The organism is Draconibacterium mangrovi (assembly GCF_010586825.1).
GTDB classification, from domain to species: domain Bacteria; phylum Bacteroidota; class Bacteroidia; order Bacteroidales; family Prolixibacteraceae; genus Draconibacterium; species Draconibacterium mangrovi.
Genome location: NZ_JAAAGB010000003.1, coordinates 288,358 through 403,700 on the forward strand (window position 1 = coordinate 288,358; position 115,343 = coordinate 403,700).

Here is a 115,343-nt window from a genome sequence, read left to right on the forward strand (position 1 = left end):
AACAAAGACCTGGCTTTGCTAAACGTAAATGTGGTAAATGCACTTGAAGGCATAAAGAACGTATTAAACAATTATGCCCGGGAGATGAAAAACACGGAACCGTTGAACCGTTATCTCCAGCGTTTTATGTTGTTGCAAAGTTTGCATGAGCGTGCCGCATCAACGCACCAGCGCCACGACAAACTGGGAAACAGCAACGAACAAATCGAAATTTTGGAAGGTTTTGGCGAAATGCTTCGTCAACTGGCCTATGCCTCGCGCATGGTGGCTGAAAATATGCTAACCGGAACTTCTTATATTCATCCGCCGGCGTTAGAGTGGATTTCAAAAGCCATCGACGACAAACTGCAAACAATGCCTGTGGAAGATGCCCAGAACCTGATCCTGCTACATCACAATTTGCATCGGTCGCATGTTTCGTTAAAATACCTCGATAACCTGGAAGAAGGCACCTCTATCCCCCGTTTACGGCACGATGAAAGAACACCTTTTCAACGCCTGAAAGAGCAGCTTACTCTCCGTCATCCACGGATGCGTTATGCATTGCGTCTCAGCCTAACCTTTGCATTGGGTTACATTCTTCAGATTTATCTCGATCTCGACAAAGGCCAGTGGGTAATGCTAACCAGTTTGTTTGTTAGCCAGATTACTTACAGCGACACGCGTCGGCGCCTTTTCGAGCGTTTACTCGGAACTGCAACAGGTATAATTATTGGCGCTGCATTGTTACAGATTTTCACCACCACAGCAGCACAGGTTCTGCTAATGATGGGCTCGGCAATGGCCTTTTTCTACTGGCTGCGAAAAAAATATTCGGTAGCGGTAATATTTGTAACCACCTTTGTGCTGAGTGCTTTTAACATTATTTCGAACGACGGAGGCATAAATATCATGATTCCGCGCCTTGTTGATACACTGCTTGGTGCAACTTTGTCGTTTCTTACCATTCGTTTTTTGTGGCCGGGCTGGCAATATCGGCGCATTTCGGGGCTTATTTCCACGGCACTGGAAAAGAACAGGAACTATTTTCAGGCTATTGCAAAAGAGTATAAAGAAGCAAGTAACGACGATTTAAAGTACCGCATTGCCCGAAGAGAAGCGCACCTGGCCGATAACGAACTGGCACAGGCATGGAACAGTATGCGGCAGGAACCCAAAAGCAAACAGCGCATTATGGAAAATGCCTTAACCATCACCTATTTAAATCATGCACTGTTATCGCACCTTTCGGCACTGGGGGCACATCGCGAAGCCAATATGGTAAACTATAATGATATTGAATCGCTGTTCCGGCAAATCGATAAAAAAATGAGTGAGGCCGGAAAAGAAAGCACCATCCAGGAGGAAAAGTTTTCATCCGACCTGTCGAAACTCTTAATGACATTACAACAGCAAATTAGGGATACCGAGGCCGGATTAAAACAGCAACAACTTCGTTTATTTTATAATATTGCGGCAACTACATCGAAAATTATTGATGAGCTCAAACGCACGTCTACTCTGTAATTTATAAATGCATAAGATAACCACGTGCGATAAGCACCATTTTTTTTGGCAAACACTACCTATCGCATGCGTAAGGGGGCATTTTTTTGAGAAATCATTGCCTATCGCATGCGAAAGGGGCCACTTTTTATAGAAAACACAGGTTATCGCATGCGATAGGCCCCACTTTTTCGAAAAAACACGGTCTATCGCACGCGAAAGGGGCCATTTTTTCAGCAGAATGCCATCTGTAGCATGCGATAAGGGCCATTTTATGGAAAAAATACCATCTGTAGCATGCGAAAGGACACATTTTGTTGAGAAAACACTGCCTGTCGCACGCGATAATGGAGCCATTTTAGGACACAAAAAAACCTTCTGCCCGAAGACAGAAGGTTTTGAGTATATAAAGATTGATCTGAATTAGTCAACTTGAGGACCAGCAGCAACCAATGCTTTACCTTCTTCGTTATCAGTGTATTTAACGAAGTTTTTAACAAAGCGGCTACCCAAATCCTGAGCTTTATCTTCCCACTCTTTAACGTCAGCGTAAGTGTCGCGTGGATCAAGAATACCTGTATCAACTCCTGGCAATGCAGTAGGTACTTCCAGGTTAAATACCGGGATAGTTTTAGTTTCAGCTTTCTCGATTGATCCATCAAGGATAGCGTTGATGATACCACGAGTATCTTTAATAGAGATACGTTTTCCGGTACCGTTCCATCCAGTGTTTACCAAATAAGCTTCAGCTCCGTGCTCTTCCATTTTTTTCACTAACTCGGCAGCATATTTTGTTGGGTGCAATGTTAAGAATGCAGCACCGAAACATGCAGAGAATGTAGGCTGAGGAGCTGTTACACCACGCTCAGTACCTGCTAATTTTGCAGTAAATCCTGATAAGAAGTGATATTGAGTTTGTTCCGGAGTTAATTTAGAAACCGGAGGCAGTACGCCAAATGCATCCGCTGAAAGGAAAATTACTTTCTTCGCGTGACCGGCTTTTGATGGTACAGCGATGTTCTCGATGTGGTCAATTGGGTAAGATACACGAGTGTTCTGAGTTACAGAACCATCAGTGAAATCAATTTTACCATCAGCATCAACAGTTACGTTCTCCAAAAGAGCGTTACGTTTGATAGCACCGAAAATTTCTGGTTCAGCATCTTTATCAAGGTCGATAGTTTTTGCATAACATCCACCTTCGAAGTTGAATACACCTTCGTCATCCCAACCGTGCTCGTCATCACCAATCAATTTACGTGATGCATCAGTTGAAAGTGTTGTTTTACCAGTACCAGAAAGACCGAAGAAGATAGCAACGTCACCGGCTTCTCCAACGTTAGCCGAACAGTGCATTGAAGCAATACCGCGAAGTGGCAGGTAGTAGTTCATCATTGCGAACATACCTTTTTTCATTTCACCACCATACCATGTACCACCAATTACCTGCATTTTTTCAGTCAGGTTAAATACAGTGTACACTTCTGAGTTCAATCCGTGCTCTTTGTATTTAGCATTAGAAGATTTAGAACCGTTCATTACAACGAAATCAGGCTCGCCATAAGTTTCCAGTTCTTCAGCAGTTGGACGAAGGAACATGTTAGTCACAAAGTGAGCTTGCCATGCAACTTCCATGATGAAACGAACTTTCAAACGAGTATCTTCGTTTGCACCACAGAAAGTGTCAACCACAAATAATTTTTTACCTGAAAGCTGGCTTGTTGTAGTCGCTTTAAGGTCATTCCAAACCTCTTGAGTAATAGGTTTGTTATCGTTTGGAGATTCTGGAGATGTCCACCACATTGTGTTTTCAGTGGTTGCATCTTTAACAATGTATTTATCTTTAGGCGAACGACCTGTAAATACACCTGTCATTACGTTAACAGCGTCAAGCTCTGTTAACTGACCTTTTTCGAATCCCTCTAAAGCAGGATTCATTTCTTCTTCATAAAGTTTCTCGTATGAAGGGTTGTGGATAATTTCCTGTACGTCAACAATTCCGTACTTGCTTAAATCTAAATTTGCCATAACTACCTAATAATTAACTTAATAATACAATTTTTCGTCTACTTAAATCGGGACACAAAAATATCATAATTTTCCAATCGGCAGGGTTGATCTTCCCCATTTGCCCCTTTTTTAATACCGATTAAACATTAGCTTAACAATAGAATTTTTGCGATTAAGAAGATGTTTTTGTCTTAATTTAGACATAAAAAAAGCGCTACAACTAAAGATGTAACGCTCTTTTATTATTGTCTTATGTCTGTTATGATCTTGGATGGAACTGATGAATTGTCGACTTCAGGTAATCCTTATCCAAATGCGTATAAATTTCGGTGGTTAATATCGATTCGTGCCCTAACATTTCCTGAACGGCGCGTAAGTCAGCTCCACCATTTATCAGGTGTGTGGCAAACGAGTGTCGGAATGTATGCGGACTTATTTTCTTATCTAAATTAACCTTAGTGGCCAGATTTTTAATAATGGTAAAAATCATTACCCTGCTTAATTTTCTTCCTCGGCGGTTTAGGAACAGAATGTTCTCGCTGTCCTTATTCACCCGTAAATTTTTTCTGTAATGGGCCAGGTATTTATTAATCTCTTCAATTGCCCTTCCACTAACCGGTACCAAACGCTCTTTGCCGGCTTTTCCTTCAATTTTTATAAATCCCTGCTCAAAAAACAGGTTGGTCATTTTCAGGTTGACAAGCTCCGAAACACGTAATCCACAACTGTACAAGGTTTCCAACATGGCTTTGTTTCGTTGTCCTTCTGATTTTTTCAAATCGATTGCATTGATTAACGTATCTATTTCTTCCATTGATAATATATCGGGAAGTTTCCTGCCAATTTTTGGAGACTCGAGCAAAGCGGTCGGATCACTGGTGATCTTCTCTTCAATTAACAGGTATTTATAGAAAGATTTGATACCGGAGATGGTTCGTGCCTGAGTTCTAGGACTTACACCTTTATCATTTAACCATTCAACAAAACTTTTTAACTGACTCAGTATTACCTTTTCAGGATTTACCCCTTTAAAACTTTTTTCGAAAAAATTCTCAAGCTTATTAATATCATTAATATATGCAGCTATCGAGTTCTGCGATAATGATTTCTCCAACTTTAAGTAATTTTCATATCCTTTTTTACATTCCTCCCATTTCATAATATTGCAAATTAAGGTTACTTTTATGTCTGTTTATATTGTGCCACGTATGTTTATCTACCGACAAACTATTATAACAAAAAAATATTACGTTGCATTTTGAATAAAGTTACTATAAAATAAATTAAAATCGAAAAAATGAAGCTCTTGATTATCAACGGACCTAACTTAAACCTACTTGGGGTAAGGGAAAAGTCGATTTATGGAACGGAAAGTTTTAAAAGTTATTATGAACAATTGAAACAGGATTTCGCCGAAATTGACCTTACTTATTTTCAGTCGAACGTGGAGGGAGAACTCATAAATTCGTTACACGAGCATGGTTTTAGTTACGATGGAATAATCATTAATGCCGGTGCCTATACACATACCTCGGTGGCCATTCGCGATGCCATTGCAGGAATACAAACACCTGTTGTTGAGGTGCATATTTCAAACACACTTACACGCGAAGATTTCAGACATAAATCAATTATTGGCCCGGTATGTAAAGGGTGTATTATGGGATTTGGCCTTGAATCATATCGATTGGCAATACAAAGTTTCGTAAATTGACTCGTAATATATACTCTCTATTAAATTAATCAATGATTAAATTTAATTTAACCGTTAAATCGGGTTTTATTATACTTTTGCGCGCTTAAAATTTAGAAGTAATGAGACAGACCAAAATTGTTGCGACAATTTCCGATTTAAGATGTGACGTTGATTTTATTCAGTCACTTTATGATGCGGGACTTAACGTAGCCCGTATTAACACCGCCCATATTACTCCCGAAAGCGGGAAAGTTATGGTTGACAATATTCGAGCGGTTTCAGATAAAATTGCAATTCTTGTTGACACGAAAGGCCCTGAAATAAGAACATGTCAAACTCTTTCGGACACAGAAGTTAAGGAAGGAGAACTGGTAACATTGTCATACTCTACCGGAGTATTGGATGATGTGAAAAACATTTGCGTGAACTACAAAGGTTTTGTTAATGACCTGAACGTGGGAAACAAAATCCTTGTGGATGACGGCGAAACTGAATTTGAAGTAGTTGAAAAACACATTCAATATTTATTGTGTAGAGTTTGCAACTCAGGAGTTATTAAGAAACGCAAAAGTATTAACGTACCGGGCGTAGAAATTAAACTACCATCGTTAACTGAACGCGATGTAGAGTTTATTCGCTTTGCCGCAGAAAACAATCTTGATTTTATTGCGCACTCATTTGTACGCCATAAAGAAGATGTTAATGACGTTCAGAAAATTCTGGATGAACACAACAGCCCGATTAAAATTATTGCTAAAATTGAGAACATGGAGGGTGTTGACAATATCGACGAGATATTGGAATACGCTTATGGTATTATGGTAGCGCGTGGCGATTTGGGCATTGAACTTCCTGAATCAAAGATCCCATCTATTCAACGTAACCTGGTTCGTCGTGCAATATTGTTCCAGAAACCGGTTATTATTGCCACACAAATGCTGCACACCATGATTGAGCACCCAAGACCGACACGCGCCGAAGTAAGCGACGTAGCAAGTGCTATTTACATGGGAACCGATGCAATAATGTTAAGTGGCGAAACGGCTTACGGAAAATATCCTGTAGAAGCTGTTAAAGCGATGGATAAAATTGCTCAGGAGGTAGAACCTGACCGCGATCGCCGCGAGTTAGCTGTTCCGCTTAAAGCAGATATTCCAGCCTACCTGGCCCAATCAGCTATTCGTGCCGCACGCGAATTAAAACCCGATGCGATTATTACATCGACCACAACAGGAAAAACAGCTCGTTACCTTTCGTCGTACCGTCCGTTTTACCCGGTTTTTGTAAAATGTCACTCACATCGTGTAATGCGCCAACTGGCGCTTTCATTTGGTGTTCACCCGTCGTACCTGGAAACGAAAAAGAACAAAATGAAGATTCAGAAAGCCGCTGTTCAAGAGTTGGTTAACCAGGGAACAATTAACATGGACGATCTTGTGATTTATGTAGGTGGTCGTTTTGGCGAAGATGCAGGTGCATCGTTCATCGAAATATCAACTGCCGACAGGTTATTCATGAAACCAAAAGAATTAAGTTAACAACGATTTTACTTCATAAAAAAAGCCTTGCTTCTTCACTGAAACAAGGCTTTTCTTTTTGCAATAGACGGCTTATCGGAAATTGGAATACTGGAGGCTGGAGGCTGGATACTGAACACCGGATACTTGATACTTGATACTCGATGTTTGATGCTTGATACCAACTCGTAACTCGCAGCTAGCGTCTCGGAGCTTGAAGCACTTTTGCCTTTTACTTTAATCTTTTACCTTGATTCTGGATGCTGGATACTGGATACTGGTTAAAAATTCGTAACTCATAGCTAGCGGCTCGGAGCTTGAAACACTTTTGCCTTTTACTTTTTACCTGGATACTGGATACTGAATACTGGATGCTGGATTTTAGAATTGCTAAACTGATAAATTGTAAAATTGCAGTTCATAACTTTCTGAGAAGTTCTCAGTGAAACTCTGTGATTGCTCGGAGTAACTCTGTGGTAAAATCTTTTATATTTTTTGCCTTTGTACTGGATACTGGTTACATACAAACTCGTAACTCGCACCTAGCGGCTAGTAGCTTGATACCAAATGTTTGAAATTAAGTATAAAACTTCATTAAATATTCTTCATTGTAAATTCGATATTTGTCATTCAGTATTTGACCATAAAAAAAGCCTTGCTTCTTTACAAAAACAAGGCTTTTTCGTTTTGAAAAAACTGCTTATCGGAAATCGATAACTTCTACATCAGCGTGGTTAGCGGCATTAAAAACAAATTCCGAATCATCAAAACCGGTATTCGTATCCATTTCTTTTACCAGAATTCCATACAGGTTTCCATCGGTGCTATGCAAGGTTGCCGAGTGAATCATCATTTCAGCCTTATCGATAGCCACCTCAATCATCGTTACATCGTAAGTATCCGAATCAGGGAAAAGATTGATATGATAAAGCGTTTTACCACCTTCTGTCTTTTCCTCTACAAACTCAGAACGAAAACCACGCTCGTAAATACTGAATAACGACGAAGGATCCATTAACTCACTGCTTTCATCATCAATGTTCGAAATGGTTACCTGGTTACCGTCTTTCATATAATTCCAGATTGTTTCGCCATTTGAAAATACTTCAACTCCCATGTCAGGTAGCTGCACACAATATTTCTTACCTTTAACTTTTATGTTACCATTAAACTTATCGTTAACCTCTATCTCTTCATTCACAAGGGAAAAAACAAAACTGGCCGACATCGATTTTATTTCTTTGGTTTTGGCACTTACCTCATCCAGAATTTTTTTGGCCTTTGCATCACTCTGCGACCATCCTAAAGTTGCAACCATCATAAGTGCAACCATCAATACTATCCTTTTCATTCGTTTATAATTGTTTCCTTTTTTCGGTAATTCATGTAACTCGCATAATCATTATCCTGTGTGTTAAAAAGACTTGTATTTATGCTCGTTTCATCATTTTACTATTGTACTATTCCTGTGTCAGAAAATGAAAACGCTACGATCTTTTCTCCCCAATGTGTAAATCTCGGTCCCGTATCACCCTCAAAAATTAATTCTACAAACCATTCAATAACTGTTCCAAACTGTATTCATCCTGCAACAAAACCTGTCGCGCTTTACTTCCATCGCTTGGGCCAACTATACCTGCAGCTTCCAATTGATCCATTAATCGCCCCGCACGGTTATACCCAATCGAGAATTTTCGCTGGATCATCGATGTTGATCCCATTTGGTTCATCACCACTACGCGCGCCGCATCGTCAAATAACTCATCGCGGTTCCGCAGATCCACTTGTCCCGGTCCGGGTTCCTCGTCTGAAGCATACTCTGGCAACAAAAATGCCGTTGGATATCCACGTTGATCCCCAATAAATCCAACAATATTTTCTACTTCAGGTGTATCAACAAAAGCACACTGCACACGCGTCATTTCACTTCCCTGCGAAATAAGCATATCACCACGCCCGATAAGCTGGTTTGCACCCGGCGAATCAAGAATGGTACGAGAGTCAATCATCGATGCCACCTTAAACGCAATACGCGCCGGGAAATTCGCCTTGATCACACCGGTAATAATATTGGTCGACGGACGTTGTGTGGCAATAATCATGTGAATACCAACAGCCCTTGCCAGCTGCGCGATCCTTGCAATCGGCAATTCAATCTCTTTTCCGGCAGTCATAATCAGGTCGGCAAACTCATCGATAATCACCACAATGTAGGGCATAAAACGGTGTCCTTTTTCAGGATTCAGTCTGCGCGATATAAATTTCCTGTTATACTCCTTAATATTACGTGCCTGTGCTATTTTTAGCAAATCGTAACGTGCATCCATTTCCACGTTGATCGAATTCAGCGTATTTTTTACTTTCTGAATATCGGTGATCACCGGCTCTTCAGAATCGGGCAATTTTGCCAGGTAATGCTTTTCCAGTGCCGAATAAATATTCAGTTCCACTTTTTTCGGGTCGATAAAAACAAACTTAAGTTGCGACGGGTGTTTTTTGTACAACAACGAAGTGATGATCACGTTTATACCCACCGATTTACCTTGTCCGGTAGCCCCTGCAACAAGAATGTGCGGCATTTTTACCAGGTCGAACATAAAGGTCTCGTTCGAAATGGTTTTACCCAAAGCCACCGGTAATTCGGCTTTGCTTTCCTGGAACCGTTTCGAGCGAATAATAGAGTGCATAGAAACCGTTTCAGGATTTTGATTTGGCACCTCAATACCAATGGTTCCGCGCCCCGGAATTGGAGCAATAATACGAATACCCAGCGCCGCTAAACTCAAGGCAATGTCGTCTTCCAGGTTTTTAATCTTCGAGATTCGTACGCCCGGTGCCGGTACAATTTCATAAAGTGTAATTGTTGGACCGATTGTAGCCCGTATTTTTGTGATCTCGATTTTATAATGACGCAGCGTTTCAACAATTTTATTCTTGTTGGCTACCAGCTCTTCATTTTTAACTTCGGCATTACCAAATTTATGATCTTCCAGTAATTCCAGTGTCGGAAACTTAAAACTTGCCAGATCCAGTGTTGGATCATAGTCTTCCAACTCCTCCGGCAGTGGTCCATCCAACTCTTCTTCCTCCAATTTTGGCGCAACCGTTAAACTCAGGTCATCCTCTTTTTTTATCGGAATCACCTCAATGTCATCCCCTCTTTCCTCTTCCGGTTCTTCCACTTCCATTTGGTCGTCAATTTCAACCTCCGGCTCTTTCAGGGAAAGATCATCTTCATCATCCGACTCAAAAATGGCTTTCACCACATCATCGTCATCTTCAATTATTTTTGTTATCGACTCTTCTCCATCAACTTCCGGAACATCGGTAGTAACTTCATCTACATCCTCTTGCTCCGTTTCGTCAAACTCCGCCTCTTTTGCATTTCGTTTTAATAACCCTTTCAGCATGTTAAAAGCTCCGTCGAAACGAACAACGATAATCGCCAGCCCGGAAATGAATAACAGGAACACAAGCCCCACAATTCCGATCAACGAGCGAAGCCAGTTGCTGAGTACAAAACCGTAATGGCCGCCCCAATAGATGGCCGATCCGGCATCGGTTTTATTAAAAAACAAACCCAGCGCCACCGAAAACCAAATAATGCAGATAACACTGTACCAAACACTTTTCAGAAAGTTTCCTGTTTTCCGGCCTAAAATCCGCGCGCCGCTAATTGCCATTAGGTAAACTAGACCAAACGACGCGAGTCCGAATCCGCGGTTCATAATAACTTCCGACAGATAAGCACCCAGTTTCATTCCTTTATTCTGGGCGTTCACCTCAGTGTTAAAAAGGAATTCGCGCCAGCCCGAATCCATAATACTTTGATCGGCTGCACCGTAAAACAAAAACGACACAAAGGAAATAAGCAGATATGCTGCCATTAGCAAAACGAACAACCCAAAAAGAAAATACAGTTTTTCTCTATTAACCAGGGGTGTACGCTTTTTTGTGGTACGTTTATTTTTCGATTTTGCTGGCTTTTTCTTCGCTCTAAATGCCATGGAGTTATTTTTAATCCGAATTTTTATTCACAACAAGTTTCCAATATAACGATTAAGTTTCATTTCAATTTTTGAGTTCCCAAAAATCATTCAACAAAATCGACTTTAACCGCCAAACAGGAACATCATTCTTCATTAAACAGAATAATGTGGGTTAAATTGCCCGCAAATTTAACTAAAAAAACTCAGGTAGAGGTTATGCCTGCTTGCTAATTCCTGCAATCATTCCCAGAAAAAAGTGTTAACAAATTTCACTATTTTTCTTGCAATTCGTAAGAAAGTGTTTCACCTGTTTTCCGAATTAATAAATCAATCGGAAAAAGCTGTTTTAAAATAGCACAACCAACACAAAACCAAGCGCTAACACATTTCTTTTTATGCTTTGTTTTTCTATGTTTGTTAGGCGCCTGATCTTTTTTTCAGGGCACTAACTAATTCTGACAATGAAAAAACGAGCTGTTGTTGCTTTGGGCGGAAACGCCATTCTGCGCGGTAACGAAGAAGGAACCATCGTTCAGCAGGAAAAAAATGTAACCGACACACTTGAAAACCTGGTACCTCTGCTCCGCGATGGTTACGAACTGGTACTTACACATGGTAACGGGCCGCAGGTAGGGAACATTTTAATGCGTAATGCCGCCGGTGAACAATTGTATGGTATTGCACCAATGCCTCTTAATATTTGCGTAGCCGACTCGCAGGGTGGTATTGGTTTTATGATTGAGCGGATGATGCGCAATGTGCTCAACAAATACGGCATTGAAAAAAATGTAATTTCAATGGTTACTCTGGTGGAGATCGATGCCAACGATCCGGCTTTTCAAAATCCATCGAAACGAATCGGGAAAGTATACAGCAAAACGGAAGCAGACAAACTGGCCCAACAAAAAGGATGGGAATTTAAGTTTACATCAAAAAGCAAAGACGGCTACCGACGGGTTGTCCCCTCGCCCATGCCCATAGACATTTTAAATAAAGACATCATCCGGCAATTGCTCGAAAACGGCAATATTGTTATTGCTGCCGGCGGCGGAGGCATACCGGTTTATTTCGACGAGAACAACGATGTGCGCACATTGGATGCTGTAATCGATAAAGACAGAGCTTCAGGAATGCTCGCCACCAACATTGATGCCGATGAATTATATATCCTCACCGATGTACCTTTTATTTATAAAGACTTTGGCGAGGAAACGCAGCAAAAACTGGAATTTTTAAATTATTCCGACACCCTAAAACATCTCGAAAATGGTACATTTGCTGAAGGAACAATGGAGCCTAAAATTAAAGCCTGCCTTGATTTTATAAAAAATGGCGGCAGTAAAAGTATCATCACCGAAGCCACAAAACTGGCAGACAAAAGCTACGGTTCGAAAATTACAATGGAATATAAAGATGAAGAAAAGATTGATCGAGATTGAATTGAAGATTGAAAAGCGATTGTTAAATTGAAAATCTGATAAATTGTGTATTAAAACTTTTGACTTTACACTTTTTCCTTTCGCCTTGTTCTCCGTGAAACTCTGAGACTTTTCTTCTCTGTGCAACTCTGTGGTAAAAAAATAGGTGACGAATTACAATCAACAGCAACCATATAAAAAACTAAAATACAATGATCAATAATTTAAAAAACAGAAACTTCCTTAAGTTACTCGATTTTACTCCCGAAGAAATAAACCAACTGCTTGTTCTTGCAGCAAATTTAAAAAAGCAAAAATACGAAGGCACGGAGAAACCGCAGCTTTCAGGTAGAAATATTGCACTGATTTTTGAAAAAGCCTCTACCCGCACACGATGTGCATTTGAAGTGGCGGCTTACGATCAGGGAGCACGAGTTACCTATCTGGGACCTTCCGGCTCACAGATTGGCCAGAAAGAAACCATGAAAGACACTGCACGGGTGTTGGGACGAATGTACGACGGAATTGAATACCGTGGTTTTGGGCAGGATATTGTGGAAGAACTGGGCACTTATGCAGGCGTTCCGGTTTGGAACGGACTTACCAACGAATTTCATCCGACTCAAATTCTGGCCGATTTTCTGACCATGAGAGAACACAGCAACAAACCACTTTCGAAAGTAAAATTCTGCTACCTGGGCGATGCACGAAACAATATGGGTAATTCACTGATGGTAGGTGCTGCCAAACTGGGAATAGATTTCAGAGCCGCTGCCCCCATAGCCTGTCAACCTGCTGAAGAATTGCAGGCTGAGTGCCGCAAAATAGCCACACAAACCGGTGGAAAGATAATGATTACCGAAGATGTAGCTACAGCTGTAAAAGACTGCGATTTCCTGTATACCGACGTTTGGGTGTCGATGGGTGAGCCCGACGAAGTATGGCAGGAGCGTATCAAATTGTTGCTCCCCTACCAGGTAAACAAAAAGGTTATGGAACTCACCGGTAACCCCGATGTCAAATTCCTGCATTGTTTACCGGCTTTTCATAACCGCCACACAAAAGTTGGCGAGCAGATCTACCAGAAATTTGGGCTGGAAGCCATGGAAGTTACTGAAGAAGTTTTTGAAAGCAAAGCATCGCTGGTATTCGATGAAGCCGAGAACCGCATGCACACCATAAAAGCTGTTATGGTTGCCACACTGGCTTAAGCAAAACACCATAGATTTTAAAGCATTATCTTCAGTTTTTGGAGGTAGTGTTTTTTTATTTGTTAGCTTCGAGCTGCGAGCCGCGAGTTACTAGCCAGAAGCTGCGAGCAAGAAGTATCAAATCTCATTCAGTTTTAAAATATTTTACCACAGAGTTGCACAGAGAAGTCTCAGAGTTACGCAGAGAGGAAAGAATTTTTCAGCTGCAAGTAGTGAGCCTATAGCTACTAGTTCTTTTTTCAATCTAAATCAATCTTTTTTCCATTTCTCACCATCTCAGTGCTCAAAGCTCTTCTCTCCACTCCCAATTCACTCACTCACTCACTCACTCACTCACTCACTCACCAATCCAATCCAATCTTTTTTCAATCTCCACCAATCTCCACCAATCTCATAACCACAGTGCTCAGCGCTCAATCTCCTTTTCAAATTACCAATTCCCCATTCACTCACTCACAAGTCCAATCTCCATCAATCTTTTTTCAATCTTAATCAATCTCAAAATCTCAGCGCAATCTCCTTTTCAAATCAACAATCCTCACTCACTCACTCACTCACTCACTCACTCACTCACTCACTCACTCACTCACTCACTCAACAATCCAATCTCCAACAATCTTTATTTCAATCTCTAACCATCTCAGAACTCATTAATCCATCATCACTAATCCTTAATCCTTTTCTTCCTTTCATTCCTTTTCCTATTTTTGCCACGTGCAAAATCATTCAACACTTATAACAACAATTCTGACAGCAGTCTTGTTATTGCTTTCAACGCATGGGATGTCGTCCGACAAGAAAATTCCGGAACGGATTTCACTGCTGACTACGGAGACAATTTCAAACTACGCTTTCCACAACGATTCCATTCACCGCATCGATTTTCGTTATACCGATAAACAGCGAGGATTCAAACCTTTTATCGCACCAACGATTCTGATAGCCGGTGGAACGATCCTGCATTTTTCTGATTGGAAATATGACATTAACGATTGGCGCGAGGAACATTTTAACTACACGGGCAACATGGATGATTACCTGCGTTTTGCCCCAATTGCAGCCGTATATTCCTTAAACGCTTTTGGAATAAAAGGAAAAAACAATATTGGAAACCAAACCGCCATCCTGGGAAAAAGTATGGTATTGACCACTATTATTACAAAAAGCCTGAAAAGTATTTTGGATGTAGAACGCCCAACGGGCGAATCGGAATCTATGCCTTCGGGACATACAGCCATTGTTTTTGCAGCAGCTCAGTGGATGCACCGCGAATACGGTGAGCTCAATCCATGGTACAGTGTAGGTGCCTATGCCTGTGCCACCACTGTGGGAATCATGCGTATTTCCAAAGGCAGCCACTGGGCTTCCGATGTTCTGGTAGGTGCCGGAGTAGGAATGATCTCCACTGAACTTATTTATCTCACCCACCAATACAAATGGGATCGCGAACACCTGAAAAACCTAGAAATTTTTCCGTTTAAAACAGGCAGTCAAAAAGGACTGGCACTGGTGTATACGTTTTAGGAAGTGACGGGTTGCTGGATGCTGGATGCTGGATACTGGATACTGGATGCTGGATACTGGATGCTGGATACTGGATGCTGGATACTGGATGCTGGATACTACAGTAGCTTGCCTCTCTTTTGCCTTTTTACTTTATCCTTTTTGCCTTGATTCTGGATGCTTGATACAATAGCGTTGTAAAACAGATAAATTGTAAAATTGTAGTTCTTAACTTTCTATCTCATTCGTTATGAAACTCTGTGATTTCTCGGTGTAACTCTGTGGTAAAATACTTTATATTTTTGGCTTTGTACTGGATACATTCTGAATACTTGTTGCGGGATACAAACTCACAACTCTGAGCTAGCGGCTCGGAGCTTGAAACACTTTTGCCTTTTTACTTTTACCTTTTGCCTTGTTTCCTGAAACTTTTACCATCAACTCCCTTCTTTTTTTCGCAGTAATTTATATTTTTGTCACGCACAAATTCGTATTACGCAACAGACTAATGACATCTTTACAAACTCAAAAACAATGGCATGTTATTTACACCAGATCGCGGGCGGAAAAGAAGGTAGTACAAGAACTTAATCTAAATAATATTGAGTGCTTCCTTCCCCTGCAAAAAAGACTCCGCCAGTGGAAAGACCGCAAAAAATGGGTAGAAACCCCCTTGATTCCGGGCTATTGTTTTGTAAATATCACCCGTAAAGAATACGATAAAGTATTGCAGCTGACCAATGTAGTAAGCTATATCACCTTCGAACGAAAAGCAGCTATTGTAAGCCAGAGAGAGATAGAAACACTTCAAACCATGCTTCGACAGTTTGATTTTGAGGTGAACGTTACCATGGAAAACTTCGAACCCGGGAAAATAGTTGAAGTGATTGAAGGGCCAATGATTGGATTAAGCGGAGAGCTTATAGAGTGCAGGGGCAAAAATAAATTTGCGTTGCGTATCGAACAAATCAACACTTCTTTTCTGGTTGAAATTCCGGCCTCCTACCTGAGTGCCGTGCCGGAAACGGTGATCTAATACCCAAATCACATAAGCATCGTATTCTAATTGAAAATATTTCGTTACTCAAACGAAATTCGAATCTCCGTAAAGGTAAATACAAAGTTCCGGTAATATCAGCTCCGGGAAGCTAACAACATAGGTTTAATTGACAAAAGCCTGGCACAAAAGACAAAACCCCACACGGTCAGACAATTAACTAATTAACAACCAAATGCTCTTTAATTAAGCATTTTTTAACAAATAGATTTTTAATGGAGCTTTTTCAGACATTTTACAAGATATATAATAAATTGAGTAGTTTTGTTACTCACTAATTTCAACCTCTGGCTCGTACGGTACATGTAACTGAGGAGGCGAAGCAATACCTTTTTCCGTAACACACCCACAAATTTTCTAAACACACGTTTCCATTTTATTATTAAAACCCCTTACGCTAGAATCTTTAATGACCACCAAAAACGGGGTAGATATGTATCCTGTTTGGCGAAGATTTGGCAGCCGGTAAAAAATCCGTCTTTATCAGCCTTAGCAGAAGATGAACACCTTGATAGCCCTCATTGCTGGAATACCTAATTCGAAAGCTGAAATAATGATCAACCGGAAGATCCGCTACCCGGACATAAAAAAGAGGGAAAAGACCAATACCTGAAAAACTCATAAAAAACCAATATTACATGCGTCCACTAACTATTGCCGTTGATTTCGATGGCACCATTGTAGAACACCAATATCCAAAAATCGGAAATGAACTTCCTTTCGCCATCGAAACCCTGCGCGCCTTACAGGAAAAAGGGCACAAACTAATTCTATGGACCTACCGATCAGAGATAGAACTGGATGAAGCAGTTGAATTCTGCCGTGAAAAAGGCCTGGAATTTTACGCCGTAAATAAAAATTACCCGGAGGAAAAAATGAATGATAAGATCAGTCGGAAAATACTCGCCGACCTCTATATCGACGACCGAAACTTTGGCGGCATGCCCGAATGGACAGATATCTACTATAACCTACACCCCGAAGAAAGAATAGACATTGAACAATCAAAGATGAAAAGCTGGAGGAAAAAGATAGAGGTTTTGCAAAGAGGGATCAGATAAGATCGTTTCCTTTACCATTTGAGAATCATCGTCTAAACCACACTCAGACAAATTGATTTACAATCTCCGGTTTCAGCAATTCCGGAGTTTCCTCCCCCGGCAAAAAGACATAACTAAGTAAACAATACAAACTAAGAATGAATTTAAGAAAAATACATCGCCTGCTGTCTCTACTAATGGTAGCTGCTTCGCTTTCACTGTTCTCCTGCCATAGCAGCAAAGAACTGATTTATATGAAAGACGTTCAAAACAATCAGGTAATTAAATCATTGGCCGACACCATTACGGAATACATCGTCAAGCCGGGCGATATCTTATACGTAAGCATCAAATCGATGAATGCCGAGGTAAATGCACTTTTTAATCCGGAATCAAATATGGAAAGCTACTCCGGTAATTCATTTCAACGCTATACTACTCCATCCGGTGCCTACCTTTATGGCTACGAAGTTGATGAAAGCGGCAACCTCAAACTTCCCATAATGGGCGATATACCCGTAGCCGGCTACCCTAATTCAGACGTTGAAAACATTGTACAAAAATATGCCGACAAATACCTTAAAGAAGCCATTGTTAAAGTAAAACTACTGAATTACAAGGTTACTATTATAGGTGAGGTAAAAAGCCCCGGCGTATATTACAATTACAACAATAACTTTACCGTGCTTGAAGCACTGGCCATGGCAAACGGTAATACCGACTATGCCAAAATCACCAATGTAATGGTCATCCGACCACAGCCCGACGGGCAAAAAGCCATGATCCTCGACCTCGCCGCATCGGATGCCTGGCTGCAAAAAGGATTTTACCTCCACCCCAACGATTACATTTTTGTAGAACCCGATGTACATAAGAACTTCCAGCTCAACGCACAGGTTTTTTCCATGATCATTTCGTCGGCGAGTTTATTGTTAGCGGTATTTGGGCTACTGAATTAAAGGAAACTAAAAATGCAACAAAAATGGAAAAGCAAACCATCCGGCAATCAGGACATCAGATCGGGTTAATTCGTTAACCAACTGATCGCTCGTAAAACCGTGTCCCAAACAATATTTGCGGTATCATTTTCTGAGCTTGAAATGAAAAATGCAATCTGCAGAAAGCTTCAGGAGATAAGAGAAAAGTCTCCAGGCAGCTTCCGGTCCACAGCAGAGAATAAAAGCAGATCATTTTTTAATGCATCCTTGCCAATACAAGCTCATGTCCACAAAAAATACAGAAGTAATACCCGAAGAACAGGCTCACAAAAAACAAAAAAGATAATTTTCACACAATGACAGCGAACAACTTAAACCAGCAGTACAACACAATTGAGCAAAATGATGAAATCGACCTCAAACGACTGCTTTTCCTACTGCTGCGCAGATGGTACTGGCTAACTCTGGGGCTTTTCCTGGGGGCGACCGGAGCCTGGTTATTTGTTAAATACACACCTGATAAATACCAGGTAAACACCAGTTTGCTGGTTACGGATGAAAGCAAAGGTTTCGACCTGGAAAATTTGTTTATGGAAGGAATGATGGGTAGCAGCGGTAAAGCCAGTCTGCAAAACGAAGTGGAATTCCTTCGTTCCTATACCCTGAACCACCAGGCGGTGGACAACCTCAACTGGCAAACCAGCTGGCAAAAAAAGAACCTGATTATTTGGAGTGGCATTTATCTCGACGAGCCTTTTATCCTCACCAAATCCGGGGAAGCATTAAATCCGGCAGGTATCCCCATTTATATCACCCCGCTCTCGGAAACCGAATACAAGATCGAAGCTGATGGTGAAATCGACCTTGATGGTCAGCCCCAGGAAATAAAATTCGAAGAAACGGCATACTATGCTCAGCCTTTTAGGAACGAGTACTTTAGTTTTACACTTACGTCAAAAGAAGACTCCGGGGAACTGCTTGGCGAGAGCTACCGTTTTTCTTTTATTGATAAAAGCAAACTCACTACAGCCTACCAAAAAAAGGTGAATACCGACTACAGCAAGGAAAGCGAAGTGATCAAACTGTCGGTAGAAAGCACAGAACCCCTGCGGGATATTCACTACCTGAACGAACTGGTACGCGTATACCTTGAGCTCAAACTCGATCTGCAAACACAAACCCAGAAACGTTCGCTCGACTTTATCGATTCCCAGCTATCGGGTATCTCCAGCGATCTGAGTGCCGCAGAAAGCACCTTTACCGAGTTCCGTTCGAAAAACCAGATCATCGATCTCAGCAGCCAGGGAAGCCTTATAATGGAGCAGCTCAAAGAAATTGAGCAGGAAAAGTCGCAGATGCAGATGCAGCTTGATTATTTTAAAAATCTTCAGCGCTACCTCGGCAACATTCAAAGTGCCGATCAATTGGTAACACCTTCAGTGGTGGGTATTACTGATGCTACCCTCAATGCCCTGGTTCTTAAACTCAGCGAACTATACAGCCGCCGCAAAGTACTGGCTTTTAGCGCACGCGAAAATAACCCCTCGCTTATTCTGCTAAACCAGGAGATCGAACAGGTAAACCACCAGGTGCGCGAAATGCTGGTTAACCTTATAGACAACACCCAGCTATCAGTAAACACACTAAACCTCCGCTACAACCGCATCAACAAACAGTTGAACAATATGCCCGAGCAGGAGCAACAACTGATTAATATCCAGCGGCAATACGAACTTACCAACGAAATTTACACCTTCCTGTTACAACGCCGTGCCGAACTTGAAATTTCACTGGCTGCTGCTGTAGTTGATATACAGATCATCGATCCTGCTCAGTTTGAACGCCTTGTACCACTGAACAAAAGCCCGCTAATCTTACTGTTTATAGGCGCTTTTCTTGGACTGTTACTTCCGGGAGCACTTATACTTGTTTTCGACTTTTTCGACAACAGTATTCACCTGCAGGAAGATATCGAAAAGCTAACACCAATCAGTATTCTGGGTAATGTCTTTCACAGTACAGAAAAATCAGAACTGGTAGTTGTCCATCATCCACAGGCACCCATAACCGAATCGTACCGAACCATTCGCACCAATCTTCAGTTCAAATTAATAAAAGGTACACAAAAAGTTATCGGACTGCATTCGGTTCAACCTTCCGAAGGAAAATCCTTTAACGCAACCAACCTGGCCAGCATCATGGCCATGAACGATAAAAAAACCATACTTATTGGCGCGGATATGCGTAAACCCCGGTTACACAAGATCTTCAATCTTTCAAACTTAAAGGGATTAAGTAATTATTTGGTCGGCCAGTACGGCAGCAATGAGGTTATTCAACAAACAGACATCGAAAACCTGTCAGTCATCGCTTCCGGCCCTATTCCTCCCAATCCTGCCGAATTGATCGAACGTCCGGCTTTTTCAAAGCTGCTGGAAGAGTTAAAGGAACAATACGACTATATCATTATTGACAATGCTCCGGTATCACGTGTAACCGACGGATTGATCACCAGCCGGCACAGCGACCTGAACCTTTTTATATTACGCTACGGTGTAAGTAAAAAAAACCAGCTGAAATACATTAACGATATTGCTTCACAAGGCACAATGAACAACCCTGCTTTAATTATAAACGACATCAAATTAAACCGTTTAAATTATGGTTATAGTTACTCCTACCAGTATGCCTACGGGAAAGGATATGCAGTTTAAAAAATGAGCAATATTCAATAACAAATATCGAATGCAGAACAAGGCAAAACAAATCAATTCAAAGCTGATTGGATATTGGTTATTCAGGATTGGATATTCTACATTTTAAATAATAAAACTTCACCCTTTTGTCTGTCGACATTTTCCCTTAAAAAGGGAAAACAGCGCTGATGTATAGCAGAAAAGCAGATTGTAACCGGCTCCCCTGATGAGGGGAGCTTCCGTTGGTTGGCGGATGAGGGGTAAGGTATTTAAGTTTTGATTAGTTGCTTTACCCTTTTGTCTGCCAACACCTGCTAGCCGTAGGTCAGGTTTCCACTCACAAGGTAAAAAAACATTGATATAAAGTATCAAGTCTCTTAATAATCGATTACCCAATATACTCGAATACAAGTTTTTAAAAAGCGAATAGAAATAATCAATACTCAATGCAGAAAAACCAAAAACACTTCAATTCAAAGCTGATTTGATATTGGATATTTTACATCATAATTTTTTATTGTTATGTTTGCTTCCCCTAAGGCGAAGCCTTTGGAGAATGCGCTCACCGGAATTCAATAATGAAGCACCAATGTTCCGGTTATAAAAAAACACAATTTACCGGTTTACAACAACTTAAAACAAAGAACAGAACTAACACACTGTCAAATAATTAGCCAAATAAAATCATATTGCTCACTTTCCGGGCTGAATCAACAAATAACTTTTTTGTATTTTTTCCCGGGAACTATACAATAAATTAAACAAATTGAGTAGTTTTGCTACTCAACTAATATTAATTTTCTACTCATACAGCACATGTAACTGAGGAGGCGAAGCAGTGCCCGAATCAGCATATCCACCACTTCTTTCCAACTACAAAAACTTCACATAACTCACTATTAGCCAAATGATAGAATCTTTAATCACAAACAAAACCCGGCTAAAACTTTTACTCAAGTTTTTTCTGAATAAGGAGACTACCAGCTACCTCAGAAACCTTGAACAGGAGTTTGGTGAATCTTCAAATGCAATACGTCTGGAACTGAACAGGCTGGAGCAAGCTGATCTGCTGGTATCGAATTTCAACGGTAACCGAAAATATTTCCGGGCCAACGATAATCACCCGCTTTACAGTGAGATCAACAGCATTTTACAAAAAACAGTAGGTCTGGACACGGTTATCGATAAGATCCTGAAAAACGTAGGTGACCTTAACGAGGCCTATCTTGTTGGCGATCTGGCCATTGGCAAAGAATCAGGTATTATCGACCTGCTACTGGTGGGCGACGACATCGATACCCGCTTTGTGGTGGCACTGGTGTCGAAAGCCGAAAAGCTGGTCAATAAAAAAATACGCTACCTTGTTCTTTCTGACAAGGAAAAAACCGATTACCTGAAAAAACAAAATGCCTTACACATCTGGTCGAGAGTATAGAGGAGAGAAGACCGGAGACCGAAGTAAAACACTATCGATTGGAAATAGATAAGTTTTAAATCAATGAATGATGAATTTCGATTAACGATTTTTGATTAGCGATGGGACATAAAGTACGGAGAATTTCATGTCATACACACTTCTGCAATCCTGATTCGTTAATCATCATTCTAAATTCAAAATTTCATTAGCAGGGTTCTAACTTCTGACAAAAAAATCAACGAATATTTTCTTCCGACTCCCGACTTCGGGCTTCGAACTAATAAGCAAGTTATTCTACTTAACTAAAAAATATTCTAGCTTTGTTCTTCTTAAAAAACGAAAAAAATAATGAACCTTATAGATTAACGCAACACAAATATGAAACACTTACTAAAAACAATGTTCACCGTATTCTTTTGCACTGCACTGCTGATGACTGCACAGGCACAGAAGCAGACGCAGGATGTAAAGAATGTTGATGTTAAATCATTGCCACAATCTGAGATCGACAGAGCCAAAAAGGCTATGCAGGATGCCGGTTTATCACAAGAACAAGCGATACAACTGGCTCGTCAGCGGGGAGCTACCGAGCAGCAGATCATGGAAATGCGACAACGTTTAAGTGAGCAGGATACCTCGCAACAAGACATGTTCAATCTCTATGAAGAGCCGGAAATACTACCGGAGGAAAAAGAGGACTCTTATCTTTCGCAAAGGAAAGTTGAATTTAAGAAGGATCTGGAAGTCTTTGGAGCCTATTTATTTAACAACGAGAACCTGACTTTTGAACCTATTGTAAATATACAAACTCCAAAAAATTACGAAATTGGCATTGGCGATCAGCTGCTCATTCAGGTATGGGGCAACTCGCAAAACAACTATCAGCTACGGGTAAACAACAACGGACAGGTTGTTATCCCCGACCTGGGACCGGTTTATGTTGCAGGTATGTCATTTGACGAGGCTGAACAGAAAATTGTAAAAAACCTCACGGCAATTTATGCCGATATGGCGGGCGACAATCCCGGCACCTTTGCCCAGTTAGATATGGGACAATTACGCTCAATTCGTGTAAACCTGCTGGGCGAAGTAGTAACTCCGGGTACGTATACCTTACCAGTAACAGCAACTGTTTTTAATGGTTTGTACCTTTCGGGTGGTCCCAACGAAATTGGTTCGTTCCGAAATATAAAAGTCATTCGCGACAACAAAATCGAGAAAGTCATCGACATCTATAACTTACTGGTAAAGGCCGACCCAAGCGACAATATTACACTAAAAGACGGCGACATTATATTTGTTCCGCCGGTAGAAAAACAGGTGGTCGTAAACGGCGAATTTAAACGTAACGGCATTTTTGAAATAAAAGAAGGCGAAATGTTAAACGACGCGGTTAGTTTTGCCGGGGGATTTAACGCCGGTGCTTATTTAGGCAACACACAAATTGTTCGGCAATCACAAAAGGGACAACAGATTATTGATGTTCCTTACGAACAATTAAGCACCACCCCTTTGGTAAAAGGCGATACGATTCAGAATGCCCTGATAACCGACCGCTTCGAAAACAGGGTAAGTATAGAAGGTGCCGTTTATCATCCGGGAGAGTACGAGTGGACCGAAGGACTTACACTCGCACAGTTAATCGAAAAAGCCGACAAGCTACTGCCCGAAGCATTTAAAGGCAGAGGATTGATAACCCGCTACAACAGCGACCGCACTACTTCGGCCATCGCTTTTGATGTGGAAGAGATTAGCAGTGGAAAACAGAATATACTCTTGCAAGCCGATGATGAAGTACTCATCAAAACACATTTCGATTTAAAAGAACAACCTTATATAACCGTTAACGGCGAAGTGATTGAACCCGGCCCCTTTAACTGGTCGGAAAACATGACGCTGGGAGATGCCATCTTTCTGGCAGGTGGCCTTACCGAGGGCGCCGACAGTACGTTTATTGAAATTGCGCGCCGCTTAAGTTACAGCGATGCCTCTGTTCTTTCCGATACCATCGGACATGTGATCATTGCCAATATCTCTCGCGGATTACAACTGGGAAAAAACGATGCCGAAATGAAATTACGCCCCTGGGACCAGATATCGGTTCGGACGGCTCCCAATTTCCGTAAAAACGAGACCGTCTTTGTTTCTGGAGAAGTGGCCTATGCCGGAGCTTATGCCATTACCAACAAACAAATGCGTATTTCCGATTTGGTGCAAATGGCCGGCGGATATACCCCGAAAGCCTACCTTCAGGGGGCTACGCTCGAACGTTTTTCCGATGAACTGGGCTCCGAACGGGTGGCAATAAATCTTCAAAATATTCTTAGCAATACGGGGAATGACAAAGACCTCTTATTAAAAAACAGCGACCGCCTCAATATTCCGGAATTTATGCAAACCGTTAAAATTATCGGAAGTGTACAAAATCCTTTTTCCATTACCTTTGAACCAGGGCGAAATGCAAAATACTATGTCAACCGCACCGGAGGATTTCAGGCCCAGGCCAATAAGAGAAAAACCTATGTACAATACCCCAATGGCGAAACAGCTGTTACCAAAGGATTTATATTTAGACATTACCCTAAAGTTACACCGGGCAGTAAAGTAGTGGTTCCCGAAAAACCGGAAAAAGAACGTCAACAGGGACTTTGGCTGGCCATCGCCTCAACGATGTCTTCCATGGCAGTAGCGATAGCGGCTGTAGCAAGGGCATGGTAAGCTTTAAAATTGAAAGTAATAGTTTCATGATTCAATAATAGAGCAATAACAAACATAAATCAAATGACAGAAGACATAAACAATATCAATATGATTAATGATGACGAGATAGATTTAATCGCTCTGACAAAGGCCTTATGGGAAGGACGAAAATTCATATTAAAAACAGTAATCGTTTTTATGGTTCTGGGAGTAGCGACAGCTCTGTTAAGCCCAAAAGAATACACCGCCTCTACCATTGTGGTTCCCCAAATCAATGATAGTTCTATCAAATTGGGAGGTTTATCCTCTCTGGCTGCCATGGCAGGTTTTAACCTTAATGATATGACAGGAAGTACTCAACTCTCTCCAATGGTCTACCCCCAAATTCTAAATAGCGTGCCCTTTCAGCTTGAACTCATGAATACCTCCTTTCGTTTTCCCCAACAACAAGACTCGTTGAGTATCTACACCTACTACACCAAAGTAAAAAAAACCGGATTTCTTGAGGGACTGAAAAAATACACTATCGAACTACCAGGGGTAATTATTAAGGCCATTAAAGGAGATGAGGAGATATCCCAAAATACTACAACCAGCAAGTACTTCACCCTCACAGAAGAACAGGACGAAATTAGGGAAATGCTCAGTGAGAAAGTCAAACTCGAAGTTAACGATAAAGATGGTTTCCTCACCCTGTCGGCTAGTACAACTGATCCCAATCTTGCTGCTCAGATAACGCAAAAAGCACTGGAGATGTTGCAACAGTACATTACCACTTTTAAAATCGAGAAAGCGTCAGCACAATTGAATTTTATTGAAGAACGTTATAACGACAATAAAAAGGAATTTGAAAAAGCCCAGGCTGCTCTGGCTGAATTCCGCGATAAAAACAAAAATGTTACTTCTGCCTTGGCCCGTACCCAGGAAGAAAGACTGCAAAGCGATTACCAGCTGGCATTTGATGTATATTCAGGCTTAGCTCAACAATTGGAACAAGCACGTATACAAGTGAAAGAAGATACCCCCGTATTTTCGGTATTAAAACCGGTTACTGTTCCTTTGGAAGACAATACAAGTGGATTTGCGATACTCATTGTATTTGTATTTCTAGGAGTATTTTTTTGTATTGGATGGATCTTTGGAAAGGAGCTTTTAGCAACTTTTAAAAAGAAATGGAATAGTGAGGAAGATTTAGTCTAATGAAAAAATACTGACTTTGAGAAGGTTGAATCTGTTGAGTAAAATTCTATTTTAAACAATTTTTCATAATGAAATTGTCAGCTAGTGTTTTTCATAAAATATATTTATTCTTACTACCATTACTGTTGTACTCAACCTGGCATTTACAACCAATTATTATCATAGTTGTATATGTTGCCTTGTCATTTCTAACAATTTTCACAATTTCTCCAAAGGGCAATATACAAACATATCTCATATTTCTTTATTATATAATAATATCAACTATATATATTTTTAACGCAGGAATGGGCAAAAGTGCAATTCTAAGATATTTTTTCATGTTGAATTTCTTTTTAATAATTCTTAGTTGCACCATAGAAAACATTAATAATTATTATCATTATTTTATACGAGGTACTTATATCATTATCATCATCTTTATTTTGGGTTATTTAAAAAATGGACTCACGATAGATGTTGGTGGATTAAGTAGAGACGAGATTGGATTTCAAATTACAAATCTTGATTTACCAATATTTTTAAGTCTTTTTTTGTTATACCATACATTTTCATCAAATAAATCCTCTGGCATCATAAAAACAATTTTTATACTTTTAGTTTTTGGTGCTCTTTTCATGCTTAATAAAAGAGGTCCAATTATAATGTTAATTTTCACCATTCTTTTTTTTTCCATAAAAATTCTGAATCGTAAAATTTTAAGGAGTTCAATCTTTTTTATTTCACTTCTATTCCCATTTGTGGCTGCTTCAGTTTTCACTTATTTTAATAGCTTATTCCAATCGGATTTATTCGTGGCAATCATGGGCAGGAATAATGACCTTGTAGATATTTCTAAAAATCCAAGAATTATTTTTTGGAGTAAATCAATTGAGTTTTTTGAAAGATTCAATTTCAAGAATCTTTTCTATTTCGACCCTCCTATCATCATAAGACAAGGTGATTTTCAACACAACCATTTTCATAATACCGTTTTTCAACTTTATCATGACCGGGGACTAATATTATTGATAATTTATTCTGTCACAATGTTCAATATAATTGTAAGAAACAAGATTCCGATTGATCGAATTTCAAGATTTTCCGTGGCAACTATATTCTTTTTGTTTTTGGTAGGTGCAAATGAAACAATATTATTGAGTGGATATTTTTCCGAAATATTTTTTATAACAAATTTAGTTTTCTTAGCAAAATATACGTATGAGTACAATAAAAAAAGTACTTAACTCTCCTACTATAATGACGTGGTTTAGTTTAATATCTAAACCTCTAAGTTTCGTTATTACGCTCCCCATATTGTTAGATAATTATTCCACAAATGAAATTGCATTATGGTATTTATTTTCATTATTTATATCAATGCAACTTTTAGCAGATTTTGGATTCTACAATACATTTATAAGAGTAATTGGTTACGCATACTCTGGTAGTACAAGTTTAAAAAAGATAATTAATATAAAATCTGCTAATACAGCAAGTAATAACTTAACACCATTGCAACCAAATTTTTCATTAATGAAAAATATCATTGGTGTTATGAATACCACATATCTATTTTTGTGTATTATAATTCTTGTAGTTTATCTTATTTTATCTGTAGTCATAAAATCAAACATTACAAATGTAGAGAATGTTAGAAGTGCATGGATTGGATGGATCTTTATTATAGCCTTTACAATAATAAATTTTTATAGCAGAATCTACTCTAACTACTTACTTGGATTAAATAAAGTTGCTGACGTAAAAAAAATTGAAGGTATAACCTCATTCTTATCATTAATATCTACAACAATTGCAGCACTTCTCAGATTGGACCTTGGATGGTTGGTATTTGCTAACCAAGTATGGTTTATTCCCAATTTATTCATATTAAGAAGGAAGGCCAATAATAATGATATACCTCTGATGAAATTAAACAATTATAGGTTCGAAAAAAGGATATTTCTTGATATTTGGGAACCTGCATGGAAAAGTGGAGTATCAACTTTTGCATCCTTTGGGGTTACAAATTTAACCGGTATAATATATTCTAAAATGTCTAATTCTGCTGATTTAGCAGAATATTTGCTAGCATTAAAATTTATTAATGTAATTCGATCATTTAGTCAAGCCCCCTTCTATAGTAAGATTCCAAAATTAAATTACCTTATTTCGAGTGGCAAATTCAAAGAATGGGAGAATGTTGCTCAAAAAAATATGTTTTATGGAAGTATATTTTTTGTAGTCTTAACCATTTGCTTGGCTATTATAGGACCTTTCATTTTCCAATATTTACCTGGCGAAATTAATTTTCCACAGAGTGATTTATGGGCATTGCTGGTTTTAGGAAACTTTCTTCACCGAATTGGAGGCATGCACTCTCAATTCTACATGACCACTCACGATGTCAAATCACATATAAGTGATTTAATCTCAGGAACTATATATTTACTAACAAGTATTTTTTTATTGAATACATTTGATGTTTATAGCTTTCCTATCGGAATGATAATTGCTTATTCAGCATTTTATGTTCCTTACTCATTATATTTTACATCAAAAAATATTTCTACTTCTCTCATCAAATTCGAAATTAGAGCTAATCTTTTCCCGTTTATTATCCTCTTAGTATACTTAATACTGAAAATTATCTAGTAATATATATTCTCAAAACATGAAAAAAATTAATCGAATAGTTTATGGAAAAAGAAACGTAATTATTATCGCGTTTCGTGGTTTGTTAAATAGATTGGTTAATTTATACAAACAAATTAATAGATATTTATTTTTTATCAAATCGAATAAAGAATCCCCAAAACTAGTTGTATATCCAAAAATTACTGACATGAATGAACTTATTGATGTCTATAATCGACTATCATGGATGTATGCAAATGATCCCAAATTCAAAATTTATATATCAAGTGATTTATTGTTCGATGAATCTGATCCATGTAATTTGCCTTACCAAGAGAATTATATAAACTTCAAATCATCGAATATTGAAATAGTACCACTAGATGATTTAAATAACCTTTTGAAAATCTCAACAAACATATTGATATATAAATATAAGGCTATTATTAAGCTTCTTTTATCAAAGAATTTCCATAAAATTGAAATGATTGATCCATTATATTACTCTTTAGCTGAATCCAATCATATGAAATTTTCCTATTACAATTTATTAGATAAAACTACAAAACAAGAATATAAGGAAATTTCAAAAGCTAACTTCAATAAATTTAAACAGGTACACCATGATAAAAATGAATCTTACATTTTCGTCACAGGCCCTTCTTTTTCTAGATACAAAGAAATTAACCTGAACAAAAACAGCATAAAAATTGTCTGTAACACAATAATAAAGGATACAGAATTTTTAGATCATATAGGAGGACCAGATATTATAACTTTTGCAGATCCAGCATTTCATTTTAGCTCAAATCTATATGCCAGTGAATTTCGGCATTTAGTTTTATCAACTGTACAAAAGTACAATTGTTATATAGCCGTCCCCCAAGCTACAGTTCCCCTAATGCTGACACATTACCCTAGGTTAAAAAATAGAATTATTGGACTATCATTTAATCAATGCATAAATATCCCTGATGAAACGAACTTAGCAGTTAAACCATCAGGCAGTATTATTACATTTATAATGATACCATTGGCTAGTGCAATATCTTCAAAAGTTTATATAATTGGAGCAGATGGAAGAGGGAAAAAAGAGAATTATTTTTGGAAACATAACGAAAAGGTGCAATTAACATCTTTAATGGATTCGGTGTACAATACACACCCCTCCTTCTTCAGAGATCGCTCATACTCTGGACATTACAAAGAACATTGTAAATATTTTGAACAACTATTAAGATTTGGTGAATCAAAAGGTACAAAGTATAGTTCTTTAACTCATTCGTATATCCCTGCACTAATTAAAAGATCATGAACATATGAATATTTGCATACTAATTCCCGTTCATAATAGAATTGAAATTACAAAAGAAGGTTTAAAACACTTAGTAAAAGCAATTGAACCAAATAAAGATATAGATTATTCGATAATTTTAGTTGATGACGGTTCAACTGACGGAACAGAGAATTGGGTAAAATTCAATTATCCAGATGTAATTATTTTGAAAGGAGATGGGAGTCTATGGTGGTCTGGTGCTATAAACATAGGAGCTAAATACGCAATTAATAAATTAAATGCTGATTATATCATATTGTGGAATGATGATGTTGAACCATCCTCAGATTATTTTTCAACTTTGATACATTACCTTAATCAGGCGGAAAAGAATGAACTAATTGGATCTCTTGTAAAAGATAAAACAACTAATAAAAATTGGTTTTGTGGTGCATTCTATAATAAGTATTTTGGATATGTTAGGCACTTAACCAAAGATGTATACCCGAATAAAACAAATTGTTTAACGGGTATGGGAACCATTATTCCCTCTAAAGTAATTGAAGAAATTGGCTATTGGGATAATAAAAATTTTCCGCAGTATTATGGAGATCTTGATTTTACTCTAAGAGCCCACGAGTCTAATTTCAAACTATCTGTCAAAACAAACTTGGTAATTTTCAATAAAACGGAACATTCAAGTTTTAATCATAAAATGGAACTTAAAAATTATAGATCCTCCCTAAATAAAATACAATCCAGATATAATATTAAAATTGAATCTAGATTTCATAAGAAACACAGTAAAACGCCCTTATGGCGTCTTACCATGTTATTAAAGCATCTTATTTACTTAAATAAAAATATTATCAAACAATGAATAAAGTACTAACCTCTCCATCTTCAATGGGGCAAGTAGGCCCACAACCCTTTGAAATGCTAAAAGACGCGGGCTATGAAGTAATTAACAATCCATACGGTCGTAAACTTACCGAAGCCGAAGTCATTGAATTGGCAAAAGAATGTATTGGAATCGTTGCCGGAGTTGAGCCATTAACCCCTACAGTAATGGATGCACTTCCTGACCTAAAATGCATCAGCCGTGTTGGTGTTGGCATGGATAGTGTTGATCTTGATTATGCCAAGAAAAAAGGGATTGTAGTCGTGAATACACCGGACGGACCTACACGGGGTGTTGCAGAATTAACGCTGGCAATGACCCTATCGATGTTACGCAAAATTCCACAAGCCGATGCTGCCTTAAAACAAAAACAATGGAAGAAACAAATCGGCAATCTAATCTTGGATAAGAAGATTGGAGTTATTGGTTTGGGACGTATTGGCCGAATGGTTACGGAGTTATTTCGGGGCCTTAAAAATCCGGTTATTGGTTTCGATTTATATCCTGATGAAGTTTGGGCTAAAGAAAATGGAGTTGAACTGGCCTCATTTGAAGAGGTATTGAAAAGTGCTGATATTGTTACCTTACATATTCCCGGCAATGCAGATAAAACTCCGGTAATAAGTAAAAAAGAATTCGATTTAATGAAGGATGGATCCTTTCTGGTAAACATTGCCAGAGGAGGAGTTGTTGATGAGGAAGCCTTATACAACGCATTAACTTCAGGAAAATTATCCTCTGCAGCTGTGGATGTATTCTCAAAAGAACCATATGATGGTAAGTTATGTGAATTGGAAAATATAATTTTAACTCCACATCTTGGATCTTATGCCAGTGAAGGGAAGTTACAGATGGAAATTGATGCCTGTCAGAATTTAATTGATGTTTTAAAAAAATAAACCATGCACAAAGTTGGAATTATAGGTTATGGCAAAATGGGCCAAATACGCCATGAAGCACTCCTGGAAGTTGGGAACTGCGAACTAATCGCTATCTCCGAACCAGGAGAAGTAGCACAAACGGCTGGCGTTCCAAACCTTTCTCACGATGAAATAATCAATCACCCTGAAATTGATATTGTAATCATATGTACACCAAATTATCTTAATAAACCATTAGCGGTAGCGGCATTAAATGCAGGCAAACACGTATTCTGCGAAAAACCACCGGCATTTACTGAAAAAGATATAAAGGAAATCCGGGCTGCTGAACAGTTGAGCGGAGGGAAAAAACTAATGTATGGTTTTAACCACCGACACCACGACAGTATCATACAAATGAAAGAGCTGATTGACAGTGAAACCTATGGAAAGGTAATTTGGATGCGTGGGCGATATGGGAAAAGTGTAACTGCGGATTATTATAAAGAATGGCGCTCAAAAAAGGAATTAGCCGGTGGAGGTATACTGCTTGACCAGGGCATTCACATGCTCGACCTTTTCCTGTACCTTGGAGGAGATTTTGACAAGGTAATGGCTGAAGTTTCTAACTTATATTGGCAAATGGATACAGAAGATAACGCTTTTGTAATTTTAAAAAATACTGCCAACGGGATGGCTGCATCTTTACACTCAACAATGACGCAGTGGCGTCACCTGTTCTCTCTTGAAATCTTTCTTGAAAAAGGATATATGGTTCTAAATGGATTGATTACATCGTCCATGTCTTACGGTGAAGAAGTTTTATCGATTGCCAAAAGCCGTACAGCTGCTCCGGCAGCTACCTGGGAAGATGAAGAACGTATTACATACAAAGGCAACAACAGCTGGAAATATGAAATGAAACATTTTATTGATGCCATTGAAAACGATACCGCTGTTGGAATAGGTAACTCTACAGATGCGCAAAAACTGATGCGCATCATTGATAAATGTTATGCTCAGGCAGATTTTTAATAATAATCTTAATAATACAATGATGAAAAGAAAAGAAATACTGTTACAACATTTGACTGATTATAAAGCTAGCGTAATCGAATTATTGAACCTAATCGATATTGATGAATTAAATGAGGTCGTCACAACAATGGTCGATGCGTTTAAGAATGGCAACACTGTTTATATCGCCGGGAATGGCGGTAGTGCTGCTACTGCTTCTCATATGCAAGCCGACTTCAGGTTCTTTGTTCGGTACTTTACAGATTTTCGCCCAAAGGTAGAAGCACTCACCGATAATATTCCGTTAATGACTGCCATTGGTAATGATAATTCGTTTGATGATATTTTTGTAGAACAAATGAAAGGAGTCTTTAAAAAAGGTGACGTATTATTATCTATTTCAGCAAGCGGTAATTCCACTAACGTTGTAAAAGCAACTGAATATGCAAAGGAACTTGGAGGAAAAACGATCGCATTTGTGGGATTTAAAGGAGGTAAGTTAAAGGAATTATCAGATATATCCTTATTTGTTCCCAATAAGGATAAAGATTATGGTCCCATCGAAGATATTCATATGATATTAGATCATTTGATTGTAAACTATCTCGCAAAAGATGAAGAGTTTTTGGCAATCCCTGCAAATTAAATACTATGGCAGTACAAATAGATCTAACCGGAAAAACTGCAATTGTAACAGGAGGAACCAGGGGCATTGGCAAATCTATTGCCGATAAATTGCTTGAAGCAGGCGCAAAAGTTATTTGTACCGGTACCAAACTAAAAGAAATAACACACCTTAATGAGGAATCAACAAATCCAAACCTTTCATATATACAACTTGATTTAAGTTCAACCTCATCCGTTGATCAATTTTGTGCTTTTATTTCTGGCATGGATAAAATTGATATTCTTGTAAATAATGCAGGGATAAATATTATTTCCGAAGTACTGGAAACCAATATTATGGATTACCAAAAACTTCAAAAGATTAATTTAGAAGGACCATTTCGACTGAGTCAGGCCGCAGCCCAAAAAATGACCAAAAACAATTATGGAAGAATCGTTAACATCGCTTCTATTTGGAGCGTTGTAACCCGACCAGGTCGTTCTGTTTATGCTTCAACAAAAATGGGATTGTTGGGATTAACCAAGACCATGTCGGTTGAATGGGCCAAACACAATGTATTGGTTAATGCGGTAAGTCCCGGCTTTACTTTAACCGAGCTGACCTATACCACAAATACCAAAGAAGATTTGGAACGAATTTCCAATTTGATTCCTCAAAATCGAATGGCACAGCCGGAAGAAATGGCGAATGGTGTTCTATTTTTAGTTAGTGACCTGAATTCATACATTTCGGGACAAAATTTAGTAATTGATGGAGGATATACAGATGTATAATTTTAAAGTAAAATCAATAATACATGATTATGAGGTACAATTTATTGAGAATACTCAAAAAGTACTGAAAGAAAATTTAAGAGATGGCGATTTTATAATTATCGATAATAAAATAAGAGAATTGTATTCAGAAGAGCTGAAAGATATTCTGAACAACTATCAGTTTTATGGTATTGATGCAAATGAAAAGCAAAAAAGCTACCAGGGAGTGGAACCAATCATAAACTACCTGATAAAAAATGGTTTCCGAAAAAACCACCGGTTAGTTGCCCTTGGAGGAGGAATAACACAGGATGTTACTGCCTTTATGGCTTCTATTATGTACCGGGGAGTGGACTGGTTATTTTTTCCTACTACCCTACTTGCACAGTGCGATAGTTGTATAGGAAGTAAAACCTCAATTAATTTTGGCGAATATAAAAATCAGGTTGGAGGTTTTTACCCTCCAAACAACATCTTTATTAATCCTCAATTTTTAACTACCTTGACCGATGCAGAGTTAAAATCCGGATTAGGCGAGATGTTACACTACTTTATTGTATCAAGCGAAGAAGATTTTAAACTGTATCGTTCGTTGTATCTGCATGCCTTAACAGATAAAGATGCTCTGGCTCAGCTAATAAACAGAAGTTTAGAGATTAAAAAAGGATATATTGAAGTTGATGAGTTCGATCAAAATATAAGACAGGTATTTAATTATGGACACTCTTTTGGTCATGCCATTGAATCTCTTACCAGTTACAAGGTGCCGCATGGTATAGCTGTTAGCTTCGGAATGGATATGTCAAATTATATTTCCGTAAAAATGGGTTTCATTTCGCATGAAATAAGGGATGAAATAAAAGCTGTAATCGATCCGATTAATAAAGAATATTCTATAAAAGATTTAAATCAGGAGCAATTCTTAAAAGCCCTAAGTAAAGATAAAAAGAATGTGGGTACTAAGTTAGGCCTCATTTTGAACAAAGGTTACGGAAATATTTTTAAAAATGTCATGGATGCCGATGATGTCTTCAAATCATGGATCGCTGAATATTTCGAAAAAGAACTAAAATAATACCTAATGATACTTGGACAAATAGATCATATAGATACCTACAAGCATATTTCAGAAGATATTTATGCAGGTTTAAAATTTATACAAGAAGCAAAACAAGATATTGAAGTTGGAACTTATACAATAAACGATAATGTGAAAGCTATCGTTACGGAATACAGTACTGTTGAGAATTTTGAGAGAGGCTATGAAGCCCATAATCATGTAATTGACATACAATATTCAATAAAAGGATATGAACGTATAAAATGGTCGCCAATAAAAGGGATGAATATTAATATTCCATATGATCCTGTTAAAGACCGCACTTTTTATAAAGATCCTTACGAGTTTGGAACAGAAGTAATAATTGGCAACGGGATTTTTGCAATCATGTTTCCTGAAGATGGGCATGGTCCTCAGCATTATGTCGGACAACCTGAGATAATAAAAAAAATTACTGTAAAAGTGTCCATTTAAACCCAACAAGTTCCGACTCTATCTAAACATTTTTTAAAGCAATAAAAGCGGAGCTTTATTAAACAATTATAAATGAAAATACCTAAAATAACGGCTCTTGTACCAATGAAGGGTCATAGCGAGAGAGTTTCCAATAAAAATATTCGTCTGTTAAATGGAAAACCTGCTTGCCATTGGATTCTTGAAAGTTTAACTGCATCCAAATACGTAACGGAAATTCTGGTTAATACTGACTCCAAAGAAATTGCTGATAGTGTTTCGATCTTCAAAAAGGTGAAAATTTTGGAAAGGCCTGATTTTCTTCTTGGAGATATGGTGAGTATTCAGCCACTAATTGAATATGATATTGAGCAGACTGAAAACCAATTCTTTATTCAGACTCATAGCACAAACCCAATGGTACAACCAGAAACAATTGATAAAGCCATTGAAGACTTTTTTAATCAAAATCAGCATGATGCTCTATTTTCGGTAACACCTGTTCAGACCCGGTTTTACTGGAAAAACGGAAAAGGTATTAATCACGACCCGAAACATTTGATCCGAACGCAGGATCTAGAACCCATTTATGAAGAAAACTCTTGTTTCTATATCTTCTCCAAAGAGACAAACCATTCGATTAAAAACAGATTGGGCGCAAATCCCATGATGTATCCAATCAGTGGTTTAGAAGCTGCAGATATAGATACCATGACAGACTTTCACTGGGCAGAATTCTTGTTATCGAAATTTCATTCCGGAGAAATTAAACTCTAATTTTCCTTACATACATCAATTTTTTTCATTTAACTGAATCTTTATGAAATACCATCCATTGAAAGAAAAACTTTCAAAAAATGAGTTAACAATTGGAAGCTGGATTACTATTGGGCACACCTCGGTAATAGAAATTTTATCACATGCAGGTTTTGATTGGTTAACAATTGATTTGGAGCATACAACTCTGGATTTGACCATCACACAAAACCTGATAGCATCAATACAATCTTATGATATGGCTGCTCTGGTCCGTGTAAGTAAAAATGAAGAAGTTATCATAAAAAGAGTTTTAGATGCCGGAGCAAATGGTGTTATTGTGCCAATGGTCTCAAATGCAGATGATGCAAGAAAAGCTGTTGAATTTGCCAAATACCCGCCAGTTGGGAAACGCGGTGTGGGCTTGAACAGAGCTCAACAATATGGATATGCATTTAATGAATATAAAGAATGGGTAGATAAAAACTCTGTTCTGATTGCACAGATTGAGCACATTGATGGAATCCACAACATTGAGGAAATTATCCAAACTCCGGGCATTGACGGTGTGATAATTGGACCATATGACTTATCCGGATCAATGGGATATCCTGGAGAATATGAACGAGCAGACGTTAAAACAGCACTTGAAAAATTCAAAGCTGCTTGTCAGAAAAATAAAAAAAGTATGGGATTTCATGTTATTGATCCGGACAGCATGAAATTAAAAGAGAAAATCGAAGAAGGATATAATTTTATTGCATTTAGTACTGATTTCCTCTTTATGGGTAAGAATGCCGAATTACAAATGAAGAAAATCATAGAATAATATGAATAGCTTTATTCTTAAGGCCAGTAATATTCTAAAGAATGATGGATTATTTGTGTTTATAAAACGCTTATATAATTTTTCATTGGTTAAGTTGAAACGCCTTTATCTAAAAAAAGATTTTGGAGAATGGGATAAGCTTAAAAATAAATATAAAGGGAAACGAATTTTTATTCTGGGTAATGGCCCGAGTTTGAATAAAACTCAACTTCATTATTTAAAAGATGAGTATACAATGTGTTTTAACAGGGTTAATCTGATGTTAGAAAGATTAAATTGGACACCTAACTTTTATGTAATGACTGATGACCTGTTAATAAAAGACATGTATTCAGAAGTAAAAAAAGAAATACTACCTAAAGTTACCTATGCTTTTTTTCCGGATCTTCACCCATCTAATGTAAATTTTAGAAAGAGAATTGGAACTCATAATAATGTTTTTTACCTAAATACAGATATTCCAGAGTTTAGAACCGATTTACCTAGGTGTGGAATAAATAAAACAGTTGTGAATGCGGGAATGCAAATTGCTGCCTATTTAGGATTCGCGGAAATATATCTTCTGGGAGTTGACATGACGTTTGGTGAACAAAAAGTACAAAAAAGTAATTCCAGAGAATGGAAAGCAGTAAAAGATGATGATCCCAATCATTTCGACCCGAGATATTTTGGAAAAGGACGTCGCTATCATAATCCGACAGTACATGAAATGTTGGAACAATTTGATATTGGACGGAAATTTTTTGCTAATCTCGGTATCAAAGTTATTAATGCAGGAGTCGGGGGTAAATTAGAATCATTTCAGCGTATCGACTATTGTTCATTATTTCAGTATACAGAAGAAGATAAAGAAAGATTATATATGAGAATGGTTTTTCCCGATCAATTGTATACTAGTTTTAATAAATGTATCGAAGAAATCCCATCCCTTAAAAACATCGATGAATTCGTAAAAAAAATGAGTTTATTCTCGGTGGATGTGGAAATGCTTGCTGAATTCATGCAGGTTGCCATTCAAACCCATATTCCGTTTGGACCTTATAAAGGAAAATACATTTTCAAAAAAAGATAAAACATGATTACAGATACACTTAAAAGTTGCTTCATATATTTTAAAATAAACACATATTTTAAAGAGAGTTTCGATTTTATAAAAACTTTAAATGAAAATACTCCGGTTGGTTCATACGAGATTGTTCCAGGTTTAATAGCACATGTTATGGAATATGAAACAGGAGAAACTTTTCAATACGGATGGGAAGCACACAAAAAGTTTATTGATATTCAATACTGTTTAAGAGGCAGAGAACGTATTCAGTGGACTCCTCTATCTCCAAAATTAAATCCAACTATTGAGTATGACAGTGAAAATGACCGAACATTTTTTCAGGGACCTGGAGAAAATACCTTTATTGATACAGGTAAGGATATTTTCGCTTTGTTTTTCCCAAATGATGCCCATGCACCACAACTTTGTGTTGAAAATCCGGAGTTTATAAAAAAAGTAGTCGTAAAAGTTCCTGTTAATTCTTAATATTCATGGAGTATATATTCCTCTCACACATTCTTTCTGACAAAACTCCCTCATATGGGAATAGGGATAAATTCGAAATTTCACCCAATACCTCAATAAACAAGGGAGATACAGCCAATACATCTTCATGGTCATTTTCAAACAATCATTTCGGAACGCACATCGATCTTCCCTATCACTTTTATAATAATGGGAAACAAATGCAAGACTATGATGCGAACTCATTTCTTTTTAACAAGGTCCAATTAATTGATATCCATTGTAACGAAGGTATATTAATTGATAAAGACTCCTACGATTGGAATACTATAAACGAGAACATAGACCTGTTATTAATAAGAACCGGATTTGAAAACAAAAGAGCAAATGACGACTATTGGATGAAGTATCCTGGAATTGCCTCAGATCTGTGCCACCTCTGGAGAGAAAAATTTAAAAGCTTAAGGTGCATTGGATTTGATTTTATCTCACTAACCTCTCCCCTGTTTAAAGCCGAGGGGAAAAAAGCTCATCAGGTTCTCTTGAAACCGGAGGCAGACAGGGACGGTATATGGATAATCGAAGATATGTCATTAATGAATATAAAAGATAAGATCAATAAAGTATTAGTTGCTCCAATACGAGTAGAAAATGGGAATGGTGGTCCGGGAACGGTAATGGCAGAGATATAATTACAACTCTTTTAATCGCCCCTTGTCTTCAGATATTTACATTAAGTAAAAATACATGATGTATATGTTATTAGAAACCATTAGTCATCTACGTTTTTTACGCACCGGAATATGACGGAGGAATTCTTTGGAACGATCCTGCCATCGGTATAAACTGGCAGATACCGGAAGCAGCCATTCAGTTATCAGAAAAAGATACACAACATCCATTGTTAAAAGACATCAGTCATTTTGACTATGCCTCATTTTCGGGAGAAAACGTTTATAAGTAGTTAGAACAAACCATTACCATCCAATTGGTGTAATCCGTGAAATTGGAGGATAAAACATTTTTGATTTCTGGTGGTCAGCTAAAGTGATGAAAGCAAAACAGTTGTCAGTCAACTCTCCCTCACTCCCTCTCTATTGATAGAGAGGGACGATTGTGTCGAAGGCACAATCAGGGTGAGTCTGTATATTTTGAAGCAATTTTTGCTATTGAGTTCCAAAGTATCAAAAAAAAAGGCCCCGAAGGACCTCTCTAATTAGCGTTCTGTTGGCTGCTCAGGAGCATCAACCGGTTCTGCGGCTTCGGTTCTTGGGCCTCGGCCGGTGTAATCAATAATGATACGCGCGTTTTTGTACTGCCGGTAAAAATCGGGCTGAATAAACTGGAAAGGTTGAATTAATGGATCAATTTCATCCCTGAGAATATTGTTTGTTTCCCGTATCAGGCGGTCGATAGTCGCCGTTGATGCTTTTCGGCTGCTGGTAGCTACACGGTTTTGCGGAATGGAAATTTTAAAATCAGCCGTTTTTTGCTGCAAAGTATCCAGCTCCGCTTGCGTAACAAAATAAACTTCGAGTCCGGCCAAAACAGGTGTTGCCATACGAATCATGTTCGCGGCAATATCACACAATACCACATCCGAAATTTTTGCCAGTTTCGATGGCGTATACCTGGCCATTTGTTTTAAATTAATATCATCGGTAGCCGTGGCATGGGCTACCAGCGAAACTGAAATACGTAAAATCAGGTTCTCCACATCCTCACGAAGGTTTTCTTTACTGAGTGTTAAACCCGAGGTGTTCTGTTCCTGTACCTGACGATAGCTTTCCAGCTCAGCCAGGTTCGCCGCAAGCTTTTGCTGCTTCAGGAGAAGTACTTCCGACGAGGCATACAAGGAAGAGTTGCTGGTTAACACTACGTTTGTTGCTCCAAACATTCTGATCTTGTTGATCTGATTTAAAGTCATAATAGAAAATTTAAAAGTTAAACATTAGCCGGCATTAACAATGGAATGCATTAAAACCAGAGGGAATCGTAAGGGAAATAAACTCGTTTAGCGATTGTATTGTCGGGTTTTTAAAAACATTTAGTCATTGTGTAAGTAAAGGCTGTTAATTGATTTTTATACAATTTACAGTGACACACGCTATTAACAAAATATTTAAACAGTTAATTCAATCATTTTTATCTATTAATCAACCATTTGACTCGAATCAAAATCAATAAGTAATAAATTTTACAAGCAAATAAAAACCACTTATACTCATTAATTCAACTAATACGATTGGTAAAGTATAACAAGGTAAAAATTCAGTATTCTAATGGTTAAAGCCACTAGGTGTACCATCAAAACCACAATTCGTCTGGGATAAATGACCTCCGGGAGCTTTTAATCAACCTTGGGGCACTAAAAGATAACTTCGCGCTACATAAAATGTGTTTCGCACGACTGAAAGCTGACAGCGCGTCATACAAAACTGACTCCGCGTCACCTCAATCTGACTCCGCGTCAGGTAAAGAAGGCTCCGCACAACACATAACTGACAGCGCGTCATACAAAGAGGCTTCCGCGCAACCAATAGATGGCTTCGCACTACTGGAAATGTATTTCGCACTGGTAAAAATGTTCCTCTACATCATTTGTAGTTTGTCGTTAAGAAAATACAGCGTAAAAACTGAATGCCGTGAAATTGTACTATCGGAGCGACAATAAATAAGCTTAATAAGGTTTTAATCTTATTTTTACCATATAGCTACTAAGGTTATTCGTAGAAAATAAGGTTTTCTTTTGTTATAATAACCTTCAAGCGTTTCCAAAAAACCTTGAAGGTTTACCCAATAAAAGTCAATTTCAAATTGTGTCAGATCAAGAGCCCTTTGCAAATCACGTTGAAAAGTCCCCCTTTAGGGGTCAGGGGTAGCAAATACAAGTTACCGAAACAACGAAACAGCGCAAAAACAGATGACCGCAACAAAACAGTACCGACAGAGTGAATAAATAAGATTAATAAGGTTTTAATCTTATTTTACCAATTGGCTACTAAGGTTTTCCTTAGACAATAAGGTTTCTTTTATACCAACAATTTTTAAGCATTTTTCAGCCTCTAGGTGTTAAAATCATGAACAAACAATTTCAATCTTATTCGTGTAATCCATGCAATTAGTGGATAAAAAGTCCCGGCAGGAAAGAAATATTGGTAAAAACAGAATACACCATGAAATTAAGTACCGTAGGGACGACATAGCGGAAAACATGAGAGGGTTAGATGATATGACGATGAGAAAAATGAGACGGTGAGAGCGTGAGAAGAGGAGACGGTGAGACGGTGAGAGAGCGAGATTGTGAGAAACTTGACCACGGTCACAAAGTCTCAGTGTTCAATCCTTCAAATCTCAACGCCCAAAGTCCCAGTGCTCATAGTCTCAGTGCCCAAAGTCCCGGTGCTCACAGTCTAAGTGCTCGCAGTCCCATGTTACAGTGTCCACTACCATGCTAATTCGTGTAATCCGTGCAATTGGTGGACAAAACAAAAGCATTTACACCTTAACAACCCCGAGAAACAAAAAATAAAATATAACAAACTGAAAATACAATCATGACACAAAAAGTAGCCCTGATAACAGGTATCACCGGACAAGACGGAGGTTATTTAGCAGAGTACCTCTTAAAAAAAGGATATATTGTTCACGGTATCAAACGCCGTACATCACTGTTTAACACCGACCGTATTGATCACCTCTACCAGGATCCGCATGTGGAGAACCGCAACCTTATTTTACACTATGGCGACCTCACCGACAGTATGAACCTCACCAAGATCATTCAGGAGGTACAACCCGATGAGATCTATAACCTGGCAGCGATGAGCCATGTAAAAGTGAGTTTTGATACTCCTGAGTATGTAGCCAACGCCGATGGAATTGGCACATTGCGTATTCTGGAAGCTGTTCGTCTGCTTGGACTTACGGAGAAATCTCGTATTTACCAGGCATCTACTTCTGAATTGTATGGTCTGGTACAGGAAGTACCTCAGAGCGAAAAAACACCGTTCTATCCGCGCTCACCCTATGCCGTAGCAAAAATGTATGCGTACTGGATAACGGTAAACTATCGCGAGGCCTATAACATGCATGCCAGCAATGGTATACTGTTTAATCACGAAAGTCCGCAACGTGGTGAAACTTTTGTTACCCGTAAGGTAACACGTGCCATGAGCCGTATTGCCCTGGGTTTGCAGGAGAAAGTATATATGGGTAACCTGTCGAGTAAACGCGACTGGGGACATGCCAAAGACTACATCAAAGCCATGTACCTCATCCTTCAGCAGGACCAGCCGGATGATTATGTAATTGCCACAGGTATCACCACCACCATTCGCGACTTTATAAAAATGGCCGGAGCAGAAGTGGGTCTGGAAATCGTTTTCGGTGGCGAAGGAGTGAATGAAAAAGGGGTAATCACAGCGGTGGATGAAAGAATCTTCTGCGAAAAAGTCGGAGAGAAATATTTATCTGCTATCAAGGAGAAAATAGCTTCGAAAGCAGAGATCGTTGAAGTGGATCCGCAATACTTCCGCCCCACCGAAGTTGATCTGCTGATCGGTGATCCAACCAAATCACAAACCGTTCTTGGCTGGAAGCCGGAGTATGACCTGAATGGTCTGGTGAAAGATATGATGCAATCCGATATCAAATTAATGCAAAAGGACTGCTACCTGAAGGAAGGCGGATATCAAACACTGAACTACTTCGAGTAGTTTCTTGTATCCACGAATTTCGCGAATTTCACTAATGTGTTAAGAGGTAAATCAATTTATAAGATTATATTTTAATAATTAGAAAGTTGACGATTTACGGAAGAATCTATGCAACGACTGCAATGCTGTAGCTATTCAATACAGTTAAAGATTACTTTATTAATCTTAATCTAATGAAACTATTTTCGTGTAATTTGTGAAATTAGTGAATCACATAACTCACTGTCGATATGGATTTACTGGAAAACCCACCACTTTTATATAAGGAAGAAAGCTACAAAATAATTGGGGCCTGTATGGAAGTTCATAAAACTTTGGGCTGTGGATTTTTGGAAGCTGTTTATCAGGAAGCACTGGCCATTGAGTTTTCAAAACAGTGTATTCTTTTCAACAAGGAAGAAAAACTTAATATTCATTACAAAGGGGTCAGGCTAAACAAAGAATATATCGCTGATTTTATATGTTATAATTCCATTATCATCGAATTAAAAGCACTAAATAAACTAAATGGAGATCATTCAGCTCAGGTACTAAATTATTTAAAAGCTACTGGGTTTCAGTTAGGACTATTGATCAACTTTGGAAGCTCAAGTCTTCAATACAAAAGACTGGTTCTCTAATTGGTGTAATAGAAAGAATTAGTGTCATTCGTGCAATTGGTGGATAAAACAATTAAACTCTGCATTAAACAAACCGCATTGTCCACGGATTACACAGATTTCACGAAAGAGGAAATTTGCAGATGAGATAGATCGAATTTCCTAAAGTTTAATGGACGAATCAATATATTACTGAAAAAAACATCTTTGATAGACAAGGAAGAAAGCTACTGGCTTTCAGTTAGAATAATTGATCAAGTCTGGAAGCTTTAGTCTTCAATACAAAAGATTGGTGTTCTAATTCGTGAATTATCTTTAAAAATAAATTAGCGTCATTCGTGCAATTCGTGGATAAAACACTTAGCACAGTATTAAACAAACCGCATTAAGAAAGAATGAATAATAATAAAAAAGTCTTCGTCTCCGGCTGTTACGATATGTTGCACAGTGGCCATGTGGCCTTTTTTAAAGAGGCTTCAGCGTACGGTGATGTGTATGTGGGACTTGGCTCGGATAAAACAGTAGCCGACCTGAAAGGACGACACACCATTAACAGCGAGCAGGAACGTTTGTATATGGTAAAATCCGTTAAATATGTTACCGAAGCATTTGTGAACAGTGGCAGCGGTATTATGGATTTTGAAAATGAATTGATAGAACTCAAGCCCGACTACTTTGTCGTAAATGAAGATGGTTATTCACCCACAAAAAAGGAATTGTGCGATTCGCTGGGCATAGAACTGAAGGTGTTGGAGCGCATTCCTGATGCCGGATTGCCTGCGCGATCAACAACCTCAATCCGCACCGGGGATAACTGTACCCTGCCCTACCGTATCGACCTGGCAGGCACATGGATCGATCAGCCTTATGTGTCGAAATACCATCCGGGTTGGGCAATTACCTTATCGCTGGAGCCGGTTATCGAATACAACGAACGTTGCGGCATGAGCACTTCAACACGTAATGCTGCCAAGAAGATCTGGCCCTACTATCTGCCACTGGAGAAACCACAAAAGTTGGCAGAAATACTTTTTAAATTTGAAAACACGCCAGGCTCAACGCTGATATCTGGAGCACAGGATGCTATCGGGATCTGTATGCCCGGACTGGTACGTCATTATTACGACAACGCGTATTGGCCTAAACAGTTTGAGTCGGTACATGATGAAGACATACTCGACTGGCTGGAAGAACACCTGTTTATGGTGTTACTTTGGCCGCGTCCTGCAGGCACCGACCTGCTGAAAGAAACTTACATTTCAGAAGAAAATGTAAAAGCTTTGTCCAATGCTGCTGATGGTGCATGGAAAGCAATCCTCGACAAAAACTTAACAGAGTTTGCCCGGTACTTTAAACAATCATTCGAAGCACAAACAACGATGTTCCCGGCCATGCTAAATCCGGAGATTGAAAAAGTAATCGATAGCTACAAAGATCAGGCCCTGGCATGGAAACTAGCCGGAGCCGGTGGTGGTGGCTACATGATTTTGGTAGCCGACCAGCAACCTAAAGGAAGTATGAAAATAAAAATCAGGAGAAAAGAAACAGGACTGTAAGAAAGACGATGAGAGGACGAGACCTTGAGAAGATGAGACTATGAGACGGAGAGAGAGTGAGAGAGTGAGAGACGCTTTAAATAAATTCTCACAGTCTCAGTGCTCAGTGCTCAAAGTCTCAGTGCCCACAGTCTCACAGTCTCAGTGCCCACAGTCCCAAAATCTCAGCGCTCAGTGCTCAAATTCCCAAAGTCTCAGTGCTCAGTACTCAACTCTCTCAGTAAAAAACTAGTGTAATTCGTGAAATCAGTGGACCAAAAAATATAATGATGAATAAAGACGCAAAAATATACATAGCCGGACACAAAGGCCTCGTTGGCTCAGCCATTTGGAAAAACTTTCAAAACAAAGGCTACACAAATCTTATTGGCCGAAGCCTCGAAGAACTGGATTTGATGAACCAGCAGGCTGTGGCCAATTTTTTTGAACAGGAAAAACCCGAATACGTGGTTCTGGCCGCAGCAAAAGTTGGTGGAATTATTGCCAACAACACTTATCGCGGGCAATTCATCTACGAAAACCTGCAAATACAAAATAATGTCATTCACCAATCGTATGTGCATGGTGTAAAAAAACTGTTGTTTCTGGGATCCACCTGTATCTATCCAAAACAGGCCCCCCAACCCATGCCGGAGAATTGTCTGTTAACCGACACACTGGAGTATACCAATGAACCTTATGCCATTGCCAAGATCGCTGGTTTAAAAATGTGCGAATCCTATAACCTGCAGTACGGGACCAATTTTATCTCGGTAATGCCGACCAACCTGTACGGGCCAAATGATAATTTCAACCTGGAAACATCGCACGTTTTGCCGGCCATGGTTCGAAAAATCCATTTATCGAAATGCATGGAAGATAACAACTGGGATGCTATCCGTGAAGACCTGAATCGTCGCCCGGTAGAAGGAGTTAACGGTAAAGCCGATGAGAAGGATATTCTTGGAATCCTGGCCAAATACGGGATTAAGACAGAACAAACAGATACTGAAATCTCACCATCTCAAAATCCCACAATCTCACAGTCTCACGATCTCACAGTCTCGCTCCAACTCTGGGGAACCGGTAAACCAATGCGCGAATTCCTGTGGTCGGAAGATATGGCAGATGCCTGCGTGTTTCTAATGGAGAACAGGAACTTTGAGGATGTAAAAGCCGAATGTGAAGGAGCGGTGGTCAATACCCATATCAATATTGGAACAGGTAAGGAAATATCAATCAGACAGCTTTCCGAAGTTATTCAAAAGGAGATTGGTTTTCAGGGAACCATTAATTTTGACACAACAAAACCCGATGGTACCATGCGAAAACTAACCGATCCATCGAAGTTACATCGTCTCGGTTGGAAACACAATATTGAACTGAAGGAAGGTATAAAATTAATGTACGAACATTACCTGAGAGGTTAACATCCTCTCCCCCTCGTTTGCAACGAGGGGTTTACAATCGGTCGTTTGTAACGACAATTTGATAAACAATAAACGCAATACAACATTGCCGCGATTAAATAAAATATTCCTTATTCTTCCCCCTATGGGGGAAATGTCAGCGTAAGGAATGTGGGTGGTCAGACAAAGGGGGCCAATAAACCAGATCAACCAACTGATTGCGCCGCGTTTAAATGCTTCTAATTTACCCCGGTTTAAAACCCGGCCTGTCCCGACTGAGCTAGCGAGCGTCTGGAGGCCACAAATATTAAACCTCTACGAGATTAAAAATTCTAATCGGTGTAATCCGTGCGATTCGTGGATAAAAGTTCCCACCGCTGGCGCGGATTTGCAATCCGTGCTTTAGCCAATAAGGCAAAAAGAGTTTTCAGTTTTTTTAACAGTAAGACATCCCGTAAAATACCACTAACTGTTAATCCTGTAATCAGTTAGAATCAGCAACAAAACACCGGACATAAATTCACAAAGTAAAACTTGATTAAAATCAACAGCAGCCCAAATATTTTTTTCTATTTTCGTTGGCTATGAAGTTGATTGAAACAAACAGACAGACTTGATAATTGAACTATGAAATCCCGCGAAACCGAGCTTCTTTATACTTACCTGGCCTTTGATTTGTTTTTGCTGAACCTGTCTTTGGTGTTCGTAGCCTGGATCGATTTAGATATCTCGCTGCGTAATATCCGGCTGATGAGCACCTATATATTACATGGTAACCTGGCCTGGGTAATCAGCTACCTGGCATTTACCAAAAGAAACCTGTTTTTACGCGATAGCTTTGCAAACCGGATATGGCGAATAAGCAAACGTCAAGTGGTTTTTATAATAGTGGCTGCAAGTTTCAACCTCCTGTTTGTTCCATTACATCTTTCCCAGTTATTCTTTTGGAAATATGCCCTTTTGTTTTATTTCCTAAAAATTGTAGCCTACTGGCTGATATACCGCTATTTAAAATTTAAACGCGGAAAACGTTTAAATACCTTACATGCCGCTATAATAGGCCATAACGATACCGGCTTGTTGCTGCAACAAATTATTACCAGCAATCCCGGTTTAGGGTACAGCTTTTCAGGTTTTATAAGCTCAAAAGAAAATATTGAAGAAGAATACCTGGGGCATCCCGACGATCTGGAAGAACTGATCGACAAACACGATATCAATATTATATACTATACCATCTCGTTTTTTAACGGAGGAAACGCTGAAAAAAAGGGTAAGGAAGTGCTAAAAATATGCAACCGCAAAGGAGTGCGTTTAAATTTTATCCCTACCAACCAACTTTGGTTCCGGAATCGTTTTAACACCGAATCGATAGGAAATATGGTGGTTATAAACCCTCAGGAAATTCCGCTCGACAGCGTAGGTTTAAGGGTACAGAAAAGAATTTTCGACCTGGTGTTTTCATTAACGCTTTGTATCTTTCTTTTCTCCTGGTTATTTCCCATAATTGCCCTCCTTATTAAACTCGATTCCAAAGGGCCTGTTTTTTTTGTTCAGGAGCGCACAGGAATCAATAATAAAACCTTTAGGTGTTTAAAATTCAGAAGCATGAAGGTAAACAACGAGGCCAACGACAAACAGGCAACAGCCAACGACGACCGAATCACTAAATTAGGCCGCTTAATGCGCCGTACCAATATCGACGAATTGCCACAGTTTTTGAATGTATTATCAGGGCAGATGTCGGTTGTAGGGCCACGCCCGCATATGTTAAAACATACCGAAGAATATTCGTCACTTATCGATAACTACCTGGTTAGGCACTATGTAAAACCGGGAATAACAGGTTGGGCCCAGGTAAAAGGCTTACGAGGAGAGACAAAAAAGTTATCTGCCATGGAAAACCGGGTAAAAGCCGATATGGAATACATTGAAAACTGGAGATTCGCCTGGGATCTGAAAATTATATGGCAAACGGTGTTTGGCCGACATGCCTATAAAAATGCGGCATAACAAAAAGCAATAGACAAAACATGAATACGATAACCGAACCAAAAGGAGCTTTTCCCTATCAACCGCCAACTGAAGAGATAAAAAAACGATACAGGGAAATATTTGAGCTAAAGGAGCCCTTAAAAGTTCCTTTCCCAAAATTATGTTTTGATAAATTGTTGGCTTCTTTTTTCGTCTTACTGTCTTTGCCCGTATTCTTGCTTTTAGTAGTGACCAACTGGATAGAAGGTTTAGTGGTTAAAGAAAACAAAGGGCCGCTGTTTTTTTACTACTATGGGGTGAGCCGTGGAAAAAAGTTTAAGAAGTGGAAAATCCGGCTGATAAAAGAAAAATATATCGATAAAGAACTGCAGGCCAAAGGCGACTGGCATGCCTATCAGAATGAATGGATGCCGGAAGCCCGCACATTTTTAGGTCGGTTTGTAAAAAAATTTTATATTGATGAGCTGCCACAGTTCTTTCTTATTCTAAAAGGCGATATGTCGTTTGTGGGGCCCCGCCCCCTGGCAGTTCACCATTACGAAAGAGATCTGGCACAAGGGAATGTAACCCGAAAATTAGTCAGGGGTGGTTTGTTGGGTTATGGACACATTCGTAAAGGAACACCGGAATTTGGAAATCCTGTTTACGAATACGAATATATACACCGTTATCTGCACTATTCAGCTTTAAAACTTTTGTTTACCGATCTGGGGGTAATTGCAAAAGGAATGCTGGTGGTGTTAAAAGGTGGAGGCCATTAAAGAGAGGAACGCATTGTGAACGCGAAACAAAACTGAAGATGATGATTACAGCCAGTATTGTACTATATAAAACATCAATGGCAGAATTAGAAAAAGTATGTTATTCCTTATTGCAGGAAGACATCTTTTCCAAAATTATTATTGTGGATAATTCGCCTGATGACCGATTAAAAAATGTTATTCGAAACAATAAAATTGAATACATTTTTGTGGGGAAGAACCTGGGGTATGGAGCAGCACACAATATAGCCATCCGGAAGATTTTGGATAGGTCAGAATATCATCTGGCCCTAAATACCGACATTTTTTTCGCTCCGGGAGTTATTCCAAAAATAATCTCATACTTTAAAAAACATCCGAAGACCGGCTTGCTTCTGCCGAAGGTATTAAACCTTAGAGGAGAAGTACAATACCTTGCCAAACTTTTACCAACACCGTCGAACCTGATTATCCGGCTTTTTTTACCCGAGAACATATTAAAGGAGAAACGAAAAAGATACCAGTTGGCTTTTAACGGGTACAATACAACCATTGAAGCCCCTTGCCTTTCGGGATGTTTTATGTTTTTCAGAACGGAAGCCTTAAAAAAGGTAGGGCTGTTCGATGAACGTTTTTTCCTATATGCCGAAGACTTTGATCTCTCCCGGAGAATTCATGAACATTATGAGACCATTTACTACCCAAAAGTTGAGATCACCCATTATCATCACCGCCACTCCTACAAGAGTGCCCGAATGATGATGATTCATATGGTGAATACCATTCGCTATTTTAATAAATGGGGATGGTTTTATGATCCTCACAGATGGAAAACCAACAAACGAATACTACAGGAGCTGGATTATAAACTCAAACTAAAATCAAAATTAGAAGCCTTAAAACCTTCCAAAAAGAAAAAAAAGGTTTCCTGATCTGATTAGAAGAGTCACCGCTACCGCTCGAATCCTTTCGTTACTGCCCTTCGCTGGCGCGGATTTGTAATCCGTGCCTTAGCCAATAAGGCTAAAAAACAAAACAATGAGTAGGAAGTACAAGTTTCACAATCCCGATGGGATTTATTTTGTATCTTTTGCTGTAGAAGGCTGGGTAGATGTTTTTACACGCAATGAATACAAAAATATTCTTGTAGAGAACCTGAAATATTGCCAGAAATATAAAGGTCTTGAAATATTTGCCTGGGTATAATGACCAATCATTTACATCTAGTAATAAGAGTCTTCGCTGGCGCGGATTTGTAATCCGTGCCTTAGCCAATAAGGCTTAGAAACCATGCTGCCACGTGAATCCCTTCCCGTGGTTTTTGCCACATGACCGGCAAATGTATTTAAAATAGCAAAACAAATACAGTAAGCACTTTTTACCGACCATTACCAAGTTTTGAAAAAAACAGCATCCATAAAAAGGAATTTATTTCACAATAGTTTGCTCCTGTTGAGCAACTTATTGTTTCCCTTTATCAGCTTTTCCTATGCTTCGCGGGTATTGGGTCCGGAGGCTTTTGGTAAGATTCAGTTTATCCTGGTATTTGCCCAGTATTTTGTTTTACTGGCAGCCATTGGAATACCCATTTACGGCGTACGTGAAATTGCAAAAATCCGCCACGATGAAACACAAATAGGCAAAACGGTTTCCGAGCTGCTGTTTCTAAACGTTCTTAGTTCCCTTCTTTTGCTTTTGGTATACCTGGGAATTCTGTTTTTAGTTCCCTGGTTTCACGATGATCTGCAACTCTACCTGCTGGGTGGATTAATTGTTATCAGTGCCTTCTCTAACCTCGACTGGTATTACAATGGCATGGAGCAATTTCGCTTTTTATCCATGCGCTCCATTAGCATAAAAGCACTTTCTTTAGTAGCGTTGTTTGTATTTGTAAAAACAAAGGAAGATTTGCTGGTCTATTTTGCCGTGGTAATATTTTCAATTTTAGCCAATCACTTATGGAATTTATGGGGAATCAAAAATATCATCTCCTTTCATTTCAAAACACTGGAACTCAAACGTCATATTCCGGCATTGTTAACCTTGCTGGGCACTTCAGTATCCATTAGCATCTATTCGGTCATCGACACCTTGCTGCTGGGTTTTCTGGCCGACGACACGGCAGTGGGACTTTATACAGCAGCCGTAAAGATCAATAAAATTACCATTCCGGTGCTTATAGCCCTGGGTACGGTATTAATACCGCGTATTACTCAAAGCCTTGAAAGCGGCGACAAAATTCAGGTAAATAAATTGATTAACCAATCCTTTGCTTTTACCTGCTTACTGGGTGTACCTGTTAGTTTTGGGCTTTTTCTTTTTGCCAATGAGTTTATTATTTCTATTTCAGGGTTGGAATTTGCCAATGCAGTACTTACCATGAAAATTAGTGCACCTTTGGCATTGATAATAGGGATTGCCCATATTTTTGGTTTTCAACTGTTAATACCGGCCGGTTACGAACGAAAATACCTCTGGGCAACGCTTGCAGGTATGGTTGTGAGTATTGTACTTAACCTTTTGCTCATTGGCAGCTTTAAGGATAAAGGAGCAGCTGTGGCTACCGTCTCAAGCGAAATTATAGTAACCGGAATCGCCGGCTATTTTGCGTATAAATTCATAAAATTTAAACTGGTTTGGGGAATGCTGTCGAAAGCTTTTCTGTCATGTTTACTTTTTATTCCCATTGCCTATGGGGTGCGTACGGTTTCTGAGAATGAGATTATCTGCCTTCTAATTGCTGTTCCGCTGTCAGCACTGGTGTATTTTAGTATTCAGGGCTGGATATTTAAAAATCCTTTAATCGATGAAGCTTTTGTCTTTGCAAAAACAAAAGGCTGGATACCGGCTGTTTTAAGCAAGAGAAAAGGTAGGGTACAGTAGTGTAAGGACAGACAATTTCTTATAAAACATTGCTGGCGCGGATTTGCTATTCGTGCCTTAGCCAATAAGGCTAAAGAACAAAACAATGAGTAGGAAATACAAGTTTCACAATCCCGATGGGATTTATTTTGTCTCTTTTGCTGTAGAAGGATGGGTAGATGTTTTTACACGCAATGAATACAAAAATATTCTTGTGGAGAACCTGAAATATTGCCAGAAATATAAAGGTCTTGAAATATTTGCCTGGTGTATAATGACCAATCATTTACATCTAGTAATAAGAACAAAAGAAGTTGCTAGCTTATCCGATATTTTACGGGATTATAAGAAATATACCAGCAAAGCCATTAAGAGTGCTATTGTTGAGAATTTACAGGAAAGTAGAAAAGAGTGGTTACTTGAACAATTTGAAACATCCGAAGGCTTCCGTTTCTGGAGATCTGATAACAAACCAATTGAGCTATGGAGCAACACTGTAATAGATCAGAAAATAGCATATATACATCAAAATCCGGTTGAAGCAGGATTAGTCTTTAATGCTGAGGATTATGTATATAGTAGCGCTAGTGATTACGCAGGCGAAGATGGTTTGTTAGATATCATTGTTGTAAAATAGAATTACATTTAGCAATGGCACGGATTACAAATCCGCGCCAGCGGGGTGAGTCAATAAATTTTGAACCACATTTTGCTACAAATTGGTATTGGACTTTCAGAAAAAAAGTCCCGGAAGGGACGAAAGGTTGGTAAAAACATAGGGGCACAACCCCGGCATGTTAAAGCATCGTCTGTAAGGGCGATGATTTTAGAATAGAAACAACTCCCATCAAAAACAAGAAAAACAGAATATGACCTGGAAATATTATCTAATAGTAGCTTTATTGCTTGTTGTTACCGAACAAGTTGGTGCGCAAGCGCTCTCAAGCAACTTTGATCAGCTGGAAGATTATTACCGAAGAGAACAACTTTTGGGTAATATCGAGCCGGATTATTCTTTTGTCTCCTATCCCCTATTTCCTACCGAAGCTTTTGGAGTAGATGATCCACACCGGCCAATTGAAAACACAGGAAGTTTTTTTGACCGGGATGTTAATGAGCTTTTGGGTAAACGTTTGCCTTCAGATCTCTCGCTAAAGCTTCTTCCTTTGGTTTGGACCAATCAATACAATTCGCACCATCCTGAAGACTGGAACGATGGGATTATGATTCCTGCCAAAGGTTATCAGACCTTCGTGAGCGGTGGCCTCTGGTTTAATGTTGCTTTTAGCGATGATCTTCCTTCTCTTTCCATTAAAATACAACCTGAATATGTCTATGCTTCGAATCCGGATTATGATGGTTTTCCGTTAACCCGGGAAAACCCGGAGCTGGCTACTTTAAGATGGGCCCAATATTATTTTAATACCTTAAACTATATCGACCAGCCGGAGCGTTTTGGCGAAGATGCCTACAACCAATTCAACTGGGGACAAAGCAGTGTACGACTTAATTACAAATCCATTTCTCTGGGCCTTTCCAATGAAAACCTCTGGTGGGGCCCCGGCAGACGCAATAGCTTGTTAATGACCAATACGGCGCCCGGTTTTCGTCATTATACTTTAAATACCACACGTCCGATTCAGACACCTGTGGGTTCCTTTGAAGGACAAATTATAATTGGGAATCTAAAGGCTTCGGGATACCCGCCTCCCAATACCGAGGCAAAAGACCATAACGGCATTGGCTTTTATTCGCCCAAACGGCAAGACGACCGATATTTTAACGGCATGATCCTGAATTACAGCCCCAAGTGGGTAGAAGGCCTTCACCTGGGCTTAATCCGTAGTTTCCAGATGTATAAGATCGATATGGACGACTCCTTCAATGCCTATTTGCCCGTTTTTAGTCCTTTCAGTCAAAAAGGGATAGAGAAACAAGCGGGAGATACCGAAGAGGGCGAATTGAGTAACTACCAGAAAAGAGACGCCTACTACTCGTTTTTTATGCGTTATGTCTGGCCCAAAGCTCATGTTGAAATATATGCGGAATATGGCCTGGCCGATAATCATTGGGACGGAAGAGATTTTATTGTGGAGATGGAACATTCAAGGGCCTTTAATTACGGGTTCAGAAAACTAATTGACCTCCCTTCGGAGGACCAGGTGATTCAGGTGGGTATGGAAATCACTCATTTGGCGAAAAATCCAACCTCAGTATCAAGAGGTCCTCAGGGAGTTTACCAACAGGGCAGCAAAACCTGGTACACCGGCGTTGGCGTCCGGCAGGGTTATACCCACCAGGGGCAACTGCTAGGTGCAGGAATCGGACCGGGTAGTAACTTACTGAGTTTAAATGTGGGCTGGAACAAAGGTTTAAAAGGGATTGGACTTCAGCTGGAACGGTATGCCCACAACGAAGATTTTCACAATGAAATCATAAAGGATATACGAATGCACTGGGTCGACCTGGCAGCCGGATTAAACGGAAGTTGGGATTACAAGAACCTCTTGTTTTCGCTGAATTTAAAATTTGTAGGTGCCAAAAACTATCAATGGGAGTATGACTTTAACTGGAACGAATACTGGGATAACAGTCGTGGCGAAGATGTGTTTAATTTCCATAGTAAGTTGGGAATTATGTATCGTTTCTAGTATCTGAGCAAAAGCCTTGCAAGCTACGAGCCACTAGTCACTAGCCACGAGTTACGAGTTTGGATCCTGTACAAAGGCAAAAAAGATCTAAAGGATTTCACCACAGAGTTACTCCGAGAAATCAAAGAGTTTCACAGTGAATAAGATACAAAGTTAAGAACTACAATTTATCAGTTTTACAATTCTTTAGTACCAAGAATCCAGTATCCAGAATCAAGGCAAAAGGATAAAGTAAAAAGCGTTTCAAGCTCCGAGCCGCTAGCTACGAGTTACGAGTTTGTATCCAGCATCAAGCATCAAGTATCCAGCATCAAGTATCCAGAATCCAGTATCCAGTATCAAACATCAAGTATCTCATATCATGTACACAAAATATAAACACCTACTTTTCTTCTCCCTACTATTCTTTATTGGCGCGGAGAGTAGTTGGGCGCAGTCCTTATCCCTAAATAAACAAAACCTGAACGATTATTACCGTCGTCAACAGTTGCTGGGCAATGTGGATCCGACCTTATCTTTCACCTCCCGGCCTTTGTTTTCAGAAGCACTGGATACTGATAATATTTTCGATCCTGAAAATACATTGGAAAATTCCAGTCTAACCAATTTTAACAGCACCTTTACCTTTCACAAAGGAAGGGGGAAATTCACCCTGCTTCCCGTGAGTATACTGAACCAGTACAACAGCCATCATCCGGAGGGCATTAACGATGGTTCGATGATTCCGGCCCGGGGAGCACAAATGCGCGCCGACCTGGGATTCTATTTTAAATACAGCCTGCTGAGTATAAACTTTAATCCGGAATTGGTGTATGCCCACAATAAATTATACGATGGTTTCCCCTCCGGCTATACAACCTCTTTGAATCTGCAATTTCCCAACTCAAAAGGAACAATTGATTTACCGGAACGTATCGGTGGTTTTCATTACACAAAGTTTCTGTTAGGTCAAAGTAGCGTGCGTTTAACGTATAAGCCCATCTCCATTGGGCTGTCGAACGAAAACCTATGGTGGGGACCGGGTTATAAAAACTCCCTGCTCATGACCAACTCGGCAACCGGTTTTTTACACCTGACCTTAAATACGGTGCGCCCCGTAAAAACACCGATTGGTTCTTTCGAAGGACAGCTTATTGCAGGAAAACTTGAAGAATCGGGATATACCGAAGGATTGCCGGATGACTGGCGCTATTTAAATGCTATGGTTTTAAGCTACCAACCCCGCTGGGTGCCCGGTTTGTTTTTGGGCTTTACACGAAGTTTTCAAATCTACTCGGAAGATATGGGCTCAGGATTTTCTGATTATCTGCCGGTACTTAGTTTGCTTTCCAAAAGTTCTGGCGGTTCCAATGAAGAGGTAGACAGTCAGCGACAGGATCAACTTATTTCGCTTTTTGCCAGATGGCTTTTCCCTGAATCGAATGCCGAAATTTATTTTGAATATGGCCGCGAAGACCATTCCTGGGACATGCGTGATTTTTTGATGGAACCAACGCATACTTCCGCTTATATTCTTGGAGCACATAAATTACTGGGCTTTAAAGGAGATCGTTATTTCCAGGTACGGGGAGAAATTACCCAAATGGCTTTAAGTCAGACAACATTGAATAGAAACCGTGACTATACAAATCCTTTAGCTAACGCCTGGTATTACCATCATCAGGTTAAACATGGTTATACCCATAAAGGACAATTAGTGGGTGCAGGAATTGACCCCGGGAGCAACACCCAAACTCTTGAAATTAGTTGGAACAGAGAAATTAAACAAGTAGGTATTGAATTCGAACGTTATGTGCACAATAATAATTTTTGGTACGAATCCATTAAAGATTTCCGGGCCAACTGGGTGGATTTAAGCACTTCGGTTTTTGCCAACTGGGATTATAAAAACTTTTTGGTATATGGAAAAATAAAGCTGGTTAGCAGCAGAAACTACCAATGGTTGTACGAGCCCACTTGGGCCGAAGTACAGGCCGATTACTGGACACACCCCAACAACACCTTTAACCTGCATACGCAATTTGGTGTATCCTACCGATTCTGATACTATAATTAAACCATAAGACTAGCTTATTAGCAAACTAAAAAAACGACCAACATTATACCAATTCGCCAATGCAGATCTCCCCGTTAATTTCAATTATCGTTCCTTGTTACAATCAAGGTAAATATCTGACTGAGTGTCTCGCAAGTGTTCATTCACAAAGCTATGATAATTACGAGATTGTTGTAGTAAACGATGGAAGTACGGACTCGCAAACCAACAAAACAGTACGCGGGATTTCGCACACCCGGATAAAAGTACTGGAAACAAAAAACCAAGGCGTTTCCGCTGCCCGTAACCTGGGAATTAAAAAATCGACAGGTAAGTACATTTTACCTTTGGACGCAGACGATAAAATTGGTGCCGATTTTATTCAGAAAGCCGTTGAAATTCTGGAAAAGAACGATGAAATTAAAGTGGTAAATTGCAAAGTCACACTTTTTGGGGCAAAAAAAAGTATTTTACCTGTTGAAACCTATTCCTTGGAGAAGCTGCTGGCAAGAAACTTTATAGTGGTTTCAGCCATTTTCCGAAGGTCAGATTTTGACCAAACAAAGGGATACAACCCAAATATGAGAGAAGGTTTTGAGGACTGGGATTTTTGGATAACGTTGCTAAAAAACGGAGGTGCTGTACATACCTTAAATGACACCGGCTTTTTTTATCGGATTAAAAGAAGTTCAAGAAATGCTTCCGTACTCTCACGTAGAGAACATTTGCGTAAACTGAGGCATCAAATTTATTTGAATCACCAGGACATTTATTCTCAACATTTACTGGATCCCCAGGAATCTTTTGAATATGAACTAATTACTCAGTCACGCGAGTACAAACTGGGCGTACTTTTGCTTCGACCTATTCGTGCAATTTTCAAGTTACTAAATTGATTCATTCTCTAATTCATAATTACAAAAAGTATTATTCAACATTACTAAATCTATTGATAGTATTGTTGTTTGTGGATGCAATCATTGATCCGAATAATCGGGTTTTGCATTTAAAATACGTATTATTTGGACTGGTAATTTTAATTTGGGGTTCAGGGAAACTTTTTGAGCGTTTAGAACTACCTCCAAGGCGGCTTATCTATATCATACTGTTTGTTTCGTTTTTTATGCCTTTTTATGCTTTGTCAATGGGGCTCATTAATAACTTCTTACAAAATACAGACCTACAAGCTATTGTATATTTTAATTCATTTTTCTTTTTCCTGTTGATATTTATAATATATGATACAGGTTTTGATTTAACTAAAGTTATAAATCGATCAACACTATTAATAATAGTAATTACGCTGGGTATATATTGTTTTTTTATTTTACAACCTTCGATGTATCTGGTTCTTACCAAATATTTGGTAATCGATAAAAACATTGCAGTTTTTGGTTTAAGAAAATATGGACCAATCACGATGCTAATGATCTACTTCAGAACATCTCCTTTGCTCGTATTTCCTCTGGCTTATTTCCTTCAACGCATATTGATGGATAAAACCAGTAAGGCCCGTTTTATACACTATTTTATATTAATTGCCATAACTGTGACATTATTCCTTTCAGGTACAAGAGCAAACCTGGTATCGCTTCTTTTTATTATCCTGTTCTATGTATGTTTATGGACTTTTAAAAAATCAAAGCCTGCTTTTATTTTATTGACGATAGTACTTTCTCTGGTATTTATATACGAGGTTTCAACTATTCTTACCATACTTTTTGATAAGAGCGAAATATCCAACTCCGTAAAACTTGGACATTTCGAATCCTATTTGGAGTATTTTTCAGAAAATGGCTTACAATTATTTTTTGGGCAAGGTTTTGGAGGAGCTTTTTATTCGTCAGGATTCAATAAGCTTACAACAGTAACGGAACTTACCTATCTGGAGACTATCAGAGTATGGGGGCTGCCGATCACTTTCATATTTATTTTGATTTTAATACTCCCAATCATAAAAGATATAAGGGATAAAAATTTTAGTTCGGTTTCAGTTGCCTATATAGCCTATCTTTTTATCGCCGGTACAAATCCTTTTTTATTCAGTTCTACGGGTATGATGGTACTGGTTTATGTCTTTTCCAGGTCATTTATGGTAACGAATAGCGAAAACAGGATTGTTGTAAATGGAGTTAAATAGATTTAAAACAGTTTTAGCAAACATTAGTAATACATGAGAATTACAAAGTTAGATGGATTACGAGGCATCTTCTGTTTGATGATTATTCTTTTTCACTATAAAGAAGATTTTCTGCCATCATACCTATACAACAACTTTTTCATTCGTGAGTCTTATCTCGCTGTCGATTTCTTTTTTGTATTATCCGGCTTTGTAATTTCTTATAATTACAACACTATAAAAACAATAGGGGAATTTATTACTTATATCAAAAAACGTTTTATCCGGCTCTATCCTCTCCTTCTTTTCTCAACAACGGCTTTTTTTCTGACCGATCTTTTTTTCAATTATTTCTTACCAACGTATATTTCAACTGTCGAACCATTCTATGCACTGTTTAAAAAATATTTGGATACCATAGCTTTTACCAATTCCACTCCTATTCTTGGAAATACTTTTGGAATGAATCCTCCTTCCTGGTCAATTTCAGCCGAAATGATTTCATATATTATCTTTGGTTTTTCAATGGTATTCATCCCAAAAAAATATACCAGACCTTTTTTAATGACTATAATAATACTCAGTGCAGTTTTCCTGATTATAAATGGTTGGTTATTCGAAATTAAAGGCGATTTAAGTTTTCTGAGAGGTTTTATTTCATTTAATATCGGGTACTTTGTGTGGTTGTTTTCATTAAAAAAATTCAAAATAAACAACTCACTTGAGTTTATTCTGCCAATACTATTCTTGTTCCTACTATTTATATCATTTAACGTAACAGGTCTAAGTAAAAATATAGTTAGCTATGCAATAATTCCCCTGTATTTTGGATTTTCAGTATTAACTTTTCTAAAAACAGATGGTGTTCTAAGTAAGTTGCTTGAATCAAAACCCCTGAAGTTTCTGGGCGATATATCCTATTCCATCTACTTAAATCATTTTATCATTTTGATTTTGGTTCCTGAAGGAATTGTTACTTTTTTAGGCTTAAGCAAAACAAACTTTCATCTGATTTTAATATTCATAATTTCGGTTACATTGATAATTCTTTATAGTTTCTTTACCTATAAAGTTGTTGAATCGCGTGGAGCTTCTTATTTAAAAAAGAAGTTATTGTAGTAAATATAAAATAGAACAACCTTGGTCGATATCTTATTATCAACTTTTAATGGTCGATCTTATCTCCCGGATCTTCTTAAATCTTTGCAAAGCCAAACATTTACTGATTGGCGATTAATTGTCAGAGATGATGGTTCTACGGACGAGACTCTTTCAATGTTAAAGCATTTTAAGGAAACCCATCCGAAAAAAATAATCATCGTTGATGAGAAGATAAAAAACCTGGGGCCAATGCGAAGTTTTGAAAAACTGATGGAATACAGTTCTGCTGAATATATCATGTTTTGCGATCAGGATGATGTATGGTTACCCCATAAAATAGAAGAATCGTTAGCTTGTATTCAGCAACTGGAGCAGAATAACCCCCATAAAGCGGCATTGGTTTTTAGCGATCTGGAAGTAGTGGATGAACAATTAAATACAATCAGTTCATCGTTCTGGAACTATTCAAAGGTGAATCCTGACAATGTATACAATTGTTACAGGTTATTGATTAATAATCCGGCTCCGGGCTGCACTTTTATCATGAATAAGAAGGTGAAACCTCTGGTTCTGCCCTTCCCTGAACAGGCCCGAATGCACGACTGGTGGATTGTATTAAAAGTCGCCGAATCAGGAGTAATTGATTACCTTAAAAAGCCGGGCTTACTATACCGGCAACACAAAAAAAATAAAGTAGGTGCTGAGGCGATTAAAAACACTTACCTGTTATCGCGTATGGCCAGTTTTTCGCTCACTATAAAAAGAAATAAGGAAAGCTGGCAGATGATGAAATGTTTGTCGAACAAATATTCACTCCTTAAACTTTTCTATTACAAACTGCGCATATCGCTAGCTAAACTCCTCTGACAAAATGGTTATTTCGGTCTGTATACCAACATATAACGGCGGACGCTACATAAAGCAACAGCTCGATTCGATTCTTAACCAGAGCCGGGCTATTGATGAGATTATTATTTCTGATGATTCGTCAACCGACCAAACGGTTGAAATTATCAGGTCGTATAACAATCCCAAAATAAGACTATTTGAAAAGCAGCGTTTTGCCAACCCAATATTTAACCTCGAATTTGCATTAAAACAAGCTAAAGGCGACTATATTTTTTTAGCCGATCAGGACGATATTTGGATGCCCGACAAAGTAGAAATTCTGGTAAATGAATTGGCAAAAAGTAAACTTGTAATTTCGGATGGAGTGATAATAAACCGGGAAGGAAAAGGAATTGCTTCATCAATATTCGAAATCTATAACTCGCGAAAGGGCTTTTTAAAAAACCTCACAAAAAATTCCTACATGGGTTGTTGTTTGGCTTTTCATAAGGATTTATTGCCGATTGTCCTCCCCTTCCCGAAAAAAATTGCCATGCACGATTTATGGATCGGGCTAAATGCGGAACTTTATACTAACCCGATATTCTGCCCCGCCAAACTGGTGAAATACAGAAGGCATGACAAGAACAAAACGCCACTGGACGCCCATACCAACACAAATTCGCTGTTTTATAAAATAGCCTTTCGGCTTACCATACTTTTGCTTCTCGTTGCGCGATTTGTGCGACGAAAAACAAAATTAAGATAGAGTCGTTTAGGCTATAAAATCAGACTTCGACAACGCTCAGTCTGACAGTCACCCTGAGCGTAGTCGAAGGGTGACTATCAACCGGGTTCTAATAAGTATTACCGAACAAAACGAAATAAAAAAAGACACGCTATAGAACAAAAATGGAAACGCCTCGTGTAGTTATACTAATTCTGAATTATAATTCGTGGAAAGCCACTGTTGGCTACATCCGGCAATTAAAACAACAACAGGGTATTCAGCTTTCCATTTTGGTAGTCGACAACTGTTCAACCGACAATTCTTACAATGCTCTGGTTCAACATCTACAAGATGAAGAACAAGTAGAAATCATACAATCGGAATACAATGGTGGCTATGCTTACGGAAATAATTTTGGCTTAAAATACCTTCAGAAAAAAATACAGGAAAACACCTTTGTTGTGATAAGCAACAACGATATTTCAATCGATAATCCGAAGCTATTACAACAACTCGTTAACTACTACAAGCAATGTAACGACATTGCTTTTATTTCACCACTCATGCATATGGATGGCCAACCTGCCCGTAACGCTGCCTGGAAAATTCCGGGATTAACTTATGATATCAGTACTGTAGTTGGATTTAACAGGGCAAAAGCCAACGAGGCCGTTTATTACGACCTCCCTTTGCAACAGGAACTAATGCCTGTAGATTGCCTTACCGGCTCTTTTTTCATGGGCAAGCTGGAAACTTTTGCCCAATTAAACTATTTCGACGAACGTACTTTTTTGTATGAAGAGGAACGTATATTGGGGCTAAAAGTAAAAAAAGCCGGGCTTAAGAATTACCTCGCACTGCAGCTAAAATTTTATCACGAGCATTCCGCTGTTATCAGCAAAGAAATGAATCAGCTGGCGCAAATCCGTCATCTATTCAATAGCAGAATCGTTTTTAATCAATACCACGCCAATACAAATATCGTTCTGCTTACCTTTTTAAAAGTATTTTACGCGCTTTTTATTTTTGCCAAAAAGCTACAATCAAAATTTAGAAAGCGCAGCTAAATTTCGAATTCTTATGAAGAACTGCACTGGATGACTTTATTGAAATAAGATTTTATTACTTTTATTGCTCAATATTTACACATACTGTACATTATTTAATACCTAAAACATAAGCTATATCTATGAGATTCAATATCGTTAAATATTCCTGCTTCATTCTACTATTCCTGTTTCTAATGCCGGGGAAACTACTGGCCCAGAACCTGAACCCGATGGAGCAAAATGTCTCAGATATAAAATCGAGCCAGATTTCGGATGCCCAAATGCGGGTTATCATGCAACGTGCGATTGAGTCGGGCCTGACACCCGACCAAATCGAATCTTTAGCCCGGTCGAGGGGAATGAATGAGAGCGAAATTGAGAAATTTAAAGAACGCGCTGAACGTCTGTACGATAACAAGTTAATGGAGGATGGCAGCAAGGGTGTAAAAATAAACACCCGCCCAACGGTGGAGTATCCTGAAAGCCTGGAAGAACGACTTTCCTACGCCACAAAAACGCAATCAAGCGATAATTTTGGTTTTTCCCTGTTTAAAAATACCGACCTTACCTTCGAACCCAGCTTTAATGTTTTAACGCCGCGCGATTATTTAATTGGCCCAGGCGACCTGGTGAACATCGACGTTTGGGGCGCATCGCAACACAGTTACCAGGAAGTGGTTTCAAACGATGGAAGTATAATTATTTCGAATATTGGTCCCGTATTTTTAAGTGGAATGACCACAGAAGATGCCGGGAAAAAACTGGAAACAATTTTAGGCCAGATTTACTCCGGACTAAAGGATGGGAAAACCTCAATGAAAGTCACACTCGGTGCTGTACGGAGTATCCAGATAAATATTGTGGGCGAAGTCGTTTTACCCGGAACTTACAATATTTCGGCAATGGCAACGGCTTTTAACGCCATGTACATAGCCGGAGGTCCTGCGGAAAATGGTTCAATCCGGGATGTACAGATAATACGTGACAATAAAATTGTTGCAAACATCGACTTTTACGAATACTTAATAAATGCCAAACAATCCAATAACATCCGTTTGCAGGATCAGGATATCATTTTCATCCCTCCTTATGAAAACCGTGTAAGGATAAACGGAGAAGTGAAACGCCCCATGGCCTTCGATATCAAACCCGACGAATCGTTGGAAGAATTAATTGATTTTGCAGGAGGATTTACCGGAAATGCATACACTGAAAGGGTTAAGATCCTGCGAAAAACAGGCAAAGAAAAGCGCATATTAGACATTGCCACGGATTATTTAGATGCCATTCGCCTGGAGAATGGTGACGAAGTGCAAATTGATGCGGTTTTAAATCGATTTGAAAACCGGGTATTTATTTCGGGAGCGGTATTTCGCCCGGGCACTTATGCCATCAACGAAGGAACCACAATAAAAGAATTAATAGACAAAGCCGAAGGTTTACGCGAAGATGTATTTAAAGACCGCATCTCTGTTTTCCGTTTACAAGACGATCTCACGAGGGAGCATATTGCCGTTGATTTGAATAATTTATTGGCTTCCAATCTCGATTTTACCCTGCAACGTGAAGACTCTGTTCATATCCCTTCGATCCACGATTTGCGCGAAACACGCACGATACAAATTGAAGGCGAAGTAAAACTACCTGGAATTTATCCCTACTCCGAAAATACAACAGTTGAAGATTTTATTATTCAGGCCGGAGGTTTATTGGAAACGGCTTCTACAGCAAATATTGAGATTGCCAGACGGGTGCAAAACGACACCTCAACAGTTACTTCGGTAAAACTTGCTGATGTAATTAAATTCCCAATCGATAAATCCCTGGCGCTAAGTGACGAAGCATCCAATTTTGTATTAAAACCTTTCGATCAGGTGTTTATTCGCAAATCTCCTGCCTATATTCCGCAAATGCTGGTTAGTATTAACGGCGAAGTTAACTTCCCCGGGAAATACTCTATAACTTCCCGTACGGAACGAATCTCCGATTTAATAAAAAGGTCGGGCGGTATTACCACAGAGGCTTATATTAACGGTGCCAGCTTAATTCGGAAAAGAACCCCGAACAAAACCCTGACGGACAAAGCTATTGACAACATTACAATGGAAAAAGAATCATCGAACAATATTAATATCATCCGAAACGAATTTGATATCATTGCAGTTGACCTCTCAAGTATTCTCTCCAATCCGGGTGGAAAAAGCGATTTACTTCTGCAGGAAGGAGATTCAATACGCATATTAAAATCGTTACAAACCATTAAAGTTAGTGGCTCGGTTTACAATCCCAATGTAGTTCCTTTCGACGAATCGCTTAAGGTGAAACAATACCTGGCGAATGCCGGAGGTTTAACAAAAAGATCAAAACCAGGCCACATTTATGTGGTTTACGCAAATGGCTCAGTAAGAAAGACTGACAAAACGTTATTTGGTCGTAAGTACCCCGAATTACAGGCAGGAGCAGAAATAATTGTTCCAAGTAAAGGCGAACGAAGAAAACTTTCTCAGACAGGTGCCATTTCGTTAGCCGCCTCGCTGTCTCTTATTGTTGTTGCCCTGATCAATGGCATGTAATAACCGTAAGTACCCATAATAATCAAAGAAATTATTGATGTTACAAGTTCACTGTAAATTTTCATCTAATCAGAAATGAGCAAGAATACAGCTATCATAAATAAAAAAGATTACCTCGAGATAAAAGATTTGCTTATCAGGCTAAAACAAAACCGCGGAATACTTATCAAATCAGCCGCTATTGCCTTTTTGGTAGGTGTATTTTTTGTGGTATTTACTCCGAAGGTATATAAAACTGAAGTTAGTTTGTTAGCTGAATCCAACTCTAACAGCCCGGCAAATGGGTTAATGGGACAACTGGGAAACCTTGCAGGATTTGACGTAGGAGGTTTAATGGGCCTGGATATGAGTGGAAGTAACAACACTGCTTTAACCCCTGACTTATATCCGGAAGTGGTAAAGAGTACAACTTTCCTTATCGATATTTTACAGGAAAACGTGTATTTACCCAAAGAAGATCTGACAGTGTCGGTTGGCGAATACCTGCAGGAACATACCAAACCGTCTATTGCCGGATGGCCGGGTTATGCCCTGAGCTTGCTAAAATCAAAGGGCGAGAAACGAATGATCCCTCAAAAAAACGAAGGAGAACCTTTAAATCTTTCTCAGGGCGACCTGGATTTGATCAAGGGACTGGCCAATACCATAACAGTAAACATTATTAAATCGGAAGGTGGAATTACAGGTGGCGACAGTAAAATTATTAAAGTAAGTGTGGAACAACAGGATCCGTACGTTTCAGCGTTATTAACCGAAAAAGTAATCGCCAGTTTAAAACAATACATTATTGATTATCACACCAGCAAGGAGAAAAAAGACCTTGCGTTTATCGAGGCCCGGTATCAGGAAGCCAAAGCCCGGTATTTTGAAAAACAGGAAGCTTTAGCCGATTACGATGACAGTAATGTTAACGTAATTCTGGCATCAGCAAAATCGCGCCGTGACAGGCTGGTTACTGAAAGCACTTTGGCCTCAAACCTCTATAAAAGTCTGGCGCAGAAGCGAGAACAGGCACAAATACTCGTACAGGATAAAACACCGGTATTTACCGTAATTGAACCGGCAAAAGTGCCCCAACAGAAAAGTAAGCCCAAAACAATGTTCACAATTATCAGCCTCACACTAATAGGTTTGTTCGCAGGTACTTGTATAGTTCTCTGGAAGGAATTTATCGTTTCAAACGGTACAAATAACATTGATTAATTTCCCAAAACCAATACGTTCTACCTTAATTCCAACTACATACTCGAAAATAAAAAACGAAATGGTAGAAGGATGTGATATAAATTAAGACCATTGACAAAAATGTTAATTACCGAATAAAATAAACCCACAATACCATCGTTTAAAATCTAATGCAAAAACAAACCCAAAAAATAGTTACACTCCTCTTGTTTCTGTGTATCGCTCCTTTACCCGGCTTATTTGCCCAATCAATTAGTCTGGAGTCAAACACTTTGGCAGGCACAAAAGGCCAGCTGCCGTTTTGGCTATGGGCCAACCAGCTCGGACAATTCGATAAAAACAGCAGTGCAATACAAAACTTCAGTTTAAATGCCTTTCATGAGCAACAAATTGGGGCTTCTGATTTTAAATATAAAGTCGGACTTGATCTGGATCTGCTACTGGCCGACGAAAACGACATCCGTTTCACCCAGCTTTTTGGAAGCATGAGCTGGAAGTTTCTTCAACTGCAAGTTGGCGCTTTCCCCGAGGATGAAGTTTATGCCGGACTGTCAACCACTAACGGGAACCTGGCAGCATCGCGTAATGCACGTCCTCACCCAAAAATAAGAGCTGGTTTTAACCGCTTTGTTCCGGTAATGACAGAATGGTTTTTTATTAATGGCTTTTATGAAGAGGGCATACTCAACGACGATCGGTTTGTAAAAGATACTCATTTACACCGGGGAGCCTTATACTTTCGCTTTGGTCAACCAAAATCGATACAGGTAACAGTTGGCATTGAACATTTTGTCATGTGGTGGGGCACCCATCCTGTCTACGGTGAATTTCCGGGCTGGGAAGCATACTTCGAATATTTAACAGCCAGTGCTGGTGGCAATAAGGTTATTGAAGAAGAACAACTTAATGCGATGGGAAACAGTTATGGGGTTTATCAGATGGAATTTAAGAAAACGTGGGATAAACTGAATGCAACACTATATATCAGCCATCCTTATGAGGATCACTCCGGAATGGAATTCGTTAATTACCCGGATAACCTGATTGGTATTCACCTTGATTTTAACAAAAAGCAGGCTCACTTAAAAAATATTGTGCTCGAATATTTCCATACCAAAAACCAAAGTGGAGCTTATCTTATCGGCGAAGCTCCTGACGAAAACGGTCGTGGTCGGGGAATTGATGATTATTTTAACCATGGGCTTTACCTTTCAGGTGCCACCTATGATAAAATGGCAATGGTAAGTCCGCTGTTTGGTCCGGTAGTTATTGCAGATGGCACCAGCAGAGGATTTGAAAGTACACGTTTTGCAGGGTTCCACCTTGGCTCGGATGGGTTATTTTCTGAAACCTTACACTGGAAGGCACTGCTCACCTATTCCAATAATTTTGGCCGGCACAATGGCCAAGGAGGCACAACGATCGAACCATCCCGAAAACAAGTATCAGCCCTGGGGCAGGTTTCCTGGCAACCACCCACCAAAAAGTTGAGTATTTCAGCATCTGTTGCTACCGACCATGGAAGTCTTTACGATAATGGAGTTACCACTACACGGTTAGGTGCAATGTTTTCATTCAAATATCACTTCACTAAATAAAATTTTCAGCCCCCTGTCGTTAATAAAATATGCTAACAATCTACCCTCTAAAAGTTTATGAATAAAGATGTTTATCACAACATTTTGATTAGATTTTGATCTTTTTCTGAGCAAATATTCTTATTTTAATTAAATTTCTTTAATTTTAACCTCGTTAAAACGATCTAACTAATTAAGAACACGTACCAATTCATAATTAACAGACCTGGAAAACACAAAAAACATCATAGTATTTCGTTATGGAAATAATCCTAATCCTATCTGCACTTATACTTGGTTTTTTGCTAGTTTTAATAGCAGTACCACCAATCATTCGTATCGCTATATCTAAGCGATTATTTGAACCTTTTGAAGAAAGAAAAGTTCACACAAAAGTTGTTCCTCCACTTGGAGGTGTTGCTATTTTTATTGCTTTTACATTAAGTGCCATCTTTGCAACTGACGGATTAGAGTTTACGGAATTTAAATACATTCTTGCAGGAGTAATAATAATGTTTTTTACCGGTTTAAAAGATGACCTGATTATTATCTCAGCCCGAAAAAAATTAATTATTCAAATAGTTGCGGTCATTTTGCTCATCTCCTTTGCCAACATTCACTTCACAAATTTGCATGGTGTACTTGGGGAACACAAAATTGGCCATATAACTGGAATATCAATATCACTGTTTGCAATGATCGTTATTATAAACGCATTTAATCTAATTGATGGTGTTGATGGGCTGGCGTCCGGTATAGGCACGTTGGCTTCATTGGTATTTGGCAGCTGGTTTTATTTAACCGGTAACTATCCTTTAGCCATTATGGCATTTGCGCTGGTTGGCACGCTTTCAGCTTTCTTTATTTACAATGTGTTTGGCAATTCCAACAAGCTGTTTATGGGAGATACCGGTTCGCTGATAATCGGATTTCTAATTTCAATAATGGTTGTTTCTTTTAACGAACTGAATCTGACCGCACCGGAGCCTTACCGCATAGTTGGAGCACCGGCTGTTTCATTTGCAATCATTATTGTTCCTCTTATTGATACACTAAGAGTAATGACCATACGGATAGCCCAACGTCGCTCACCCTTTTCTCCGGATAAAAACCATATCCATCATCGTTTGTTGTCCTTGCTTCATTCGCACTTAAAAGTAACATCAACCATTTTGGCAGGTAACCTTGTGTTAATTGCAATTGCACTTGGCCTCAACTACTGGCAGCTAAATGTAAATCTGCAGTTTGTTATTATTTTCCTTGTTGGCCTTGGCTTCTCAATGATTCCATCTTATATACTACGTACAAAAAGGACTAAAAAAGCTTATTCTTCGTAAGGACCAGAATTCGATATTCTGATTGATATGATGATCAGTAACGTGAGTTATTGTTTTTCTTATCGGTTATTCTATTGAGCCAATTTGAAAACACTCTGTTCTAAATTGATGGGGAACTCTGGAGTTCAAAAGTCTTCGTTGTAAACAATAATTCAACAGCTTCAACCTCATTCAATCTTTCCTCAGTCCTCCTCTCCTCATTCTTATTTTCCTCCTCATTAATTTGTCAAACTCCCCCCCTAACTACCCTTTTTCATTTGTTGCATAACACTTTTATTTCTGATTAATAACATTTTATAGGCAGTGCTTTTTATGTAAATTTAGAATAAACCATAAAAATTGACTGCCATGCCTAAAATTCGTAGAATTGATGCCCTCAACTACCACAAGAAACATCGCCCCGGGAAAATAGAAGTAATACCAACCAAACCGCACAACACACAATACGATCTTTCGCTGGCTTACACACCAGGGGTTGCCCAACCTTGTCTCGAAATTGAGAAAGACAAGGATAACGCTTATAAATACACCGCAAAAGGTAACCTCGTTGCCGTGATTTCGAACGGTACTGCTGTTTTAGGCTTGGGAGATATCGGGCCCGAAGCCGGAAAGCCGGTCATGGAGGGAAAAGGTTTGTTGTTTAAGATTTTTGCCGACGTGGATGTTTTCGACATTGAAGTGGACGAAAAAGATCCCGACAAACTTATTGAAGTGGTTAAAGCGATAGCTCCAACGTTTGGAGGTATTAACCTGGAAGACATAAAAGCTCCCGAATGTTTCAAAATTGAAGAAACATTGCGGAAACAACTCAATATTCCTGTTTTTCACGACGACCAGCATGGAACAGCGATAATTTCTGCTGCGGCACTTCTCAATGCTTTGGAGCTGAATAAAAAGCTTATTGAAGATATTCAGGTGGTTGTTAGCGGTGCCGGAGCTGCGGCCGTATCATGCGCTAAATTGTATATCAGCATGGGTGTTGAACCCGAAAATATTGTAATGGTAGACAGCAAGGGAGTGATTAACCGCGAACGTACCGACCTGAATGAGATCAAACAACAATTTGTTACCAACCGAAAAATAAATACGCTGGAAGAGGCCATGAAAGATGCCGATGTATTTCTCGGACTTTCGGTTGCCGACGTGGTCAGTAAAAAAATGATCAAATCGATGGCTAAAGACCCAATCGTTTTTGCCATGGCCAACCCCGATCCGGAAATCTCTTACGAAGACGCTACTGCTGCAAGAAAAGACATTATTATGGCTACCGGGCGCAGCGATTACCCCAACCAGATCAACAACGTCCTGGGGTTCCCTTTTATTTTCAGGGGAGCATTGGATGTGCGGGCGACCACCATTAACGAAGAAATGAAAATTGCGGCCGCAAAAGCATTGGCAAAACTGGCTAAAGAATATGTGCCTGAAATGGTGGCCAAAGCCTATAACATGAAAAACATTGTGTTTGGCAAAGACTACATTATTCCAAAACCGCTTGATCCACGTTTGATAACCACAGTTTCTTCAGCTGTGGCACATGCTGCCATGGAAACCGGAGTGGCCCGTAAGCCTATAAAAAGCTGGACAGCCTACGAGCGGGAATTAACCGAACGTTTGGGAATAGACAACCGTTTGATAATGGGCATTCGCACTAAGGCAAAACAAGATCCAAAACGGATTGTATTTGCCGAAGCCAACAGTTTCCGCATCCTTAAAGCGGTTCAATTTGTAATTCGCGAGGGAATAGCAAAACCAATTCTGTTGGGCAACAAAGAGAAAATTCAGGAGCTGATAAAAGAAAACCAACTCGATATTGACAATGTTCCAATCATCGACCTTTATGAATCGGTAAGCGACGAAAAACGCCATCACTTTGCAAAAATCCTCTACGAAAAACGAAAACGTAAAGGGATGACCTATAATGAGGCGGTAGAAAAAATGTATAACCGCGACTATTATGGATCGATGATGGTGGAAACAGGTGAAGCAGATGCTTTTATTTCTGGATTTTCCAGAAAATATTCTTCAACCATTCGCCCTACTCTGCAGGTGATTGGAGTAAAGAAGGATTTTAACCACATTGCAGGAATGTATATGCTGTTAACTAAAAGCGGCCCCTTATTCCTGGCCGATACAACAGTAAATATGAATCCTTCGGCACAAACACTCGCCGACACCACATTACTAACCGCAGCCGAAGTTCGTAAATTTAATATCGAGCCACGCATTGCGCTCCTGTCATACTCCAACTTTGGAGCCTATAAAGGAGAAGGTAGCCCTGTTCGGGTAAAAGAGGCTGTTCAGTATTTACAAGAACAATATCCGGATCTGATCGTTGATGGTGAAATGCAGGCCAATTACGCGTTGAACGGAAAGTTGAGGTATTCGCGTTATCCGTTTAATAAACTGGGCGACCAGGATGCTAATACGCTTATTTTTCCCAACCTGAGCTCAGGAAATATAACCTACAAAATTTTACAGGCATTGGGGCCTTACGAGGCGATCGGTCCCATTTTGATGGGCATGAATAAACCCATCCATATTTTACAACGCGACAGTACTGTACGAGAGATCATCAATATGACTGCCATTGCTGTTATTGACGCGCAGGCCAGCAGTACCCTTGAAGATTAAATTTCTCGCTTTAAAATAAAGAATGCCGGAATCAGCTGAATTCCGGCATTTTATTTTGATCACTATCTTTTTTATCCACATTAAAATCCTACTCCAATTCCCAAACTGAAATAGGGTTCCCAATCTTTGTACGGTGAGTTTTTATGGTTTAACACATCAAACAACACTTGTGCGTTTAACCATACATTAGGAGAGATTGGTTGGCTGTAACCACCTCCAACGTAAAACATGGGCACTAGTTTTCGATCCTCAGGAAAATAAAACTTATAACTCATCAATTCGAATTCAGTGTGAGTATATAGACGTGGTGTAACTCGATATCGACTAAAAATACTGGCTCCGTAATTCGATCCGTTCTGATCTTCGGCATCACCACCATAACTAACATACTCGTACGATACCTGTGTTCCAACCGACAACTTTGGTGTAAGTTTATAAGCCACGAGGGGCTGAGCACCAATAACACTGTAATTTTTGCTAAAATTCATAGTTACATATCCGCCGTAATAAATTCGGCTTTTGTCGAGCTGGGGTTTGGGTAAACTTGTTTCGTTCTGTTGATCAACAGTGGTGGTATCTTGTACCTGTGCAAAACCAGATACGGAGAAAAAAATAAATACAACAAGTAAAAATGAGATTTTCATAGCTTGTGGTTTTAAATTAATGACAATAAGATACACATAATTTAGGTTTCGGAGCAACAATTTCAGCTATGAAAACAAACGAAAAAACTTCTCCGTGTGAAAAATTGCAATCTCGTATCATATTTTAAAATTCAACACTATTTTTGCTCTTATGAACATCGACAAATATCCATCGCGACTGTTGGAGGCCGCTGTAAACGAGTTTTCGAAATTGCCCGGCATTGGCCGAAAAAGTGCATTACGGTTGGTTTTGCACCTTCTGCGGCAAGACAAAGAAGATGTTAATTCGTTCGGCAACAGCCTCATACAACTACGAAATGAAATAAAACACTGCAAAGTTTGCCATAACATTTCGGATAACGACACTTGCCAGATTTGCTCCAATCCATCGCGCAACGAAAGTATAATTTGCGTGGTGGAAAACATCCGCGATGTAATGTCGGTGGAAAATACACACCAGTTTAACGGACTTTACCATGTGTTGGGAGGTATTATTTCGCCGATGGATGGAATTGGCCCGGCCGAACTGGAAATCGATTCGCTTATTGAACGGGTAGATTCAGGCAAAGTTATCGAAATCATACTGGCACTTTCAACCACCATGGAAGGCGATACCACCAACTTTTACATCTACCGGAAGTTAAAGGGTAAAGAAGTAAAAATCTCTACACTGGCGCGAGGTGTTTCCATTGGCGACGAACTGGAATATACCGACGAGATTACACTTGGCCGCTCGTTAATGAACCGCGTACCATTCGAAAGTTCGCTGGGAAAATAAATTACGCATCAGAAAGCCGGTTTCTTTCTGTTATGAAAAGGAAATCTTACATTTGAGAGTGATTAGTAATCAACGATAAAAGTAGATTTCCATGGCTGCAACGTTATAAGCGGCCAGTCTATTTGAAAACGCCAGTGCAAAAAGATGGATATTTCAATTGTCATTGTCAACTACAACGTAAAACATTTTCTGGAACAATGCCTCCACTCGGTGGAGAAGGCTTTGCAGAATGTACAGAGCGAAGTTTTTGTTGTTGATAATAACTCGGTTGACGGCTCAGCACAGTTGATTACTGAAAAGTTTCACAAGATTAATTTCATCCAAAACACTGAAAACGTAGGTTTTTCAAAAGCCAATAACCAGGCCATTCGGCAGGCAAACGGGAAATATGTTTTGTTGCTGAACCCTGATACCGTTGTAGAGGAAGACACTTTTGAAAAGGTACTTTCATTCATGGATGCACACCCCGATGCGGGCGGTCTGGGTGTAAAAATGATTGATGGCAAAGGCGTTTTTCTGCCTGAATCAAAACGGGGATTACCAACTCCCTGGGTGGCCTTTTATAAAATGTTCGGTCTTTCAAGGCTTTTCCCAAAGTCACGTAAATTCGGCAAATATCATCTCTCATTTTTGGACAAGGATGAAGTTCATGAAATTGATGTGCTGGCAGGTGCTTTTATGTTGCTTCGTAAGTCGGCACTCGATAAAATTGGATTGCTGGATGAATCCTTTTTTATGTATGGCGAAGATATCGACCTTTCGTACCGCATTCAAAAAGGAGGATATAAAAATTATTACTACCCCGAAACAACAATAATCCATTACAAAGGAGAAAGCACAAAAAAGGGTTCGCTGAATTACGTGAAGGTATTTTACAATGCCATGATCATTTTTGCGCGTAAACATTTTTCGGGAAGTAAAGCAGGTGTTTTTGCTTTTCTCATTCATATGGCTATTTATTTCAGGGCTTTGCTTTCTGCGTCAAAACGCGTTCTGCAAAAACTGTATATACCGCTTATTGATGCATTGCTGATTTTTGTCGGATTCTGGCTAATCATTCCAAGCTGGGAACAATTCCGCTTTAATCAACCGGATTATTATCCGCCCGAATTTTTACAAATTGTGGTACCGGTTTACTGCTTCTTTTATTTATTGGGCATTCGGTTTTCGGGAGGTTACAATAAGCCCGTTAGCATTTACAAAGTGGGCCGTGGAATACTCTGGGGGCTAATTTCACTTTTATTGGCCTATTCGCTGGTAGATGAACAGTACCGCTTTTCGCGCGCCTTAATTTTGTTGGGCACTGCCTGGTCGGGAATCGTTCTAATCGCCTACCGTTTGCTGGGGAACTCGCTTAAACTGAGTGATTTCCGACTGAACTCGCAGCGCACACGTAAAATTGCTATTGTAGGCCATTCGAAAGAAGCACGCCGCGTTCAGCAGATTATTGAAGAAACCCGGATTCGATCGCAAATGGCAGGTTTTATTGCGCTCGACAGTAGCGATAAAGGCACAAATTATATGGGTGAGTTAAGCCAGTTGGAAGAGATTATTCGTATAAACCGTATAGATGAGATTGTTTTTTGTGCTGAAAACATCAGCTCGGCCGAGATCATTAAAGCAATGCTCGACCTTAGCCGTTTGGATATTGATTACAAAATTGCGCCTCCCGAAAGTGCGAGTATTATCGGAAGTAATTCCATTAATACTGCAGGCGACCTTTATGTGGTTAACCTCAATGCGATTTCAAAATCGGGCAATAAGCGTAAAAAAAGGTTGTTTGATCTGTTTGTTGCGCTGTTGATTTTATGCCTAAGCCCGATTCTTATCTGGTTCGCAAGCAATAAAGGATATTTTTATAAAAATCTTTTCAGCGTAATTTTTGGGAAGAAATCCTGGATTGGATACATACCGGGCGCTGCCGATGAGAATAAACTTCCAGCGATGAAAGATGGAATCCTTCATCCGGCCGACAGGTTTTCCGGGTTACAATTAAATAAAGAAAAATCGGTGCAGTTAAACCGGTTGTATGCAAAAGATTACAAAGTACTTTCGGACATTGAAATTTTGTTGAAAGGCTGGAGAAATCTTGACCGTTAATCATTAAAAACAACGAAAATGAAAGAGAAGCTAAGCTTTGGAAAAATAATACTCCGCCCCCTTGAACCGGAGGACATTGACCTGTTGTACCAATGGGAGAATAACACTGAAATTTGGGAAGTTAGCAACACAAAAACGCCGTTCTCGAAACATATTCTTGCCCAATACCTGTTGGAATCGGCAAAAGATATTTACGAAACCAAACAGCTTCGTCTGGTTATAGAGACGACTGAAAACAAGCCTGTCGGAGCCATTGATTTATTTGATTTTGAACCCTTTCACATGCGGGCCGGAGTTGGTATTCTTATTCACAATAGCGATGACCGTAAAAAGGGTTACGCCGGCGATGCACTCCATGCCTTATCCAACTATGCTTTCGAATTCTTGGGATTAAGACAATTGTATGCCAACATCACTTCCGATAATTGGGGAAGCATACAGTTATTCGAAAAAGCAGGATTTACGCGCAGTGGCATAAAAAAAGACTGGATTAAAACTTTCTCCGGCTGGAAAGATGAGCTGTTTTATCAGAAGTTTTTGGGTTAAAGTTCAAGTCTATCCAAGAAATCAATCACGACCAATACTTTTTTTTGCACCGTCTTTCAAGGCGGTGACCTAGAATATTCTACTTTAATCTGATTTTTTAGGATTTTGGTAATTTGAAATTTACTAAAATCCTAAAAAATCATTGTTCCCAACTTTGTTACTTAACACCGCTCTAAAGAACGGTGCAAGATTAATTCAAAATACTGGTATCTCTTTCAAAAAAGAATAGCTGTTCTTTTCGTAGTCGATCTCACAGGCAAAGTGCTGCATTCCGTTCGACACCACTACCCGCTCAACACGTAAAGCCATGTTGTAGCGCACCACCTGATCAAAAGCGTTCTGTGTAATTTTTACATTTGGTGCCTTAAACTCGGCAATCAAGTGTGGATTTCCGTTTCGCTGATAAATCAACAAATCGAAACGGCGTTGTAGCTGGTTAACTTTGATTTGCTTTTCCACAGCCATTAAATTCTGCGGATAATTCCGTTCCTGTATCAAATATTGAATAAAATTCTGGCGCACCCATTCTTCCGGCGTCAGCACCACAAATTTTTTCCGTATCGTATCAAATATCCAGGTTTTTTCGTTTTCTGTTTTTGTTCGGAAATCATATTCCGGCAAATTCAGTTTGTACATAATCTTCTCAATAACTTATTAAATGAACTTGGCTGGCGAGCTCTAAAAATGTACATTTGTGTTCGCCTTAAAACCAAAGGTATTCCTATTTGTTCAAAGGTAGAATAATTCAGCTTATGAAGACGAAAAAAGAAATTGTTGACAACTGGCTACCGCGATATACCGGCAAAAAACTAGACGAAATTGGCCAGTATATTTTGCTCACTAATTTTCAGGATTACGTTGAACGATTTGCACGCAAGTTTGAGGTTCCGGTTGAAGGGACTGACAAAAACATGCCCAGTGCAACTGCCGAAGGCATTACCATGATCAACTTTGGAATGGGAAGCCCTAACGCAGCAACAGTAATGGATTTGCTAAGTGCAATACATCCAAAAGCTGTTTTGTTTCTTGGAAAATGTGGTGGATTAAAAAAGAAAAATCAGCTGGGTGATTTTATCCTCCCAATTGCCGCCATCCGTGGCGACGGGACATCGACGGACTATTTGCCGCCGGAAGTTCCGGCATTACCTGCATTTAACCTGCAACGTGCGGTTTCGCATATTCTCCGAAATTCGGAGCAGGATTACTGGACGGGCGTGGTATTAACCACCAACCGTCGGGTTTGGGAGTTCGACAACCGGTTTAAAAAATACCTCAAAAAAACAAGGGCAATGGCCATCGACATGGAAACAGCAACCCTGTTTACCGTTGGTTTTGCCAACCAAATACCAACCGGAGTTTTGTTACTGGTTTCCGATCAGCCCATGATTTCCACCGGCGTTAAAACCGACAAAAGCGATCAGTATGTTTCTTCATCGTATGTGGAAAGGCATATTCAGGCCGGAATCGATGCCTTGCTGGAGATTAAAAACCACGGACTTTCTGTAAAACACTTACGATTTTAAGATGGAGTTTAGCGACATACTGCACAACCTGAAAAAAGGCATCTACCACCCCATTTATTTGCTTCAGGGTGAAGAGGCATATTTTATCGATGAACTATCGGATTATATTGAAGACAATGTGCTTACCGATGCTGAAAGAGGATTTAACCAAACCATATTTTATGGAAAAGATTCGGATCCGGTTACCATAGTAGAAGCATCGTTGCGTTTCCCGATGATGGCGAGTAAGCAGGTTATTATTGTGAAAGAAGCGCAAAGCCTGAGCAAAATAGAAACGCTTACATCGTATGCTGAAAAACCATTGGCTTCAACCATTTTGGTATTGGCTTACAAATACAAAACCCTTGATTCGAGAACAAAACTGGCCAAAGCCATAAAAAAGAACGGTGTACTTTTTACCTCAAAGAAATTGTACGAGAACAAAATTCCGGGCTGGATTGATGGCTTTTTGAGAACCCATAATTACACCATCACGCCGCAGGCCGCGTTATTACTTACCTCATATTTGGGAACGGATTTAAGCAAAATTGCCAATGAATTAAACAAGCTGGTAATTGCCGTAAAAGACACCACCAAAATCACTCCCGAGCATATTGAAAAAAATATCGGGCTAAGCAAAGAGTTTAACATTCTTGAGCTTCAGAATGCTTTGGGAGAAAAGAATGTGCTAAAAGCCAACCGGATCATCAATTATTTTGGTGCTAATCCAACACTAAATCCAATTCAAAAAACCGTGGCCGGATTGTATTTTTATTTTTCAAAACTGTTTACCTATCATTTCCTAAAAGACAAATCGGAACGAAATGTTGCCGCCGAACTTCGGGTTCATCCTTTTTTTGTAAAAGAATATGTGTCGGCAGCCAAACGTTACTCCCCTACCAAGCTGTACGAAATTATGGGTATTTTACGCGAATACGATATGAAAAGTAAAGGTTTTAACGTATCAACAATGGTTGAAACCGGAGACTTGCAGAAAGAAATGATCTATAAAATTTTACACTAAATGATAGTATGGTTCATCATCGGCGTAACAACCGTAATCTCATATATTGCCTTTCAAAACCGCGAGTTATCGGCAAAGCTACAATTTAACGCGGCGCAAATTATCCACCGCAATGAATACTACCGTTTGGTGAGCCATGCCTTTGTGCATGCCAACTGGTCGCACCTGGGCGTAAATATGCTGGTTCTTTATTTTTTTGGACGAAATACTGTTGTTTATTTTGACTACTATTTTGGAACTAAAGCCACGGCATATTTTCTTCTGTTGTACTTCGGAGGTATTTTGGCCTCCAATATCTGGAGCCTGATAAAGCATAAAAACAACTATTATTACAATGCAGTTGGCGCTTCGGGTGCTGTTTCTGCGGTGTTGTTTGCAACTATATTTTTTCAGCCCTGGGAGCCTTTGTATTTATTTGCAGTGATTCCCATTCCCGGAATTCTGTTTGCCGCCGGTTACCTTTTTTACTCCTACCAAATGAGTAAACGACAATCGGACAACGTGGCACACGATGCCCACTTTTTGGGAGCTGTATTTGGTTTTATTTTCCCGATTTTACTAAAGCCTGAATTATTCAGCCGCTTTATCGACAATCTGTTTTCGTTCCTGTAATTTATGGCCTACCTGCTTGTAAATAATCAGATTTTAAAAGAAGCAGAAACCAACCTTACACCTTTTCTGTTAAATACGCCCGATGTGTACAAACACCGCATTTGGTTTGGTTTTGGCGGAATTCCAATGCTTGACGAAAATCTGGATATCCTGAAAATAGAATTAAAATCGCTCGGACACGACCTACCAGTCCTTTTTCAAAACCGCCGCGAATTATTCAGGCTGCTAAAACGTATGCTCAATAAAAACCGATTTTTCAGGACAGGACTGATTACTTTTCAGTTTTTTATAACTGAAGAAAAAATTGATTACCTGGTTACCTGTAAGGCTTTTAATGATTTCGATTTCCAGATAAATGCGCAAGGATTGCTCATCGGTATTTCAAGCTCTAAACTGTTAAGTCATTCGCAAAACAGCAATTCACGATTTGGAAAGGCAACATTATGGAAACAAGTTTGTGCAGAAATGAAGGAGAGAACAAGTCCGGCAACAATAATTCTAAATGAAAAGGATATAGTTTGCGAAGGCATTGCTGCAAACCTTTTTATGATAAAGGAGAATGTCCTTTTTACACCATCGGTTAAAACGGGTTGTTACTGCGATGTAATTCGCCCGGAAATTATGCAACTGGCAAACGAACTAAATATTAAAGTGGTAGAAGCCGATGATTTGGAACCCAAACACCTGCTGCAGATGGATGAAATATTCTTTGCTTCAGAAACGAAAGGAATACAATGGGTTTTGGGATTTGAAAACCGCAGATACGTGCATCAACACACCGACAGGATTTATGCTGCTCTAAATAAATTTTTAGAAATTAAAACGGAAAAGCAGAAATAAAAAAGCCTAATTAAGTGCCGGGTTCTCAGGGAAATTCTCCCAAACGGCATAACGATTACCTGCTTTTTTTACAAAATCGAACCACGAAGATTCACTCAAATCTTTCATCACTTCGTTTTGCTCGACATCGGTTACCAGCCACGAATCTTCTTTTAATTCATCTTCTAGCTGTCCACCATCCCAGCCTGAGTAGCCAAGGAAAAACCGTATATCAGAAGAATTTATCTTTCCGCTGCGAATGTCCCTTTTTAATACCTCAAAATCGCCGCCCCAATATAGGTCACCCATTACATGAATACTACCCGGAAGTTTATCGCCTAGTTTGTGAATAAAGTAAACCGTATCGATAGAAACCGGACCGCCTAAGTAAACATCGGCGTTAAAATCAGGAAAATCAGGGAAAGCATCCTGAACAGGGAAATCAACCTTTTTATTCAGAATAAACCCAACAGCTCCTTTCTGGCTATATGCAACTAAAAATACCACAGAACGGTTGAAATAATTACCGGCCAAAAATGGTTCAGCAATCAAAATCCGCCCCTTTTGTGGTGCAATGTTGTTCGATTTAATTCTGAATATGTCAAGATTGTCATTCATTCTAAAAGCAATATAAGAAATTTATATTGGCTATCAAATAGCTGTTTATCTTACACTACTTTGTAACGAATTTATTAACAGAATGTTCTGAATAGAGGGAATTATTGTTTACCAAAAGTGCGCTATTCTTCTTCAACAATAATAAAAACATCTTCGTCGGGTTTTGACATCTGGTATTGTTCGCGGGCAAATTTTTCCAGTTCTTCTTTTCCTTTATTCAGGTCCTGAAGTTTTTGTCTGTCTGAGGCAATACGTTCCTGGTAATATTCTTTTTGTTGCTTCAATTCGTTTAGCTGGCGCTTGCTTTTCACATGAGAAACAATGCTGTTCTCATCAAAAAATATTATCCAGACTGCAAAAAAAACAAAGGCGATAACAAACTTATTACCGATGCCTTTAAAAATTCCGGATTTAAATATTTCCTTGTTCATGTTCCTCTATATGTTGATACAAAAGTAGAATCTTTCGCGACCAAAAAAAAGAGGAATCGAACAATTCCGATTCCCCTTTTTCAACAGTTTAACCTTAATAACCTGAGTTTCAAACATCAGGTATTAATATCTATTCATTATCCGGCTGAAAATTCGGATAAGTGTAATCTACCGGTGGTACAAAGTTTTCTTTGATTGTGCGGATTGCAGTCCAGCGAAGCATGTTAAAGATAGAACCTGCTTTATCGTCGGTGCCCGAACCACGAGCGCCACCAAATGGCTGCTGGCCTACAACAGCTCCTGTTGGCTTGTCGTTAATATAGAAGTTACCGGCGCAGTTTTCCAGGCGTTTGGCAATCTTCTCGATATTGTAGCGGCTTTGCGACCATACAGCTCCTGTAAGTGCATAAATCGAAGTTGTATCAACCAAATCAAGCGTTGCATCCATGTCTTCGTCTTCGTAAACGTAAACAGTAAGAACCGGACCAAACAACTCTTCTTTCATGGTAATGTAATCTGGCTTTTTAGCCAGAATAACAGTTGGCTCAACAAAATAACCAACTGATTTATCGCAGTTTCCGCCAAAGATAACTTCTGCATCTTCGTCTTCTTTTGCACGATCGATAAAACCTTTCAGTTTATCAAACGACGATTCATCGATAACGGCATTTACAAAGTTGGTGAAATCTTCTACCGGTCCCATTTTTACGGTAGCCAGTTCAGCACCTAAAATCTCTTTTACCTCAGGCCAGATACTTGCAGGAACATAACACCTTGAAGCCGCAGAACATTTCTGTCCCTGATATTCGAAAGCACCACGTAACATAGCAATCGCCAGTTCGCGTTTTTTAGCTGTTGGATCAGCAAAAATAAAGTCTTTACCGCCAGTCTCACCAACGATACGTGGGTATGATTTGTATTTGTAGATGTTCTCTCCAATAGCTTTCCAGATGCTTTGAAATACAGCTGTTGAACCGGTGAAGTGAATTCCTGCAAAATCAGGATGAGTTAGCACAGTATCGGCAGCAACAGGACCCGATGCATAAACCAGGTTGATAACGCCATCAGGCAGACCGGCTTCTTTAAAGATCTCCATAATTACACCTGCTGAATAAACAGCAGTTTTTGATGGTTTCCAAACAGCAACGTTACCCATCATGGCAGGTGCTGCAGGAAGGTTTCCGGCAATTGATGTAAAGTTGAACGGTGTTAATGCATAAATAAAACCTTCCAACGGACGGTATTCATTATAGTTCCAGATACCTTTTGCCGACTCAGGCTGGATTTTGTAAATCTCAGTCATCACCTGAACGCCAAAACGTAAAAAGTCGGCAAACTCACAAGCCGCATCAATTTCTGCCTGGAAAGCATTTTTTGATTGCCCCAACATCGATGCTGCATTGATTTTTGCACGATACGGACCTGCCAAAAGATCGGCTGCTTTCAGGAAAATTGAAGCGCGGTGTTGCCACGACAAGTTTGCCCATTCTTCTCTGGCTGCCAAAGCAGCATCAATAGCCATTTCAACGTGGCTGGCATCGCCCTGGTTATAATATCCTAAAGTATGCGCAATTTCGTGAGGTGGAAACATCCTTACTTTTCTGTCGGTAAAAACTTCTTTTCCACCAATAATCATTGGCTGATCGAGTTCTTCCGAGCGCAATTCCTGCAATTTAGCCTGCAGCTCTGCTCTTTCCGGAGATCCCGGAGCATAACTTAAAACCGGTTCGTTTTTAGCAACCGGAACGTTGTAAATTCCTTTTGGCATAATTCTATAATATTTGTCGTTTGTAATTCTTCTGATCTGTTTATGCAAAACTAAAAAATCGCATTCTCTCAAAGCATAACAAAAATCATAATCGGAAAATACCGAATAAATCAACCTTCTTATAGCCAAACATTTAGAAGGAACAACATCGAAAACAAAACAAAAATCAGGTTTTCAGATTCCCATTTTGACAATATTTCCCCGAAAAATCGTTTGTTTTGGCGGGACGTACCTGTTTTTTAATATTTTTACATTATTGTTAAAAAGAATATATAAAATATTAGCAGAAAGATTTTGGGCTGCTAAAACTGATCATGAAAAAAGGCAGCTTTTTCAGCTTCTATTGTTTTGGGGAGTTGTAGGCGTGTTGTCACTATTCCTATCCGTTAGAGAATTGACACTTTCTACCCCAAAAAGCGATCTTGTGGGTTATCTGCTGCTACTTTCGGTTTCAATTTTAGCTATAGTTTGCACTTTTAATGCAAAAAAGAATTGCGCCACCAATGTTATTTTTTCGTTACCCGTATTTATTTACGCTTATTACATCTCCGATTTAACAGAACATGTACCATTAATTGAAACCGTGCACCTATCGGTATGGTGGCTAATGGCCGGTCTGGTTTTTCTGTACTACTTCTCGATGATGGAAGTTCGGGTTATCGTTTACTTTTTTGTATCGCTGGCACTCATTTGTTTCCAGCTGTTAAAAGCCGGACATTTAACTGATGCCTTTAGTTATTTCGATCCTTTTGCCAGCAACCCGATTTTAATATTCACGGCCTTTTTCCTGGTAACCTTTTACCTCCGCAAAAAGCTGATCACAAACATCGAAGTTCTTACGGAGGAAATCGACTCGAAAAACGAAGCAATTAACCGGGTTTTACAAAACGCATCGTTTCTTATTTCGCGACTGCGTGCTGTACGTGACGAAGACGGAAACATTACCAACCTGGTGGTTGAGAAAATAAACAATGCTTTTGAAGCCGCTTTTAAACGCAATTTATACGAAGTACAGGAACAGGAAGCTGAATACGTATTCGACCTTATTTTCAAAGGCCGGTTTGACGTGAACAAAACCGTCCTTTTTAATAAAAAGAATTTTACGGAGTTTTATGCCGAAAATCTCGACAAATGGTACAACATTCGGGTATTAAATCCCTCATATAATTCATATTACCTGGTTTTTGATGACATCACTAAAACCAAAAAGCAGATTGCTGACCTTGAAGCCAACAAACGGCGCTACAAAGTACTGCTTGAAGCAATTCCTGATATTTTCTTTGTAATAGATAAGGAAGGTATTTACGAGGACTTTGTAATTAAAGAAAGCGACCTGTTTAAAATAGATGACTCGAATATTATTGGCAGCTCTATTTTTAATGCCGGTTTCCCCGATAAAATGGCGCATAAAATTTATTCATGTATTCAGCACTGTATTAATAACGACACCATTGAAAGTATTGAATACTCGTTAAATACCCCTAACGGAACATTTATGTTCGAAATGCGCCTGGCCAAATTAAATGCCAATTCTGTAATTTCGGTGGCGCGTGATATTACCAAACGAAAAACTGCGGAATTCGGTTTGGAAAAAGCCCTAGTAAAAGCGGAAGAATCCGATCGGTTAAAATCGGCATTCCTCGCCAATCTGTCGCACGAGATTCGCACACCAATGAACATTATCTCCAACTTTACGCGGATGTTGGCCGACGATTCGCTCGATGGATTGGAACGACTGGAACTCACCGAAGCCATCACTCAAAACGGTCAGCAGTTACTAAATATGATCGACAATACGGTGCACCTTGCAAAAATTGAAACCGAGAACATTCCTGTACACGCCACTTTCAGCAAAATAAATCCACTTCTTCGCGATATTTACAATGCGTATTTTGCCGATCTTCCCGACAGCAAGGATATTCGTATCAGCTTAAAAACTGATGTCGCAACTCCTGAATTTGGTTTTTCAACCGATCCTCAGTTGCTTAAAGAAGTGATGACGATTTTGGTTGACAACGCTGTAAAATACACCTTAAGCGGCCAGGTTACCTTTGGTTTCGAAATGGTACGCAATGATTTTGTGAGATTCTATGTAGCCGATACAGGAATCGGTATTCCCGAGGAAGATTACGAACACATCTTCAGCCGTTTTTACCGTGTGCAGAACAAAATAAACCAGACAACTTCAGGATCGGGAATTGGATTGCCAATTGCCCAACATTACGTTACGCTGTTGGGCGGAGAACTTGAATTTGAATCAAAAGTGAATAAGGGCAGTAACTTCTGGTTTACACTTCCTTTTAACGAAGGCCGCGGCTATATGAGAATCGTGAGTTAAAGTCCATTTGGTAGTCGTAGTAAACAGTTCTCAGTTGCAGTTTTCAATTTGCAGTGTCAAACATTTCAAACTATTTCAAACAACAAAACAATATAAACCAGTTAGTACCTGTTTATAACCGAGTTTAATTGTCGGTATCCGACTAACCTGTCGTAACGACTGGCTAAATCGCGGTAATATACCAGAATCTGATAATCGTTATTGGTTTCCCAAAAGCTCCCTTCAATATTGGTATGATCGGCCACTTTTGCCCCCTGCGGCACATAAACGTAGATATAATTATAATATCCCTGTTTGAGTAACAACGTTAGTTCATATTCTCCGCGTTCGAAATTATAGGTCATTTCGTTGCTTTTGTTGGCATTCCAGTTACTTAGAGCGCCAAAAACGTTTACCGATCCGCCAAGCAACGGCGCTTCCAATGGTAATGTAAAATGTACAAAGGTATAATCACATTCCGAATCATAATCGCGCACCTCCTGATCCTGGCTTTCAATGGCGTACATCCCATTCATTTCTTCGTACGAAAAAAACGGTTTATTGGCACGCACTTCATCAATTTTAACCGTTTTATGAAAATAAGGCCGGTGAAAATCAGTAGCAATTACATTCTCGCCATTCATCCGGTTGGTTCGGTTGTCGAAATACCGAAACTCGTTTCCTGCCGGAAATACATTTTCGCGGGTATAATCGTAATCCAAAACCCCGTCGCGAATGTATAACGGCTTCAAATCACGAATGGCATTATCCCAGCGGTTATTCTGCATAATTACCACCTTCACCTCTTCCCTCGGATTTAAGATAGCCAAATTGGGGTGATATATTTTGAAATCTACTTCGTGGTTGCTACCTTCAAAAGCATCGGCAGTGGCGCGTCTAACTGTTCCTTCAATACGAACAGCATTTTCGTATATATTAAAACGTTTCGTTAAAACCACCTTTTCCTTATCCTGATCTTCGTAAACCACTAAAACATAATTTCCCGAGAGTTTAAAACGCATCTGATCGTTAGGTAATTCAATACGGTAATTTACGTAGCTAAAAGTGGTGTTAAACGACAATGCATAATCATCAACCGGATTTTCAATAAAACCATCGATGTATTCGTCCTGCGAAATAAAACTCTCGTTCCAGTCGGCATCGCAATGTACCACGGTGTAATAGTAATCTTTAACCCCTTCCGAAAGATCATCGAATTTAAAAACCAGTGTCATGTTTTCGTTCAAACCCATTATCGGGTTCGAGAGTTCGAAACCGTTCCGATAGGCCTGCACTGTTTTTATATTCTCGCGGTTAATGGCATTTTCGTAGTAAAAATTCTCGTCCTGCCCCATTACCCCGGCACTAAAAATCAGAAAAAATATGGTGGTAAAAAAAACGGTTCTCATTTGCAAATTGATTTGTTATTGTTGGTATCGTATTTCCTGTTACTTTTTTCCGCAATCACCCATTCTATTTAACAGCTACAATGTTCGGTTATAGCATTGCACAAAGTAGTGTTTACCTACATAAAACGTAAAATTCTGTAATTCGTATTTCATATCAAAACCGAAAACACAAATTTCGTTTAAATGTGCTTGCTTTTTATAGTTAAATCGTGAAAATAGATAACAAAATGTTAATTTAATCTGAAGATAAATAACGCTGAAAATGATTTTTTATTTCACTCAATACCTGCCACTTACAAATACTATTACGATATCCACATATCTTCATATTTGAAACCGTTGAACTTTTGCTATAAAGCGTTGCGAAAAGCCAATTAAATTAATACTTTTGCCCACTTAAAAATAATACATTCTTAATTAGATATGTCAGAAGTAGTTAAGTTAAGGAAAGGGCTTAATATAAAGCTAAAAGGAAGTGCAGAAAAGGCACTTGACAAATTGCCGGTTCCGGCAACAGTAGCTCTGAAACCCACCGATTTTCCGGGACTTACTCCAAAACTTAGTGTAAAAGTTGATGCCGAGGTTAAAGCCGGCGATGCTTTGTTCTACGACAAATATCATCCTGAAATCTTATTTACAGCTCCTCTTGGAGGAAAAGTAGTATCGATTAACCGTGGTGAGCGTCGAAAAATTTTGGAGGTAGTTATTGCAACCGACGAGAAAATTGGTTCAGCCGAATTTAAAAAAGCTGATCCAACAACCTTATCGGCGGAAGAGGTGAAGGAACAAATTTTGAAAAGTGGTATATGGCCGTTTATCAAAAAACGTCCGTACGGTATTATCGCCAATCCGGAGGAGAAACCAAAAGCCATTTACATTTCAACATTCGACACGGCTCCATTGGCACCCGATTACAATTTTGTTCTTGATGGCCAACTGGATACCTTCCAAACCGGTGTTAACGCATTGGCTCAGCTTACCGAAGGAAAAGTAAACCTTGGAGTTTCAAAGGATTCGGCTTTTACATCGCTAAAAAATGTTGTAGTTAATACGTTTGAGGGACCACACCCTGCGGGTAACGTTGGTATTCAAATTGCCAATACATCTCCGATAAACAAAGGCGAAGTGGTTTGGACCATCAGTGTACAGGATGTATTGTTCATTGGTCGCCTGTTTGAAACAGGTAATGTTGATTTTACAAAAACTGTTGCTTTAACCGGATCAGAAGTTCAGACGCCAAAATATTACCAAACAACTGTAGGTGCACCAATTGCAACCTTAGTTGAAGGCAAATTGGTTGATGCCGACCACAATCAGCGTATTATCAGCGGTAACGTACTTACCGGAACCAAAGTTTCTGCAAAAAGTTACCTTGGTTTTTACGACTCGCAAATCAGTGTAATTCCTGAAGGAGATGAGTATGAATTTTTAGGCTGGGCCGATCCCGGTTTTAACAAGTTCAGCGCAACCAAAGCTTATTTCGGAAAATTGTTCCCGAAAAAAGAGTACACAATGAATGCAAATATTCATGGTGGCGAACGCGCATTTGTTTTGTCGAACCAATACGAAAAACTGGTTCCTATGGATATTCTTCCGGTATACCTGCTTAAAGCTATCCTGGTAAACGATATCGACAAAATGGAAAACTTTGGTATTTATGAAGTGATAGAAGAAGACTTCGCCTTGTGTGAATATGCCTGTACTTCAAAAATCGAGGTTCAGAAAATTTTGCGCGAAGGTATTAATACCATGATCAAAGAGCTTGGTTAATCATTACAAGTAACTAATTAGTCTTTTAGAGATGAAATTTATAAAAAACTTTTTTGAAAGGACAGAACCGCTGGTTCAGAAGGGAGGCAAATACCATTGGCTCCAATCGGTACACGACGGATTCTTCACATTTTTATACACGCCAAAAACCACGTCGAAAACGGGTACGCACATTCACGATTACATCGATTTGAAACGTACCATGTCGATTGTTGTTTTATCGGTGGTTCCGGCTTTGTTGTTCGGAATGTACAACGTAGGAGTGCAACACTTTAAAGCCATTGGCGAATTGGCCTCAACAGGATTTTTCGAAATCTTCCTGTTTGGTTTAATTAAAGTACTTCCAATCGTTATCGTATCGTATGCAGTAGGTTTAGGTATCGAATTCGTTTTCGCTCAATTGCGCGGACACGAAATTCAGGAAGGATTCCTGGTATCGGGTATGCTTATTCCACTTATTATGCCGGTAGGTACTCCACTTTGGATGATTGCAGTAGCAACAGCTTTTGCAGTGGTTCTTGGTAAAGAGGTATTTGGCGGAACCGGAATGAACATCTGGAACCCGGCGCTTGTAGCACGTGCTTTCCTATTCTTCGCCTATCCGGCACAAATGTCGGGCGAGTCGGTTTGGATCGCATTAAAAGATACCGATAAAGTAATCGATGGCTTCTCTGGAGCAACTCCAATGGCAAATGCAGCTGCAGGTCACTTAAACTACAGTGTAGCCGATGCATTCTTTGGTTTTATCCCTGGTTCTATAGGTGAAACATCAACACTTGCAATTCTTATCGGAGCTGTATTGTTGATCATTACCGGAATCGGAAGCTGGAAAATCATGGTTTCAACCATTGCAGGTGGTGCAGTTATGGGTCTTATCCTTAACGCATTCTCGGGCAGTGCAGGTTTATCGCCTGAAGTTGCAACTTACTTTTCTATGCCTTTCTGGCATCACTTAATTTTAGGTGGTTTTATGTTTGGTGCAATTTTTATGGCAACCGACCCTGTTTCAGCGTCGCAAACCGAAAAAGGAAAGTGGATCTACGGATTCCTTATCGGTATTTTGGCCATCATTTTCCGTGTTGTTAACCCGGCCTTCCCTGAAGGTATGATGTTGGCAATATTGCTGATGAACACATTTGCTCCGCTCATCGACCACTACGTTGTGGCTGGTCATGTTAAAAGAAGAACAAAACGAGCTAAAGTTTCTGCATAATTAAAAACGAAGAAAAGATGGACAGAAATAGTAATACTTACACATTTTTATATGCAGCCATTATGGTAATTGTTGTGGCTGCCGTTCTTGCTTCGGTTTCATTGGCATTAAAGCCTGCGCAGAAAAAGAACGTTGAGATAGAGAAAAAACAAAATATTCTTGCATCGGTAAATATTGAAAGTACAGCAGAAACTGCAGAAGCGATTTATGCTGATAAAGTTGTTGATGAATACCTTGTGAATACTAAAGGTGAAAAAGTTGACGGAAACGCTTTCACTACCGACCTGAAAAAGGAACGTGCCAAAAGTTTCGAAGAAATGGTACTTCCGGTATTTGTGTGTAAAACCGATGAAGGAACGAAATACGTACTTCCTGTATACGGAGCCGGTCTTTGGGGACCAATCTGGGGATATGTATCGGTTAGCGACGATATGAACACTATTTTCGGAGCTAACTTCGATCACGAAGGAGAAACTCCGGGACTGGGTGCTGAAATTTCGACCACCGGTTTTGAAGTACAATTTAAAGGCAAACAAATTTTTGATGAAGCAGGAAAAATGGTATCTGTTACGGTTGCAAAAGCCGGACAGGTTGCTCCTGAAGCACATAAAGTTGATGCCATTTCGGGTGGTACAATTACCAGTAAAGGCCTTGAGAAAATGTTGTTAGACGATTTCGCAGGCTATGAAGCATTCTTAAACAAGAACAAAAATTAAGAAAGATGAGCGAACCATTATTTTCAAAGAAAAATTTAAAATTACTGTCGGATCCGTTAAACGACAGTAACCCGATTACCGTACAGGTATTAGGAATTTGCTCGGCACTTGCGGTTACTGCTCAGCTTAAACCGGCAATTGTAATGACGATCTCTGTTATGGCTGTTCTTGCCCTGGCAAACGTTATTGTTTCGATGTTACGAAATACAATTCCAAACCGTATCCGAATTATTGTACAACTTGTAGTTATTGCTGCACTGGTTATTTTGGTTGACCAGGTACTTCGTGCTTATGTGTACGATGTAAGCAAGCAACTTTCGGTGTTTGTTGGATTGATTATTACCAACTGTATTCTGATGGGCCGCCTTGAGGCATTTGCTCTGGGTAACCGCCCATGGCAATCATTCCTTGATGGAATTGGAAACGCAGCCGGTTACGGTTTTATTCTTATCGTAGTTGGTTTCTTCCGCGAAATATTAGGATCAGGCTCGCTGCTGGGTTATAAAATAATCCCGGATAGCTGGTACATTGTGAATGGCGGTTTTTACGAAAACAACGGATTGATGGTACTTTCTCCAATGGCACTTATTGTTGTTGGTGTAATTATCTGGGTACAGCGTAGCCGTAATACCAAACTAATCGAAGATTAATTGTAACGCAAAAACAAAATTCAAATGGAAAATCTGATTAATATATTTGTTAAGTCAATTTTTATTGAGAACATGGTATTTGCGTACTTCTTCGGAATGTGCTCTTATTTGGCTGTTTCGAAAAAAGTAAGTACTGCTGCCGGTCTAGGAATTGCTGTAGTTTTTGTGTTAGGCATTACTGTTCCGGTTAACTACCTGTTAGAGAAATTTGTATTAAACGAAGGTGCCTTAAGTTGGTTAGGCGAAGGTTTTGCCAATGTAGACCTTAGTTTCTTACGTTTTATCATGTTTATTGCAATCATTGCATCAATGGTTCAGTTGGTTGAAATGATTGTGGAAAAATTTGCTCCTGTGTTGTACAACCAGCTGGGTATTTTCCTTCCGCTTATTGCAGTAAACTGTGCTATTCTTGGAGGATCGTTATTCCTTCAGCAAAAAGCCTTTATTAACGTTGGCGAAGCTACCGTTTACGGTTTAGGTTCGGGCGTTGGCTGGTTGCTGGCAATCGTAGGTATTGCTGCTATCAGAGAAAAGATCGAATATTCACAAATTCCCGCCCCGTTACGCGGACTTGGTATTACATTTATTGTAACCGGACTTATGGGACTGGCATTTATGGGATTTGGCGGAATTAAATTGTAGAAATTAAAAAACAATTAGCAAGATGATATTATTGTCAGCACAAACAACCGTAATTATAACCAGTGTAGCTGTTTTCCTGGGCGTAATTATTCTGTTGGTGGCCATACTTTTGTTCGCCAAAAAGAAACTTACACCATCGGGAACTGTTAAGATTGATATTAACGATGGTTACCTGGAAATGGAAACTGAACCCGGAAGTACACTTTTGAGTGCTTTGGGAAATAATAAAGTGCTGCTTCCTTCGGCATGTGGAGGAGGTGGTACCTGTGGAATGTGCCGTTGCCAGGTTACTGAAGGTGGTGGTTCAATCCTGCCAACAGAAACCGGTTTCTTCACACGTAAGGAACAAAATGACCATTGGAGACTTGGTTGCCAGGTAAAAGTTAAGGAAGACATGAAAATCCATATGCATCAGGAAATTCTTGGTGTGAAAAAATGGGAATGCGAAGTGGTATCGAACCACAACGTGGCTACTTTCATCAAAGAATTTGTGGTTAGATTACCTGAAGGCGAAAACCTTGATTTCAAATCGGGTGGATATATCCAGATCGATGTACCTAAAGTTGACGTAAACTTTAAGGACATGGATATTGAAGAAGAATACCGCGAAGAGTGGGAAAAATTCGGCATGTTCGACCTGGTTATGAAAAACCCGGAACCAACATTCCGTGCATACTCAATGGCTAACCACCCTGCCGAAGGTAACATTGTAATGTTGAACATTCGTATTGCAACTCCACCATTCGATCGTGTAAGCAATGGCTTTAAGAAAGTAAATCCGGGTATCTGTTCATCATACATTTTTAACCTGAAACCAGGTGATAAAGTAACTGTATCCGGTCCTTACGGAGAATTCTTCCTGAAAGACAACGACAGCGAAATGATGTTCGTTGGAGGTGGTGCAGGTATGGCGCCAATGCGCTCGCACTTATTCCACCTGTTCCACACCATTAAAGAATCGGAAAAGAAAGTTACTTTCTGGTACGGAGCTCGTTCGTGGAAAGAAGTTTTCTACTACGATCAGTTCAGAGATATCGAGAAAAACTTCCCTAACTTTGAATTCCATTTGGCGCTCGACCGTCAAGATCCGGAAGCCGATAAACTGGGAATTGAATATAAAATTGGATTCGTACACCAGGTAATTCACGACAACTACCTGAGTCAGCATGAAGAACCGGAAGAAATCGATTTCTACATGTGTGGACCACCAATGATGAACGACGCCGTTCAGAAAATGCTTTACGATTTAGGCGTTCCGGACGAAAACGTACTGTTCGACGACTTTGGATCGTAAGAAAAGTTTATAGGACCGAGTTGCGAGATACGAGTATCAAGAATCTAGAATCCAGTATCAAGCATCCACTATCCAGCATCGAGAATCCAGTAACGATATTTCAAAGCCACTTCTCTTTTGGGAAGTGGCTTTTTTAATGCCCTGTCCCTACTTCGGTTTCACGCAGATTTTCGCAGAAATACTTTCACTTTCTTCTGCCCCTTCTTACAAACGGGGGTAGTTTGTGGGAAGTTGGGGTGTTTCTCAAATTCAAGCATTTCTTAATCCGAAGCGGTTATTTCTCAAGTTAAACCTGCCATTTCTTCAGTCGAAGCACATATTTCTCGACTTAAAGCTGTCATTTCTTCGGTTGAAGCACTCATTTCTTGAGTTGAAGTGGTCATTTCATTAAATGAAGTACACGTTTCTCAACTTAAAGTGGTTATTTCCTGACTTGAAATAGTTATTTCCCGGCTTCAAGCACTTATTTCCTAAGGTGAAGCAGCCGTTGTTTGAAATCTTCTATAGGTTAATTGATTTTGACACCACTCCCCTGTTCTGGTAACGGGTAGAATATTCGGCGGTTATTGTAATGGTTCCGCTTGTTTGCGATACGACAGTTTCACCAACATCGTTTCTTGTCTGCAGGGCTTTCATCTTTTTAGGCATATATTTACCTTCAAGCAGATCGCCAATGTAATAATCAACATTATCATAATCGTCGCTTAATTGGGCCTGAATTAAGACGCCTGTGGCAACGCGGTGTTTTGTAAGTATTAATTTGGGCTCTTCGATCTCCTTCCCCGATTCGGTGTATTCTTTTAAACCAACAGCGCGTAATCCGTTTTTATACTCGTATTCGGCCTGCAATGTTCCGTTGCGGTGATAACGCTTACAAGTGCCATGTAGCTCATCTTCTTCGTAAGGTTGCTCTTTCCAAATCTGTGGTTCGCTGTCCAACGATGCCTGGTAATAGGTGTAAGCTACGCCTTGCTTTTTTCCGGCAATGTAAGGTATGGTCGAATATAAACTTCCGTGGAGGTAGTAGCGCTTCTGGATGCCGTGTTTTATCGCTGTTCCTTTTACAACCGATATTTCGTACTCAATCTGTTCGGAGTTACGATATGGCCGTTTAACGATTTCCAAACCGCTGCTCTCTTCATTGGTAGTTTCCGCAGTGTCTTTTTTAGATTCCGAATTACAAGCACCCAGAAGTAACAGTGCTGCAAACAAACAGTAAATCCATCCTTTCATAACAGCGATTTTGAGTTTTATCAGTTATTAAAGATAATCTTTCATTCCTTTATTAGAACATAATGCGGTAATATTATCAAACATCTTAGTGCATAGTCGTTTGGTTTATCTTAGGTTGCCCTTTTTATACGCTGATTTCGCAATTATCGTTTTTAAAATTCGGAAAACCCTACCCCCTAAAATACGTACATAAAAACGAAAAATACGTTCAGAAAACCATTGTTCTTTTATTGCATGATTTCCTGTCGTTAAAATTTAAAAAATATCGTCATGGAAAAACATTACTACCTTGTAGCCACTCCCGAATCGTTGATCGTTTCACATTTACGTCCTCACGAATTTGGTAATTATATGGCTGTTGGCACGAAGAAAAACCTGCGCTCGCAATCGGTGTTTTTTGAGATAGATCCGGACAAAACAGAATTACCGGAGGATTATGTGAATAAGAAGCTCATCCCTTACGAAAACGGGGAACCCAAACGATCGGTATATCTTTCTATTTATCGTGTTTTTGAGACGATCCCGCTGGAAGCACTTTTGAAACTTTACCTGGTTACCGATGATGGCAAAGTACTCGAAATTTCCGACCGCGAATACCAACCATCGGAGAAAAAGGACATCCACCTGTACCAGCAATACAATCCATTTTCTACAATGGTGGCCAGTAAACTCAGTCCGCCTGAATTCATTAAGTTTTTAACCGACACCACAAAACCGGTTTCTGTCCCAAAATTATTTTTTGTAGAGCTTCAGTTAAACGACCTGGCAAATGATCCTTTACTTCCGATAAAGAATTTGCCTTATCGAAATCCGGCACACCTGAGGGAATGTTTGATCAAACTTCACCAATCAGACGAAAGGCTAACCAAAACAGTTTTGCGGGTACGACAAAGCGAACTTCCCTACCGAACCATTGAAGATGGATTTTTTATTGGCGAAAAGGAGCATTACAAGTTTTATCCGTTTCCTTCTCAACACGAGCTTGAAAGCACTTATTTCTCGTGGTGGAGATCAGCATTGGAACAACATTTTTAGTCTTTGAACTTTCTGTTTTAGAAAATTAGGGTACCACAGGACTGATTATTGGTATATTTTGGGGAGAAATAGTGAAGAATACTACTAAAAAGTTAATACCAGAGATTTATGTTATTTATTTTCAAAAAATTATCGTAGCTTGCGCCCATAATTTTTTTAAGAATAAAATGAATAAAGGAACAGTAAAATTCTTTAACGATACCAAAGGATTTGGTTTTATTAAAGATGCAGAATCAACAAAAGAGTATTTCGTTCATGTAAGTGGATGTAAAGATGAAATTCAAGAAAATGACGAAGTAACTTTTGACCTTGAAGAAGGTAAAAAAGGTCTGAACGCAGTAAATGTAAAACTAGTATAGTTATTATATTGCTTTGATGAAAAGTTCGGTTTTTAACCGGACTTTTTTTATGCCCAAAAATCGCGAACAAACCCACACATTAAGTGCAGACGGAAATTCACCCTCTTTTCTAAACACGAAAATCAAAGGCGCAGCCTAATTCCGATTCTGGCCAATAGAGCAGCAAATCCGATCATTGCCAGTGCCCATAAAATCGATCCGAGAATTACAACTCCGGCATATTCCGACTGCTTGTAAACAAGAATCGGCACCCCGCTTAACCACATCGAATAATACAAAATATCGGGGGCTAGATATGTTGTTAATGAATTTTGTCCGGCAGGCTTAAATAAAACGGTCCATTTTGTGAGCTTAAATAAATCGATAACGATATAAAGAACAACAAATACCAGCACGCTTATTCCATTACAAAGCATTGCCCAACTTGGCGTCCCTTGTATTTTTGAAATGATAAACCATTGACGCAAAACAAACCCGATGATGAGTAAAACAACACCAATGATTAAACTTGTTCTGATTAACTTTTTATAATCGGTAAAACCAATTCGACGGATTAATACACTAAAGAACAATCCGGCCAAAACTATCGACGGGGTGTTTCCACTAAGCAGCACTCCAAAAACCGGTTTTATGGGATTTAAGAAGTTCAGCAGATTCATTTGCGATAAAATATTCAACACAAAAAATAAGGCCCAAAAAACGGCAATTTGTAACAAATTGTCTTTTACTAACAGATAAACCAACGAAGCGGCCAAATATCCCCAGCCGATTAATCCTAGTATCCCCCACCAGCTGGTATGAAGCCAGGTTACTGCTTCCGCGCTGCCCGATTTAAACATTGCTGCCAGAATAACCAGGCCGGCGATTCCAATTCCTTTTAGCAGGTATACCAACCATGACTGTAAATTCTTGTAATTGTTCCACACCAAAAATATAGATACATAAACCAGAATTGCCCAAAGATTTTTAGGTAAGCCCGTTAATTCCGGATCTAAACGGGAAACGTTAACCATTAACACACCAATAACTAGCAGGCTGAGTGTTCGAACCAATATGTGATAAAATATTGTCAGGTTGGTGTGCCCCTTTTTAATTCTGCTTTGTACGGCAAAAGGCACTGCCATACCCACCATAAAAAGAAAGCCGGGAAAAACCCAGTCGGCAAGCCCCATTCCGTCGAAATCGGCTGTTGTATGCCCCAGCCATGCGGGAACTCCGGGCATGTACAAATCGTTAACAAAAAGCATGAGAAAAAGCGTTAAACCACGCATTATATCTATAGACAGGATTCGTTGATTCATAAAATTCAATTTAGTTGTTTTGCAAGAATAACAAAATAAGCAAATTCCTCACGTGTCAAAACTCATATTATTCGAATAAACGGTTTACGAACCCGACAATCTAATTCCCGATTATTTTCCTATTTTCGTATAAAACATTGTAATACCTTATATGGCGATACTAATCTTTTTCTTTATCGTTTCAATACTTTTCTCGTTTCTGTGTTCCGTTTGGGAAGCTGTTTTGCTAAGTATAACACCATCGTATGTTAGCCGCATGCAAATGGAAAAACCACGGTTGGGTAAACGTTTAAGTTATTTAAAAGACGACATCGACCGCCCGTTATCGGCCATTTTAACGCTAAACACCATCGCACACACCGTTGGTGCTATCGGAGTGGGTGTACAAGCCGGAAAACTTTTCGGAACAGCAAAAATCAACCTCTATGTTTTTGAGGTTACCTACGAGTCGCTCATTGCAGGATTGATGACACTCGCTATACTTATTCTTTCTGAAATTATACCCAAAACCATTGGTGCTACTTACTGGAAAAATCTAACACCCTTTACTGTACGGTCGCTAAAAGGATTGATGATCGTACTGGCTCCTTTTGTTTGGTTAAGTAAGTGGGTAACACATCTGATAAAAAGAGATGGTGAAAAAAGCGTATTGAACCGGGCCGATGTTGCGGCAATGGCTGATGCCGGGTTAAGAAGTGGTGCCATCGACAAAGAGGAAAAATCGATTATCCAGAACCTGTTACGTTTAGAGAACATGCGGGTAAAAGATATTATGACGCCTCGCAGTGTGGTGTTCACCCTGAATGAAAATCAAACGCTGGGAGAAATTTTTTCGGCCTACAATCCATTCCAGTTCTCGCGTATACCTGTATACGGCGAAAACACTGACCAAATCACCGGGTTTATTTTGAAAGATACTATTCTGGAAAATATTGCCAATGACAAACACAGCCGGCAGGCAATAGAAATTCGCAGAAAGATATTTTTCGTTGAAGACAGCCTTTCGGTAGCCGGTTTGCTCGATAAACTTATTCTGGAAAAACAACACATGACAATGGTAGCCGACGAGTTTGGAACTATTGTAGGCCTGGTAACCATGGAAGATGTTATCGAAACGCTCTTTGGTATGGAAATCATTGACGAATCAGACAAAGTAGCCGACCTGCAAAAACTGGCTCGCGAGCGCTGGAAAAGGGCAAATGATCCGAAATAAAAATTTCCGTCACTTAGAAACTCATTTCAGCCCTGAAACGTATTCCGCTGTTGTCGGTAAAACTTCTGTTCATATAAGTACCACCCAACTGATGGATATACTCCACACGCAGTACTTTAAAAATATTTGTTATTCCGAGTCCTATCTCAGCATATGGAGCCGTTAAATCCTGCGAGAATGCTTCAGGAAGATCGAATATTGGTTTGTACGAGCTGGTACGGTCGCCATAGTGCGCTTTTAACGATACCATTTCACGCAGTTTCAAACGTTTAATTAACGGTAATTTGTTAAAGATTATTCCGCCGCCAACCCAGTCGAGGTGAACGTTGGTATATACATTGTGCGCAAACGATGCCTGATACAGCAGGTTAAAACGGTATTTTGCAAAACCAAGTGATTGCGATCCAACAGGCATATCCAATAAATCGTAAGGAGCATCGCCAAATAAATAACCACCGTTAACCATGTAGCGCATAAATGTAGGTCCCCAGTTTACTTTTCCAACTACGGAACCATGAAAATGCGAATACATTCCAAAATCAGGTGTGTTATCTCCCGGTACATAGGCCTGACCAATGTCCCAGCTTAAGTTAATAACCGGAGTTTGGTCGATATAATACACGCGCATAAAGTAATACTGGTCGTAGTACTGACCAAACGCCAAACGTGCATTGAACAGTGCTCCATAAGCCGAATAATGCTTGTAATCTACCCCGTTATTTACGTAATGAATTGAAGGAGTACTATAATTGGATGAAAAATAAGCGCCTCCCTCAAGAATAACATTATCGGTATTATATTCTAAACTCAGACTTGTTTTCTTCTCCTGTTGTAAATAGGGATTCTCCTCGCGCGAAGTAATGGCAGCAATAAAGTTACCGTTACCACGGGTATTCGGGTTTTTCTTAATAAACCTCAGGTATTTATCCTGCGAAACCAGGTTGTAGTCATCAGAATAGTTACCACGTAAAATAAACTTATCGTCCTGGGTTAATTGCCAGCCAAAGTTCATTCCATATTTCAATTCCTTGTTTCGGGTACCATATCCTAAAAAGCCACCAACAGTAAAGCGCTCCCACATTTTTTCGCCGGTGCGGAAAGGCATTGAAAAGCGCTGCCCCTCAATGGCGTTGGTGCTGTAGATATCGAATACAGGCCCCAGCTCAATTTTCCCCAGATCGATATAGCTGGTAAGCACCATTCCGCCCACAGCATCAATACCTTTTACCACCTGGTTTTCCTTTAATTTGTCAACACGCTCGTATGTTCCGTCCGACATCAGGCTGGTTGCAAACTCGGGTTGCGAACGCCAGTTGTACCCACGTATTTCATTCAGATGAGCAGAAGTGGAATACTGTGTAATTTTATTCACCATCCAGTTTCCGTTCGAAATCTGATCAATTCGTTGCGAACCATACCTCGACACCGTATCCTTATTCAGCGTTAACGACAAATTCAGACTAATCTGCTGGTTATCGTAAAACCATGTTCCGTTTTCGTCTTTCGTGTATTGTACGTTTGACCGGTAGCCGTTTACAAAGTTAATATTGGCCTCTTCCTGCACGTAAGCGTAGATGCTGGTAAGTGCAAAGTTTTTGCCCTCAACAGTAAAGCGTCCGGTAAATAACGGATTGTACTTATTTTTCGGTGTAAACGAGAAGTTATAATGCCAAACGCTATCAATAAGCGTACTGTCGTTTAAGTAAAGATCGTAGTGCAAACGTGCTGAGTTACTTAACGGAGAAACAATACCACGTCCCAGAATATTGATCTGGTCTTTGTAAAAATCAAGGTCGATCACCACATTTAGCAGAATCAAACTTTCAATGGTTTGATTGAGTTTTGGGAAAATTCCATCCTTTTTTGCGTAAACAACACTGTCTTTTCTGTTGCTCGTTAATGTTGCCAGCTCGGCCATGTATATGGGCGAAAACCGAATATCCTGATCATCCAGCTTCATGGTCACCTCGTTCATGTTCGGAATAATACGGTTCACTTTCGATGTGCTATCGATGGCCATATAAACCGAAGTTCGCTCAAAAGCCTTGTAATCGTTATAGTTTTCAACTTTATCGCGGTTCTCCTTTTTATGCTCCATAATTTTACGATACAGAACTTTGGCACGCGATTCTTCGGGCCTTACCTTAATCTCGCTAATTTGCTGAACATCGGGGGCTAAATAAATTTTAAGCGGCATTTCCAGTTGAGCCGTTACTTTTAGCTCCTGTTTTTGATAACCTACCGATGAGAAACTGATGTCGTCGCCGGTTTTTGCCGACAAAAGAAAATGTCCGTCCATATCGGTAATGGTTCCGCGTGTAGTTCCTTTCACCCAGACGTTTACAAAGGGAATTGGCTCATTGGTACCCTTATCGTATACATTTCCCGATATTTCGGTGGCTTCATCCGAGGCGTGAGAAATAAATACGAATAGTAAAAAGAGTATTGTTAATCTGATCTTGTTTTCCATAATAAATAAGCAATTGTCTCATTTATCATACGTTTGTTCTACCGAACAACTAATATAATGAGAATCAACTGACTATGTTTTCTTTTCCCTAATAAATGTGTTCACTTATCCGGGATAATTGTTTTCGTGGCGATTTTACATATTTAAATACTAAGCGAAAGTAATTAAGATCACTATTCTAAAATTTAATATCGCTAAATATCGTACAATATTTTAACTTTTATTAAGAACCGTTCTACAACCCTTTTGTTGACGAATGAGGGGGAAATAAAAAAACCTCCCCGATCAACTCAGGGAGGCTTTTAAAATATCGATTGATAAAGCAGCTGATTAGGCCTGCTCTAATTTTAATGTTTCTGTTGTTTGGTCGCAAACTTCAGTTGGGCCGAAATACTGAATAGGACCAGGATAAACGAATTCGGTTCCTGTTGCCCACTCACCACGTTTTGAAACGAAATATTTGTATGGAGCGCCTTCCAATTCAACCAGTGCTTTTTGAATTACCGGTTTCATATGTCCGTGACGTTTTTCCATATTCATCATCATAGTTACAGGTACACCACCTGCAATCCACTCATCAGCAGGAGCAGTTGTGTTACGTACCGATGCCATGTAACCGGTTTTTCCTTCTGAAATAAGAACAGAAGCAGTGTAACCCAATGAGTAGCAGTAGTCAGCATCGAAGTTTGATGGAGCTGCACAACGTCCTTCATAACCAAAGAAGTGGTATTGTGTTCCGAATTTTCCAACAAAATCACCGGCTTCTTTCATTTCATCCAAACGTGTTTTTACCATTTCACCCAGCAGCTTCTCAGTTTCGATTAACGATACCTGAACGTTTCCGTGTGGATCGCGATCTAAAGTTAACTGAGTAGCAATGCCTGATGGCAATGAGCTGAATACACTTGAAGAAGTTTCTGAAAGATGACCGGCCACCCATTCGTTACGGTGACTTTTCTTCAGCATTTTAAATTCTTTCTCGCTTTCAGTTCCTTCAGCAAGCAGGTCGTTCAATTCCGAGATCAGAACTTTCATTTCAGGAATGAATTCGATCAAACCTTCAGGAATAAGGGCAACACCAAAGTTGTTTCCGTCGGCTGCGCGATTGGCAACAATACCGGCCATATAATCTACAACCTCGCCTAAAGTTTGTTTTTTCTCAGCAACTTCTTCCGAAATTAAAGTAATGTTTGGCTGAGTTTTTAAAGCACACTCTAAACCGATGTGCGACGCCGAACGTCCCATCAATTTAATAAAGTGCCAATATTTTTTTGCTGAGTTGGCATCGCGCTGGATGTTACCAATCAACTCTGAATATACTTTTGTTGCAGTGTCGAAACCAAACGAAGTCTCAATCATTTCGTTTTTAAGGTCACCATCAATTGTTTTCGGACAACCGATTACCTGAACACCAGAATCGATTTTAGCGTAGTACTCGGCCAATACACAAGCGTTTGTGTTTGAGTCGTCGCCACCAATAATTACAAGCGCATTCAAACCAAGATCTTTTGCAATTTCAAGACCTTTATCGAATTGTGCTTCTTCTTCCAGTTTTGTACGGCCCGAACCGATAATATCGAAACCACCTGTGTTACGGTACGCGTCGATAATATCAGCAGTAAGTTCCATGTATTTGTGGTCAACCAATCCGCCGGGTCCACCTAAGAAACCATACAATTTGCTATCAGGATGGATGTTTTTAATTCCATCGAAAATACCTGAGATTACATTGTGTCCGCCCGGAGCCTGACCTCCTGAAAGGATTACACCAACGTTAACCGGCTGTCTTTCGGCTGCGGCATCGGCTGCTTCGAAAGTAACCAACGGCATTCCGTAAGTATTCGGAAATAATTCAGCAATTTCTTTTTGGTCGGCAACCGATTCGGTTTTTGCACCCTCAACCAATTTTACATTGCCTTTTAACGATTTAGGAAGTTTTGGCTGATATTTAGCCCTTTCTTTTTGTAATGCGCTAATACTCATGTCTGTTTATTTTTTAGCCGGAAATTGAAAACAATCTTCCGGAACAAAACTTTAACCGGCTTACCGGCTCAAGTAATTATTAATTATTGATTTCTAATTTTTTAAGCAGATCAAAAATAACGGAATTTGTGGTGAAATCCTATGTTGAAAAAACAGGACGAACTGATTTAAAGTAAAGTTAAAAGGGAATCGGCTATTTACCGTCAACAATTGGGTTTGAGGCGATAAAATGTAGTTTGAAACGCCATATTGAAAACATTCGTCAGGGGCTTCAAAGAAAAAAGGATGTCATCTTTTCAGAAAGATGACATCCTTTTATTCAACTGGTGCAAATCGATAAATTCGTGGATTATCAAACAAGCAACTTCTGATAGGCTACAACATCGAGTATGCGCCCGAACTTCTCTCCTACCTGTTTAAAATGCCCGCATTTTTCGTAACCCATTCGCTCGAACAGTTTTACGCTGGCTTCGTTTTCGGCGGTAATAATTCCCATTAGAACAACTATCCCAACTTCCAGTGCTTTTTGTTCCATTTGCAACAGCACTTCGCGGCCAATCCCTTTTCCAAAATATTCCGGCTTAAGATAAATGGTTACTTCGGCAGTGCGGTCGTAGGCAGCGCGGGGTTTATAGCGCCCCAGGTAACAATACCCGGCCACTTCGTTATCAAAGTAAATCAGGAACGACCTGAAACGGCTATCACCAATGGGTAAAATGCTCTTTAAGTCGGCCTCGCTTACCGAGCCGGTATGAAAAGTAGCTGTTGAATTAGCGATGTAATAATTATAAATGTCTTTAATCAGACCTAAGTCTTTCTCCTCCAGTATTTCGAGGCGAAGTGATTTATTCATCCTATCAACTTATTTTACGGCTATCGTTTCAATTTCGACCATTACCCCCAGCGGCAGTTCTTTTACGGCAAAGGCTGCTCTTGCCGGTGGTGTCTCGCTGTAATATTTTCCGTAAACTTCGTTCATGGCTTTAAAATTGGCCATGTCGCTTAACAGGCATGTCGATTTTACTACGTCGGAAAACGAATAACCGGCCTCGGTTAATATCTCACCAATGTTTTTCATTACCTGCTCGGTTTGCTCAGTAATTCCGCCTTCAACAACTTTCATGGTTGCCGGGTCGAGTGGTACCTGTCCTGAAATATAAAGTGTTCCGTTAACTTCAACCGCCTGGCTGTATGGCCCAATTGCCGCTGGTGCTTTTTCTGTAGCTATAATACGTTTCATCTGTTTAATATTTTGGTGTGAAGATACCAAAAGATGCCCCAACTTTCAAGCCCGGCGATCAAGCAACAAAACTTATTAATGGAAAAAAAACAAATGCATATTTTCGATTATTGTTAAATGCGGAAGGGGTCATTTTTATCTAAAAATGTATCCTTCCGCACTTAAAGGGCCTTATTTTTTTGTAAAAACATTGCCTTCCGCAGTTAAAGGAGGGCATTTTCTTGCAAAAATGTATCCTTCCGCACTTAGAGGGGGTCATTTTTTTATCAAAACACTGCCTTCCGCACTTGGAAGGGGTCATTTTTTGGTAAAAACACTGCCTTCCATATGCGGAAGGATACGTTTTTGCGTAAAAACGCTGCCCTCTAACTACAGAAACAAACGTTTTTGCAGTGTAATTATCGCTTAGAAATTAAAGTTATCGTAGTGACTTTGCTGTTTCTGGATTTTCAAATCCTGCAGCATCGACGAAGATGCACTAATGGTAAAGCTGTAACTTTTACGGTAGCCAAAAGGCACAAAGTTAAACGACATGTTCCAGCAGTGCAGATCGCGGTTCAGGCGGAACGAGGTTAATGCAAACTCCCCTTCCTGAATATCGAAGTTGGTCATGGCACTCATTTGCCATTTATTGGTAATACTAATATTTCCGCGTAAACCTAAAGTTTGGGTAACCCGCCCATTCGGATTACTGGCACTGGTTGCTCCGGTATAGTTTAAACTGTAGTCGAAACCAAAATCCCAGGGCATGCTAAAATCAAGATAGTCATCAAAAATAGGTGGAATCACGTCTTCCGGAGGCCCGGGAGTTTCATCCTCATTGTTGCCTTCGTTGTTTTCACCCTTTTTCTTGTCTTTCGAGTTAAAATTCATTCCGAACGAAAGGTTGGCCCGGGTTACACGTCCCAGTTTGCCAATACCACTGCGTTCGTTCCAGGCATATTTATGAATACGACGGTAGTTCTCATCCACCATATACGGGTCGACCGTGGTTCCCATATTAATACTAACACCTGCCACAGTAGTACGTGCCCGAATAGAAAACGGAGCCAAATTTAATGAGTCACGAATCAGGTCATACGATGAAGAAATACTCAGGTTGTCAATTATTTTCACCTTCTTGTATTTCTGCTCTTCATCGGTTTTGGTGGAATCGCGCGTATCCAGCTTTTTCATTTCCAGGTTGTTGTTCAGCGCGAAATTAATCGATCCCGATTCTCCCATTCCGGGCGAACCACCGTAAATACCACCTAAGTTGGTATCGAAGTAGCGGGTATTTCCGTCTTCATCAACTTGCACTTCCTGCCAGTAACCGTAATGTTCCTTACCAAAATCGGGGCGGTAACTAAACGATACCGTTGGCGACATTTTGTGGCGAATACCCTTAATTTTAGAGTTCGGATTTCGAGGGATGTACATACCATAAATGTTGGCCGAAGCACTAATACTATATGCGTAATCGTATACACGGTTTAAACCGGTAATCGTATCAATCCTAACATTGTCGGGAATAGTTGAAGGATTTCCGGTGTACTCGCCCCCTTCTTCGTAGTTATAGTTGTATTTTTTGAAGTACCATTTTTCGTTGTAACTAATGCCTGGGCTGAAATTTATGTAATTAAACAAATTAAAACTCGGGAACGCAATGGGCAAGTTGTGGCGAATACCGTTTTTCCAGTCGGTAGCAAACGAACTGCTCAGTATTTCGCTTTCTTTGGCATTAATCGAGTTTCTAAAGTTGGCGGTATAGTTAATACCAAATTTTTCGTAGAACTTCACCGATCCGCTTCGGTTCTTTTTCCTGAGCGGATAGATTTTTGCCATGTTAAAGGTCATTTCGGGCAACGACAACGACATGGTGCTGTCCTTGGTGTTTTGCGAATGACGCAGGTTCATCGACAAATTAAAGGGTGTATTCTCAAATTTTCGTGAATATGAAATACTCGACGATTTTGTGGTCGTCAGGTAATCATTCATATTGTACGCATTCTGCTTATCGTAGCCGCTCGACGAAACGTTCACACTGGCCGAGAATGTTTGGTTAGGATTGGCTTTTGAATCCTGCGAGTGCGACCACAAAATTTTATATTGTGTGCCTACCGAGTAATTATCCAAACCTTGTTCGCCGTATTTGTTTTTGGCATATTCGAAACCGAAATTACCACCAAACTTATACCGTTTTTTATAATTCGTTTTTATACGTGTACCCCACGAACCACGCGAATAAATATCGCCCTGAACAGCTAAATCGAAATATTCGCTTGCGGCCCAGTAATACCCTCCGTCGCGCAGAAAGAATCCACGGTTTCGCTCCTCACCGTACTTCGGAATTAAAATTCCCGACGAGTAGGTTGGCGAATTGGGGAAATATCCAAACGGAATAATAGGAAAATATAACGGGAAATCCTCTAAAACCATGTAGGCCGGTCCGGTAATTATCTTTTCGTTCGATATAACCTTTGCTTTTGTCAGGTGTAAATAAAAGTGCGGATGATCGGCATCGCAGGTCGTATATTTGGCATCCTTGGTAATAAACACTTCTTCGCCAATCTTTTTGGTACGGTCGCTATGAATAAAACCTTCGCCCTGTGCCGAAACAACTTTGGTAATAAAAGCCTTTTCCGTTTCGAAGTTATAACGCATCGTTTCCGACTCGTACTCTTCAGAACCTTGCCGGAACAACGGTTTTTGGGTCATCTCTCCCACCGAATCCAGAACTCCTTCAGCATAAATTTCCTTGGTTTCTAAATCCAGCTCAATATAATACGCCTCCAGTTCAATATTTTGGTAAGTAACTTTTGCCTGGTTGTATAAATACACCTTTTGGCCGTCGAGCGAAACAATCATCGAATCGGCGGCAGCATAATCAATGGGCGCATCAATAACCGGCTTTTCTTCCTTTACCATTCCCATTGTATCAATACCGGTAGTATCAACCAAAATGGTATCATGTGCGCTGATATACTCAGATAAGATAGAATCGGGAACCTGTTGCTGTGGAGCCACACTAATGGTTGGTTCCTGAGCTAAAATCAAAAATGGAGCTACCAGGAATAAATATGTGATGATTATTTTATACAAAATGTTTTCTGCGTTTCAAAATCTACTTGGCTGCACAAAAATATAAATATGGCTTATACTAAAGTGCTATAAAATGTAAAATAATGCTAATATTTCTATTTTTACGTTTATAAGCTGTAAGCGGGGCAAAGCAAATAAATAAAATGGTATCGAACAAATACTAATACTCCGCTCTTATGTGTTTAGATATACGAATACTGATCAGATATTTATATGACACAACAAGGTTTAAAGTTACTTCTGTTCATTTGTTGCATTTGTTTTGCCGTACAATGTTTTGCCGCAAACCAATTTTCGGCTGAAAACCAAAAAGAAGGCATTTCTGTTGTGGTTATCGACCCGGGACATGGCGGCCGCGACCTTGGCGCATCATTTGGCAACGCCGTCGAAAAAAACATTGTGCTCGATATTGCCTTAAAACTCGGAACAACAATAAAAGAAAACTACCCCGATGTAAAAGTGGTTTACACGCGCACCACCGATGTTTTTATACCATTATATAAACGGGCCGAAATTGCCAATAAAAACGAAGCCGATCTTTTTATATCAATCCATGTAAATGCTGTTGGCGCCCGAAGTGTGCAGGGAACAGAAACTTTTGTTCTGGGGCTTCACCGAAACGACGATAACCTGGAAGTAGCCAAAAAGGAAAATGCAGTAATTCTTTTGGAAGACGATTACAACACCACCTACGAAGGTTTTGATCCGAATTTGCCCGAATCGTATATCATGTTTGAAACCATGCAGGAAGAGTTCCAAGGACAAAGTGTAATGCTGGCATCGAGTATTCAGAACGAATTTCGCGATTATGCCAAACGGATCGATCGCAGCGTAAAAATGGCCGGGTTTCTGGTTTTACGCGAAACAACCATGCCCAGTGTTTTAATCGAAACTGGTTTTATAAGCCATAACGGCGAGCGACAATACCTTACCAGCGAAGCCGGAAGAACACGACTGGCTTATGCCATTTTCAGGGCTTTTCGCGAATACAAATCAGATATTGAACAACGCAGCAGTTTTCACCTCGTAACCGAAAATGAAGCCAGCCCGGGAAACAATATATCGGAAAATAACAGCTCAGCTCCATCTGAATTACCGCTGGCACAAGCCGGGAATAAGGCACCTAAGCAAACGGCAGATGAAGTATTTTATTCGGTACAAATAATGGCCTTAACAAAAAAACTGGAAACCACACCGGCCAATTTTAAGGGCGAACAAAATATCTTTCTGTTGGAAGGGCAAAACCTCAACCGCTACTTTTCAGGCCGGTTTAAATCAATTGAAGAAGCCGGGGTGGAGCAACGAAGAATAAGCCCAAAATACCCCAACGCCTTTGTGGTTGCTTTCAAAAATAATAAGTTAATTTCTTTAAAAAAGGTGTCGGAGCATTGATTAATCCCTTTGGAATTGGCTACTTTTACATTAAAATCTTATTTTTCCGCCATGAAGAATGCAAAATACACAAAACTTGGAATTTTAATCGTCTTTTCATTTGCCGTACTTATCTGGGGTTTAAGCTATCTGAAAGGGAAAGACATATTTAAACAAAACGACTATTACCATGTGTATTATAACCGAATTGACGGGCTGGTAAAATCCAACGATGTAACAATCAACGGATTTAAGATCGGTCAGGTTGCCGATTTAAAATTTGCTCCCGATAACAGCGGGCGGCTGCTTGTAACACTTGCGGTTAATTCATCATTCAAAATCCCGGTAAATTCTACCGCCCGTATTATTAGCAGCGATATAATGGGAACACGTTCGGTAGAAATTTTATACAGTGGAGAAAGCGAGATGTATGAACCGAACGATACCATTCCCGGCTCAATTGAAGCCGGACTAAAAGACCAGGTGAGCATGCAGGTACTTCCGCTAAAAAACAAAGCAGAGGAATTGCTCAGCACTGTTGATTCAGCCATTACCGTGCTTACCATTATTTTTAACGAAGATGCACGCGAAAACCTCACAACCAGTTTTGCACGAATAAATCAAACCGTTGAAAATATTGAAGCCACAACTGCCGATCTCCAGGAAATAATGGCCTCGGAAAAAGGGAATGTAAAAAATATTGTTTCGAATATTGAAGAACTAACCGCCACCTTTAAAAATAATGCAGCCGAATTTGAAGCAACCATTCAAAACCTGAATCGTTTTTCGGATACGCTGGCCAACGTTTCGGTTACACCTGTTTTAAATAATCTGGCCAATGCATCGGCCGAAATAGAAAATATACTTGAAAAACTGAACAGTGACGATAATTCTGCCGGCTTGTTACTTAACGACGATGAATTATACCAGTCGATTAATACACTTTCGGAAAATATGGGTTTTCTGATTGGCGATATTCAGCAAAATCCTAAACGTTACCTTCAGGTTTCAGCATTCGATTTTGGTAAGGAAGTGTATATTAATACCAAAGACGATGCTGCTTCAAAAGATATTGTCTTTAAAGTTCACCTGCTTTCAACCAAAACACAATTGGGTACCGATGCCGAAGTTTTTGAAGAAATTGATGATGTGGAAGAATACACAACAGGCAATGTTTATAACTATTTAACGGGTGCAACAAGTAAGTACAGCGAGATAGAAGAAATCTATCATAATTTACGTTTTCAATTTCCGGAATCGAGTATCGTTGCCTTTAAAAATGGCCGCCTTATCAAGCTACAAAAGGCTCTTAAGCAAATACAGTAATTAACCGACAAATGTTGATAGCTGGATATGTCAAAAAACCAACCCCACCAGACCCTACCAGCTATATAGTTATCGTTCAATCACTTAAAAATAATTCGCTGATTTATAGCACTTTATAAATATTTCAGAAATTTAAAATTTTAAATGCCTGACTTATAACCAACTATGACAAATGTTATTTTTCCAATAGAATTATGATTTTTTTTTTAACTTTTTTTTCGCAACTTTTGTTCTCGGAATACCACTAGGGAAATTTTTTTGTAGAACCTCATTATCCAGCAATTGTAAATGAACAACGAATACAGATCTGCATGGGAGAAATGCCTTAACGTTATTAAAGATAACGTTCCTAGCAGCAGTTTTAAGACTTGGTTTGAACCAATCGAGCCGGTTAAATTGGAGAATAAAGTATTAACAATTCAGGTACCAAGTGCCTTTTTCTACGAGTATCTTGAAGAACAGTTTATCGACATTCTTCGCAAGACACTTCGTATGGTTTTGGGCACCGGAGCGAAACTTGAATATAACGTTGTTTTAAGCAATAAAAACAGTAATGAACCGTATACTGTTAGTTATCCTACGAATAACAACAACAAAATTCAAAATAAACCACTTACTGTGCCATTAAAAGCGGAGGAAAAAGCAACAATAAAAAATCCATTTATAATTCCGGGGATCCAGAAATTACAGATCGACCCGCAATTAAAACCGGACAATACTTTCGAAAATTTTGTTGAAGGTGATTGTAACCGACTGGCTCGCAGTGCAGGTTTTGCCGTTGCACAAAATCCGGGAGGAACAGCTTTTAATCCCTTAATGATTTACGGTAACTCAGGTTTGGGGAAAACTCACTTGTCGCAGGCTATTGGTATCCAGGTAAAAGAAAATTTCCCCGACAAAGTGGTTTTGTATGTAAACGCAAATAAATTTCAAACGCAATTTACCGAGGCAACGCGTAATAATAACAGAAACGACTTTTTACATTTCTACCAAATGGTTGATGTGTTGATTCTTGACGATGTGCATGAATTTGCAGGAAAAGAAAAAACACAGGAAACATTCTTCCACATTTTCAACCACTTGCACCAAATGGGTAAGCAGCTGATTTTAACATCAGATAAGCCGCCTATTGAGCTGAAAGGAATGGAACAGAGACTCTTGTCGCGTTTTAAGTGGGGACTGACTGCTGATTTGCAAACACCCGACTTTGAAACTCGTATGGAAATTCTGCGTCGTAAAATTTATAAAGACGGCATTACTCTTTCGGATGAAGTATTGGAATATATTGCATCGCATGTAACCAATAATGTTCGCGAGCTGGAAGGTGCATTGGTTTCATTGCTGGCACAGTCGATGTTGAACAAGCGCGAAATTACACTTGAGTTAGCAGCCAAGTTGATCAACAAACTGGTTAAAAACTCAAAACGTGAACTTTCTATCGAGTATATTTCGAAAGTAGTTTGTGATTATTTCAGCATGCCGGTTGATGCACTGCAAACCAAAACCAGGAAACGCGAAATTGTTCAGGCACGGCAAATAGCCATGTATTTCTCGAAAAGTTTAACGAAATACTCGCTGGCAAGTATCGGGGCACAAATTGGAAGTAAAGACCACGCTACGGTTCTCCACGCTTGCAAAACTGTAAACAACCTGAAGGATACGGATAAGAATTTCCGACAGTTTGTTGAAGACATAGAAAAGAAATTAAAAATGTAATACCGGCAGGCTTTTAAGCCTGCCTTTTTTTTGCCCATATGATTTATCTGATCCTGTGCATCCTTTCATCATCAATGATTTATGTGATTTTCAGAGTTGCAAAAAATTACAATTGTAAACTTCAATCGCTGATCACGATAAACTATTTGGCTGCCAGTTTACTGGGCATTCTTTTGTTTCAACCATTTGCTGAGGCCAATACCCCGGCCACACTACCCCACTGGATGCCTTTTGCCATACTACTCGGAATCCTTTTTATTGCCATGTTTTACTTAATTGGGCACAGCGCCCAGAAAGCAGGAATTACTGTAACCACACTGGCCAATAAGTTATCGCTGGTTTTTCCGGTAACATTCTCTCTCATCTATTTTAACGAACAGCTTTCAACATTAAAAGCAATTGGAATAGTAACTGCGATAATTGCCGTTGGATTAACGGTTTATAAAAAGGAACTCACCAAAACAAACCTGGTTTATATTGTTTTGCCTCTGTCCATCTTTTTAGGAAGTGGTTTGATCGACTCGATTGTAAAATATGTTCAGGCCGTAAAAATATCGGAAAGCGAAACATCGTTATACACCATCCTGGTTTTTATGGTTGCCTTTTTATGTGGAGTACTCGTTTCGATATTCACAAAAACTTACCGGCTAAAACTAAATCCGGCAACACTACTCTTCGGGACACTTTTGGGTATTGTGAATTTTGGATCCCTTTATTTTATTATAAAAGCACTGAATAAATCGGGATTGGAAAGTTCGCTTGTTTTTGCCCTCAATAACATGGCAATTGTGGCATTTACAGCCATTTTAGGCACCTTACTTTTTAAAGAACGGCTGAATAAAATTAACTTTGCAGGTGTTGTATTGGCACTCATCAGTTTATATTTCATGTTGTAATGGACGATCAGTATAAAACCATAGAAACACCGAGTACCGGCTACTTTAAAGACAAAGGCAGCAAATTTTATTCATATGCCTACCCCTTAAAAGATGAAGAAGAAGTAAAAGAGCTTATTGCTTCATTAAAAAAAGAACACCACAGTGCGCGCCATCACTGTTATGCATGGCGACTGGGCACCGAAGAAATTCGTACGCGCGCCAACGACGACGGCGAACCTTCATCAACAGCCGGGAAACCTATTTTAGGGCAATTGCAAAGCTACGAAGTAACCAATATTCTGGTGGTAGTGGTTCGTTATTTTGGAGGAACACTGCTTGGCGTTAGCGGGCTTATTAATGCCTACCGGGAGGCTACGGTTGAAGCGCTGAACAATGCCGAAATAATTTCGAAACTTATTGAAATTCAGTATGAACTAAAATTTGAATACGACATGCTGAACACCGTTATGAATAAGCTAAAACAAGATAATTACGATATTGTAAGTACTGATTTTCAGGAAAGCTGCCGGCTGATATTTAAAACCCGGAAATCGGAGCATGAAAGAGCTTTCCAATCGTTTAACGAAATATATGGAATAGAAATAAAAAGGCTGGATTAGCATTTTTATGTGTTAATAAAATGCTGATAAGTACGCCACACTAATTTTGACAAACGTTAACTAACACTGTATTTTTGAACCATGATGCTACGCGTGATATTCCACTTTAATTTTCTTGAGCGAGGCACTAACAAACGCTTTGAGAAGGTTTCTTTTTCCCATCGCTGCATCAGACGATTTTTAAAAGCAATCGTTTTTATCTATAAAAAAGGTTCTACTTTTTTAGCAATTAACGAAGACCAACATTTTCTTTTCCGAAATGTTGGTCTTCTTTTTTTCAGTCAACCACATTATCAAATTCAATATTTAAGGCAATGAAGAAGGATTTAATTTCGATCACAGATTTCTCGAAAGAAGAATATCTGAGAATTATGGAACTGGCTGCGGATTTTGAAGCAAATCCGAACCAGGAACTATTGAAAGGGAAAGTTGTTGCCTCCCTTTTTTTTGAGCCATCAACACGCACACGCTTAAGTTTCGAAACAGCCATTAATCGTTTGGGGGGACGAATTGTTGGTTTTGCCGATCCTGACAGCTCGAGTGCAACAAAAGGAGAAACACTGCACGACACTATTAAAATGGTGAGCAACTATGCCGACCTTATTGTTATGCGTCACCCGCTTGAAGGCGCAGCGCGTTATGCTGCCGAAGTTTCGAGTGTGCCAATTATCAACGCCGGCGACGGTGCCAACCAGCACCCAACACAAACGCTGCTCGACATGTATTCCATTTTAAAAACGCAGGGCACGCTTGATAACCTAAACCTGTTTATGGTTGGTGACCTTAAGTTTGGAAGAACAGTACATTCGCTGCTACAGGCCATGTCTGAATTCGAGAATCCGATTTTTAACTTCATTGCACCCGAAAGTTTGCAAATGCCACGCGGTTATAAACACCATTTGGAAGAAAGAGGCATTCGTTATTTTGAACACGAAGAGTTTACCGATATTATTTCGGAAGCCGATATTATTTACATGACCCGCGTTCAGAAGGAACGTTTTTCTGACCCGATAGAATACGAAAAAGTGAAAGATGTTTACATTTTAAATAAAGCGATGCTGGAAAATACCAAACCAAATGTTCGGGTGTTGCATCCGCTGCCACGCGTTAACGAAATTGCCACCGATGTTGACAGCAGCGAAAAAGCTTACTATTTCGAACAGGCACTTAACGGGGTGTTCACCCGCGAAGCGATTATCTCACATGTAATGAACCTTAAATAATACCGCCATGGAAAAAAATGACGCAAAAAAGAAGTTAAAATTAAAAGTTAGTGCCATTAAAGATGGAACAGTGATCGACCATATTCCGGCAAAAAGTTTATTTGAGGTAATAGCAATTTTGGGTCTCGATACAATTGAAAACCAAATTACTTTCGGAACCAACCTAGAAAGTGGAAAGCTGGGGGCAAAAGCCATTATTAAAGTTTCGGATAAGTTTTTTGAAAACGATGAGATCAACAAAATTGCTTTAATCGCACCACACGCCAAACTCAATATCATTAGAGATTACGAAGTGGCCGAAAAGAAAATTGTTGAGATTCCACAGAAAATTACGGGAATTGTAAAATGCTTTAATCCGAAGTGTATTACCAACCACGAAAAGATAACTACCTCGTTCAGAGTAATTAATACAAACCCGATTGCATTAAAATGTAAATACTGCGAAAAAATTACATCAGAAGACGAAATAAAAATGTTGTAAGAAATAATTGTTTTCAGCTAAATCCGCCTTTTTAAAGAAACAAGAAGGCGGATTTTTTATATATTTGCACGTCCAAAATCGAAACGGAGTAAACACCACAGATTTTGGAATGTTCTTAACAGATTTGCCCAGTTGGCGGAATTGGTAGACGCGCTAGTTTCAGGGACTAGTATTCTTATGAATGTGAAGGTTCGAGTCCTTTACTGGGCACCAGGAGAAATCCAAATAAAATCAAAAGCACTTAAAATCAATATTTTAAGTGCTTTTTTGTTTTCTATAAGTATCAAAAAAGCACAAAAAAAGTCATTCTAAACGAGACTTTACCGAGACCACTACTTTTTTACAACAAACTAGTCTCGGCAATTCTCATAAGTATCTCTATTTCAACATTTAAATTGACATGAATTGACTCGATTTGATCTTGAAAACGAGCCCCTAAAAGGGTATTTTTAAGCTACAATCGAGACCAATTTTTTCTTTAACCTTAAAATGAAAAAAGATGAGATTGACTATTAACTTTATTGTGAAAAAAGCGAGACAGAAAATTAATGGAGAAATTCCTGTTTATGTAAGATTTACTCTAGATTCCAAACGCGTTGAGCTTTCTACGGGTATTTATTGTCATCCTGATAAATGGGATGAATCTGGACAACATTTCAGTGGAAGAAATGAAAGAGCCCAAATCCTGAATAACAGATTGAGTAAGATTCAAAATGAGATTCAGGATCATTACAATTTACTTAAA

Annotated in this window: 96 protein-coding genes and 1 tRNA gene (2 of these 97 only partly in view); 78 read left to right on the forward strand and 19 right to left on the reverse strand. The window is 39.4% G+C overall.

What is annotated here, in order from left to right:
- Positions 1-1,506, forward strand: the 3' portion of a protein-coding gene (locus G4420_RS10660) for an FUSC family membrane protein (RefSeq protein WP_163323631.1). 627 nt of this gene lie to the left of the window's left edge; only the last 1,506 of its 2,133 coding nucleotides appear in the window; its start codon lies beyond the left edge, outside the window; the stop codon is at positions 1,504-1,506.
- A 402-nt stretch (positions 1,507-1,908) separates the two neighbouring features.
- Here G4420_RS10660 and pckA read toward each other — a convergent pair whose 3' ends face one another.
- Together pckA and xerD are read right to left on the reverse strand one after the other, a co-directional pair.
- Positions 1,909-3,513 (reverse strand): phosphoenolpyruvate carboxykinase (ATP), encoded by a 1,605-nt coding sequence (gene pckA, locus G4420_RS10665; protein ID WP_163323632.1) that lies wholly within the window; start codon positions 3,511-3,513, stop codon positions 1,909-1,911.
- Positions 3,514-3,754: 241 nt separating this feature from the next.
- Complete coding sequence (gene xerD / locus G4420_RS10670; RefSeq protein ID WP_163323633.1) at positions 3,755-4,654, reverse strand: site-specific tyrosine recombinase XerD; 900 nt, start codon at positions 4,652-4,654, stop codon at positions 3,755-3,757.
- A gap of 138 nt (positions 4,655-4,792) precedes the next feature.
- Between xerD and aroQ the strand changes: the two genes are divergently transcribed.
- Both aroQ and pyk read left to right on the forward strand, forming a co-directional pair.
- Entirely contained in the window at positions 4,793-5,209 is a 417-nt protein-coding gene (aroQ, locus tag G4420_RS10675; RefSeq protein ID WP_163323634.1) for a type II 3-dehydroquinate dehydratase, read from the forward strand.
- A 101-nt stretch (positions 5,210-5,310) separates the two neighbouring features.
- Complete coding sequence (gene pyk / locus G4420_RS10680; RefSeq protein WP_163323635.1) at positions 5,311-6,729, forward strand: pyruvate kinase; 1,419 nt, start codon at positions 5,311-5,313, stop codon at positions 6,727-6,729.
- 679 nt (positions 6,730-7,408) lie between these two features.
- Here pyk and G4420_RS10685 read toward each other — a convergent pair.
- Together G4420_RS10685 and G4420_RS10690 are read right to left on the reverse strand one after the other, a co-directional pair.
- Positions 7,409-8,059 (reverse strand): LolA family protein, encoded by a 651-nt coding sequence (locus G4420_RS10685; protein WP_163323636.1) that lies wholly within the window; start codon positions 8,057-8,059, stop codon positions 7,409-7,411.
- Positions 8,060-8,255: 196 nt separating this feature from the next.
- Positions 8,256-10,715, reverse strand: a complete 2,460-nt coding sequence (locus tag G4420_RS10690) for an FtsK/SpoIIIE family DNA translocase (protein ID WP_163323637.1) — start codon at positions 10,713-10,715, stop codon at positions 8,256-8,258.
- 443 nt (positions 10,716-11,158) lie between these two features.
- Here G4420_RS10690 and G4420_RS10695 point away from each other — a divergent pair, with 443 nt between their 5' ends.
- The 10 genes from G4420_RS10695 to G4420_RS10740 all read left to right on the forward strand — a co-directional run bounded on the left by G4420_RS10695 (position 11,159) and on the right by G4420_RS10740 (position 25,877).
- Positions 11,159-12,136, forward strand: a complete 978-nt coding sequence (locus tag G4420_RS10695) for a carbamate kinase (protein ID WP_163323638.1) — start codon at positions 11,159-11,161, stop codon at positions 12,134-12,136.
- 191 nt (positions 12,137-12,327) lie between these two features.
- Positions 12,328-13,326: an ornithine carbamoyltransferase gene (gene argF, locus G4420_RS10700; RefSeq protein WP_163323639.1), complete on the forward strand. Its 999-nt coding sequence runs from the start codon at positions 12,328-12,330 to the stop codon at positions 13,324-13,326.
- 783 nt (positions 13,327-14,109) lie between these two features.
- Positions 14,110-14,850, forward strand: a complete 741-nt coding sequence (locus G4420_RS10705; protein WP_163323640.1) for a phosphatase PAP2 family protein — start codon at positions 14,110-14,112, stop codon at positions 14,848-14,850.
- A 487-nt stretch (positions 14,851-15,337) separates the two neighbouring features.
- Positions 15,338-15,865 (forward strand): UpxY family transcription antiterminator, encoded by a 528-nt coding sequence (locus tag G4420_RS10710; RefSeq protein WP_163323641.1) that lies wholly within the window; start codon positions 15,338-15,340, stop codon positions 15,863-15,865.
- 659 nt (positions 15,866-16,524) lie between these two features.
- Entirely contained in the window at positions 16,525-16,947 is a 423-nt protein-coding gene (locus tag G4420_RS10715; protein WP_163323642.1) for a BT0820 family HAD-type phosphatase, read from the forward strand.
- A 137-nt stretch (positions 16,948-17,084) separates the two neighbouring features.
- Positions 17,085-17,885: a polysaccharide biosynthesis/export family protein gene (locus G4420_RS10720; protein WP_163323643.1), complete on the forward strand. Its 801-nt coding sequence runs from the start codon at positions 17,085-17,087 to the stop codon at positions 17,883-17,885.
- Positions 17,886-18,220: 335 nt separating this feature from the next.
- Positions 18,221-20,578, forward strand: a complete 2,358-nt coding sequence (locus tag G4420_RS10725; protein WP_163323644.1) for a GumC family protein — start codon at positions 18,221-18,223, stop codon at positions 20,576-20,578.
- Between the two features lie 889 nt (positions 20,579-21,467).
- A complete protein-coding gene (locus G4420_RS10730; protein WP_163323645.1) occupies positions 21,468-21,995 on the forward strand; it encodes an ArsR family transcriptional regulator in 528 nt (175 codons plus the stop codon).
- Positions 21,996-22,355: 360 nt separating this feature from the next.
- The gene (locus tag G4420_RS10735) at positions 22,356-24,695 is read left to right on the forward strand and encodes an SLBB domain-containing protein (RefSeq protein WP_163323646.1); all 2,340 of its coding nucleotides are present in this window, start codon (positions 22,356-22,358) and stop codon (positions 24,693-24,695) included.
- A 90-nt stretch (positions 24,696-24,785) separates the two neighbouring features.
- Complete coding sequence (locus tag G4420_RS10740; RefSeq protein ID WP_163323647.1) at positions 24,786-25,877, forward strand: Wzz/FepE/Etk N-terminal domain-containing protein; 1,092 nt, start codon at positions 24,786-24,788, stop codon at positions 25,875-25,877.
- Between the two features lie 490 nt (positions 25,878-26,367).
- Here the strand turns inward: G4420_RS10740 and G4420_RS10745 are convergent, their stop codons facing one another.
- Complete coding sequence (locus G4420_RS10745) at positions 26,368-26,637, reverse strand: hypothetical protein (RefSeq protein ID WP_163323648.1); 270 nt, start codon at positions 26,635-26,637, stop codon at positions 26,368-26,370.
- On the opposite strand from G4420_RS10745, the gene G4420_RS23550 reads away from it, so the two are divergent.
- From G4420_RS23550 to G4420_RS10820, 16 genes are all read left to right on the forward strand, one after another.
- Positions 26,522-27,103: a hypothetical protein gene (locus tag G4420_RS23550; RefSeq protein WP_394351200.1), complete on the forward strand. Its 582-nt coding sequence runs from the start codon at positions 26,522-26,524 to the stop codon at positions 27,101-27,103. The genes G4420_RS10745 and G4420_RS23550 overlap by 116 nt on opposite strands.
- The gene (locus G4420_RS10750; protein WP_163323649.1) at positions 27,078-28,511 is read left to right on the forward strand and encodes a hypothetical protein; all 1,434 of its coding nucleotides are present in this window, start codon (positions 27,078-27,080) and stop codon (positions 28,509-28,511) included. The genes G4420_RS23550 and G4420_RS10750 overlap by 26 nt, the downstream gene beginning before the upstream one ends.
- Before the next feature lie 190 nt (positions 28,512-28,701).
- Complete coding sequence (locus tag G4420_RS10755) at positions 28,702-29,808, forward strand: hypothetical protein (RefSeq protein ID WP_163323650.1); 1,107 nt, start codon at positions 28,702-28,704, stop codon at positions 29,806-29,808.
- Positions 29,809-29,812: 4 nt separating this feature from the next.
- The gene (locus G4420_RS10760) at positions 29,813-30,649 is read left to right on the forward strand and encodes a glycosyltransferase family 2 protein (protein ID WP_163323651.1); all 837 of its coding nucleotides are present in this window, start codon (positions 29,813-29,815) and stop codon (positions 30,647-30,649) included.
- Positions 30,646-31,569, forward strand: a complete 924-nt coding sequence (locus G4420_RS10765; protein ID WP_163323652.1) for a phosphoglycerate dehydrogenase — start codon at positions 30,646-30,648, stop codon at positions 31,567-31,569. The genes G4420_RS10760 and G4420_RS10765 overlap by 4 nt, the downstream gene beginning before the upstream one ends.
- A 3-nt stretch (positions 31,570-31,572) precedes the next feature.
- The gene (locus G4420_RS10770) at positions 31,573-32,565 is read left to right on the forward strand and encodes a Gfo/Idh/MocA family protein (protein ID WP_163323653.1); all 993 of its coding nucleotides are present in this window, start codon (positions 31,573-31,575) and stop codon (positions 32,563-32,565) included.
- Positions 32,566-32,587: 22 nt separating this feature from the next.
- The gene (locus tag G4420_RS10775) at positions 32,588-33,193 is read left to right on the forward strand and encodes a D-sedoheptulose-7-phosphate isomerase (protein ID WP_163323654.1); all 606 of its coding nucleotides are present in this window, start codon (positions 32,588-32,590) and stop codon (positions 33,191-33,193) included.
- Positions 33,194-33,198: 5 nt separating this feature from the next.
- Positions 33,199-33,948 (forward strand): SDR family NAD(P)-dependent oxidoreductase, encoded by a 750-nt coding sequence (locus G4420_RS10780; protein ID WP_163323655.1) that lies wholly within the window; start codon positions 33,199-33,201, stop codon positions 33,946-33,948.
- Positions 33,926-35,005 carry an AroB-related putative sugar phosphate phospholyase (cyclizing) gene (locus G4420_RS10785; RefSeq protein ID WP_204273653.1) on the forward strand — a complete coding sequence of 360 codons (1,080 nt, stop codon included), beginning with the start codon at positions 33,926-33,928 and terminating at the stop codon, positions 35,003-35,005. The genes G4420_RS10780 and G4420_RS10785 overlap by 23 nt, the downstream gene beginning before the upstream one ends.
- A 6-nt stretch (positions 35,006-35,011) precedes the next feature.
- Positions 35,012-35,464: a YhcH/YjgK/YiaL family protein gene (locus G4420_RS10790; protein ID WP_163323656.1), complete on the forward strand. Its 453-nt coding sequence runs from the start codon at positions 35,012-35,014 to the stop codon at positions 35,462-35,464.
- A 72-nt stretch (positions 35,465-35,536) separates the two neighbouring features.
- Positions 35,537-36,220 carry an acylneuraminate cytidylyltransferase family protein gene (locus tag G4420_RS10795; protein WP_204273654.1) on the forward strand — a complete coding sequence of 228 codons (684 nt, stop codon included), beginning with the start codon at positions 35,537-35,539 and terminating at the stop codon, positions 36,218-36,220.
- 43 nt (positions 36,221-36,263) lie between these two features.
- The gene (locus G4420_RS10800; protein ID WP_163323657.1) at positions 36,264-37,028 is read left to right on the forward strand and encodes an HpcH/HpaI aldolase family protein; all 765 of its coding nucleotides are present in this window, start codon (positions 36,264-36,266) and stop codon (positions 37,026-37,028) included.
- A gap of 1 nt (position 37,029) precedes the next feature.
- On the forward strand, positions 37,030-38,100 hold the full coding sequence (locus G4420_RS10805; RefSeq protein WP_163323658.1) for a 6-hydroxymethylpterin diphosphokinase MptE-like protein: 1,071 nt from the start codon (positions 37,030-37,032) through the stop codon (positions 38,098-38,100).
- Positions 38,101-38,103: 3 nt separating this feature from the next.
- Complete coding sequence (locus G4420_RS10810; RefSeq protein WP_163323659.1) at positions 38,104-38,562, forward strand: YhcH/YjgK/YiaL family protein; 459 nt, start codon at positions 38,104-38,106, stop codon at positions 38,560-38,562.
- Positions 38,563-38,567: 5 nt separating this feature from the next.
- Complete coding sequence (locus G4420_RS10815; protein ID WP_163323660.1) at positions 38,568-39,233, forward strand: cyclase family protein; 666 nt, start codon at positions 38,568-38,570, stop codon at positions 39,231-39,233.
- Positions 39,234-39,319: 86 nt separating this feature from the next.
- Positions 39,320-39,505 carry a dTDP-4-dehydrorhamnose 3,5-epimerase family protein gene (locus G4420_RS10820; RefSeq protein WP_163323806.1) on the forward strand — a complete coding sequence of 62 codons (186 nt, stop codon included), beginning with the start codon at positions 39,320-39,322 and terminating at the stop codon, positions 39,503-39,505.
- Between the two features lie 252 nt (positions 39,506-39,757).
- Here the strand turns inward: G4420_RS10820 and G4420_RS10825 are convergent, their stop codons facing one another.
- On the reverse strand, positions 39,758-40,468 hold the full coding sequence (locus G4420_RS10825) for a hypothetical protein (protein WP_163323661.1): 711 nt from the start codon (positions 40,466-40,468) through the stop codon (positions 39,758-39,760).
- Between the two features lie 1,630 nt (positions 40,469-42,098).
- On the opposite strand from G4420_RS10825, the gene gmd reads away from it, so the two are divergent.
- The 23 genes from gmd (at position 42,099) to G4420_RS23650 (ending at position 72,215) form a co-directional block, all read left to right on the forward strand.
- Positions 42,099-43,259, forward strand: coding sequence for a GDP-mannose 4,6-dehydratase (gene gmd / locus G4420_RS10830; RefSeq protein ID WP_163323662.1), 1,161 nt, complete (start codon positions 42,099-42,101; stop codon positions 43,257-43,259).
- Positions 43,260-43,489: 230 nt separating this feature from the next.
- Positions 43,490-43,879: a GxxExxY protein gene (locus G4420_RS10835; RefSeq protein ID WP_163323663.1), complete on the forward strand. Its 390-nt coding sequence runs from the start codon at positions 43,490-43,492 to the stop codon at positions 43,877-43,879.
- 374 nt (positions 43,880-44,253) lie between these two features.
- The gene (locus G4420_RS10840) at positions 44,254-45,414 is read left to right on the forward strand and encodes an adenylyltransferase/cytidyltransferase family protein (protein ID WP_163323664.1); all 1,161 of its coding nucleotides are present in this window, start codon (positions 44,254-44,256) and stop codon (positions 45,412-45,414) included.
- Positions 45,415-45,683: 269 nt separating this feature from the next.
- Entirely contained in the window at positions 45,684-46,823 is a 1,140-nt protein-coding gene (locus tag G4420_RS10845) for a GDP-L-fucose synthase family protein (RefSeq protein ID WP_163323665.1), read from the forward strand.
- Positions 46,824-47,429: 606 nt separating this feature from the next.
- Positions 47,430-48,815: an exopolysaccharide biosynthesis polyprenyl glycosylphosphotransferase gene (locus G4420_RS10850; RefSeq protein WP_163323666.1), complete on the forward strand. Its 1,386-nt coding sequence runs from the start codon at positions 47,430-47,432 to the stop codon at positions 48,813-48,815.
- A gap of 20 nt (positions 48,816-48,835) precedes the next feature.
- Positions 48,836-49,558, forward strand: coding sequence for a sugar transferase (locus G4420_RS10855; RefSeq protein ID WP_163323667.1), 723 nt, complete (start codon positions 48,836-48,838; stop codon positions 49,556-49,558).
- A gap of 77 nt (positions 49,559-49,635) precedes the next feature.
- Positions 49,636-50,469, forward strand: a complete 834-nt coding sequence (locus tag G4420_RS10860; protein ID WP_204273655.1) for a glycosyltransferase family 2 protein — start codon at positions 49,636-49,638, stop codon at positions 50,467-50,469.
- Positions 50,470-50,575: 106 nt separating this feature from the next.
- A complete protein-coding gene (locus G4420_RS10865) occupies positions 50,576-50,743 on the forward strand; it encodes a hypothetical protein (RefSeq protein WP_204273656.1) in 168 nt (55 codons plus the stop codon).
- Positions 50,744-50,935: 192 nt separating this feature from the next.
- Entirely contained in the window at positions 50,936-52,420 is a 1,485-nt protein-coding gene (locus tag G4420_RS10870) for a flippase (RefSeq protein WP_262888323.1), read from the forward strand.
- A gap of 85 nt (positions 52,421-52,505) precedes the next feature.
- The gene (locus tag G4420_RS10875) at positions 52,506-53,036 is read left to right on the forward strand and encodes an REP-associated tyrosine transposase (protein ID WP_163323670.1); all 531 of its coding nucleotides are present in this window, start codon (positions 52,506-52,508) and stop codon (positions 53,034-53,036) included.
- A 232-nt stretch (positions 53,037-53,268) separates the two neighbouring features.
- On the forward strand, positions 53,269-55,050 hold the full coding sequence (locus G4420_RS10880; protein ID WP_163323671.1) for a capsule assembly Wzi family protein: 1,782 nt from the start codon (positions 53,269-53,271) through the stop codon (positions 55,048-55,050).
- 361 nt (positions 55,051-55,411) lie between these two features.
- Complete coding sequence (locus tag G4420_RS10885; protein ID WP_163323672.1) at positions 55,412-57,094, forward strand: capsule assembly Wzi family protein; 1,683 nt, start codon at positions 55,412-55,414, stop codon at positions 57,092-57,094.
- Positions 57,095-57,165: 71 nt separating this feature from the next.
- Positions 57,166-57,981, forward strand: a complete 816-nt coding sequence (locus G4420_RS10890) for a glycosyltransferase family 2 protein (protein WP_163323673.1) — start codon at positions 57,166-57,168, stop codon at positions 57,979-57,981.
- Between the two features lie 71 nt (positions 57,982-58,052).
- Positions 58,053-59,225 carry a hypothetical protein gene (locus tag G4420_RS10895; RefSeq protein WP_163323674.1) on the forward strand — a complete coding sequence of 391 codons (1,173 nt, stop codon included), beginning with the start codon at positions 58,053-58,055 and terminating at the stop codon, positions 59,223-59,225.
- A gap of 33 nt (positions 59,226-59,258) precedes the next feature.
- Positions 59,259-60,323 (forward strand): acyltransferase family protein, encoded by a 1,065-nt coding sequence (locus G4420_RS10900; RefSeq protein WP_163323675.1) that lies wholly within the window; start codon positions 59,259-59,261, stop codon positions 60,321-60,323.
- A 21-nt stretch (positions 60,324-60,344) separates the two neighbouring features.
- Positions 60,345-61,172, forward strand: a complete 828-nt coding sequence (locus G4420_RS10905; RefSeq protein WP_163323676.1) for a glycosyltransferase family 2 protein — start codon at positions 60,345-60,347, stop codon at positions 61,170-61,172.
- A gap of 4 nt (positions 61,173-61,176) precedes the next feature.
- Positions 61,177-61,902 (forward strand): glycosyltransferase family 2 protein, encoded by a 726-nt coding sequence (locus G4420_RS10910; RefSeq protein WP_163323677.1) that lies wholly within the window; start codon positions 61,177-61,179, stop codon positions 61,900-61,902.
- A gap of 143 nt (positions 61,903-62,045) precedes the next feature.
- The gene (locus G4420_RS10915; RefSeq protein WP_163323678.1) at positions 62,046-62,930 is read left to right on the forward strand and encodes a glycosyltransferase; all 885 of its coding nucleotides are present in this window, start codon (positions 62,046-62,048) and stop codon (positions 62,928-62,930) included.
- Between the two features lie 122 nt (positions 62,931-63,052).
- Positions 63,053-65,485: an SLBB domain-containing protein gene (locus tag G4420_RS10920; RefSeq protein ID WP_163323679.1), complete on the forward strand. Its 2,433-nt coding sequence runs from the start codon at positions 63,053-63,055 to the stop codon at positions 65,483-65,485.
- Positions 65,486-65,560: 75 nt separating this feature from the next.
- Entirely contained in the window at positions 65,561-66,688 is a 1,128-nt protein-coding gene (locus G4420_RS10925; protein WP_163323680.1) for a GNVR domain-containing protein, read from the forward strand.
- A gap of 152 nt (positions 66,689-66,840) precedes the next feature.
- Positions 66,841-68,268, forward strand: coding sequence for a capsule assembly Wzi family protein (locus G4420_RS10930; protein ID WP_163323681.1), 1,428 nt, complete (start codon positions 66,841-66,843; stop codon positions 68,266-68,268).
- Between the two features lie 281 nt (positions 68,269-68,549).
- Complete coding sequence (locus G4420_RS10935) at positions 68,550-69,584, forward strand: MraY family glycosyltransferase (RefSeq protein WP_163323682.1); 1,035 nt, start codon at positions 68,550-68,552, stop codon at positions 69,582-69,584.
- A 348-nt stretch (positions 69,585-69,932) separates the two neighbouring features.
- Positions 69,933-72,215: an NADP-dependent malic enzyme gene (locus tag G4420_RS23650; protein ID WP_163323683.1), complete on the forward strand. Its 2,283-nt coding sequence runs from the start codon at positions 69,933-69,935 to the stop codon at positions 72,213-72,215.
- Positions 72,216-72,295: 80 nt separating this feature from the next.
- On the opposite strand, the gene G4420_RS10945 is transcribed toward G4420_RS23650, so the two are convergent.
- Positions 72,296-72,859 (reverse strand): hypothetical protein, encoded by a 564-nt coding sequence (locus G4420_RS10945; protein WP_163323684.1) that lies wholly within the window; start codon positions 72,857-72,859, stop codon positions 72,296-72,298.
- A 151-nt stretch (positions 72,860-73,010) separates the two neighbouring features.
- Between G4420_RS10945 and recR the strand changes: the two genes are divergently transcribed.
- The 3 genes from recR (at position 73,011) to G4420_RS10960 (ending at position 76,283) form a co-directional block, all read left to right on the forward strand.
- Positions 73,011-73,637 carry a recombination mediator RecR gene (gene recR, locus G4420_RS10950; protein WP_163323685.1) on the forward strand — a complete coding sequence of 209 codons (627 nt, stop codon included), beginning with the start codon at positions 73,011-73,013 and terminating at the stop codon, positions 73,635-73,637.
- A 144-nt stretch (positions 73,638-73,781) separates the two neighbouring features.
- Positions 73,782-75,737 carry a glycosyltransferase gene (locus G4420_RS10955; RefSeq protein WP_163323686.1) on the forward strand — a complete coding sequence of 652 codons (1,956 nt, stop codon included), beginning with the start codon at positions 73,782-73,784 and terminating at the stop codon, positions 75,735-75,737.
- An 18-nt stretch (positions 75,738-75,755) separates the two neighbouring features.
- Entirely contained in the window at positions 75,756-76,283 is a 528-nt protein-coding gene (locus tag G4420_RS10960; protein ID WP_163323687.1) for a GNAT family N-acetyltransferase, read from the forward strand.
- 195 nt (positions 76,284-76,478) lie between these two features.
- Here G4420_RS10960 and G4420_RS10965 read toward each other — a convergent pair whose 3' ends face one another.
- Positions 76,479-76,919 carry a type I restriction enzyme HsdR N-terminal domain-containing protein gene (locus tag G4420_RS10965; protein WP_163323688.1) on the reverse strand — a complete coding sequence of 147 codons (441 nt, stop codon included), beginning with the start codon at positions 76,917-76,919 and terminating at the stop codon, positions 76,479-76,481.
- A 116-nt stretch (positions 76,920-77,035) separates the two neighbouring features.
- Here G4420_RS10965 and G4420_RS10970 point away from each other — a divergent pair, with 116 nt between their 5' ends.
- From G4420_RS10970 to G4420_RS10985, 4 genes are read left to right on the forward strand one after another with little or no spacing between them, the layout of a single operon-like run.
- Positions 77,036-77,806, forward strand: a complete 771-nt coding sequence (locus tag G4420_RS10970; protein WP_045030024.1) for an AMP nucleosidase — start codon at positions 77,036-77,038, stop codon at positions 77,804-77,806.
- Between the two features lies 1 nt (position 77,807).
- The gene (holA, locus tag G4420_RS10975) at positions 77,808-78,809 is read left to right on the forward strand and encodes a DNA polymerase III subunit delta (protein WP_163323689.1); all 1,002 of its coding nucleotides are present in this window, start codon (positions 77,808-77,810) and stop codon (positions 78,807-78,809) included.
- Positions 78,810-79,421 carry a rhomboid family intramembrane serine protease gene (locus G4420_RS10980; RefSeq protein ID WP_163323690.1) on the forward strand — a complete coding sequence of 204 codons (612 nt, stop codon included), beginning with the start codon at positions 78,810-78,812 and terminating at the stop codon, positions 79,419-79,421.
- Between the two features lie 3 nt (positions 79,422-79,424).
- Positions 79,425-80,261 carry an aminotransferase class IV gene (locus G4420_RS10985; protein ID WP_163323691.1) on the forward strand — a complete coding sequence of 279 codons (837 nt, stop codon included), beginning with the start codon at positions 79,425-79,427 and terminating at the stop codon, positions 80,259-80,261.
- A gap of 6 nt (positions 80,262-80,267) precedes the next feature.
- Here the strand turns inward: G4420_RS10985 and G4420_RS10990 are convergent, their stop codons facing one another.
- The 3 genes from G4420_RS10990 to pruA all read right to left on the reverse strand — a co-directional run bounded on the left by G4420_RS10990 (position 80,268) and on the right by pruA (position 83,057).
- Positions 80,268-80,858 (reverse strand): YqgE/AlgH family protein, encoded by a 591-nt coding sequence (locus tag G4420_RS10990; protein WP_163323692.1) that lies wholly within the window; start codon positions 80,856-80,858, stop codon positions 80,268-80,270.
- Between the two features lie 122 nt (positions 80,859-80,980).
- Positions 80,981-81,289, reverse strand: coding sequence for an FtsB family cell division protein (locus G4420_RS10995; protein WP_045030034.1), 309 nt, complete (start codon positions 81,287-81,289; stop codon positions 80,981-80,983).
- A 130-nt stretch (positions 81,290-81,419) separates the two neighbouring features.
- The gene (pruA, locus tag G4420_RS11000) at positions 81,420-83,057 is read right to left on the reverse strand and encodes an L-glutamate gamma-semialdehyde dehydrogenase (RefSeq protein WP_163323693.1); all 1,638 of its coding nucleotides are present in this window, start codon (positions 83,055-83,057) and stop codon (positions 81,420-81,422) included.
- A gap of 424 nt (positions 83,058-83,481) precedes the next feature.
- Here pruA and G4420_RS11005 point away from each other — a divergent pair, with 424 nt between their 5' ends.
- Positions 83,482-85,395, forward strand: a complete 1,914-nt coding sequence (locus tag G4420_RS11005; RefSeq protein WP_163323694.1) for a sensor histidine kinase — start codon at positions 83,482-83,484, stop codon at positions 85,393-85,395.
- Positions 85,396-85,496: 101 nt separating this feature from the next.
- Here G4420_RS11005 and G4420_RS11010 read toward each other — a convergent pair whose 3' ends face one another.
- A complete protein-coding gene (locus tag G4420_RS11010) occupies positions 85,497-86,783 on the reverse strand; it encodes a type IX secretion system plug protein (protein ID WP_163323695.1) in 1,287 nt (428 codons plus the stop codon).
- A gap of 423 nt (positions 86,784-87,206) precedes the next feature.
- Between G4420_RS11010 and G4420_RS11015 the strand changes: the two genes are divergently transcribed.
- The 6 genes from G4420_RS11015 to nqrF are packed head-to-tail and all read left to right on the forward strand — an operon-like array spanning position 87,207 to position 93,068.
- Positions 87,207-88,553 carry a Na(+)-translocating NADH-quinone reductase subunit A gene (locus tag G4420_RS11015; protein WP_163323696.1) on the forward strand — a complete coding sequence of 449 codons (1,347 nt, stop codon included), beginning with the start codon at positions 87,207-87,209 and terminating at the stop codon, positions 88,551-88,553.
- Positions 88,554-88,584: 31 nt separating this feature from the next.
- Positions 88,585-89,766, forward strand: coding sequence for an NADH:ubiquinone reductase (Na(+)-transporting) subunit B (locus G4420_RS11020; RefSeq protein ID WP_163323697.1), 1,182 nt, complete (start codon positions 88,585-88,587; stop codon positions 89,764-89,766).
- Between the two features lie 17 nt (positions 89,767-89,783).
- Entirely contained in the window at positions 89,784-90,482 is a 699-nt protein-coding gene (gene nqrC / locus G4420_RS11025; protein WP_163323698.1) for an NADH:ubiquinone reductase (Na(+)-transporting) subunit C, read from the forward strand.
- 5 nt (positions 90,483-90,487) lie between these two features.
- Positions 90,488-91,132 (forward strand): NADH:ubiquinone reductase (Na(+)-transporting) subunit D, encoded by a 645-nt coding sequence (locus G4420_RS11030; RefSeq protein ID WP_163323699.1) that lies wholly within the window; start codon positions 90,488-90,490, stop codon positions 91,130-91,132.
- A gap of 24 nt (positions 91,133-91,156) precedes the next feature.
- Positions 91,157-91,774, forward strand: coding sequence for an NADH:ubiquinone reductase (Na(+)-transporting) subunit E (nqrE, locus tag G4420_RS11035; protein WP_163323700.1), 618 nt, complete (start codon positions 91,157-91,159; stop codon positions 91,772-91,774).
- A gap of 22 nt (positions 91,775-91,796) precedes the next feature.
- Entirely contained in the window at positions 91,797-93,068 is a 1,272-nt protein-coding gene (gene nqrF / locus G4420_RS11040) for an NADH:ubiquinone reductase (Na(+)-transporting) subunit F (protein ID WP_163323701.1), read from the forward strand.
- A 501-nt stretch (positions 93,069-93,569) separates the two neighbouring features.
- Here nqrF and G4420_RS11045 read toward each other — a convergent pair.
- Positions 93,570-94,301, reverse strand: a complete 732-nt coding sequence (locus G4420_RS11045; RefSeq protein WP_163323702.1) for a toxin-antitoxin system YwqK family antitoxin — start codon at positions 94,299-94,301, stop codon at positions 93,570-93,572.
- A gap of 270 nt (positions 94,302-94,571) precedes the next feature.
- On the opposite strand from G4420_RS11045, the gene G4420_RS11050 reads away from it, so the two are divergent.
- Entirely contained in the window at positions 94,572-95,336 is a 765-nt protein-coding gene (locus tag G4420_RS11050; protein ID WP_163323703.1) for a hypothetical protein, read from the forward strand.
- 71 nt (positions 95,337-95,407) lie between these two features.
- Complete coding sequence (locus G4420_RS11055) at positions 95,408-95,695, forward strand: cold-shock protein (protein ID WP_246241598.1); 288 nt, start codon at positions 95,408-95,410, stop codon at positions 95,693-95,695.
- Positions 95,696-95,817: 122 nt separating this feature from the next.
- Here G4420_RS11055 and G4420_RS11060 read toward each other — a convergent pair whose 3' ends face one another.
- On the reverse strand, positions 95,818-96,996 hold the full coding sequence (locus tag G4420_RS11060; protein ID WP_163323704.1) for a DUF5009 domain-containing protein: 1,179 nt from the start codon (positions 96,994-96,996) through the stop codon (positions 95,818-95,820).
- A gap of 151 nt (positions 96,997-97,147) precedes the next feature.
- Between G4420_RS11060 and G4420_RS11065 the strand changes: the two genes are divergently transcribed.
- Positions 97,148-98,209, forward strand: coding sequence for a hemolysin family protein (locus G4420_RS11065; RefSeq protein ID WP_163323705.1), 1,062 nt, complete (start codon positions 97,148-97,150; stop codon positions 98,207-98,209).
- A gap of 13 nt (positions 98,210-98,222) precedes the next feature.
- Here G4420_RS11065 and G4420_RS11070 read toward each other — a convergent pair whose 3' ends face one another.
- The 5 genes from G4420_RS11070 to G4420_RS11090 form a co-directional block, all read right to left on the reverse strand.
- Entirely contained in the window at positions 98,223-100,679 is a 2,457-nt protein-coding gene (locus G4420_RS11070) for a DUF5686 and carboxypeptidase-like regulatory domain-containing protein (protein WP_163323706.1), read from the reverse strand.
- A gap of 330 nt (positions 100,680-101,009) precedes the next feature.
- Entirely contained in the window at positions 101,010-102,662 is a 1,653-nt protein-coding gene (locus tag G4420_RS11075) for a diphosphate--fructose-6-phosphate 1-phosphotransferase (RefSeq protein WP_163323707.1), read from the reverse strand.
- A gap of 352 nt (positions 102,663-103,014) precedes the next feature.
- Entirely contained in the window at positions 103,015-103,515 is a 501-nt protein-coding gene (locus G4420_RS11080) for a GNAT family N-acetyltransferase (RefSeq protein ID WP_163323708.1), read from the reverse strand.
- Positions 103,516-103,524: 9 nt separating this feature from the next.
- A complete protein-coding gene (locus tag G4420_RS11085) occupies positions 103,525-103,902 on the reverse strand; it encodes a RidA family protein (RefSeq protein ID WP_045030074.1) in 378 nt (125 codons plus the stop codon).
- A gap of 405 nt (positions 103,903-104,307) precedes the next feature.
- A complete protein-coding gene (locus G4420_RS11090; protein WP_163323709.1) occupies positions 104,308-106,983 on the reverse strand; it encodes a putative LPS assembly protein LptD in 2,676 nt (891 codons plus the stop codon).
- Between the two features lie 213 nt (positions 106,984-107,196).
- Between G4420_RS11090 and G4420_RS11095 the strand changes: the two genes are divergently transcribed.
- The 9 genes from G4420_RS11095 to G4420_RS11135 form a co-directional block, all read left to right on the forward strand.
- Positions 107,197-108,375 (forward strand): N-acetylmuramoyl-L-alanine amidase family protein, encoded by a 1,179-nt coding sequence (locus tag G4420_RS11095; protein WP_163323710.1) that lies wholly within the window; start codon positions 107,197-107,199, stop codon positions 108,373-108,375.
- 51 nt (positions 108,376-108,426) lie between these two features.
- A complete protein-coding gene (locus G4420_RS11100) occupies positions 108,427-109,680 on the forward strand; it encodes an MlaD family protein (protein ID WP_163323711.1) in 1,254 nt (417 codons plus the stop codon).
- Positions 109,681-109,968: 288 nt separating this feature from the next.
- Positions 109,969-111,396 carry a chromosomal replication initiator protein DnaA gene (gene dnaA, locus G4420_RS11105; protein ID WP_163323712.1) on the forward strand — a complete coding sequence of 476 codons (1,428 nt, stop codon included), beginning with the start codon at positions 109,969-109,971 and terminating at the stop codon, positions 111,394-111,396.
- Positions 111,397-111,434: 38 nt separating this feature from the next.
- Positions 111,435-112,292 carry an EamA family transporter gene (locus tag G4420_RS11110; protein ID WP_163323713.1) on the forward strand — a complete coding sequence of 286 codons (858 nt, stop codon included), beginning with the start codon at positions 111,435-111,437 and terminating at the stop codon, positions 112,290-112,292.
- On the forward strand, positions 112,292-112,894 hold the full coding sequence (locus G4420_RS11115) for an IMPACT family protein (protein ID WP_163323714.1): 603 nt from the start codon (positions 112,292-112,294) through the stop codon (positions 112,892-112,894). Before G4420_RS11110 ends, G4420_RS11115 begins: the two co-directional genes overlap by 1 nt.
- A gap of 314 nt (positions 112,895-113,208) precedes the next feature.
- Positions 113,209-114,117, forward strand: coding sequence for an aspartate carbamoyltransferase (gene pyrB / locus G4420_RS11120; protein ID WP_045030088.1), 909 nt, complete (start codon positions 113,209-113,211; stop codon positions 114,115-114,117).
- A 7-nt stretch (positions 114,118-114,124) separates the two neighbouring features.
- Positions 114,125-114,598 carry an aspartate carbamoyltransferase regulatory subunit gene (pyrI, locus tag G4420_RS11125; RefSeq protein WP_163323715.1) on the forward strand — a complete coding sequence of 158 codons (474 nt, stop codon included), beginning with the start codon at positions 114,125-114,127 and terminating at the stop codon, positions 114,596-114,598.
- A 126-nt stretch (positions 114,599-114,724) separates the two neighbouring features.
- Positions 114,725-114,811, forward strand: a tRNA-Leu gene (locus G4420_RS11130).
- A 286-nt stretch (positions 114,812-115,097) separates the two neighbouring features.
- Positions 115,098-115,343 carry the start of a phage integrase SAM-like domain-containing protein gene (locus G4420_RS11135; RefSeq protein ID WP_163323716.1) on the forward strand. It continues 402 nt past the right edge of the window, so the window shows 246 of its 648 coding nt (coding positions 1-246); it begins with the start codon at positions 115,098-115,100; the stop codon falls past the right edge of the window.

Excerpts from the sequence above, each read along its gene's own strand:
- G4420_RS11010 (WP_163323695.1), bottom strand. The coding sequence starts at position 86,783 with ATGAGAACCGTTTTTTTTACCACCATATTTTTTCTGATTTTTAGTGCC.
- G4420_RS10960 (WP_163323687.1), top strand. The coding sequence starts at position 75,756 with ATGAAAGAGAAGCTAAGCTTTGGAAAAATAATACTCCGCCCCCTTGAA.
- pckA (WP_163323632.1), bottom strand. The coding sequence starts at position 3,513 with ATGGCAAATTTAGATTTAAGCAAGTACGGAATTGTTGACGTACAGGAA.
- G4420_RS10945 (WP_163323684.1), bottom strand. The coding sequence starts at position 72,859 with ATGAAAATCTCATTTTTACTTGTTGTATTTATTTTTTTCTCCGTATCT.
- G4420_RS10970 (WP_045030024.1), top strand. The coding sequence starts at position 77,036 with ATGAAGACGAAAAAAGAAATTGTTGACAACTGGCTACCGCGATATACC.
- G4420_RS10790 (WP_163323656.1), top strand. The coding sequence starts at position 35,012 with ATGATACTTGGACAAATAGATCATATAGATACCTACAAGCATATTTCA.
- xerD (WP_163323633.1), bottom strand. The coding sequence starts at position 4,654 with ATGAAATGGGAGGAATGTAAAAAAGGATATGAAAATTACTTAAAGTTG.
- dnaA (WP_163323712.1), top strand. The coding sequence starts at position 109,969 with ATGAACAACGAATACAGATCTGCATGGGAGAAATGCCTTAACGTTATT.
- G4420_RS10855 (WP_163323667.1), top strand. The coding sequence starts at position 48,836 with ATGAATACGATAACCGAACCAAAAGGAGCTTTTCCCTATCAACCGCCA.
- G4420_RS10750 (WP_163323649.1), top strand. The coding sequence starts at position 27,078 with ATGAGTACAATAAAAAAAGTACTTAACTCTCCTACTATAATGACGTGG.
- G4420_RS10730 (WP_163323645.1), top strand. The coding sequence starts at position 21,468 with ATGATAGAATCTTTAATCACAAACAAAACCCGGCTAAAACTTTTACTC.
- pruA (WP_163323693.1), bottom strand. The coding sequence starts at position 83,057 with ATGCCAAAAGGAATTTACAACGTTCCGGTTGCTAAAAACGAACCGGTT.
- G4420_RS10850 (WP_163323666.1), top strand. The coding sequence starts at position 47,430 with ATGAAATCCCGCGAAACCGAGCTTCTTTATACTTACCTGGCCTTTGAT.
- G4420_RS10710 (WP_163323641.1), top strand. The coding sequence starts at position 15,338 with ATGACATCTTTACAAACTCAAAAACAATGGCATGTTATTTACACCAGA.
- G4420_RS10685 (WP_163323636.1), bottom strand. The coding sequence starts at position 8,059 with ATGAAAAGGATAGTATTGATGGTTGCACTTATGATGGTTGCAACTTTA.
- G4420_RS11050 (WP_163323703.1), top strand. The coding sequence starts at position 94,572 with ATGGAAAAACATTACTACCTTGTAGCCACTCCCGAATCGTTGATCGTT.
- G4420_RS10880 (WP_163323671.1), top strand. The coding sequence starts at position 53,269 with ATGACCTGGAAATATTATCTAATAGTAGCTTTATTGCTTGTTGTTACC.
- G4420_RS11080 (WP_163323708.1), bottom strand. The coding sequence starts at position 103,515 with ATGAATAAATCACTTCGCCTCGAAATACTGGAGGAGAAAGACTTAGGT.
- G4420_RS11100 (WP_163323711.1), top strand. The coding sequence starts at position 108,427 with ATGAAGAATGCAAAATACACAAAACTTGGAATTTTAATCGTCTTTTCA.
- G4420_RS11045 (WP_163323702.1), bottom strand. The coding sequence starts at position 94,301 with ATGAAAGGATGGATTTACTGTTTGTTTGCAGCACTGTTACTTCTGGGT.
- nqrE (WP_163323700.1), top strand. The coding sequence starts at position 91,157 with ATGGAAAATCTGATTAATATATTTGTTAAGTCAATTTTTATTGAGAAC.
- G4420_RS10955 (WP_163323686.1), top strand. The coding sequence starts at position 73,782 with ATGGATATTTCAATTGTCATTGTCAACTACAACGTAAAACATTTTCTG.
- G4420_RS10885 (WP_163323672.1), top strand. The coding sequence starts at position 55,412 with ATGTACACAAAATATAAACACCTACTTTTCTTCTCCCTACTATTCTTT.
- aroQ (WP_163323634.1), top strand. The coding sequence starts at position 4,793 with ATGAAGCTCTTGATTATCAACGGACCTAACTTAAACCTACTTGGGGTA.
- G4420_RS10800 (WP_163323657.1), top strand. The coding sequence starts at position 36,264 with ATGAAATACCATCCATTGAAAGAAAAACTTTCAAAAAATGAGTTAACA.
- G4420_RS10785 (WP_204273653.1), top strand. The coding sequence starts at position 33,926 with ATGGAGGATATACAGATGTATAATTTTAAAGTAAAATCAATAATACAT.
- G4420_RS10845 (WP_163323665.1), top strand. The coding sequence starts at position 45,684 with ATGAATAAAGACGCAAAAATATACATAGCCGGACACAAAGGCCTCGTT.
- G4420_RS10990 (WP_163323692.1), bottom strand. The coding sequence starts at position 80,858 with ATGAATGACAATCTTGACATATTCAGAATTAAATCGAACAACATTGCA.
- G4420_RS11085 (WP_045030074.1), bottom strand. The coding sequence starts at position 103,902 with ATGAAACGTATTATAGCTACAGAAAAAGCACCAGCGGCAATTGGGCCA.
- G4420_RS11015 (WP_163323696.1), top strand. The coding sequence starts at position 87,207 with ATGTCAGAAGTAGTTAAGTTAAGGAAAGGGCTTAATATAAAGCTAAAA.
- G4420_RS10690 (WP_163323637.1), bottom strand. The coding sequence starts at position 10,715 with ATGGCATTTAGAGCGAAGAAAAAGCCAGCAAAATCGAAAAATAAACGT.
- gmd (WP_163323662.1), top strand. The coding sequence starts at position 42,099 with ATGACACAAAAAGTAGCCCTGATAACAGGTATCACCGGACAAGACGGA.
- G4420_RS10765 (WP_163323652.1), top strand. The coding sequence starts at position 30,646 with ATGAATAAAGTACTAACCTCTCCATCTTCAATGGGGCAAGTAGGCCCA.
- G4420_RS10860 (WP_204273655.1), top strand. The coding sequence starts at position 49,636 with ATGGCAGAATTAGAAAAAGTATGTTATTCCTTATTGCAGGAAGACATC.
- G4420_RS10760 (WP_163323651.1), top strand. The coding sequence starts at position 29,813 with ATGAATATTTGCATACTAATTCCCGTTCATAATAGAATTGAAATTACA.
- G4420_RS10775 (WP_163323654.1), top strand. The coding sequence starts at position 32,588 with ATGAAAAGAAAAGAAATACTGTTACAACATTTGACTGATTATAAAGCT.
- G4420_RS10770 (WP_163323653.1), top strand. The coding sequence starts at position 31,573 with ATGCACAAAGTTGGAATTATAGGTTATGGCAAAATGGGCCAAATACGC.
- G4420_RS10735 (WP_163323646.1), top strand. The coding sequence starts at position 22,356 with ATGAAACACTTACTAAAAACAATGTTCACCGTATTCTTTTGCACTGCA.
- recR (WP_163323685.1), top strand. The coding sequence starts at position 73,011 with ATGAACATCGACAAATATCCATCGCGACTGTTGGAGGCCGCTGTAAAC.
- G4420_RS10930 (WP_163323681.1), top strand. The coding sequence starts at position 66,841 with ATGCAAAAACAAACCCAAAAAATAGTTACACTCCTCTTGTTTCTGTGT.
- G4420_RS10875 (WP_163323670.1), top strand. The coding sequence starts at position 52,506 with ATGAGTAGGAAATACAAGTTTCACAATCCCGATGGGATTTATTTTGTC.
- G4420_RS10980 (WP_163323690.1), top strand. The coding sequence starts at position 78,810 with ATGATAGTATGGTTCATCATCGGCGTAACAACCGTAATCTCATATATT.
- G4420_RS10965 (WP_163323688.1), bottom strand. The coding sequence starts at position 76,919 with ATGTACAAACTGAATTTGCCGGAATATGATTTCCGAACAAAAACAGAA.
- G4420_RS10985 (WP_163323691.1), top strand. The coding sequence starts at position 79,425 with ATGGCCTACCTGCTTGTAAATAATCAGATTTTAAAAGAAGCAGAAACC.
- G4420_RS10725 (WP_163323644.1), top strand. The coding sequence starts at position 18,221 with ATGACAGCGAACAACTTAAACCAGCAGTACAACACAATTGAGCAAAAT.
- G4420_RS10890 (WP_163323673.1), top strand. The coding sequence starts at position 57,166 with ATGCAGATCTCCCCGTTAATTTCAATTATCGTTCCTTGTTACAATCAA.
- G4420_RS10915 (WP_163323678.1), top strand. The coding sequence starts at position 62,046 with ATGGAAACGCCTCGTGTAGTTATACTAATTCTGAATTATAATTCGTGG.
- G4420_RS10740 (WP_163323647.1), top strand. The coding sequence starts at position 24,786 with ATGATTAATGATGACGAGATAGATTTAATCGCTCTGACAAAGGCCTTA.
- pyk (WP_163323635.1), top strand. The coding sequence starts at position 5,311 with ATGAGACAGACCAAAATTGTTGCGACAATTTCCGATTTAAGATGTGAC.
- G4420_RS11020 (WP_163323697.1), top strand. The coding sequence starts at position 88,585 with ATGAAATTTATAAAAAACTTTTTTGAAAGGACAGAACCGCTGGTTCAG.
- G4420_RS10705 (WP_163323640.1), top strand. The coding sequence starts at position 14,110 with ATGTCGTCCGACAAGAAAATTCCGGAACGGATTTCACTGCTGACTACG.
- pyrB (WP_045030088.1), top strand. The coding sequence starts at position 113,209 with ATGAAGAAGGATTTAATTTCGATCACAGATTTCTCGAAAGAAGAATAT.
- G4420_RS10920 (WP_163323679.1), top strand. The coding sequence starts at position 63,053 with ATGAGATTCAATATCGTTAAATATTCCTGCTTCATTCTACTATTCCTG.
- argF (WP_163323639.1), top strand. The coding sequence starts at position 12,328 with ATGATCAATAATTTAAAAAACAGAAACTTCCTTAAGTTACTCGATTTT.
- G4420_RS10825 (WP_163323661.1), bottom strand. The coding sequence starts at position 40,468 with ATGACTTTAAATCAGATCAACAAGATCAGAATGTTTGGAGCAACAAAC.
- G4420_RS10755 (WP_163323650.1), top strand. The coding sequence starts at position 28,702 with ATGAATGAACTTATTGATGTCTATAATCGACTATCATGGATGTATGCA.
- G4420_RS10900 (WP_163323675.1), top strand. The coding sequence starts at position 59,259 with ATGAGAATTACAAAGTTAGATGGATTACGAGGCATCTTCTGTTTGATG.
- G4420_RS23550 (WP_394351200.1), top strand. The coding sequence starts at position 26,522 with ATGTTAATTTTCACCATTCTTTTTTTTTCCATAAAAATTCTGAATCGT.
- G4420_RS10695 (WP_163323638.1), top strand. The coding sequence starts at position 11,159 with ATGAAAAAACGAGCTGTTGTTGCTTTGGGCGGAAACGCCATTCTGCGC.
- G4420_RS11065 (WP_163323705.1), top strand. The coding sequence starts at position 97,148 with ATGGCGATACTAATCTTTTTCTTTATCGTTTCAATACTTTTCTCGTTT.
- pyrI (WP_163323715.1), top strand. The coding sequence starts at position 114,125 with ATGGAAAAAAATGACGCAAAAAAGAAGTTAAAATTAAAAGTTAGTGCC.
- G4420_RS10835 (WP_163323663.1), top strand. The coding sequence starts at position 43,490 with ATGGATTTACTGGAAAACCCACCACTTTTATATAAGGAAGAAAGCTAC.
- nqrF (WP_163323701.1), top strand. The coding sequence starts at position 91,797 with ATGATATTATTGTCAGCACAAACAACCGTAATTATAACCAGTGTAGCT.
- G4420_RS11030 (WP_163323699.1), top strand. The coding sequence starts at position 90,488 with ATGAGCGAACCATTATTTTCAAAGAAAAATTTAAAATTACTGTCGGAT.
- G4420_RS11060 (WP_163323704.1), bottom strand. The coding sequence starts at position 96,996 with ATGAATCAACGAATCCTGTCTATAGATATAATGCGTGGTTTAACGCTT.
- G4420_RS11115 (WP_163323714.1), top strand. The coding sequence starts at position 112,292 with ATGGACGATCAGTATAAAACCATAGAAACACCGAGTACCGGCTACTTT.
- G4420_RS10865 (WP_204273656.1), top strand. The coding sequence starts at position 50,576 with ATGAGTAGGAAGTACAAGTTTCACAATCCCGATGGGATTTATTTTGTA.
- G4420_RS10910 (WP_163323677.1), top strand. The coding sequence starts at position 61,177 with ATGGTTATTTCGGTCTGTATACCAACATATAACGGCGGACGCTACATA.
- G4420_RS11110 (WP_163323713.1), top strand. The coding sequence starts at position 111,435 with ATGATTTATCTGATCCTGTGCATCCTTTCATCATCAATGATTTATGTG.
- G4420_RS10815 (WP_163323660.1), top strand. The coding sequence starts at position 38,568 with ATGGAGTATATATTCCTCTCACACATTCTTTCTGACAAAACTCCCTCA.
- G4420_RS10840 (WP_163323664.1), top strand. The coding sequence starts at position 44,254 with ATGAATAATAATAAAAAAGTCTTCGTCTCCGGCTGTTACGATATGTTG.
- G4420_RS11075 (WP_163323707.1), bottom strand. The coding sequence starts at position 102,662 with ATGAGTATTAGCGCATTACAAAAAGAAAGGGCTAAATATCAGCCAAAA.
- G4420_RS11070 (WP_163323706.1), bottom strand. The coding sequence starts at position 100,679 with ATGGAAAACAAGATCAGATTAACAATACTCTTTTTACTATTCGTATTT.
- G4420_RS10925 (WP_163323680.1), top strand. The coding sequence starts at position 65,561 with ATGAGCAAGAATACAGCTATCATAAATAAAAAAGATTACCTCGAGATA.
- nqrC (WP_163323698.1), top strand. The coding sequence starts at position 89,784 with ATGGACAGAAATAGTAATACTTACACATTTTTATATGCAGCCATTATG.
- G4420_RS10715 (WP_163323642.1), top strand. The coding sequence starts at position 16,525 with ATGCGTCCACTAACTATTGCCGTTGATTTCGATGGCACCATTGTAGAA.
- G4420_RS23650 (WP_163323683.1), top strand. The coding sequence starts at position 69,933 with ATGCCTAAAATTCGTAGAATTGATGCCCTCAACTACCACAAGAAACAT.
- G4420_RS10795 (WP_204273654.1), top strand. The coding sequence starts at position 35,537 with ATGAAAATACCTAAAATAACGGCTCTTGTACCAATGAAGGGTCATAGC.
- G4420_RS10810 (WP_163323659.1), top strand. The coding sequence starts at position 38,104 with ATGATTACAGATACACTTAAAAGTTGCTTCATATATTTTAAAATAAAC.
- holA (WP_163323689.1), top strand. The coding sequence starts at position 77,808 with ATGGAGTTTAGCGACATACTGCACAACCTGAAAAAAGGCATCTACCAC.
- G4420_RS11095 (WP_163323710.1), top strand. The coding sequence starts at position 107,197 with ATGACACAACAAGGTTTAAAGTTACTTCTGTTCATTTGTTGCATTTGT.
- G4420_RS10780 (WP_163323655.1), top strand. The coding sequence starts at position 33,199 with ATGGCAGTACAAATAGATCTAACCGGAAAAACTGCAATTGTAACAGGA.
- G4420_RS10720 (WP_163323643.1), top strand. The coding sequence starts at position 17,085 with ATGAATTTAAGAAAAATACATCGCCTGCTGTCTCTACTAATGGTAGCT.
- G4420_RS10805 (WP_163323658.1), top strand. The coding sequence starts at position 37,030 with ATGAATAGCTTTATTCTTAAGGCCAGTAATATTCTAAAGAATGATGGA.
- G4420_RS10995 (WP_045030034.1), bottom strand. The coding sequence starts at position 81,289 with ATGAACAAGGAAATATTTAAATCCGGAATTTTTAAAGGCATCGGTAAT.